The organism is Pelotomaculum propionicicum, from assembly GCF_048984525.1.
GTDB lineage: Bacteria > Bacillota > Desulfotomaculia > Desulfotomaculales > Pelotomaculaceae > Syntrophopropionicum > Syntrophopropionicum propionicicum_A.
Genome location: NZ_JBMGJC010000001.1, coordinates 343,927 through 459,269 on the forward strand (window position 1 = coordinate 343,927; position 115,343 = coordinate 459,269).

Consider the following 115,343-nt stretch of genomic DNA (forward strand, 5'->3'; position numbering starts at 1 on the left):
TAGCAGGCTGTTAATACTCTGCCTTTTCTTAATGACTCCTTCGAAGACATCGCCCAGCTTGCCGGTCCTGGTGAAGACAGTATTAATATTGTAGTCTCCCGGCAGGAAGCCGCCTTTCTCCACCTCAGGCCAGAGCAGCGGGGTCGATACCGGCGCGCCAGGACGGGGGCGCAGGCTGTATTGAAAAGCCATGGTTTTCCCCCTGCCGTTCTGCAGGTAGTCAAGGTACACTTTCCCCTCTCTTTTTTCCACTTTTCTCTCCAAAGTGACCTTGTCCGGGTAAACTTTTTGTGCCAGCTCCGCGACATACTTCATGGCCCCGGTGACCTTCTGCCATGAATAAACCGGCTCCAGCGGTATGAAAAGGTGCAGGCCGCGGGAACCGGAAGTCTTGGGATAGCTCTCGATCTCAAACTCATCCAGGATACGCTTCACCAGGAGCGCGATCTCCAGTATATCAGCGAATGTCGCCCCCTCCGCCGGGTCCATGTCCATAACAGCGATATCCGGGCATTCCAGGTTCTCCAGCCTGGCCAGCCACGCGTGCATCTCGATGCAGGCCTGGTTGGCCAGCCATATCAGTGTAGCCCTGTCGTTGCAAATAATATAGTTTATTACCTTCCCGGTATGCTCCACCGGCTGCCTGATGATCCAGTCAGGCGCGTATTCGGGAACTTCCTTCTGGTAGAAAGTTTCACCCGCCAGGCCGTCCGGATAGCGCTTCATTACAATGGGCCTGTTGTGGAGATGCGGCAGTATGTAAGGCGCAATATCCGAATAATACTTGACCAGGTGGGCCTTGGTCAGGCCTTCCGGCCAGATTAGCTTGTCCAGGTTAGTCAGCTTGACCTCGCGGCCGTCCACACTTACAAACGATTCCTTCATCTAAAAACACCCCGTTTTTAGCTTTTACAGTTTTCAGCCCGGCCAAACCCTTTGAGACAAGAGGTTACAGGGGAAGTCCTTTTTGATTCCCTGTTAGAAGTCATTTTGCCATAACTAAAAAATATAAACAATGAGATTTTAGGGAAACAAGTATTTCTATTGTATTATTAAAGCTTTTTTTTATTTTAAGTGCTATTTCAGCACCCGCTCAGTTGGCATTAAGCTTCACAAACTATAATTTAGACTTAGAACAACCCGTACTACAAATACTAATCCTGAAAGGGGTTAAACAGTATGAGCAGAAAGACCATAACAAAGTTAGCGCTGGATACAGCCATGGCTGTTTTATTTATAATCCTTATATTCGCTTACGACACAGGGCTTGCCTTCCATGAAATCGCGGGGCTGGCCATCTTCACCCTCTTTACAGTGCATATCTTTTTAAACTGGACATGGGTTAAAAGCGTCACAAAAAACCTGTTTACATCAAAAATCAAGAAGAAGCCCAAGTTGATGTATGTCCTGAATACAGTGCTGTTATTCAGTGTTGGCGCCATAATCGTTACAGGGATTATGATTTCAAGAGTCGTTTTTGACTTTGGATTAAACGGCGATACCCGTACACTTGCCGCCGTGCATAAATGGCTGGCATATGCCTGCCTGGGGCTGTTTGTAGTCCATATCGCGCTGAACTGGCGGTTTGTCACGGCATCTGTCCAAAAAATATTCCATAATTATAATGGAAGCCGCTTGAGGAAATCACTTCAGGCCCTGGGAGCGGCGGCAATGGTTATGCTGGTGGTGTATTTTGCCGCCACGCCAGGCCCCAATAAGGCTGCCCAGCAAGCCACGGTGCCGAAAAGTCCGCCCCGGGAAGCTGCCGCCATAAATAATAGTGAAAATAAAACAACAGATGATCAAAATTACACTATTACGAACATACAAGATGATGGGGAATCAGCTGTCAGTCTGTCGGAATATCTAAGCAATATGTTTTGTACCGGCTGTGACAAACACTGTCCCCTGTTGAGCCCGCAGTGCAAAACAGGACAGTCACAGCTGCAGGCTGCTAAAATTCAATACGAAAAGCTGTACGGGTAAACAGGGGTGTAATTATGAACAAGATAACGCTTAAAATATTAGAAGGGTTTCTCCTGTTACATATAGCTGGAAAAACCCTTTAATAATACTATTAAATAAGGGAATTCTTTTTTCCTATTCTGGGGTTTAGATCTTTGACATGCTTATAAAAGGTTGTTTCATGGTATATTTTAATTGGGTAAATAAACCTATAGCAGGAGGCCGGGCTAATGAAAGTAAAGTATGTCCACACCAACATCATCGCCAGGGATTGGAAGAAACTTGCCCAGTTCTATATTGAAGTCTTCGGCTGCAAACCGGAGCCCCCGGAACGGGACCACAAGGGCGATTGGATCGACCAGGTTACCGGTATAAAAGACGTCCGCATCAGGGGTATGCACCTGCGCCTGCCGGGGTATGAGGACGGACCGACTTTGGAGATATTCAGTTACAACAAACAATCTGATAGTAATGAGCCGCCCGCTGTCAACAGGCCTGGTCTGGCCCACATAGCTTTCCTGGTTGATGACGTCCCATATTTCTATAATAAGCTGTTGGAAAACGGCGGAAGCAAATTGGGTGAGATAGTTGAAAAGAAGATAGAGGGCGCCGGGCTTTTGACAGTTGTTTACGCCAGGGACCCGGAAGGAAACATTATAGAGATACTAAACTGGAGATAAGAAAAAATAGATTGGGACAAGGGAGCTGTCCCTTGTCCCGAATTCCCCTACTCATCGAACATCTTTACAATTTCCAGCACCAGGCCCGCTGTCTGCCCTATCTTGCTGATGTCCAGCAAATCCATGGTGTCATTTACAGTGTGCGTGACCTTGCCCAGAAGTTCCATACACATTGACGTGAAGGCCAGGGTCGGGATCCCCAGCGGCCAGAAGAAGCCGTGGTCGCTCTCATAAAACGGTCCTTCGATGAAATCCCCGAACCTTTTGGCGGTCTCTGTGATCCGGGATACCAGCTCATCCGGACATCCAAAAAACGCCGCCATCCTGTTTACATCCTTAAATCCTATGCCGTCAATGTTGATCGCCGCAATGAGATCATCCGGCGGATACTCCTGTATGTAAAGGGCGTCCCCGGGAAACCAGCTGTCCTCGCCGCCGTAAGCTACCAGCTCGATTGCCGCTTTGGTATCCACTTCCCTGAGGTTACGGGCAAGCAGCAGCAAAGCCGCAATCCCGGCAGCATTATCCATGGCTCCCGGTGTTCCGGGAAATGAGTCGTAGTGAGCGCATAACAGGATCTTTTTTTCACCGTTCCCACGCCTCCCAATCAAATTTGAACCGGTGCTCTCTCTGCTTTCAGCGACTATTTTCAGCCTGGCCCCAGAGCCGGAATTCCCCAGCAGGAGCGGTACCTCATCCCTGTGTACCGAAACCGAAGGGATGTCCAACTCGCTGTCCTGCAGCACCGGCAGCGGTATATCGTAATGGCTCACCGTAATAATAGCAACCGGTCTGCGCCTGACCAGGAGTTCGATGAAGCGGTCCTTTATCTCATCAAAATAATAACGGCGGTCGAAGTTTTTGGGCATAAAACCGCCGCGGGTGATATCACCATGCACCAGCGCGATTTTGCCGGTCAAATCAATGTCCCGCAGGTCTTCGGCTGACGAAACAGGAACCAGCACGCCTTCGGTATCACAGGACGGTGAATGGGTGTTCACGATAGCAGGTACCTTTTTCCCTGCCACCGTCAGCCCAACTGATAATGCCCGCCAATCAGGACAGGGGTATTCCTGCGTTGTCACTTCATACCCGAAAATCTTCATTTCTCCGGCGATGAAATCCGCCGCCACCCGGTTAGCCCGGGACCCCGCCGGCCGCTGCCCGATTTCCACCGAAAGTTTCTTCAGACAGCGCTCAATATAATCATCCTGGTTAAAGATGGCCATAACAAAACCCTCCTTCAAGCTGATGTATAATCAATATTACATCAAACACCAAACCCTGGTGCGCTATAGGAGGGTTTACTTTTTTACATATTTTATGATTGTAGTCAGGCGGTCGATCAACTCACAGGCATATTCTTCGATCGTTTTAATCTTGCTAAGCCACTGGTTGGTGTTGAAAATGATGTCTTCTTCGTCCGGGGGCAGCTCGTCAAGGATACCGGCCAGCCCTTCTCTCACACCCCTGTCATAATGCCTGAACATATTGTAGATAGACATGAGGCTGAAACGCGCCTTACGCAAAGCCCGGATTACATAAAGCCTGCGGATCTCGTCTTTGCCAAATACCCGGTATCCGTTGTCAGGATCCCGCGGCACTGTAATCAGGCCGTTGCGTTCCCAACTCCGCAGCATGTCATATGTAATATCAAGTCTTTCTGCTGCTTCACTGCTTTTCCAGTAAGGCCCTGCTGATCCGTCTGGAATATTCCTGTCAGCCGCCCATGTCTCAAGTAGCCCGGCGGCAATTTCAGCCTTCCCCCGCTCCTCTCGTACCATGGTCAAATGCTCCCGTGCCAACTGCATCGCTTCTTCAAAACTACCGGCAGCGGAAAGCAGCACAACCGAGAGCGCTTTCTTTCGAATAATTCCGCCCAGCCAGGTGCTCTTCAGCGCCGTCCTTACAAGGCGCACATACTCAAGATGGAGTTCGCTGTATAACCGGTAGCCATTCTTCGCCCTTGGGACAGGCGGGATGTAACCAAGTTCTTCATACAGCCTCACCGTATTAGGATGTACTCCGCATAAAGCCGCGATTTGAGATGTTTTGTAAGTTTTCATTAGACTACTTCACTCTATTTTAATTTGACCAGGCAGATCAGCCATAGCATGTGCGGACATTGCCCTGCTTTTTCCCATATTTTAATGCAATATACCCGCCGAACACAATAGAACTATGAACTGTCCGTTAATTAGAATGTTTGACTGAACTGTCTGGTTATATTATAATTCCAACATGTGTTGCAATGCTGAATCTTCTTATTACACCTCTATGACCAGCAAAATTCATTTGCCACTTAATGCAATTCTTCTTATGAGATAACAATAATGAAAGTGAGTTGTCCAACTTAACAATGTTTCACTCGCTAGTTGAACAGTTAACCCATATAGCCCTTACCTTAACGGAAACATTCGGTTACTGGGGTATCTATATCGGCATGATTATTGAAAGCTCCTGTATCCCGCTGCCGAGCGAGGCAATTATGCTGTTCAGCGGCTTCATGGTAGCGGTTGGATTGTTTAACTTCTGGATTGTTGTAGCCGCGGGGGTACTGGGCAACCTTACCGGCTCTGTCCTCACATACTGGTTCGGCGCCAGCGGCGGCCGCGCTCTTCTTCTGAAATACGGCAGGTACATCCTGATCAATGCGGATCACGTGGAAAAGGCAGAGCGGTGGTTTTACCGCTATGGGGACTGGACCGTTTTCTTCACCCGTAACCTGCCGGTTATCCGGACTTTTATCTCCCTGCCGGCGGGTATAGCCAGGATGAATTTCGCTAAGTTTTTTATCTATACCCTGGTAGGCTGTATACCCTGGAATATTGCTTTAACATACCTGGGTTTTAAGCTGGGGAAAAACTGGCATTTGATCGAACCTTATTTCCGCCCGGTAAGCTATACTATACTGGCAGCTATTATTGCCGGCGCAGCGTGGTTCTTTTATAAGAATTACCGAAACCGAAAAGAGACGCGCAACCAGGCTAATCGCGATTAAAAACAAGCACACGGGGACGGTCCTCGTGTGCTTTTATAATCCGTATGCAATATAAAGCAAGGGTCTTCTTTTACTGGAAGACCTGTTTTTATAGCTTGTATGAACTAACATACTTTTTATAAAATCGTGTGCTTAACAGTATCACAAAAAAACAACCTCCCGACTGATTAATCAGGAGGTTTCTTTCTGTATAGGACCGGGCACAATACGCTATTTTTTTCTGGTGATAAAAGAGAAGGTATATGTTGAGTCTAAAGGATTTCCCGACAGATCCAGCACAGCGCCGGAAGGTATAATCACGGTATAGGCAGTGTTTTTTGAAAATACTGATTTGGGATCAACAATCAGCGTACTTTCATTAATATCCAAGGTATAAGAAATTATTGTGCGGCCCTTTTTAATTAGGATACCGCTTGCATTGGGGCCAAGTTGTACAGCCTCGCTGAAATTCACAGAAATTGTTTTGTCCAGCGCAACATTTACTGCCCCGTTAGCAGGGTCCGTTGCACTCACTGCCGGAGGTGTTATATCAGACGCCGCTTCCACCGTGGTAAAGCTGAAGCTGCAGCCGTCCGCCAGTGTGCTGCCGGCTGAATCCTGCACGGCGCCTGCCGGCACGGTAACGGTATAATTTGTGCTGTAACCAAGGTTTGCAGCAGGAACAACAGTGAGGGTGCTGCCGTTAATATTTTTAGAAATGGTCACAGGATTATTATCACTATCCGTCATGGTAATTAAATCATATCCTGACCCCGCCGCTATATCCTCACTAAAAGTAATGCTGATAACTTTATCTGTTGCGACACCGGTGGCGCCGGGTGACGGATTTGTCGCAACAACATCCGGCGGGCTGTCAGGATTAATATCAACAACTTGAATCGCTGATTGATTAGATAATGCCGGATTCCTGGTTATTGCGACCAACTGATCGCCTTTCTTAAATAAATACCGGCCTGAGCTTACCAGGGGAATCGTATTCAGGCGGCTAAAATCACTTCCATTGTAAACATTTATGGCGGCTCCGCTCAGGGCATAGAATTGCGAAAGATCAGGCTCAAATGCAATGTCACTGAAAGGAGAGTCTAGTTTTGACACGTAGTTCATGTCCTGGGCTTTATCCGCGGCGGTTGTAAATATACACCCGCTGCCGTTAAAAAGGTATCTGCCGGTAGGTTCAAGCGCTATGTTCTTTTCTAACGGATAATCGCCGTGATAGGGCGAATCATAACCGCCCGGGTATTTAGCGTCAGTGAAAGCCCCGCCTGCTATATTATAGGCGCGCAGATCCCTGGGTGATAAATCCGTGTCAACGGTGTATATCCTTTCCATTGTCGGGTGCAGTTTCGCGTAAGACATCTGCCTGATTGCTGTCCGGTCGTTAAGCTGTTGGGAAGACAAGCTGTATGAATCAAAATTAGTCCACTGGCCGGAACCGGACGGGATATAGAGATAGCCATCCCTCCCGGCTACGATGTCAAACGGGTCTACTGGAATATCAAAAGTATCTTTAACTGTAAATGTGCTGCGGTCAATTACTGCTATTGTCCCGGTCTGATCCTCATCCCACCAGTAAGAACTGTGACTCTGGTGCAGCAGAGCGACATAAAGATCACCCGCATACTGCCCTGTGCCTGGCTCTATGCTTTCAGGCACCCAGTCAAAGCTGAGCAATGCAAGTGTTCCGGTATTATAGTTGACGGCGTATATTTTCTTTTCTGCCGAACTAACAAGATACACCACGGGTTCATCCGGATCAATCGCCGCGTCGTTCACATAAAAAGGCAGCTCGATCAAGTCTCCGCTTTGGGTATCTTCCGCCATACTTACCCGGGCTGCGTATGGGCTCATCGAGAAAGACAGGACTAAAAAAAGAAACAGTACTTTTTTAATTAACATATTAATCATTATTACACCTCCACTTCATATTTTATAGGATGGTAAGGTCATTGTATTTTACATATTGGTATAATTTCTACTATACATTAGAGTAATAATGCGACAGGGGATTGCACCCGGCTGTCGCATTATTAAGAAAGGACCAAAGAACCTCATCATGCTGTTTTCATGCTGTACTTTAAAGATGGTGGCGTTTCTCCTGATCCTTTTACTTGATTCCATGATGTAGGGCCTATTAATTTGCAATCATAAAATTTTTGGCAATAATCCTATTAAACCTAGACCGGGAGGGTATTCTTCTGATTCAAATAAGGTATCGGTACTCCATTCTCTAGCTATACTGAGCACATCAAATTCGCGCGGATATCTTAAGTCTTCTCTGTCCCAATAGCCATTCTTCCTGGCTTCCAGGCTTTTCTCATTAAAAAAGTTAAAGCCCAACTTCTTTTCTTCTATTGTTTTCTCACCCACATTACATGCGGTTTGGCCACAGTCGCCTACGTATGCATAAGCTCTGATCAAAACTCCGTTTCTCGCTTTCGCCCAGGCATGGTATTCCGAAGTGCGCTGCGTACCAAAATACTGCACCTCATCAAATACGTTGCTCAATTTAAGTATGAGAGGTGTTAACTTATCGGGATGCCGCGAATCACCCATGTCAGGCAATGATATTCCAATTACAATGGTCCAGTCACCCAGAGGAGGAGAAACAAAAACTTCCCCGTTAAATTCGTCCCATGCTTCCACTCCGTCAGTCCAATTTGCCACCCTGATGTTCTTTAACTCTAACGCCTTTGCAACTTTATCTATATCTTGGGTTTTTATTGCCAACCAAGCGCAATTGTAACCAAACGGCTCAGGCTTCTCTGGTTTGGGATTTCCATTATCATGATATTCAGGACTATATTGCTTTTTTCCGTTTTCAGCTTCTTTTATAACTACTTCCGCAATTTCCTCTTTACAGGAGGTAATCACTTTGTTGTCCAGAAAACTAAATGCTTTTAGAACTAATTCTCCGATTTCTTCATCTGGAGCATCTAAACCCGCGGTTAGGTGAATTATTTCTATTCCTTCTGGGGTATAGGAACCATCGGATTGTCTTTTTAATGGTAAGAATGTATACCCTTCTTCAGGATTAAATTTCCCGGAAACACATAGCCTTTCCTTAGAAAACTTATACCAGCTTTTTATACCGGTTGCGATTTGCCAAACATTAACGGCTTGTTCTGATTGCTGACATTTCGTTTCTATCGAAACTTTAAAGCATTCCCTAACACTTTTACCTATAACAAAACTTTGATATGGTTTTTCTAATGTGACTGGCTTATTATACTTCCTGCGAATGCCATGTTCATCAAATACATATGGTATTAGTAATATATTATCTTTCTTATCTTTATAAATGCTCACATTATAAATCATATTAAGTGCCCCCTTTAACAACTGTTAGTATAAAAATAATATTTTTTTGATTGAGTCCATTGGACAAAAAGGAGCATCCCGTTGCTTCCACCAGAAAAATGTCTACCTATGGCCTATGTACTAAATCAATATTTGCCATTACTATTTTCTCAAAGTATGCTGACAAAAAAGAGCATCTCCTACCAAAATAGAGATGCTCTTTATATATGCTATAGCAAGCAGTCCTCGAACGCCTTCATAATCATACGACCTATTTCCTCATCTGTTGAATCAATGCTTAAAGTATATTCTTTCTCCCTAGCTTTATTTATCGGAGTATACCCCCCTCCTCTTTCCCGTTTTGATGGTCGAAATATATAGTAACCCTTATCAATATCCATATATCCCCAAACATTTTTTCTTTCTCTTGTAAACTTTGCATAATTTTTTGTTCCGGTTACTTGTTCATAATCAAATCCTTTTTCACCGTGAAAAGGAGTTTCCTTTGCGGCCATTTCGAAAGATTCCCTGGCTTTTTTTCCAACAAAACTGACATCAGACGGATTTTTAATAATGGCAGGCTTATCAATTTGCCAACCATACCCATTGATATGTCGAGGAACGGGAACAATTATAATAATTTCCTTCTTGTCCTTATAAATAGATATTCGGTGTCCCAAGGTTTAATCTCCTTTATTCTATTTTAAAACAAATATTTCAACTCTAATGGTTTTATTTGTTACAGGGTCCAGGTTATCCTCTGCAAACTGAATAGCATTTTGTATTCCCTGAAGCTGTTCTGACGTTAATTTGTAATCAGGGATCCCGATTCTTATCGCCTTTGAATTATAATCATCAGGATATAAAACCTCTAAATCTTTTAATCTATGTCCTTCAAACTCAAACAGTTTTCTAATATCCCTAATTATATTATTACCAAGTTTAATCCCCTGGTTAGATTTAGCTCTAGTATCATAAGTCTTGCAACTTATTACTTCTGTGCCAATCCAATCATCAACCCCCTTAAATGTAGGAGCTCTACTACTAATATAATTTCCAGTAAGGTATTCAAATTCAACTCTTGCTCTTAAATATCCAACTTTATTAGAATCGTTAAATACTACATCCTTTCCGTCAATGACTCTATCCGCTATAGTTCCAGGATCTATTCCTGAAGGTTCTGGGAGAAGTAAATTATCTTTCTCAAAGAGAAACTGAACTATTTCCTCGATATTGCCAACGACCCATTTCAAGAAAAATGGTGATCTAATACCTAAACCATCGTAAGCTGCCGGATATATGCCATTATTACTTAGAACAATTATATCTGATTTTAGGGATATTCCCTCATCGTAATTAGAAACCTTTTTGAACAATGAAACGATAACATTGATATCAGCTTCAGTAAACTTAACAGTTGACTCTTCAAGCGTGTTTTTTACCAGGTTTATTATCTGTCTGTCAAAGCTTTCAGAGATTACTGCCAACAAATCATTTGACATGCCGTAATTCTTAAAGAAAGTAATCACCGTCTCAGCTTCGTTTATACGCCGTATACCGTATGTCCTGACAAAATCCCATGTTACATTGCGCTCCACACCTATCAGCTTCATGCGATCCACGAGACCCTTTATGGGCGCAATGTCTGTAATTACTTTTGCCGCCACACCCAACGTGAGAGCAGCCACTAATTCAATCATCACTTCCTGTCTGGTATGCTCATCACCCGTTATATATCTAACAATTAAATCATAGGCGTAGTAAGCCACGAGCCCAATAGCCACCACATAGAAGTATCCTATCAACCCAGGTAACGCTGCAGCAAGAATTAGTTTACCTATCTCAAAAAGCGCAATCCCAATTATACCGTTTATTAGACTTTCAACATATTTTGCCAGGACCTCATCCAGGGTCATCGAACCGCCGGCGAGACCACCGGTGATCATATATGCCGCAGAGCCGGATGACTGATCCAGTATGATATAACCGGTACCGCTCCAGCCATAATACTGGATGCTCCTGCCCGGTATCGTTACGGTTTTGCCGGCGTTTACGGCATTTACAACATCGTTTTTAACTGACTGGCTTACATCCAGATTGGGCAGAACATCTTCTATGTTTTCTTTTGTTACCGCATATATCGGCACTCCTCTGGCGTTGGCTTCCTGCAAAACTTTGATCGTGGATACTGAAGGTGTTTCCATCATTTGCTCAAAGATGCCATGCTCCATGGCTGAGCCGATAATTCCGGCTGAAAGCATATATGCTTTTCCAGCTTGTCGATCTCCATTTTTGCTTACTATACCGACTGCATCACGGTCTACATCTATAAACAGCCCGCCTTCGCTGATTTCTACAGGAGCGTAAAACATATAGCCGATTTTTGGATTGTAGCCTGAGATTCCCTCACTGAGAAATCTTGTGGATTTAACCCCATACTGGTTTGCGATAAGGTTATTTATGGCATCTACCTGCCCAAAGTAACCTTTAACCACGGCATCCAGTATTTCTCCCATGCCTTCTTCACTGTAGATGTTGCTTTCATTGACAACAGCCTTTAAATTCTCAAGGTTACTTGCTATCTTGTTTATTTCGTCAACTGATATACTTCCGAGGTCTAAACCTATGCAATATAACGCTCCTGCAAATACTGGATTTACGACCTTTTCTTCGGGCATACCCGGGCTACCCAAGGTAAGGGTAAATTCCTGCCTGTACCCAAGGCTCACGGGGTTACCCGAAGCAGCAATCTGACCGTCAATCTTAAGCTGGGGTATCATCTGCAAAAGGTATGGGGGCGTATTAAATATGCCGCCGTAATGGTTTAGTACGTTTTCGTCCTCAACCGTGGCTGGAACCCATGACAGGGTTATTTTCTTTCCGTGAAGGTCGGCAGTGAACGCTCTGTAGCTGAAGTCTTCGGTATCATCAAAGAAAAGCCCGAACGGATTTGCCCCTTTTATACTGAATCCGACCCAGTCGCACAGACTGTCAGGGATGGCTGTCAGTTCCTGGGCTATGGAGACTGTATTGTAAGGCAGTGTCAGAGGGAGCACACCAAGGTTTTCGGGTATTAACTCCATTCCCCCGGTGATGTCAACGGTTTTTGCACTTTCCAGGTTATTTTCCTGCACATAGGTATTTATCCTGTCAATTGCCGTATTCATTAAGGTTTCAAGCTCAGTGGTATCAACACGGGTAACGCTTAAGCCATCCGGGGATATGACTCCGGCGTTACTGGAAACGGCAAGCAGGTCTTCTCTGCTTATACCGGTTATTTCTTCCAGGTTCAACCCTTGTATCTTATTGTTCAGCTTGAAGCTGGGGTCGAGAGGAACCCAAACTGCCTCACCTGTTCCAGAACCTATTCCCCGGTAGTTTTCATAGGGTACGTAGGCTTCTACCCAGGTATGTTCAAGTTGTACGGAAGCTATACTTCCCTCAGTAACGACAGAGGTTACCGGAATACCCATAGAACCAAGTGCCTGTACAGCGGCCGCATGTGTCTCGGTTCCTGTCCAGCTCATTACCCTGTCAACCGGTATCTCCACGGTGCCGGTCACATAACGTGCTGGTATATTCTTGTAGCGTAAAAGGGCAATTAAGAGCGACGCCTGGTCAAAGTCATTGCCGCTGGACTGCTGGAGTGTGCCGGTGGCGCCTTTGCGGGAGCCGTAATAGGGTTCAAATGTAATATTGTTTCTTACTGACTCGTATATTTCCACCGGATTGCTGCTTAATGAATCCGCCATTTCTATAATATCCGGCGTGAACCTGGTTTCCCTGGTTTCGGCCAGGTCTTCGGGAGTTGGTTGCCATGGCAGTACGGAACCGGCAGCCTGCATTTCCGAACTCATATAAGCGGGGGTTATGCCGCCACCGATAGCTGGCGGCGGCGGCTGCATTTGAATATTACGGTGGGGCAGGTCGCTGCCGAGAGGGTTGTGCTCCTCCTCGACGGTGATCAGTTCCTGCATGCGTGTAAGCTTCTCATCTAGTCCCGCCGCCTCAATTGCGTCAAATGTTTCGCCCTGGTTTGAAATGCTGTCAAGTTCTTCGATAATGGCTTCCAGTTCGGCGGTTTTTTTCCGGAACTGGTCCCTGAATTCCCGCTGGCGGGCAACGGCAGTGGAAGCCCCAATCTTTTTCAGGGTTGATTCATTATCGTCAAATTCCTGGTATACACCTCTTTTTGAATCCGCCAATGCCTTTTTTATGTTTTTTACCGAAGCGCGCAGGCTGCCTACCTCTTTCTTGCCTGCGTGTCCTTTTATCTCCTTAAAATGTCCTGACAGCCCCTGGCTTAACGAACCCAGTTTGGTTTTTGGTCCGTTTTTAGCTCCCTCGCCCTGGCCGTTTAAACCGTGCTGTTCATACTGACTGGCGGCATACACCAGGTTCGTGGGGAACACAAAGTTAAAGGAAAAGGTTACAGCCAATATCAGGGTTATTATTTTAATAAAAATCTTGTGTTTTTTCTTAAAGATCATTTGTTTTACCCTCCCGTACTTTATCTATGCATATGGCGGAGCGTGCCTATGCCCGCCCCCGCGATATTCTTTAAGGCACGCTGATGGTCAAAAGCGTCGATTTGAAAAGCCTGTACTCGCCGGCTGCCAGGTAGCAGGAACCGGTAAACAGGTCCACATCGCCCGTGCCGCCGGGCAGCCTGACAACATAGCGGAAGGTGTATTCCTGGTCCGGAACGGTGCTGAACTGCCATGAAGTCGGATCAGCGGAAGTAAACTCCGGTGAGACCCACAGTATTTCCGTACCGGCAGGAAATTCCTCTTTGAGCATGGCTTCCACCGCGGCCATGCCCTGGACTTTTATTTCTACCTCGGCCACATTTCCCATGGCCTCCTGCACCGGCGCCACTCTCTCCAATGAGCTGCGGAACAGCGTGTACGCTTCGGCGGCAGGGCCGGCCTCACCCAGGTCAAAGGTCATCAGCACGGTTTTGCCCTCTCCGTATTGGTGGGTGATCACTCCGGGCAGGGTAACTTTTTCAGTGATAATTGAGGCTACCTGCTGGCCGCCCGTCAAAAGGACTCTCTGGACAGTCCCGGTGCCGTTCAGGTTAAATTCGCCGAGTGGAGAACCGGATATAAAGCTGGTGATATAACCCTTGGAGTTTACTGACCCGATTTCCTTTATGCCAAACAGGTTGAACTGTTTAAGGTTGTCCCCGTTGGAGCCGCCCGTTGCCACCAGTCCTTTCCCTGCCGCGATCTCTTCTGTGAGGACCAGGTCGTCGTGGTCTGTAAGCGGAAGTGATTTGTTGAGCATTACGTAGGTGTTGTACTGGCCACTCTGAAGTTCTGTAAAAAATGCGTCACGGTTATTGACTATGCGGTAGTAAACCTGCATTTCGTTTAATACAGTGGCGGCCATGTCTGTATTAAGCTGGCTTTCCGCCCAGACCAGCACCCTGGGCCTGACTACCCGCTGCATGGTTACTTCGTAAGGATCCTTTACTGTGAAATAGCTGCTGTCCAGGGGCACGACCACTTCGTCATCGAGTGTCACATCACATACAACCAGGTAATTGCCCGGTTTTAGGATATCGTGGCTCCAGGTCAAGGTATCAGAAATGGTTTCATTGAAGGCCAGACTAATATTATCCATGATTGTATCAACAACTTCCCCGGTTACAGGGTCTGCTATGGTTATTCTTACTTGAATGCCTTGCAGGTCCGTGTTGCCCTGGTTGGTCAGAGTATACTCCATGGAGACATCGTCGCCGGGGTAGATATTCTTGGTCAGCACGTTCAGGCTGCCGGTGACCCCCTGTCCGGAATACACGGATGAGGACACGCTGAACTGCGCGCTGTCCAGGCAAAGTACCAGGTCACCCTGATATACTGTCGAAACCACGTTGTAGTCGCCGTATACAGCCTGGGCCACTCCCCAACTGCTCTTATACTGCCAGAAGGCGCCCGGCAGGATCTCCCGTATGGGAGTTGACTTATCCCAGACTACCTGTTCGTCCTTGTCATGTATTTCTGTTTTTACTGTGAGATCCGACAAGATGGCGTTGCTGCTGGTATTTTGCACAGTTTCCACGATCTGGGCGTTCTCGCCTGCCGTGTACATTATTTTGTCAGTGGTCACAGTATTGTCCGGGCTGCCGTCAGAGCTTATTTGAAATTCTGCCGTGTTTACGCCTATTACCTTATTCTCCTCGGTCCAGGTGGCCCTGGCTCTGTATGTTCCGGACAACCTGGTTCCGCAGTTCCAGGCGCTGCTGAATTCTTTGCTTTCACCAGGGTTCCATGAAACAGCTGTCTCAGATGTAATAATATCGAGAACAGCCCCGTTTTCGTCTATTATGTCTACCACCAGCCCCAGGTTTCTCGAAAGCGAGCTCAGGTTCTGGCCGTAGACGGCGGTTTGGACAGTTTCATCGGGCAGGTAGACGTTCTTGTCGGTTAAAATACTTGTATTCATACTGCTCGGGCCAACTACTGTAACCTCAACCTGGTCCGGAATGGAATTAGCTGTTCCGTTATTCACGGTCAGGCTGATCACAGTCTTCCCTTCGGGAAATGTGACTTCAGGCTGGGGAGTTGCCGCTTCGCCGCCGCTCCATGTCCACCTGTATGTCAGCTGGCCGCCGCCGGGATCATAAGAGCCAGTACCGTCCAGTATAACTTTGGCGCCGTCGCTTGCAGTCATGGGTACAACCTGGTCGGGACCGGCGTCAGCAAAGGGAATATCACCGGACCCGCCGATATTGATATCTTCAAGTACCGGAGATAGCTGGTTAGTTGAAGTAAATTTAACTTCAACCTGGATAAAACGCCCCGTTAGATTCTCAATAGTCTGTCCATTTTCAACTTGTAAGTAGGCCGCCTGATCCAGATCTTCAAGCTGGTTGGCAGCCCTTGCGCCCACCGTAAGCCCGGTCCCATCGGGAACCTGTGAGTGCCATGCGATTCTCTCCCATTGATAATCATCCACTCCCGCATCATAGACTGCGGACCAGACCCCCTCGGGATAAGTAATGTTTTTCAGGTTAAACCCGGTCATATCGCTGTAGGTATAGGGGCCTCTCCCCACGGGGTAATAACCGATAATAGTCCCGTCCGTGCTGAGCTTGGTGACGTTGCTCGTGGATTGGTTAACCGCCCAAATGTAACCGTCACCGTCCACACCCACGCCTATTGGTCCTTTACCCAGAGGAGACAGGGTTACTGATTTCAGAAAATCGCCGCTGGGACTGTATTTGTTCAATTTATGGTTGCCGGAATAAGCCGCCCATATATTTCCGTCGCGGTCTACTGCAACCCCCCGCCCCTGGCTTCCGTCCCCGTAATGGCGGGTGTAGCTTTCCGCCACAGGGTCAAACCTGGTCAGCGGGTAGCCCGATTTATAGCTTGGAGACCAGACAATTCCGTTCTTGTCAGCCACAATGCCGTAGGTGTTTCTGCCGACATTATAACTCTTGCCGAATACAGCATTATTTGTATCGATCTTGTCAATTGAATTGTTATCTGTCGAAGCCGACCACAGGTAGCCGCTGCTGTCAATGGAAGCGCCATAAGGTGGCTTGACGGTTCCCACTGTTATTCCCGTCTGAATGCCGTCAGAATCTAAAACCACATATCTGCTTCTGTTATACAAACCGACCCAGATCCTGCCCTGTTTGTCAATGGCGAGAGCTCGCGGAAGGGATTTTGTATCTCCCGCTATCACCGTTGTAACCACAAGCACAGCCTCATCCTGGCCCCAGGGAAGCATCTCACTGGAAGAAATTTTGCCATCTCCGTTTATGTCACTGGAGGTATCGATGATCCCGTTATTGTTTCTATCAATTCCTCCGGTCACAGCAATTTTTACTACTGTGCCGTTGCCGCGGTTAGCCACCCAGCAGTTGCCGTCCTTGTCCACAGCTGTCCTGGAAGGATCGGGGTTTGGCGAACCCGGACCGGTGCGGTAACGGGCAACTTCTTTTCCTGTTTGGGTATTTAGTTTGGATAGCGTCCCTTCCGCTGCATTCGCTATCCAGATATATGGATATACCTCCATGGTTTTGTTCAACTGCAGCTGGTCATGCACCTCATCATGATTCAGATTCTTCATGACGCCGCCGTCAAAATCTTCATCATCCGTGTAGTAAGAATCTATATTCTCCATAACTCTGAAAACGGCTTTTCTGCTGCTGAGGATTTCACCCTGATAACCGATTTCCGCCTCAATCGTGTAGTTCGTCGGCACTGAGCAGTCAACCGTGAAATTGTCCAGATCAATAAAATTTTCACCGCTATGCAAGACTATTGGTATATCCTTTTGCAGCAGCACATTAGAACCGGATTCGTACACGCTGCCGCTGACACTGCTGTAAACGCTATATACAACGCTTACCGGATCTGCATAGTTAATTTCACAATCTATATAAAGTTTTGCCAGAGGTGACACAGGGTTGTCCAACCTTGTCACGCCCGGAATGACTTCAAGATAGGACTGTGGAATTTCCAGAAAAGGAAAAATGGTGAACGGTTTGGTCAGGGTCCCCTGGACCTGGCCGCCTGAATCTTTCAAGACCACCTCGGCCTGGTAATCCCCCGCCTGGTTCAGCCCGGTATACCAGTAAAACCTGCCGAGGCTGTCCTTTTCGACAATATACCTATCCCCAGTCTGGCTTATCACCGCAGCTTCCAGAACAACGTTACGCCCGGTATAAAACGGCTTTATTTCAACGCTGCTTTTGGCCTCAAATGAGCTGGTTTCATTGCCATAGGCATACAATTTCAAATCAGTTAATTCAACTACGGTTTCAACATATTCAAATGACAGCGATCCAAGGACAAGGGCGGTCAGGTAAGGGCTGTCACTCACACTGCCGTTCGGCAGCAGCTGTGATTCCAGATAGGCGGGCACTTCCTGCAAACTCTGCCACATATCCGCTGCCAGGCCGCCATAAGCCATGCAAGTGAGATAAACGGTCTCCTCCGCCTCCCCCCAGCCGCCTTGACCGTTTTTATTGGCCAGCAGCCAGTCTGCAGCCCTGCCCAGATTTTCTGTGAGGTCAAGGCTGTATTTATCCTGGTACTCAAGCAGCGCTTTCCTCGCCAGCCCGGTAAGGTAAACGCTGTTTTTGCCGCCTTCGATCAAACCCCAGCTGCCATCGGGATTTTGTTTGCTCAGCAAATATTCAGCGGCGCGGGATATTTCCTGATCGTAGCCTTCTTTATTCAACAAAGCGCCCATGGCCAGGGCTGTGTCCAGGCTGTCGCTGGCATACCCGGCTGAGACGCCCCAGCCGCCGTCGTTGTTTTGAGCGCCAGTCAGTTCGTTGATTTTTTCCGGTGTGGCCAAATCGGGTATGCTTAAATATCTTGCCAGATAATCATTGTTCTGCGGTGGATTGGCCTGCAGCCAAATTACTCCTTTGTTATAGCTTTCAGTCAGATACCCGTACAAGCCCAGTGTCCGGACTACCGTAAGAGTATTCAACTGCTTCATTTCGTCATCCGGTCCCCATGAACCGTCTTCATTCTGGTTAGCCCGCAGCCATTCCAGAGACGTCGCGAATTGATCACCACTGTAAACGTTATTTAAGACTGTTTCCGCTTTGGCCTGATATGCGGCACATAAAAAAAAGCAGGATAAAATTATTATTGCTAAAAATGAAATCCTTTTCATTTCATCACCTCAATGTACTTTATAGCCATTATGAAGCCACCCATTCTGTATTTAAACATCACCCCCATAAATACTTAATATTGCATTAATGATGTATTTAAGTTATGATATAACATATTTGTCATATAAATAAAGATATTGCATTATATCACATGAAATGTAATTTTTATGTCGAATGATGTAAGGAATGGAAAATATTTTTTAAAAATTGTTGATTATCATAGGAGGAGTATGCGACAGGGGTGGACATGGAACAGATTCTATCTGTCTGATGAATTGCAGTTGACTAGTGAGGGTAATGTTAATAATAGCTGCTCTATTGCCTTTCGACAGCGGGACATTCTTCCGGCGTCTTGTCCCGGCGTATGCCCCGGTATACGGGGTGGCGGAGAAAGCCTTCATTGGTGGTGGTGAGATATTCGACTGAGCAGACCAGCAGAGGCCGCACAAAGATGGTGCGCCGTTTTTCCTCCCTGGGGACTTTGAGTGTCTCCTCCGCCACCTCCAGCTTACGCAACCCTTCAAGCAGCGCCCCTGCTTCCTGTTCACTGAAACCGGTCCCGACCTTGCCCTGGTAAACAAGCATACCATCACGGTAACCCCCCAACACCAGGGAGCCAAGTCCCCTGCCGGAAGATCCTTGCTGGTAGCCGCAGATAACCAGGTCGGCTTCCCTGGTATGCCTGAATTTTTGCCAGTAAGGTGAACGCCTGCCCGGCAGGTAGGAGCTGTCGAGCTTCTTCGCCATGACGCCTTCCAGGCCTTGAGCAACACATGCGCTGTAAAAATCCAGACCGTCCTTCTTTACGAATTGAGATATGACGATCTCTTCATTGCCGGTAACGATCTCCTCCAGCAGTTCCTTGCGGTTGACAAGCGGCAGGTCCATAACATTTTCACCGCCTGAATAAAGCACGTCAAAAACCACAAAAACAGCCGGGCGCTCCAGTGAGGTCCGGCCGATTGTTTTGAGATCTTTCATCCGGCCCCGGGACTGGAGGGCGGCAAAGGACGGCTTCCCTTCCTCAAAGACAACAATTTCCCCGTCGAGTATCGCCGGCGCGCTGTTGACCTTCTCGTGCAGCCTGGCCAATTCCGGGAATTTAGCGGTCAGGTCAATGCCGTTCCTCGAATACAGGACCGTGGTGTTTCCTTCCAGGTAGGACAGACAGCGGTAGCCGTCCCACTTAACTTCGAAGAGATGTCCATCACTGTTATAAGGCTTGGAGCTTGTGGCCAGCATGGGGCGAAGAAGAGGCAAAACTTCCATAGCAATTTAACCTCCGATGCTAAAACCGATTCGGACGTCTAATAAGCGGGATATCTCCCGCACGGGTTTGCAGGCAAAGTCTCTATGGTGTTGAAATCCGCTGGCATTAGAGCCGTGTGACGTGAGTAGTGAGTCGTGAATATATCCTGCAATCCTTTTTAGTCTTTCAACCCTTGATAATGGCTTACAGTCTATTTTGACCGTGTCATGAGGACGGTTATTTCTAAGAGGCTTATTCTCTCGAGCGTGTCATGAGGACAGTTCTGTTGACACGCTTTTGTCTCAAGACTTAATATTAGAAATCGTGTCAACAAAACCGTCCCCAAGACACGCTCGGCAAACCGTCCCCTTGACACGCTCTCATGACACTGTTATCTAACCGGCTTTGCTCTCTTGATAAGAATCTATGAGCGTGTCACAGGAACCGTCCCCTTGACACACTTGGCGGGCTGAAGCCCGCCCTGCATGACAGGGGATTGTCCCAAGGAGTATGGATTAGTATTGCACTTGGAAATACATGTCACAAGACACTTCACACGCCTCACGTCCCACGTCTCACGTCTCACGACCCAATTAGGATGTCTTTCTGCGGGCACGGGTTTTTGCGGCCGTTAATTTTTCAGCGCCGGTATCTGCCGTGGATTTGTTCTCCCTCGTCGCTTTTTTCTGGTCTCTTTCTTCCTTAGCTAAATTAATACTCGCCTTTAACGCCTCCATAAGGTCGACAACTTTGCCGGTTTCCTGCCTGGCCGGCATTTCAACAGCTTCCCCGGCGATTTTGGCCTGAATTCTTTCCATTAGCCCCTGCCTGTACTTGTCTGTGTATTTCTCAGGCTGGAACTCCGCCGACAGGCTGTTAATCAGGCTGACCGCCATTTTAACTTCATTATCGTGCAGGCTGACCTGGTAATTCAGTTCAGTCAGCGCGCCGGGCTGCCTGATCTCGTCCGGGTAATGCATGGTGCTCATCACTATGGTCCCGCCGCTGACCCTGATCGCCGCCAGGCTCTCGCGGCTGCGGATCATCACCCTGGCGACGGCCACCTTGCCGGTCTCATCCATGGCCCTTTTTAAAAGCTCGTATACCTTGGCTCCCCCGTCTCCCGGCGCCAGGTAATATGATTTTTCGTAGTAGACCGGGTCGATCTCGGACAGGTCGACGAAGTCAAGGATCTCAATGTTCTTTCCAGGTCCGTTGGCCGTGTCCTGCGCAAAGTCTTCGTCCTCGAGGATAACGTACTTGCCCTTTTCATATTCATACCCGCGCACGATGTCGTCCATGGAGACCTCTGTCTGGCAGTAAGGGCAGTATTTCCTGTACTGTACGGGGTTCTTACATTTCTTATGGAGGTAATTGAACTTTATATCTTTATGCTCGGTTGCGGCGTAGAGCTTCACCGGCACGTAAACCAGGCCGAAGCTTATGGCGCCTTTCCACATGGAGCGCATTTTATCACCTCAAATCATTCTGTTTTTATTTCCTCTATTATTTCCTCCGCTGTTAAACTAATGCGGCTGAGAATAAAAAGTAAAAACCCGGGCTTTTTGCTTACCCGGGTACAAAATCATGATAATACCGGAGGCACGGTCCCCGGCGCCTGCGGCGCTGTCTTGGCCTGGGACTGCCCGTTGCCTCGCCCGAACATGGACTGGATCTGCGCCAAAACCTGCGGCGCGACGTCTATCAACCGGTCATAAATGGCGTTCCCGTCCACCGGCAGCAGGCGGATCTGGCCGTTGCCAACCACCAGGAAACCGATCGGCTTTACTGATACACCGGCCCCGCTGCCGCCGCCAAAAGCAGGCATCTGGTTCTCTCCTTCCCCCCGGTCGGCGCTGATTTCAAACTCACCGCCGCCGGCTGCAAAACCGCAAGCCACACGGGAGATTGGAATAATCACGGTACCGTCCGGAGCTTCCACCGGGTCCCCGACTACTGTGTTCACGTCCACCATTTCTTTTATGCTTTCCATCGCCGTCTTCATTAAACCTTCTATCGGATGCTGTTCAGGCAAGCCATATCACCCACCCTTTTATTTTAGTCTGATAACCAGGGCCTTAAAACTTGTGAAGATAATATAGCCAATTCTTATCTCAAATATGCAATCAAGGTTAGTGTTGAAGCAGGCCTTTTTAAAATTTGGCGTGACATTTATGACCGGATTACTCACACCTGCCGCTAACATATGGTATACCCAGCTCAAAACAAAACCCTTTAATCCCCAGGCTGTGCCGGCTAATATTCCGGTCTGGGACGGTTCACCGACGCCTATTTCAGTACGCCAGTGAAAACGTCTTACTTTAATATGTCTGATAAGATATAAAATCACGGGGTAATATTTTTTAACCTTTAAGATTGCATTATACAAAATGTTTAGCAATTTGGCCGGTCCCGGAATACGGACTTTCTTTTTTTCTTCTGATAAGAGCCTGCCGCTTTTGCCTTCAATTTCCGCCTTGATTTTAAACGCGGGCCTGGGCCAAAGCAGCGGTTTCAGCCACTGCCGCTCTTTTTTCGGTTCTTTATCATAATCCTGCATTTTAATAACCGGTATTTCCAGCTTGTAATGGATTAAGCCGCGCCAAAGCGAAAAACCGAACGCGAAATGATCGTCCTTTCCCTGCTTGCGATAACTCAGACGCAGGGTTATTTTCGTGAGGAAAATGACAAGCAGAAAGATCGACGCGAGAATAACCGGTAGGAATGCCCTGCCCACCTGCTTCCCTCCCCCGGGCATATTTTTCCACCTTTGGGCGGGAATATACGGCAGCACCGCAGTTATATCCGACTTCACTTTGTTCTGAAAAATACGGGCGATGTTAAATCGGGTTTTTTGATATTTATGAAGGGGAAAATCAGGCAACAAGAGAAATATTTATGAAGGCACTCTAGGAGGTTAATTATGAAACGAATTTTATTACTATCTATTGTTTTAACAATAGGTTTCAGCCAAATTGCGTCAGCCACCCCAACTGTCCTTTTGGACGGCAAACCGGTTCAATTCAGTTCACCCCCTGTTATTGAGAACGGCAGCGTCCTTGTTCCCTTAAGGGCAATTTTTGAGGCTGTCGGCGCTGTTGTCTGGTGGAACGACGCAACTCAATCAGTAACGGCTGAGAAAGGCTCAACCAGGATAAAGCTTATTGTCGGCGGGCCGTCTTATATAAACGGACAGGAGGTTAAACTTAATACACCGGCCAAGGTTATCGGAGGGCATACCATGGTACCGCTGCGATTTATATCCGAGTCGCTGGAATGCAGAGTGGACTGGGATGGGGCAAGGGAAACCGTAACTATCTACTCAGACATGCCAGGCACTGCCGTTCAACCTTCGCCGGGTATATATAACGACTACCAAAAAGCTCAGGGCTACCTAACTATACTTGGGTTTAACACAGGAAGCCGTGATTCCGAGAGTATAGACGGCCAGGTCGTTCTAACATCTTCGAGTTTAATCTTATTCCAGTTCAAAATGGGTTTAAAAATTACAGGCCTGTTTGACGCGGATACCAGGTCCGCCCTTGAACAATGTTGTATTAACGGTCGCACCTACAGCGAAATCATGAAGCTCGAAGGTAAGCAGCTTGATCCTTTATCCAACAATCCCGCGCTTAACGGGCGGCTTGATAGAAGCAAAATGGCTGTAATCCCTTCTGACAAGGGGCCGCATGCCCTTCTCCCCGAAATAACGGCTGTTGGCTGGGCCACTCTGGTACAGGCGGCGGCAAAAGATCCCAATAATGATATGAACTGTTTCAAAGCGAATAAATCAACCAGCGGCTACCGTTCATATGAAGAGCAGGTGAACTTGTTTGATGAGGACGGCTCTGCGACCGCTGCCGTACCGGGCAACAGTCCGCATGGGTGGGGCAGGGCTATTGACTTTAACACCTCGGACCCGCAAACCGGAAGAGCCCAGTCGTACGAGTTAAAATGGCTGGAAAAAAACGCTGCCGCATACTCATTCACCCCCCTCAACCATGCGGTGGACGATAGGTCATGGGAGCCTTATTTCACGGACGGAAAAATTAACTTTTATGAAACCTGGCATTGGAACTACCGGCCTTAAACAAACCCATTTGGAGACAAAAGAACGTCCCATTATTAGAAAAAGCCGCCGGCTTTGAACCGACGGCTTGTTGTTCTATTCGTTCCAGTAGTCCAGCCCCACGTTGTGCCTGGCTTTTTCCAGGTATACCGAGGCGACTTGCCTGGCCTTGCTGGCGCCTTTTTTCATGGTGTCCACCACGAAACCCCTATCCTCAGAAAGTTTTTTCCGCTCGTTCCTGAAGGGCTCGAAGTAGTCCCAGATCACGCCGAAAATTTCTTTTTTCAGGTCACCGTATTTCAGGCCCGGAGTGAGCAGCCTCTCCTTGAGCTCTGCTTTGCCCCGCGCGTCTAAAAACAGGGCATAAATATCGTAAAGGGGGTTCCCCTCAACCGGTTTTGGCTGGTCCACCGGCGTGGAGTCTGTCTTGATGCTCATTACTTTTTTCTTTAAAGTTTTCTCGTCGCTGAAAATCTCGATGGCGTTACCGTATGACTTGGACATTTTCTGGCCGTCAATGCCCGGCACTACCGCCAGGTCGTCCTCTATGTCCGGCTCCGGCACCACAAAGGTCTCGCCGTAAGTGGAGTTGAAGCGGAAGGCAATGTCCCTGGCGATCTCAAGGTGCTGCTTTTGGTCTTTGCCCACGGGGACCTTGTCCGCACCGTACATCAGGATGTCCGCCGCCATCAGCACCGGGTAGGAAAACAGGCCGTGGCTGGCGGGGATGCCCTTGGCTACCTTGTCCTTGTAAGAATGGTTGCGCTCCAGCAGGCCCATGCCGGTGACGTTGGAAAGAAGCCAGGTCAGCTCGGTTACCTCCGGTACATCGGACTGTATATAGAATACTGACTTATTGGGATCAAGGCCCAGGGCTAAAAAATCACAGGCTGCTTCATAAGTCTGGCGCCTTAAGAAAGCGGCGTCGAAAACCGAAGTCAGGGCGTGGTAGTTTACCAGGAAACAAAACAGCTCGTTGTTTTTTTGGTAGTCTACCATCCTTTTCATCATCCCGAAATAATTGCCCAGGTGCAGGGACCCCGATGGTTGAATTCCTGAAAGAATACGCATTTATATGCCTCCTTGTGATCGGTACAAAGCCGTTGTTTATATTATCAGATGATCCCGGCCAATGACAATAAAGCAATAATCACTGGGGTGATAATAATTTTAAAAATAAATCCTATCGCCCCTGAAACCACCAGCAGGATCAATACGATCATTCCATATGATTCAAGGTGGTACAACCACTCCTGCCGGCCGGGCAGGAGGCCCGCCAGGATTTTCGACCCGTCCAGGGGGGGTATCGGGATCAGGTTAAAAATCGCCAGCACCACGTTAATCTGGATGATGTATGCCATGATCAAGGTGAAATAAGGAAGCTGCAGTCCTGCCAGCGCCCGGTAGACCACAACCGCCGCTACAGCCATCAATAAATTCATCGCCGGCCCGGCCAGGGATACCAGGAGCATGCCCCTGCGCATATCCCCTTTGAACCTCAGGGGGTTTACCGGGACCGGCTTGGCCCAGCCGAACCCGGCCAGGAAAAGCAGGATCAGCCCGACGGGATCGACGTGCGCCGCCGGGTTAATAGTCAGGCGGCCGTGCAGGCGGGCTGTATCGTCTCCCAGCCAGTGGGCCACCAGGCCGTGGGCGTACTCGTGAAAAGTCAGCCCGAGGACGATTGCCGGCAGCATTAAAGCTATGTCGTGCAGGCTTGGCAGATCAAACACTCTTTATCGCTCCTTCATAGCCGGAAAGATATTCTTTCACGTAGCTGAGTTCCTCCTCCCTGGTCCGCACCACACCGTCCAGGCGGGCCTGCCATACCGCGTCCAGGGCTTTTTTGAAAGCGGGTCCCGGCTGAAAACCGAGGCTGCGCAGGTCTTTTCCGTTAATGGAGGGCTTGTCGTAGCAGATGGCGGAAAGCACCTGGCGGAACCTCCGCCGCGCCGCGTTGTCTGAGAAATAAGCCAGGATCAGCGGGTAGCATTCCCTGGGCACGGCCATCACGCGCCTGGCCAGTTCGCTGGTAGAAAGTCCACCCGGATCTCCCAGGCCTGCCACGGCTTTTTCCCATTCATTCAGCGCCGCGGCCACCTTTTCAACCTGACGCTTGTTAAGATTATACCGCGTGCAGATCACACCGGCCGTTTCCCAGTCCGTCCGGTGCAGCACCGCAATGAAATAAACCATCCATGGCTCGTCCGGTTCAGCCAGGTCCCAGGACCTGAGCACTTTGACCGAGCGATGCAGGTCATCCAGCACATCTTTAATTTCTTTATATTTCACACCCTTGAAAATGCTGTCCCAAAGCTGCAGTTCCACCAGGCGCGCAAGCACTGAACTCGGGCGCGGTTCCAGGAGGATATATTTTAATTCTTCCCATACCCTCTCCTTGGAAACCCTGGCGAGCATATTGTTATGCACAGCTTCCTTGACCAACTTCAGGGTCTGCGGCTCAAGAGTAATATTATATCTCTTTTCAAACCTTATTCCTCTCAATATCCGGGTCGGGTCTTCCACGAAGCTCAGGTTGTGCAGGACCCGCAGCAGGCCCTGTTCCAGGTCCTCCCGGCCGCCGAAAAAGTCAACGATATATCCGAAATCATCCTTGTTCAGCGACACTGCCATGGCGTTGATAGTAAAATCCCGCCTGTACAGGTCCTGGTGCAGCGATGAAGCTTCTATTTGGGGCATGGCCGCGGGGTACTGGTAAAACTCCACCCTCGCCGTGGCCACATCCACCTGCCGGCCGTTCTGAAAATATACAGTGGCGGTGAAAAACTTCGGGTGGACCCTGACCCTTCCGCCAAAATCCCTGCCCAGGTGCCTGGCCAGTTCAATACCGTCGCCTTCCACCACCAGGTCTATGTCGATGCAGTCCATACCCAGCAAGAGATCGCGCACTATGCCGCCGGCCGCATATATTTTATAACCCATGGAGGCAGAGATGTCGCCGGCGCGCTCCATTATCTCCATGTATTCAGATGAAAGCCCCCGGTACATAAGCTCCCTGATATTTGTGTGAGGTTGTTCAGAGGCGGCGCCGCTGTAAACTTTCTTATGCCTCACCTGGACCTCGCCGTGCAGCGTGCGCAGTACGTCCGTGCGGGAAACTATCCCCACCAGTTTACCCTCTTTAAGCACGGGGAGGCGTCCTATGTCATGCTGGATCATCAGTTCCCGCACTATTGAAACAGGGGTCGCGGGGCTGACAGTAATCATGTTGCTGGTCATGAACCCTTTTACCGGGGCATGCCCCAGGCCGTGGTGGGAAGCTTTTTCGACATCGCGGCGGGAGATCACGCCCACAACCTGGTCGCCCCTTACCACCGGCAGCCCGGTGTGGCCATACCGCAGCATCAGCCGCCCGGCCTCCTCGATCACTGTTTCCGGTGTTATAGTCTTCACCGGGCTGGACATGATTTCAGCGGCCGTAGCCGGCGGCCTGACCTTTAAACGGATCGCCTCCAGGAGAAGGTCCGCCACCTGGTCCACTTTTGCCTTTTTTATTATGGCCGAGGCAGCTGCGGGATGGCCGCCGCCGCCCAGGTCCTCAAGCACTTCTTTGACGCTGACCTCGGGAATGCTGCTGCGGGCAACGATATAAACGCGGTCGTCCATTTCCACCACTGTAAAGACAGCGTCCAGGTGGGCAAAATCCACCAGCTTGTGGGTGAGCAGGTCAAGGCCGCCGACAAATTCGTCCACGTTCCCCTTTGCGATCAGGATTTTAATCCCGTTTATATCATAATGTTCGGCTGATACCAGCAGGGCTTTCAAGAGGGTCCGCTGTCCTTCTGTAAGTGGCCTTTCAAGAAATTCGGCCACCACGGCCAGGTTGGCTCCCTGGCCCAGGAGGTAAGCTACCGCGCCGGCGTCTCTTGGCGTGGTGCTCGGGAAAACAAGGGAGCCGGTATCTTCATAAATACCAAGCGAAAATACTGTCGCTTCCATCGGGGTTATAACAATACCCATTTCGATCATCTTCTCAACAAGCAAGGTGGTGGTAGCCCCGACCATTTCAACGACTTCTACTTTTCCCGTGGCGTCCCCCTCACCCCGCGGGTGGTGGTCGTAAATATGTACTTCGACGCCGGGCTTTTCGAGCAAACCAGCCAGCTTGTCAAGGCGGCCTGCAGATTTAGTGTCGACCAGGATAATTCTTGTAACCAAGTCCGGGGCAATATCTCTTACTGTCCGTACATTCAGGGTGTCTTTATGCAGGGCCATGAACTCTTCCACGTTTTTCAAAAGAGGCCCGGGGAAAACCATCACAGCGCCCGGGTAGATCTTTTGGGCGGCCACCATGGAAGCAAGGGCGTCCATATCGGTATTGGTGTGAGTTGTTATAATTTCCACGGCCTGCACCAACCTTACAAAATATGCATTTTATTATATCACACTAGCACATACTAAAAAAGCATCGACCCGGCGTCTGATAATCTCAATATATTATCCTTGCAATATATTCGAGACATTAGACATGGCGTTTTGTCTTAGAGTATGCATATCTCCCCGGATATTTGAAAAAAATAGATCAAATCCAACATGAACTTAGGAGGGTATAAATGGAAAACATCCAGAATGTATCTCAAACGCCTCAAGACATTAACAGCGTCATGTACAACATGGGTAATTTCAAGGGTGAATTTAACCTAAACAAGTCAGGGTTCGACCCCAAGATGCCGGGTCATTCCAGCGTTCACTCAATGATCCTCAGGCAGCAGCCAAGGACTACCAAAGACGTTGGGGCTGGTATCGGGCTGCCAAAAGAAGTGCGCCATGAAATGGCATTGATGCTGGACGATCACCTGCGCGCCTTAAGTGTAGCCCTGCACCAATATAACAAGCACCACTGGCTGACAGAGGGCGCGGAATCTTTTATCAGCCTCCACCACCTGCTCGACGAGCACATTGACAAAACCGAGAAGAATATTGATATGGTTGGGGAAAGGGTTGCCCGCCTTGGAATGGTACCCACTGCTCATCCCGTGACTCAACACGAGCTCTCGTATATCAAGCACGAAGTCGAAGGGCGCTACACCATGCGGGACTTTATCCGGAATGACCTTGAACATGAGTTAAAAATTCAGGAAATGATACGGAGACAAATTATTCGCGCCCATGAACTCCATGATTTTGGCACTGTCCAGGTCCTGGAAGAGGTGCTTGTTGACCGGGAAGACCTGGGCTACCATCTCTATAGTGTACTGGAGGACGATACCCTGGTACGGGGGATGAACCATCTGCTGGACAGGCAGGATGACAGGGCCGGTGACCGGCCAATGCCTCCAGGCAGCAAACTTCAGTAATCGAAGTAAACACATACAACATTAAAGACAGCCATAAATGCGGGCTGTCTTTGCTTCTGCAGGCTTATAAAAATATCTTTTATCTTCAGATTTCAACCGCCCGTTGTGGTATAAACCCTGGCCAGCCTCTGCGGTATAAGGTCGTTTTTAATCAAGTCCTCGTAACTTTCGCGGCGGGTGATCAGTTCCGCCCGCCCGCCGCCAACCAGCACCATCGCCGGGCGGGGCAGGCGGTTGTAATTCATAGACATGGAATAATTGTAAGCGCCGGTGCAGGAAACTGCCAATATGTCGCCGGCAGCCGCCGCGGGCAGGATGATATCCCGGATCAGTATATCACCCGACTCACAATATTTACCCGCGACTGACACCACTTCCGCGGGCGCCATACCTGCTTTGTTGGCCAGACAGGCCTCATAGCTTGACTGGTACAGGGCGGGCCGCGGGTTATCGCCCATTCCTCCGTCGACTGATATATACTTGCGGACTCCCGGTATTTCCTTTACCGCTCCCACTGTATAAAGGGTGCTGCCGGCCGGCCCGCTTATGGAACGTCCTGGTTCCACAATGATTTTTGGCGCGGGCATTTCGTATTCTGATGCTTTCTTCAACACAAATCTGCTTACCGTATCCGCGAATTCCGACACCAGGGGCGCCTGGTCCCCCTCCGTGTAATAAACTCCCAGCCCGCCGCCGAGGTCCAGTTCTTTGATGGCATAACCTGTAACATCGTATATTTGTTTGGCAAATGACATCATCAACCGCGCGGTATGGGAGTAAGCGCCCAAATCAAAAATCTGCGAGCCTATATGGCAGTGGATTCCCTTTAAAACCACATTTCCCATCTCAAGAGCCCGCTTGACAACAGCCAGGGCCTGGCCGTTATCAATCACAAGCCCGAATTTGCAATCTATCTGCCCGGTCTTAACATACTCGTGGGTATGCGCCTCCACTCCCGGGGTCAGCCTGAGGATAATCCCGGCCTTGCTGCCTGCGGTCCCGGCGATCTCATTCAACAGCTCCAACTCAAACAAGCTGTCCACTATAATACGCTTTACTCCCGCGCCCAAAGCCATCTCCAGCTCCGCGGGCGACTTGTTGTTCCCGTGGAAATAGACCCTCCCGGCTGGAAAACCGGCCTTTAAAGCGGTATATAGTTCACCGCCTGAAACAACGTCGAGCCCAAGGCCCTCTTCATCCACCATGCGGCAGACAGCGAGATTTAAAAGGGTTTTGCCAGCGTAAATCACTTCCGCGCCGTATTTATCTTTAAAGGCACGGCAGTAGTCGCGGCAATTCTGCCTGAAATGAGCTTCGTCCACCACATATAAGGGTGTCCCGAACTCACCGGCCAAATCGACCGTGTCGCAGCCGCCTATCTCCAGATGCCCTTTTTGGTTTACAGCCATGGTACCGTTCAACTTCATGGTGCTCCTCCCGCTGCTAAAATTTTCCGCTGTTGTTTAACTCATATAAAGTATGCGTGGAAACAACAAAGCGCCCATCAATATTGTCAGGAAATAAAAAGAGGCGCCTGTTTAAAGGCGCCCCGTCTTGTCATTTTGCAGCCATTTATATCTGCGGCAGATTTGCCAGGGCTTTTTTCAGGCTTTCCTCAGGCAGGGGGTAATCCACCAGCTTTTTATCAAGGTAGGTCTCGTATGAAGGCAGGTCCAACAGGCCGTGCCCGCTCAGGTTAAACAGGATGGTCCTCGCCTCGCCGGCTTCCCTGGCCGCTAAAGCCTCTTCCACCGCGCCATGGATGGCGTGGGACGATTCCGGGGCCGGTATGGTCCCTTCCGTCTTGGCAAAAAGGATGGCAGACTGGAATACCGCGGTTTGGCCGTATGCCCGCGCTTCGGCAATTCCGTCATGGACGATCTGGCTTACCAGCGGAGAATCGCCATGATAGCGCAGCCCGCCGGCGTGAATACCCGGGGGCATGAAATCCTTGCCCAGCGTATACATCCACAGGAGCGGCGTAAATCCGGCCACGTCGCCGAAGTCATAGCCAAAGTGGCCCCTGGTAAGTGTGGGGCAGGCGCTTGGCTCTACAGCCAGCAGCCTTACTTTGGAGCCTTTTTTAATTTTATCGTAGGCGAAGGGGAAGGCGGCCCCGCCAAAATTGCTGCCGCCGCCGCAGCAGGCTATAACCACGTCCGGGTACAAATCAACCATCTCAAGCTGCTTTTTAGCTTCCAGGCCGATAACCGTCTGGTGCAGGATAACATGGTTCAGCACGCTTCCCAGCGCATAGTTGGTGTCGTCGCGGCCCGCGGCGTCCTCCACCGCCTCGCTGATGGCCATACCAAGGCTGCCCAGGGATTCCGGATCTTCTTTAAGGATCTGCCGGCCGGTACTGGTTTGTTCACTTGGGCTGGCAAACACTTCCGCGCCAAAAGTCTCCATCATAGTGCGGCGGTAGGGTTTCTGGTGGTAACTCACTTTAACCATGTAAACGGTGCATTCCAAACCGAAGAAGTTGCAGGCCTGGGACAGGGCTACGCCCCACTGTCCGGCCCCCGTCTCGGTGGCGATTCTTTTTATCCCTTCAACTTTATTATAATAAACCTGCGGAACAGATGTGTTCAGTTTGTGGCTGCCGGCTGGGCTGACACCCTCATACTTGTAGTATATTTTCGCCGGGGTGTCAAGCGCTTTCTCCAGGCGGCGGGCCCTGTAAAGGGGCGATGGCCGCCAGATCTTGTAGATCTCCATAACTTCATCGGGTATCTCTATCCACCGTTCCGTAGTGACTTCCTGCTGGATCAGGCCCATCGGGAAAATCGGGGACAGGTCATCGGGTCCCACCGGCTTCTTTGTGCCGGGGTGCAGCGGCGGCTGGGGCAGGTTCGGCATGTCGGCCTGGATGTTGTACCAAGCCCTCGGCATGTCTCTTTCTTCCAGAAAAATTTTCACTTTACTCATCTCTTCTTTCTCCTCTCCACTCTGGTTTTTGGAAACAGCTAAAAACATTTTAACTTAAAGGCCATTATTTAGGCAATATGTAAAATACATATAATTTGTCAGCTAATTTTTTCTTCTCTGACCGCGTTTGACCACTTGCCGCAGCGGTCTCCCCAGCGGGCGATTATTTTCCCCTCTTCTTTAATCTGCACCACTTCACAAAGGTTGGAACACCCGGGGCATTCAAAGCTGCCGGTCTTATACTCCATATTTGACACCCTGAAACCTTTAAAGAGGCTGTACCCTTTTTTTTCCGCCGCCTCCCGCGCCAGGAGGGCCGCCCCCACCGCTCCCATGACATTATAGTATGGCGGCACTTTTACAGGCATTTCAAGGGCCTTTTCAAACGCCCTGATCATGCCCACATTGGCTGCCACCCCGCCCTGAAAGACCACCGGAGGCAAAATTTCTTTGCCCTTACCGACGTTGTTGAGGTAGTTGCGCACCAGGGCCTCGCACAGGCCTGCCAGTATATCCGGCAGCCCGCACCCCATCTGCTGCTTGTGGATCATGTCTGATTCCGCAAAAACGGCGCACCGGCCGGCGATCCTGACTGATGATCCGGACTGCAGGGCGATCTCTCCGAACTTGTCTATGGGAATATTCAGGCGGGCGGCCTGCTGGTCCAGAAAAGACCCGGTACCTGCCGCGCACACTGTATTCATGGCAAAATCCGCGACCACACCGTTGCGCAGGATAATAATCTTGGAGTCCTGCCCCCCTATCTCCAAAATTGTCTGCACTCCCGGGACTACCTGGGAAGTGGCGACAGCGTGAGCAGTTATCTCATTTTTAACCGCGTCCGCTCCCACGATAATACCGGTCAGGTTTCTGCCGCTGCCGGTGGCGCCGACTCCTCTTACCCTGGCAGCGGCGGGCAGCCTGTCGCGCAGTTCCTTCAGGCCTTTCTGCACCATGGCGATGGGCTGGCCTTGCGTCCTCAGGTAAATTGATTCGGAGACAGCCCCGCCGTCATCTATGAAAACAATGTTGGTGCTGACTGAACCGACATCTATACCGATATAACCTTTCAATTGCAGGTTACCTCCTTCGCTTCTTTTTTCCTGGCCAGCAGGTCGACAAAAGCTTCGAGACGGGTCAGGGTCCCGGCCTCGCCGGTATGCTCGTCCATGATCATTGTCATAACCGGCATCCCATAGTCAGCTCTCATTTCAGGCAATATACTTTCCGCCACTATTTCAGGCATGCAGGTGAAAGGGAAAACCTGAATGATGCCGTCATAACCCGCCCGGGCAAAGTTCACAGCGTTTCCCACGCTTTCCTGACCGTGGCCGCCGACAAAATGCCGCAGGTAGGGGTGAGCCGCCTCACATGCTTCTTTTCTGGACCTGTGCCCCTTGAGCAGGCCCATGAATATATGATTATTTACCCATTCGCTCAGGTATATTGAACGGTCGACCTCAGCCCCCAAACGCCCCAGGGTCCTCTCCAGGTACTGGTTGGAAAAAGGGTCCAGCAGGGTGTAGATTTCCCCGACCAGCCCCACTTTCACAACCTGCCTTTTACTGTCCACGTCAACGCCGGACATTATTTCGCCCGCGTTTCTTACGGCCTCTACAAAAGCTGCCTGAGAATCAGCTCTGTCCAATTTCTCCAATGACTTCATATAGGCCCTGTCCGTTGAACCCGGCGTTGCTTCCCTCGGCCTGGAGCGAAAGGACGCCATTTCCACCTCATCCACAGCCCTTGCCTTACGGTACCCGAAGCGTATGGCCTGAAATATCTGCCACCAGGAGCTGTTACCCGACAATTCCTTTATTTTGGCCAGCAGCTCGGACAAATGCTTTTGAGGCGGCTCTAACACAATAAGCTTCATGTCATGGCCCAGATCTTTAAGTATGGCATGCTCTATTTGGGCATAGTACCCGAAACGGCAGGGCCCGCACCCGCCGGCCATAATAATTGTGTCCGCCCCTTTTTCGTGAGCCTCGATAAAGTTGCCCAAATTTAATTTCAGCGGCAGGCAGGCGAATTCAGGCCCGTATTTGGCCCCGATGGTAAGTGTCCTCTTACTGGAAGGCGGCGGCACTACCACATCGACGCCCAGGTATTGAAGCATCGCCTTGATCGGAATATATAAGTTCCCCATATGGGGAAATGTAACGCGCATAGCTCCCTCCTTATCCCGGGTTAATTTTCCCTCAATAAGTAATGGACCAACAGAAGTATGTCCTCGTCACTTTTACAGAGTGAGATTTACCCTCCTCAGTCTGTGGATAAATTAAACAAGTGAAAGTCCATGGTGTTTGAAACCGGCTGCTCCCTTGCAGAGTATGAGCTTGTCCGGGATGGTTTTGTTGACCGCGGGCGATCCTCCAGGGAACAGTCCGCCGAGCGTGTCTTGGGAACGGCCCGCCGAGCGTGTCTTGGGAACGGTCCGCCGAGCGTGTCTTGGGGACGGTTTTGTTGACACGATTTCTAATATTAAGTCTTGAGATAAAAGCGTGTCAACAGAACTGTCCTCATGACACGTTCGAGAGAATAAGCCTCTTAGAAATACCATCGGGGACATTCCTCAGCATGCAGGAATGCTTATGAGGGAGGTATGTCCCCATTCCGCCGTCTGGTAACATGTAAAGATATAAAGTTGCAGAAGCGGGGTTGTGTCCCCATTCTTATGTCTTAGTATCCACAGGCTGCTTTTCTCCAGCGCACCATATCCAAAAAGGCCTCCAACCTGGTCAAAATCCCGGCCTCCCCGGTGTGTTCGTCCAGGGTCAGGCTTAAAAACGGCATGCCGGCGCGGCGGGCATACCTCTCTATTATCTCGCCGGTCATGGAATCAGGTCCGCAGCCGAAAGCGGCGACGTGGACCATACCTGAAACATCCGGCTGTTCGAGATAATGAAAAGCCGCCCCGATCATCCGGCTGCCCAGGGTCCAGAAAAGTTTTTTGGGCAGGCGCGCCGCGTTGCTTTTGATAATCTTTTCGGAAACGTGTTCCGCTGTCGCCACCACAGCGCCCATGGAGCGGAGGCGGCTGATTATGTCCATGCTTATATAAGGGTCGTAAATATTATAAGGGTGCCCGATCAGGACGATCAGCAGTTCATCCCCTTCAGGCAGCGCTTTGTCTTCCACCCTGCCTTCAATAATGGCCAGCGCTTCAGATGGCATCAACCCCATCTGCATCAACTTGAAATATTTCTTTTGGACCTTAAGTGCTTTCAGGCAGGCCTGCCATATTTCAAGCCGGTTTTTGGTGAAAATGTTTCCTATGTTTGTCACAGCGCTGAAAAAGTCCTTATTGTTTTTATAAAGGTTTATATCGACTTCTATTAAAGGGGGAAGGTTTTTCAGGCAGCGGATCATGTCAGGCAGGCCCAAAAACTTCGGGCATATATATTCCCGCTTATGGACGCTGACGATCCTCGGAAGAAAAATCATATCCGCCTTTCCAGACAGGTCCAGCACATGGCCGTAGAACATTTTAACCGGCAGGCATACTTCGTCCACCGCGTTTTTCAAACCTTCCGCCAGGATCCCTTTGGCCGAGTGGGATGAAAGCACAACTTCAGCGCCCAGTTCCTCAAAAAAAACCCGCCATAACGGATAATAGTAATAATAAAGAAGCGACCTGGGGATGCCAATTTTCAGCGACATGAAAACTCCTCCGGGTAAATTTCTTTTAATTATGGGCAAAAAAAATAAAAGATATACTATTAATTAACCGGGACAAAACGCAAAATCATCCTGCCTGATCGTTTAATGGCTCCTTTCCAGTATGGTTTTAAGCGCCCTGGTGGTAAGCGGCGCTCCTTTTTCCACATCGTCCGCGCCGTCCATTTTGCCGATATCGCCTATGCCGACGATCAGGGGTATGTCCAGGCTGTCTATTATCTCCACCGTATCGCCTTTCAGCAGGTTGTCTGCCGGCCGGCCCAGCTTATCGACCGGATCCTCAATAATTTCACCGTCCCTGGAGACTGATAGGTCAACCTCACAGCCGCATACTTTCGCGGTGTTTGAAGCCACCGCCAGGACCCCGAGGACCTGGATCTCCGGATGCCTGGCGATGTAGGCCATGGCTTCCTCGCCCCGGCCCTGGCCGTTGTAACCCCGGTCATCAAGCATTACTACAACCGGATCACTCGGCGCGGTTTTAATCAGGGCCACAAGTTCCTGGCCTGATTGGGTGGTCGGATTGCCGGCGGAGCGTGAAATACAGCGGGCCCCGATATTCCGGGCTGCCGTTTCGACCGCTCCCTTCGCGATCATGTCACCGTCGGTGACGAGGATTACTTTTCTTTTATTTACGGACAAGGTCAAACCTACCCCCTCGCTTTGAAGGTCAGCGCCGCGAGGTAACCGAAAACAACTGCCGCTGTTATGCCTGCCGCGGCCGCAGTTACTCCCCCGGAAAAAGCGCCTAAAATTCCTTTTTGGGCCACTCCGTTTATCGCCCCCTGGGCGAGCAGGTGGCCGAAACCGGTCAGGGGTACCGTAGCTCCCGCTCCGGCCAGGTCAACCAGCGGCTGGTATAATCCCAGGGCGCTGATAACGGCGCCGGCGCTCACAAATGTAACCAGTACATGTGCCGGTGTGAATTTATAGCTTGTCAGGTCCATCAGCAGCTGGCCGACCACGCAAATGGCGCCGCCGACAACAAACGCCAGAAAAAAATCCAACTATTTTTCCCCCTTATAGCTTTTCTATTACAACAGCGTGGCCAATACCGGGAACAGTTTCTCCCTGCTGCACGCTGCAGCTGCTGAGCAGGGCCCCTGTGCCGACGCCAAGGATGCGCTTGTAACGCCCGCTGTCAAGCAGTCCCATCAGGTAACCGCAGGTCACCACCGCTGAGCAGCCGCACCCGCTTCCACCGGCGTGGACATCCTGGGAACCGCTGTATATTAAAATGCCACAGTCAGTATAGCGATTGGAAATATCATACCCTTTCTGCCTTACCAACTCCTCCGTGAGCTTTTTGCCGAAGGCGGCGAGATCACCGGTGATAATCAGGTCATAATCTTCAGGTTTTCGCCCGGTATCCATAAAGTGCCGGGCGATAGTGTCCGCTGCGGCCGGGGCCATCGCCGCGCCCATATCCTGTGAATCACCCTGCCCCATGTCAATCACCTTTCCTATAGTGGCATGGGTAATCACAGGCCCGGACCCTTCCCTGGCCAGTATTACCGAGCCCGCTCCGGTCACTGTCCACTGGGCGGTCATCGAGCGCTGCACCCCCAGTTCGGTCGGGAAACGGTATTGCCTTTCAGCGGTGCAGTAATGGCTGGAAGTACCCGCCAGTACCCTGTCTGCATAGCCGCCGTCGACCAGCATCGCCCCGACCGCTAAACCCTCGTACATCGTCGAGCAGGCTCCATAAAGGCCCAGGAAAGGTATGCCCATAGTCCTGGCGGTAAAACTCGAGCTAATAATCTGGTTCAACAGGTCCCCGGCCAGCATGAAGTCTATATCGTTTTCCTTGAGGCTGGCTTTTTGCAGCGCTTTTTTCATCGAGTCAAACATCATCCGCTGCTCGGCTTTTTCCCAGGAGTCTTCGCCGTAATAGGTATCGGTGACAACTTTGTCAAAAGTCCCGGCCAGAGGGCCGTCGCCTTCCCTGGACCCCACAACTGAAGCTGTGGAAATAATCACAGGCGGGTTTTGGAACACGACAGTCTGCATCCCGTTTTTTTTAGGAGCCGCCAATTTTTGGCCTCCCTTGCGGAAAATTATAAAACCTTTAGGGCAAACCCGATGGACTTGTCCGAAGACATTATCTAAAGAAATAGTACAGGAGAGCCGCGGCCCAGGCGGTAAATATTCCCCAGACCAGCACTGGTCCCGCGATGGTAAAGAGCCTGGCGCCGACCCCGAACACCAGCCCCTCGGCACGGTATTCAAGGGCCGGGGAAACCATGGAGTTGGCAAAGCCGGTGATGGGCACAATACCGCCGGCGCCCCCAAAACGGCTTATTTCATCGTAAACCCCAAGTCCGGTTAACAGCGCCGCTATAAACACCAGTGTGGCCGATGCTGCTGAACCGGCCTCATTTATATTCAGGCCAAGACCAAGGAAAAACCTGAGTAAAAACTGGCCGACCAGGCAGATAAAGCCCCCGACAATAAAAGCCCAGAAGACGTTGCGCCAGATCCTCGGCCTGGGCCTTAACTGCTTGACCATTTCCGTGTATTCCTGTTTTTGTATTTCTTGAATTAAAGTATTGGCCATACTTTCACCTCTTTTTCATTGTTTCCACGATTATATGGCGTTATACAAAAAAGGACACCTGCCGGTGTCCCTCAGATTTGTTAATCGGTGTGGGCAATTTTAACATTTGCCTTGTACTCGACCAAGCGGCCGTCTTCAACATTAGCTGTAAAATTTACAATTTCCACGGCAACAATATTTTTCATAGATCTTGAAGCCTCTGTAATGGCTGACTGGACGGCTCCCTTCCAGCTGTCACCAGACTCTCCCACCAGTTCTGATACTTTTACGTGCACAGTTTTATCCCCCTTTTTGTTTTTTTGGCAATTTGTAGTATGTGTTATGAATGTTTTTTTATGCGTCAACTTTTACTAGGGATGGAAAAAGTAAAAACCCGCCTTAAAGAAGGTCGGGCGGGAATTCGTGTCAAGGGGACGGTTCTTCTGACACGATCGTGTCAAGAGAACCGTCCCCTTGACACGGTCTTGGCAGGAATCAATTTGCTTGTTTTATGTTCAGCCGCTGCCAATTAAGTCTTTCAGCTTTTTCAAGGCCTGCCTTTCCAGGCGGGAGACCTGGACCTGGGACAACCCTAGTCTCCCGGCGATCTCTGACTGCGTTTTGTCCTCAAAGAACCGCCAGGTTATTATGTTTCTGTCTCTTTCCGGGAGGCTGTTTAAAAGCTCTTTGACAGAAAGGCTTTCCAGCCACGGTATATCTCCTTCCTCTTCGCCCTTCAACTGGTCCAGCAGGTAGATCGGATCTCCGTCCTCCTGGTGCAGCGTCTCATAGATGGAGGTCGGAGACTGGGTAGCCTCCATGGCGGTTGTAACTTCTTCCCTGGACAGGCCCAGTTCAGACGCCACTTCCCCGATTGAAGGCTCCCGGCCCAGGCGCGCGGTCAAAAGGTCCCTTACCTGCTGTATCTTATACGCGGTCTCCTTGACGGAGCGGCTGACTTTAACCGGGTTGTCGTCTCTAAGAAACCTCCTGATTTCCCCCACGATCATCGGGACGGCATAGGTAGAAAACTTGACGTCGTAACCGAGATCAAATTTATCTATAGCTTTCATCAAGCCGATACAGCCGATTTGAAATAAATCTTCCAGCTCATGGCCCCTGTTTTGAAAGCGCCGTACAATATTAAATACGAGCTTCAAGTTGCAGTTGACCAACTTGTCCCGAGCCAGGTTGTCACCAGCTTTAGACCTGATCAGCAAATCGCGTATCTCTTTGTCCTTTAACAGCGGAAAGCGGGGCAGGTTCATATCGACCAACCTGCTGCTCATAAATCCATCTCCTGACTGTAACCCAATAAATACTTTAAAGTCTCCGGCAAATCTCTGCGCCTGGCCGCCTGTGATCTATGTCGCTTCACTGGCCCGGACCATACTGCCCCCGGCGCTCTTGCTCATCATAACCGTGGTGCCGCGGCCCGGTGTCGATTCCACCCGGAAATTTTCCATGAAAGACTGCATAAAGACGAAACCCAGGCCCAGGCGTTCCGCGTCAGTTGAAAATGCAGGCTGGAGCGCCCTGTCTATATCAACAATGCCTATACCGTCGTCTTCCACCCTTATTTCCAGGGTATCCAGGGTCAGCGCTGCATACACCCTGACGAAACGGTCCGGCGCATGCTCATAACCGTGTATAATTGAATTGCCCACGGCCTCAGACACGGCAACCTTTATTTCCTCCAGGTCGGCTAGCGTAAAATCAAGCTGGGAGGCAAAGGCAGCCACCGTCACCCTGGCAAAGGCCACATTGGCCGGTATGCTTAAAAACTCAAGCCTCATCTGGTTTATAAAATGCATTTATGTCAACCTCCCTACCCAATCTTCTCCAGTGCCTCGTTTTCATTTGGAAACTCATTCATAATCCGCAGCAGCCCTGACAGATCGAGGACCTTTCGCACCTGGGGCTGCGGTGAGACAATAAATACCTTGCCGCCCTGTTTGGACACCCGCTTGTAGCGCCCTAAAAGGACGCCCAAACCCGAGCTGTCCACAAAAGACACCCTGGTCAGGTTAAAAACCAGGTTTTTTGCCTTTCCCTTTTCTATGGTTTCATCCAGAGTTCTCCTGAAGCGGTCGGCGACTCCCAGATCAAGTTCCCCGTTAGGCCTTACAAACAGGGTGTCCTTTTTCATTTCAACATCCAGAAGCACAGGCGGGCGTCCCCCTTTTTTCTTTATAATCAACTGCATTATCCCCTTTTGCTAAATCTTACCAAATATATTTTAAAAAGGCAAGCAACATAAAACGGGTCTTTTCACAAGACCCGTTTTTTCAATCGGGGACATTCCTCGGCCCGGAGTAAAACTCCAAACAGAGGTGTGTCCCCGTTCCGATGACATTGTTTGTTTATTAAGATACAAGTTTGTTGACACACATTACATCGGTGACATATCTCTGACCTCAAAGGAATGCCTGTGAGAGAGATGTGTCCTCATTTCTCTGTCATTGTATGTTTTGTTACGATACGAGTCTGCCGACAGATGAGAGATGTGTCCCCGTTCCGCTGTCATAATTATAATAATGAAATCTATGGTGTTGAGACCCGCTGCTCCATTGAGCAGCGAGATCGCATCCAGGAAACGGTATTATTGACCGCGGGAGCATGTCCAGGAACGGTCCGCCGAGCGTGTCTTGGGGACGGTTTTGTTGACACGGTTTCTAAAATTGAGTCTTGAGACAAAAGCGTGTCAACAGAACTGTCCTCATGACACGCTCGAGAGAATAAACCGCTTAGAAACAACTGCCCTCTTGACGCATTCCATTAAGAAATGAGATGTGAGACATGGGACGCGAGTCTGCATGACATTCTTAGAGGATTCCCACGTCTCACTTCTCACGTCCCACGTCTCAGTATACGCTGTCTAAAACCCTTCTCATCTGCTGGCCCAGCGACGCCTTTGGCACGTCAGCCCCGGCCACCAGTTTTACCCTCAATACCTCCTGCCCGTTTTTGCTGACAACGTACGACCCCACTTCCTGTCCTTTTTGCACGGGCGCGTTGATGCTCTCAGGCAGTTCCAATTTTGGTTCAAACCCTTTTTCCTCACCCTTGGATACAATTACGCTGACCTTGTCCAGGGCCTGCACCTCGACCATATCTGACTGGCCTTTGCTGACTTTCAGTTGTCCGACCCCCGCTCCCTGTTCAGCGAAATTGACGGATTTATACCTGGCATACCCATAGTCAAAAATTTTCATAGATTCACTGAAGTGGCTCCTGACTTGTTCAGTTCCAAGGACCACGCAGATAAATCTGAGGCCATTCCTTTCCGCGGACGAGGCCAGGCAGTATTTGGCCGCTTCCGTCCAGCCGGTCTTGCCGGCGTCCGCCCCGTCATACCACCAGAGAAGTTTATTTGTATTCCACAGCTTGAAGGCGCCGCCCCGCAGATCGTATTCCTTCATAGCGGTTATTTTTCTGAAAAGCGGGTTTTTCAGGCCTTCTTTTAATATTTGCGCCAAATCATAGGCGCTGGTGTAATGGTTATCCGCGGTAAGACCGTGACAGTTCACAAAGTTTGTGTTTTCCAGCGCCAAAGATTTTGCCTTGTCATTCATGGCCTCTACGAAGGCCTCTTCACTGCCCATAATATGCTCGGCAACAGCCACGCAGGCGTCATTGGCGGACTGCAGCCCTATGGCCGCAAGCATGTCCCAAAGGCTCATCTCCTCCCCGATTTCAAGATAGATCTGTGAGCCTCCCATTTCCCAGGCGTTTTCACTGGTCACCACGTTATCAGTAAGCTTGAAATCTCCCTTTTCAACCGCGTCCGTCGCCACTAAAAGAGTCATCAGCTTGGTTACGCTGGCCATGGGCAGCCTCTTGTCCATTTCTTTTTCGTAAGCAATTTTGCCTGTCACCGGTTCTAAAAGCACCGCCGCTTCAGCTGTAGTTTCCAGCCCCGCCGGGACAGCTCCTTTTGCCGGAGTTTTTTCCTTTGCCGCCTCCTGAGCGGCCCATGCCGCCTGCCCCACGGTCATGCTGAATACGAGCGCCGCAACCAATAAAATTACCCACCGTCTTTTACTCAAGAAATATACCTCCTCATGTCGTCTGGGTCATTTTCTATTATGTTTACAATAAATAAAGTTATACACGTAACCGGTTTAAACAAAAAAAGGAACCTTGCGGTTCCTCTCTGTTTTTATATATTCCCGGGTACTGTGCCCAGTATAAGGCGCTGCGGCTCCGGCTTGACGTCACCAATCTGATAAGCGCTCTGCACAAGCTCTTTGGCCTGCTCCAGCCGCTCCGTGCCGTTCGCGTGCGCCACTGCCAGGGTTTCTCCTGAATTTATCGTATCCCCGACTTTTTTGTTCAAAACGATACCGACAGACAGATCTATCTTTGATTCTTTATTCTCCCTGCCCGCCCCCAGCAGCATGGCTGAGCGGCCGATCACTTCCGCGTTAATGCCCCTGATATAACCGGATGCGGGCGCGGGAACTGCCGCCGTTAACTTAGCCGCCGGCAGAACACCGTCTTCCCGGGCAACCCGCGGGTCACCGCCCTGGGTTGAAACAAACTCGATAAATTTATTAAGAGCCTGGCCGCTTTTGATTAGTTCATGCAGTTTTGTCCTTCCATCTTTTAAGTTTTCAGCCTTTCCCGCCAGCAACAGCATGGTAGCGCCCAGTTCCAGGCATAAATCCAGCAGGTCCCCGGGCCCCTGGCCTTTCAACGTATCTATGGCCTCTTTTACTTCCAGGGCATTGCCTATGGAGAAACCCAAGGGCTGGTCCATGTCTGTAATCACGGCAACGGTCCGCCTGCCTACCCGGCTGCCGATGTCCACCATGGCCCGCGCCAGTTTTAAAGCGCTCTGCTGATCCCGCATAAACGCTCCGCTTCCCACTTTGACATCAAGTACAATGGCATCGGCGCCCGATGCAATTTTTTTACTCATTACACTGCTGGCTATGAGCGGTATGCTGTCGACAGTGGCAGTGACGTCCCTGAGAGCGTACAGCTTTTTGTCCGCCGGCGCCAGGTGGCCCGTCTGCGCCACGACAGCTGCGCCTATGTTACGTACCTGATCAATAAATTGAGCCGGCTCAAGCGAAACTTTAAAGCCCGGTATGGACTCAAGCTTGTCAACCGTACCGCCTGTGTGACCCAGTCCGCGCCCTGACATCTTAGCCACCGGCACTCCCGCCGACGCCACCAGGGGGACTAATACAAGGGTGGTTTTATCACCCACTCCCCCGGTGCTGTGCTTGTCCACCTTGATGCCCGGGATGGCGGACAGGTCCGCCCGCTCTCCCGAGTCGCAGATCGCCATGGTCAAATCGGCGGTTTCTCTATCGCTCAAGCCTTGAAAATATATCGCCATCAGGAGGGCAGACGCCTGGTAATCCTCTATACTTTCGTTGCTGTAACCATTTACAAAATATTTGATTTCCCCGGTGGTTAACTCCTTGCCCTCTCTCTTTTTCAGGATAATATCATACATGCGCATAACGTAATCTTCCTTATACTTTTTAAATTAACCGTCAATCTTAAAGGCAGAATGCCAAGACCAACCGCTGTTATCCCTTATATACCTGTTTCCAGAAGCTCCTCCCCACGCCAAACTCAAGGCCGAAAATTTCCGCGACTGTAGCGGCTATATCAGCAAAGCTCTCTCTCACGCCAAGGTCTGCCCCGCCCAAAATTTGCTTGCCGCATACCAGCAGCGGGACATATTCCCTGGAATGATCGGTCGAGGGAGTGGTCGGATCACAGCCGTGGTCGGCGGTGATGATTAAGACATCGTCTTCCTTTAGAGCGTTAAAAAGCCGGGGGAGCCAGCGGTCAAGCTCCTCCAGAGCGTCACCGTAGCCGCGGGGGTTGTTGCGGTGGCCGTAAAGCATATCAAAGTCGACCAGGTTAGTAAAGACAAGCCCGTTAATGTCGGATTTCATCAGCTCCAAAGACTTATCCATGCCCTCGTTGTTACCCTTGGTTGAAACGGCGTTTGTTACGCCCTCCCCGGCGAAAATATCTTTTATCTTACCTACCGCGGTAACCTGCACTCCGTTATCAGCCAGGATATTCAAAAGCGTGGCGCCCGGTGGTTTAAGGGAAAAGTCATGTCTGTTAACTGTGCGGCGAAAACTTCCCGGCTTTCCTTCAAACGGCCTCGCTATCACCCGTCCCACGGCATGTTCTCCGGTCAGCATTTCCCTGGCTATCCGGCAAATCCGGTACAGTTCTTCCAGCGGGATAACTTCCTCGTGCGCGGCCACCTGGAAAACGCTGTCCGCGGATGTATATACGATGGGGAAACCGGTTTTCATGTGCTCGGCCCCAAGTTCTTCAATAATGGCGGTCCCGGAGGCAGCCTTGTTGCCCAATACCCCGCGGCCTATTTTTTCCTCGTAAGATTTTATCAAACCGGCGGGGAAACCATTGGGGTAAACCGGGAAAGGCTGTTTCATGATTACGCCGGCCATTTCCCAGTGGCCGGTGGTGGTGTCCTTCCCGGCGGACTTTTCAGCCATGCGCCCGTATGAAGCCGCGGGACTCTCCGCCGGCGGCACCCCTTCTATCGGGATTATGTTGCCGAGGCCGAGCCGGCCCAGGTTGGGCATTTTCAGCCCGCCCACAGCGCGGGATATATTGCCCAGGGTGTTGCTGCCGCTGTCGCCGTAATCTCCGGCGTCCGGCAGTTCACCCACGCCTGCGCTGTCCAACACGAACAAAGCTACCCGCTTGATCATAACTTGCGCTGCCTCCTAAAATCGTGTCAAGGGGACGGTTCCGTGTCTAGGGGACGGTTTTCTTGACACGTTTTTTTTTGCGTGTCAGAGAACCGTCCTCTTGACATGAAGAGAACTGTCCCCTTGACACGGTCTGATGTGCGGCTAAAGCCGCACCTACTACTTCACGTCCCAAAGGAATACCCTGTTTCTCGCGTCACATGTCTCACGTCTTTTTTTTATGTGACTCATAAGGAATGCCTGGGTTCCCACGTCCCACGTCTCACATCTCATTTCACGCCCGGGGGTGGGTACGGTCGTATATTTCCTTCAGTTTATTCCTGGTGAGGTGTGTATAAATCTGGGTTGTGCTGATATCGGCATGGCCCAGCATTTCCTGCACCGACCGTATGTCGGCGCCGTTTTCCAGCAGGTGTGTGGCAAAAGAATGCCTGATTGTGTGAGGTGTGACTTCTTTTGTTATACCCGCCTGCCTGGCGTACTTTTTAATGATTTTCCAAAAACCCTGCCTGGTCAGCCTTCTGCCGTGCTGGTTCACAAAAAATGACTGGTTGTTGTCCCTGATTAGTTTGTGCCTGCCCCTGGCCAGGTATTCCTGCAGGCAGCGGGCGGCCACATCACCAATTGGAACAATCCGCTCCTTGTCGCCTTTACCGAAACAGCGGATAAAGCCGTTGTCGATATGGACCTGTTCCAGGTTTAAGGAGACCAGTTCGGAAACCCTGATCCCGGTCGCATACAGCAACTCCAGCATGGCCTTGTCCCGCAGCCCCGCGGGTTCTCTAGTCTCGGGCTGTCCAAGCAGCAGGTCCACTTCTTCGGCTGTGAGCACCCTGGGCAGTTTTTGGGGCAGTTTGGGTGATTCGAGGTCTGCCGACGGGTCCAGGTCCAGCATCCCCTCTCTTACCAGGAACCTGTAAAATGACCGCAGTGCCGCCAGGTGGCGGGAAACCGTGGCGGAAGAGCGACCGTTCAGCTGAAGCGTGAAAAGGTAGGCCATAACCTCGTCTTTATCGGCTTGTTCAAGACTCACCACTTTCCGCTTACGTAAAAATGCAAGGTAAGCGGAAAGGTCCGCCCGGTAGGATACCAGCGTGTTTTCAGCGAGACCCCGCTCAACAGCCAGGTGATATAAAAATTCATCCAAAAATTTTTCCATAGCTTGCCTCTCAAGCAAAAAAGTAGAGCACTAATTAGTCTCTACTTCCACATGAACCAAAAGATTCCTTTATGTAATATTCAATTAGCATCAAGCATTGACAAAAGGTCTTATAATTTTCCTTCACTATCGACAAGGAGGTAATAATAACTGTTCATCGAATAAAGCAATAAAACATTTATTAACGACCGCCCGCCCCGGGTGGTCATTGTAATTTCAGCCAATTTCGACACAAGATGACACTATTTTTTTGTATTAAGACATGTTTGGCCAGGAGGTGTATACCCTGTGAAACTGGCAAAGTATCAATTTGTTTATATGATATCGTCATTACTTATAACTTTGTTTTGTTTGAGTAATGACCCAAGTAGTATAGTACCTTTCATATTTATCGCAATTTTAGTGTTTATCCTTACACTTATGGCTTTCCAGTTCTTTAATTCCGCGGAAAAGAATATTAGCCGTGAGGAAAACCAAGACGCTAAAAATCATTTACAGGGCTATTATGACTATCCCAGGCGATTAAGAATGGCAATGTGGGGCTCTGCTCTTTTCATACTAGGTATTACTGAAATACTATACAGTTTTATACTTTACGGCTCGATTTTTCATGAGTATGCAGTTGCAATGCTTTTTGCATTTGGCGGTCAATTCTGGATCTACGCGCTTTACGATTACACTAAGGAAAAGCTGGATTGGAAAATGTTAAGAAAAAATGAAGGGGAGGCGCTGAGTTTAAAGCCAGACTTACCGAAACTGATAAGGGCTACCCACTGGCTCCTGATTATTTTTCTTGTTTTTTCCACACTGGGAGCTTTACCGTTTTTATGCCGGCTACTCATCTTCTATAACCATGGCGGTGAGAGATTACTGGCACATCTGGCGGCACACGACATCCGGCTGTGGGAACAGGGTGGCTCTATGGACAACAGGGTCTCCGACCTGGGATATAACTACTTCAATACAGGATACTGCCGGAGCCCGGAGGGCAACTGGGGATGTTTCCAATTAAACTGGAACACGTTAGATGTTAAAAAGTACAGGTTGTCTCTTCAAACCACAAAAGATAATCATGAAGTCCGGTTCCTACAGCCTGACTTTATCGCCGTAAGCAGCAGAAATAAAATTACTGACAGTAACACTTTGATATATTATTTATTTGTTGAAAACGGGGTACTAACCTGGAAAAGTGACAAAGGCGGTGACGTGGCGCCTCTTCATGTGCAGGGGTTTTTGGCAAGCCTGCCCAGTGAAGAAGGTGAAACACCTTACAGCCAGCGCAGGGATTATTACAAGAGCATGGCCGCCAACGACATCGTTTATTTTTTTAATTTCGGCAATAATGCAAAAGGTCATGGCGGACCTTACTATGCCTTTTTTCTAATTGGAATAATGCCTAAAACAGTTGTCCAGTGGCTCTGGCTGCATTTATTCGCCCTGCTGCCGGGAAAGGCGCTGAAGTATGCCCTGCCAATCTGGTTGGCAGCAAATATCCTGTTACTTGTTGTAATCGCTAAAAGCCTTGCCCACAGAATAAAAATCATGAAAAAAGACGCTGACGGACCTGTAAAAGCTTAAAACATATAATTCGCGGCAAGCTTCACCAGTAAGGGCGTAAAGTACACTTCTACCAGTCCGGCCGCTGCGGCAAAGGCCAGGACCACGACGGTCAGGCCGCTGTATCCGACAAAGCTGGGCCAGACAATAACTTTTGAGTTGTTAAACCGCCTGGCCAGGAGCACGGCAAAAGACAAGGACGCCACCCCCGCCATTAGGAGAGCCGGGATAAGCAGTATGCTTTGGGGGAGCACCGCGGCGCAGGCCAGGATAATTCCCTGCGTGCTTTTTTCGCTGGTCAGGAAACTCACTGCATACCCCAGCACAAAGCCCCGGGTAAATATTATCCCCAGTATCACAGGAATGCCTATTACCGTCAGCCCGAGCAGGTAAACAGCCAGGATGACGACAATGTCGCTTAAGAGGACCTCCCGCAAAGCCTTTACAGTATCGACCTCGATCACCCCCGCCTGCATCACAAACTGGTCCAGGTACATCCTCAATTCCTGTGCCTGGTCAGCCTGAAGCCTCTGGACACTAAGCGTTCCCGCTGTGATGCCAAGGGCAAACAAAACCAGGACCGCCAGGTAAGCGGGCCAGCTCTGCCGGAAAGAATCAGCCCACAGAGACAGAAACTTTCTGCCCATCCCTATCCCCCCTTTTAACAGTGCTAATAAGGATTAGACTTTTCGTGATCATATATCTTCGCTCTTTATTTCTATGGCCAGTCCCAAAATTTTATGACGGCCCGGCGGCATTCATATCAGCCGGAATAAAATGGAAAAACCAGCCCGCATAATCCCCCCTTTTAGCTCATATATTAGTCATGCTTACAAAAGAGGGAGGAATTTTCATGAAAGTGTACACCCAGCAAGAGGGGTTCTTTATCTGCGGAAAAATAAAAGAAGTCCGCCTCCTGCTCAGTGAATACAGCAAAAGGTACCGGACTGTCAAAGAAATGATTATAGAATTGTTTAACTAAATATTTTTAATTAAATCGTAATCTTCGCCCGTTCCCGCATAAAAGCGATCTGGCGGTCGATGTCGCCTTGAATCTCAGCGATGCGCTGGGCGGCGTCAGGGCCTTTTAGCAGACGGTTGAAGCGGCCCTGCTTCATTACGTATTCATCCACCGGGTCAGCGTCTTTTATGCCGCTGACGATAAACGAGCTGGGGTTATTAAAACTAATCTTGCCGTTTTCCGCTTCCCATAACAGCCAGGCGCCGCTGCGCACAGCCATACGGCTCATCTGGACGGTATCAGCCATATCGAACTGCCAGCCTAAATAGCAGGGGGCCAGAATTTCGATGTATTTCATGCCGGGGATGTTTTTGGCTTTTACCACCTTGTCGTACAAATCGCCGGGGTAAGCCACGGTGGCGGTAGCCACGTAGGGAATATTGTGCTCCAGCATCAGCAGGGCCATGTTTTTCTTGGGCTGGCGCTTGCCGGCGGGAGTAGTGGTGGTAAAGCTGCCGCGCGGGGTGGCGCCGCTGCGCTGCACGCCGGTGTTGCTGTAAGCCTCGTTGTTATAGCAAAAGTGAATGATATTATCGTTGCGCTCGGCTGCGGCTGAAAGAGCCTGGAAACCGATATCATAGGTGCCGCCATCACCTACCCAATTGAATACAGTGGGCAGTTCGCCTTGCAGGCGGCCCTTTTCCTTCAATATTTCAACCGCCTGGGTAATACCGGAGGCCGAAGAACCGGCAGTCGCAAAGCAAATATTAATGCAGGGCCAGTTGTAGGCCAGCCTGGGGGTCATGCCCATGCTGGCTACCGCGCAGGAGGGGGTCAGCAGCATGATGGCGTTGGGTCCCAAAGCTTTGCCCACGATGCGCAGCGCCATTGGGGAGGGGCAGCCACCGCAGGACCCATTGCCGCTTAAAACCTGCTCAATATCCGGTAATTGTTTAATACTGGTAGTCATATCTCGTCCATTCCTTTCATGGTCTATGCTTTTTATTCATCCATCATGGCGCGAATTTCAGCGGCCATGTAGCGGCGGGTCAGGTCGACGCCGCCAATGCCCATTACCCGGTTTTTAACCGTGATATCGCTGCGCCGGCCAAAGAGAACGCTTTTCAGCTCTGCGGCCAAAATACCGCCGGGGTGGCCGAAGTTATAGTTGCGGTCCAGTACCATTACCTGCGCATTTTGCGGCAGCGCGCTGACGATATCATCGGCAGGAAATGGAAGGTATAGGCGCGGCCGCAGCAGGCCGGCTTTGATGCCCTGCTCGCGCAGGATATCGATGGAAAGTTTTAATTCCGCTGCCATGCTGTTGACAGCAAAAGCTACCACTTCGGCGTCTTCCAGCCGGTAGGTGTCGATGGTATCGCCATCCCACATGCCGGTGATATCCTTATACTCCTGCGCCGCCTGCTTTACCAGCGGGATGGACGCCAGGATATCGTTGGACAGCATCTGGCGGAAGGGCGCGTATTCGGCCGCATTGGTCACATTGCTGAAGGAAGAGGGATGAGCCGGGTCGAGCCGCCATTCCGGTTCATGCGGAGGCAGGAAACGGTCGATATCCTCTTGTGGCGGCAGGGTGAGGGGCATCAGACAATGGGAGATAGTAAAACCGTCAAAGTTGACCATCACAGGTATATTGATCTGTTCGGCCACGCGGTAAGCCTGCAAAACGGTGTTGAACACCTCCTGGTTGGAGGAGCAGTGATACTGGATCCAGCCGGTATCGCGCTGGGAAAATGAGTCCTGTTGATCAGCCCACAGGGTCCAGGGGGCAAAAATACCGCGGTTAACGTTACACATAACGACCGGCAAACGTCCGCCGGCAGCCATATGTAAAACTTCGTGCATATAAAGCAGGCCGTTGGACGAGGTGGCAGTGAAAACGCGGGCGCCGGCGGCGGCGGCGGCCACGGCGGCGGCCAGGGTGCTGTGTTCGCCTTCCACCGGAATAAAGCGGGCGTTCAGCTCGCCATTTTCAACCATTGCGGACACTGCTTCCATAATGCTGCTCTGGGGGGTGATGGGGTAGCCGGGCACCACGTCCACCCGGGCGTATTTAACAGCCAGAGCGGCGGCATGGGCGCCGGTATCCATTATTACTTGCGCTGCTTTCATACTGCTACTCCTCCTTTTCCATGCTGATCGCGCCGGTGGGGCATTCTTTGGCGCACACGCCGCAGCCCTTGCAGTAGCGGTAATCAATAGTAATTTCATGGCGGTCAATGACCGCTTCCGGACAATATACCCAGCATAATTGGCATTTGGTGCATTTCTTTGTGTCAACAACCGGACGGTGCGATCGCCAGGAACCGGTATCACCGCCGGACCCCTTCATCGGCCAGGAAATGGGCCGGTAGGCTTTTGTAATTGATTTCATCTATTTCAATTCCTTTCGCTTATCCGAATATAAAGTGCGCTCTATACGCTAACCTGCTTTACGGTGTCATAAGCCTTGGCAGCGGCGCCCAGGTTGCGCTCGCCGTTTTTGCCCGGCCATTTATGCAATATAGTTTGTTCCATAATATTTTGCGGGATGTCCAGTACCCGGCACACCGCGCCAAACAGCGGAATATTGATAAAGAGCCCGTCGGCGGAAAATAATCCGGCTTCGCGGGCGATGGCGTCCGCGTCCACCTGCCAGGTAGTGTGCTTGTCCACAGCTGCGGCGTGAGGAGCATTAATTATTACGGCGCCGTTCTCAGCAATGCCTTCACTGACCGCGGCTCCGGTGAGCTTTTCGCTCATCACTACCACATAATCCGGCAGCTCGCATTGACTGTGCGCGTGAATAGCAGTGGGAGACATGCGCACTGCCGCCCGCACCGGCGCTCCGCGGCGCTCCACCCCGAAGAAAGGCAAGGCCTGTCCCTGCTCACCGTTTTCCAGCGCAGCCTGCGCCAGCAAGTGAGCCAGGGTAACGGAGCCCTGCCCGCCAAACCCGTTGATCCGTAGTTCTAACATAGCGTTCCTCCTCCTTCCATGGTGCTGCCATAGCCACATGTTATCTGTAGCTTTCATCTCTTTTATAAAAATATAAACCCCTCGCTCAGAACTCTGAGACGAAGGGGTAAACTCCGCGGTACCACTCAGGTTAACGGCTAATGCCGTTCACTCCATCAGGAGTCGAGATCTTAAGAGCCGATTTCCCCTTCCTTTTAACGGTAGAAGTTCCGTCCGAGCCTACTTTCTGAAATGATTTCGGTCGGCAGCTCCAGGATGAGTTCGGCTTGCCTCTTCGACCGCCTCACACCAGACAGCGGTTCTCTGCAGCCCAAGGATAAGCTTACTATTTCCTGTCATCGTCGTTTTGCATATTGGATTTATTATAACTGACCAGTTATTTTTCTGTCAACATACCCGGCTAAGCCTTATAACCTGTTACTGATTTCACAATTTCCAACAGGTAAACAGCGTTACCGGTGAGGTCGTCCAGGGCTATATACTCCTCGGTGGTATGCACTTTTTTCATGCCGATACCCAACACTGCCGTGGCGATACCCCTGCTGTTAAAAATATTGGCGTCGCTGCCGCCCCCGGTTTTTTCAAGCTTCGGCGTCAGGCCCAGTTTTACCGCGGCCTCAACGGCCAGCCGCACCGGCGGCGATTCTTCGCTTAAATTAAAATCATGGTAAAGTGTTTCAGTAACTATATCGAGTCCTGCGCCGAATTTGGCGGCGGCCTCCCTGATCGCCCCGCACATAAGGGCGGTCTGGGCCTCTCTCTTACCGGCGTCAAGGCTCCTGGTCTCCCCGTCCAGGGTAGCGCTGTCAGGTATGATATTGGTGGCTTTACCGCCTGTAATTATTCCTATATTGCAGGTTGTCTCGTGGTCGATGCGGCCCAGTTTCATCTGGGCGACAGCATGCGAAGCCACCTGGATGGCGTTAATTCCGTCCTCCGGGTTTATCCCGGCGTGCGCCGCCCGGCCTTTTATGGTAGCGCCAATCCTGTCCTGCGAAGGAGCCTGGGTTATAATTGTTCCCGGCGGACCGTCACTGTCGAGCACAAAACCGATCCTGGCGCTTAAGCGGCCATACTCCAGGTTTTTGGCCCCAAAGAGCCCTCCTTCTTCCCAGATGGTGAAAACAACTTCCAGCCCCGCATGGCTGATGTTCTGCTCCCGGATAACCCTTAAAACTTCCAGGATAGTCACAATCCCCGCCTTGTCGTCAGCTCCCAGCACCGTGTCGCCGGCGGAACGGATGACGCCGCTTTCTATCCGGGGTTTTACGCCATGGCCCGGCTCAACTGTATCCATATGGGAACACAGCATCAGGACCGGCCCGCTGCCGCTCCCGGGCAGCCTGCCGATAATGTTGCCGGTGTCGGAGCCCACCTTGCCGCCCGCCCCGTCTTCCAGTACTTCAAGGCCGAGCCCTGCTAGTTTTTCTTTAAGCAGATCGGCTATCTGCCGTTCTTTTCCGGATACGCTGTCAATTTGGACCAGCTCCAGGAACTCTTCGACCATTCTTTTGGGATTGACCAAAACAGCACCACCTTATCTGCAGGGTGGAATACACATGCCACGCAAAAAAATATTACAACTGCTATTATATACCCTGAAGCAATTTTTTTGAATATTGAAATATAGATAGAATAAAAGTCCATGGTTTATGAACAGGTTGCAGTTAAAACTAAACGAAAAGGGTCTGCCGTTTGAGACGATGCCAATGTGGCTGTGAGCTATAAAAAAACACCTCCGTATCAATTGGCCGATACCAATTAATACGTGGTGTCATTAGATTTTATTTATATAATTATCTAATATTAAAGGAATAATTCCGGTAAATTTTAAACCCTTGCCCTAGCTTACCTTTTGTTCAATCCTCAGCTTATCGGCCACCATGGCTATGAATTCGCTGTTGGTGGGCTTGCCGCGCTCCAGGTTGATAGTGTAGCCGAAAAATTTGGCCATCATCTCAACATTACCGCGGTCCCAGGCGAGCTCAATGGCGTGCCTTATCGCCCGTTCCACCCTGCTGGGTGTGGTCTGGAATTTCTGGGCGATCATCGGGTAAAGTTCCTTGGTTACCGCGCCCAGCAGGCCTACCTCGCCGATAACCATCAAAATTGCTTCACGCAGGTAAAGATAGCCCTTGATATGCGCCGGCACACCCATCTCGTGGATGATATTTGTTACGGAAACATCGAGGTTTTTGGGCTTGGATGGAGTAATATACTGTGATACGTTGACTCCGTCAGCAAGCTGGCGGATACGTGTGGCCAGGACATTAAAGTCGAATGGTTTCAAAATATAATAATCCGCGCCCAGCTCTACCGCTTTTTGAGTAACGCTTTCCTGCCCAAAAGCTGTCAGCATGATAATCCTTGGCTTGCCGCCGGAGCTGCCGCTAACAAGTTTTTCGAGAACTCCTATCCCATCGAGGTGAGGCATGATGATATCCAAAACAACCACATCGGGGTTGGTTTCTTTTATCATTTGCAATGCTTCCAGGCCGTTATAGGCTATGCCGACGAGGTTTAAGTCCTCCTGTTGGGTAAAAAATTCCTTGAGCAGCTCGCAGAAGTCTCTGTTATCATCTGCAATCAATAGACGAATAGACTTCCTAATCATAAGTTCCCCGCCTCCTAAATCTCTTTTTCTATATTTTGTTAATTTATACTATAACCTAGATTCGACGGCCAAAATAAAACTCCTTCAGATAAATTTGGAAATTTAATAAATTTGGTATAATCTGGTTAATTATATTTATAGTAAAACTATAAGCATGTTTTATAGCAAAAAAAATACCCTGGTTACACAGGGTTTTTCTTAAAATTTTAAGCGGCCGGCTGTTCGGCCGTTCGGCCGTTTTTATTTTGCAGGCCTGATTCTTCAACCATCCATTCAGCCGGGATCCCGTAGCCTTTTGTCGGATCATTAACAAATACATGGGTTACCGCACCGATCAACCTGTTGTCCTGGATAATCGGGCTGCCGCTCATACCCTGGACAATGCCGCCAGTCTTGTCTAATAGGCGCTGGTCGGTAATTTTTATTACCATGGCCTTGCCGTCATGTCTTGCCAGCGGGTTTATTTTGATAATTTCTATTTCAAATTTTTCAACCTTGTCGTCTTCAATAACTGTTAAAATTTCAGCCTGCCCTTCATGGATCTGGTCTGTCATGGCCACCGGTATAGGCTCGTTATAAGCTTCTTTGGCCATAATTTTTTTCAAAGCGCCGAAAATCCCCAGCCTGGAGTTTTTTGTAATAGTGCCGTTAACTTTCTTGTCGCCAATTAATATTCCTACTTTTTCGCCGGGCTGTCCTCTCCTGCCCCGGTGGATGGACTGGACATCAGCGTCAATAATTTCACCGTCTGATATTTCAATAGGGCTCGTTGAACCTAAATCTGTAACCATGTGGCCCAGGGCGCCGTAGACCATACTCTCAGGCTCGTAAAAAGTCAGTGTCCCGATACCTGCCGTGCTGTCCCGGATCAGCAGTCCGACCCGGAAACGCAGCGTGTCTTTGCAATATACCGGATTAATACTGGTAACAAAGGTCTGGCCGTTACGTTCCACCTCCATGGTCAGTGGTTTTCCGGAGGCGCCGGCCTTCGCCACGGCGTCACGGAACTGGCCGTCGCTGCGCAGGGACACGCCGTCAACCTTTAGAATGACGTCCCCTTCTTTTAGATCTCCTGACGGGTTAACATGGTTGCCGTACTCATCCAGCACGGCGGAATGGCCTACCACTGTTACTCCCTGGGAACGGATCAGGACGCCTATGGACTGGCCGCCCGGCACTACTTTTACCTGCGGGACAACGCTTACCAGCACATCCCGCACCGGGATCAGGCCAAAAAGGCTGAGCCTTACCTGGTATTGTCCCGGCTCTGTCGCTGCCGGAAAGGAAGTCGGATCAGAATCAAAATCTTTATATTCACTTGATAAATTATCATTGCCATATACCTGAGATTTCAATGACTTTTGCAACGGGGCGGGGAACTCTATTTTTAGCGGTTCACCAACAACAACGGACTGTTTATCAGGCAGCTGCATTATACCCTGTGCCTGGTAGGACAAAAAACCGGATACCAAAACCAGAATACAGCATAAGAGTCCGCGTAATCTTCCCCTCAAGCATCACTCCTCCAATTTTATTGCCAGCCACCTCCAAAAAAAATTAAGCAAAATGAAGATATTTCAAATAAAACGACAATAATAAGTGTAAATTTAATATAACCTTAGAAATCCGCTTTTATTACGCCTAAATGTTCCTCAACTTTCCAAAATGGCGTTTTTTCTGATCTAATAAGCCGGATTGTAAGTTTTAGATCATTTTCCTGGTATAAAAATAAAAAACCATGTTTTTTACAAACATGATTTTGAACAATTAATTTTACATATTCACAAGATTTACAGGATTAATTAAGATTTACAAGATTTTAAATAAATATAAATAGTAAATTTTTTAAGTATCTCAGTGAAAAATATATTTTACTCCAAAATACTGTTGCCTCGGGAGTTAGCAAATAACTTAATTATTAAATTTATAAAATCCAGTTAATCAGTTTAAATCATGTTAATCCTGTGAATTTGTTTTTTTCGCCAAAAGGCAGCTGGCGGGTTCAATATAAACTTACTAAAATCATTTTTCCGTTGGCAGCCGCATCATTTGACGAACGTGCCGCAGCGTAATTTCGGTAACCTCGCTGCCGTCCAGCATCCTTGCCAGTTCCTGCAGGCGTTCCTCGGGATCAAGCAGTATAGCCCTGGTGGCCGTACGGTCACCTTCATATTCCTTGGCTATTCTGTAGTGCGCCTTGCCGAGGCTGGCCACCTGGGCGGAGTGGGTGACACATATGACCTGGTGACTCATGCCAAGCTGCAGCATTTTTTCCGCAACCGCCTGCAGAGCGCGGCCGCCGACGCCGGTGTCCGCTTCGTCAAAAACCAGCACCGGCACTTCATCGGTGTCTGCCAGCAAAGCTTTCAGCGCCAGCATGATCCGGGTCATCTCACCGCCGGAGGCAATTTTAGCCAGAGGTTTGAGCGGTTCGCCCGGATTTGTTGAGATCATAAATTCGAGCCGCTCCTGCCCGCCCTGAGCAGGCCCCTCAATATCAGAAAAGGAGACTTTGAAATCCACCCGGCCCATTTCCAGGTAGAGCAGCTCCTGTTTCACCGCGTCTTCCAGCGCCCTGGCTGCTTTTCTCCGGGCGGCTCCCAATATGCCCGCGGCCCGGTTGTACTCGGCAAGGGCGGTTTCAACATCCTGAGACGCTTTTCCCAACGATTGGTCTATATTTTCAAGGACGGCCAGTTCGCTCTGCGCCGCTTCCAGGCAGCTGATTATTTCAGGAATAGTCCCTCCGTATTTCTTCTTAAGTTTTTTTATCCGCTCGAGCCTTTCCTCAACAGCTTCCAAACGCGAGGGGCTGAAATCCACCCCGTCCAGGTAGCCGGCCAGTTCCCTGGCGGCGTCTTCAGCCTGGTAGAGGATGTTTTCAAGAGATGCCAGCAGTGGCTCATTACGCCTGTCCAGGGCTGCCAGGCTTCTCAGGTTATCAGCCGCCCGGGCCAGCAGGTCCAGGGCGGAAAGCTGGCTGCCTTTTGCCTCGTAGAGTGAAGCATACGCCTCTGCTGCCAGCATGCTTATTTTTTCAGCATTTGCCAGGAACTTTTTTTCATCTTCCAGTTCGGTATCTTCACCCGGGGTAAGATTTGCCTGGCGGATATCTTCGATCTGGTAACAGAGAGTGTCAATTCGCCTGGCCCTGTCTCCCGCCTCGGCGTCCAATTTTTCAAAATTATTGCGGGCCTCTCTCCAGCGTGTGTAAAGAAGATTTACCTCGCTCAGAGCTGCCAGCGTTCTGTCCCCGGCAAAACGGTCCAAAAGCTGGCGCTGCTTATCCTGGCTGAGCAGGGAATTTAATTCGGGCTGCATATGCATGTCCGCCAGACTGCCGCCTATTTTCCTGTAGAATGACAGGCTGACTGCCTGCTCATTGATGCGGCAGATGTTTTTGCCCGCTCGGGTAATTTCCCTGGTCATTACCATTACCGGTTCTTCAGGGTCGTCAAGGCCCGTTTCTTTTAATACTGAAGCAAGCCCTTTAATGCCGCTGATATCAAAAGTTACCTGGATTAAAGCTTTTTCAGAGCCGGTACGGATCTGATCGGCCGACGGCCTGCCGCCAAGGGCAATCTGCAGGGCGTCTATAATAATAGACTTGCCGGCGCCGGTTTCACCGGTCAGCACATTCAAACCATCCTGGAAGTCTATTCTTAACTGGTCAATGATACCAAAATTCTTAATAAAAATACTGTGCAGCATATATCCTACCCCCCGAGCAGGTCACCGAACCTTTTCAAAACAGCGCCGGCTGCCTCTTTAGGCTTTACCACCACCAGGATCGTGTCGTCCCCGCCGACCGTGCCGATTATCTCGTCCCATCCGGACGTGTCTATAGCGGAAGCCACAACCTGAGCGCCGCCTGGATTTGTTTTTACAATAATCAGGTTTTCGCTGGCATCCAACCCTACCACCGAGTTGAGTAATAACCTCTTCAGCCGTTCTTCGCTGCGGTGCAGGCGGCTTTCTCCCGGGCTGGCATAGTAAAATTCATTGTTTGCAAAGGGTATCTTGACCAGGCCCAATTCCTTGATGTCCCTTGAAACTGTGGCCTGGGTGACCTTAATGCCGCTTTTTCTCAATTCACTTGACAGTTCTTCCTGGGTCCCGATATGCTGGCGCCTGATAATCTCCAGGATTTTGTGCTGCCGCCCGGCTTTCATCTAAACACCCGCCTTTTCTATGACTATGACAACCGGCGCAGTCGCGGCACGGTTTAATACAACTATCTTAATTACATTATAAAGGGAGCCGTCCAGGCCGGCTGCAGTCTTTTCCACAGCCTCGCACTCTTCCGTGCCCCCCGGGTGCCCGGTGTATATTACCAGTCCGACCCGGCCGCCCGGCCGCAGTAAACGCAGCGCTGACTCAAGAGCCCGCACGGTCGGCTCCGGCCTGGTTACAAAAGAGTGGTCGCCCCCGGGCAGGTAGCCCAGGTTGAATATCACCGCGTCGACCGGGCCGGAAACGTATTCTTCCATGTCCTCATGGCCGGATTTTATTAATGTGACCCGGTCAGCCAGCCCTTCTCTTTCCAGCAGCAGGCGCGTGGATTGGATGGCGGTCTCCTGGGTGTCGAAGGAGTAAACCCTGCCCTCCGGCCCCGCCAGCCTGGCCAGGAACAGGCTGTCGTGCCCCCTGCCGGCTGTCGCGTCGACAGATGTTCCACCGGCCTTAGCAGAGCCGGACAAAAATTGCTGGACCAGGTGGACGGCGCTGTCCAGACCCCTAGACACTGTTACGGTCTCCTTCTTCTTTCATTTTCTTTCGCAGCACCTCAAAAAAGTTCCTGCCGGTAATCCGCAGGAATTTCGCCTTTTGGTGGGCCCGCCTGACCACAATTTCATCGTACTGGCGCAGGCTGAAAACATACTGGCCGTCCATGGTGAGCGTCACCGCGCCGCCGTCTGACAGCAGCGCCACCTTGATCTCGCTCTCCGGCGTGATCACCACGGGCCTCGCCCACAGCGAGTGCGGGCAAATCGGGGTGAGCAGCAGCAAATCGTGGTCCGGCGACACCAGGGGGCCGCCTGCGGAAAGCGAATAGGCGGTTGAACCGGTGGGGCTCGCTATGATTAAGCCGTCCCCGTGGTATTTGTTAACAAAATTATCGTCCACATGTGTCTCAAGGCGGATTAGCCTGGCGATAGCGCCCTTGCTGATTACAACGTCATTCAGTCCGACCGAGTTCTCAACCAGGCTGCCGTCCCTGTATACGGAAGCCTCAAGCATCATTCTCTCTTCCACATGATACTGGCCGTCCAAAATTTTACCCAGGTCGGCCAGCGCTTCCGGAACGTCTATTTCGGTAAGAAAACCGAGGTGTCCCATGTTTATGCCGATCAGGGGCGTGCCTGCTTTGGCTACCTTCCGCGCCGTCCAGAGCATGGTCCCGTCACCGCCGAACACAATCACGCACTCCGCCTGGCCGAACAGCTGCTCCTGGGGAACGCCCAGCCTGGAAAGGCCTATGGCGCTGGCGGTGTCTTCTTTGATCATAACCTCGCAGCCTCTTTCTTCCAGCCAGCGGGCTATCTGTTCAACGAGACGCTGGACTTCATTTTTATTCAGGTTTACTACCAGCCCAAATTTTTTCAAAACAGGCGCCCTCCCCTGCAGTATAAATAAGTCTGGTTGTCAAGCCCGCAGATAGCCAAAATTGACATGCGCGTTATTAACCACTTCATCAATATTGCAATCTGCCGGCGTTCCCTTTTTCATAAAATAAAATAGAAATTCGATATTCCCCTCCGGCCCGGTGACAGGAGAATAATCCAGGCCGCCGACCGCCCACCCCAGCTCATGGACCAGGGCCGCGACAGCACGCAGCACCTCCGAGTGGACGACCGGGTCCCTCACTACCCCTTTTTTGCCAACCTTGTCCCGGCCCGCCTCAAACTGGGGCTTGACCAGCGCCACTCCCCCCGCGTCCGGCGCGGTAAGTTCGCCGACCCTGGGCAGGACCTTTGACAGTGAAATAAAGGATACGTCAATAGTGGTAAAATCCGGGGTTTCCGGCAGTGACTCCGCTGTCAGGTAGCGAATATTGTTCCTTTCCAATACCACCACCCGTTCATCGTTCCGCAGCCGCCAGGCCAGCTGGCCATAGCCTACGTCAACCGCGTAAACCAGCCGGGCCCCGTTCCTGAGGGCACAGTCAGTAAAACCCCCGGTTGACGCGCCCACGTCCAAAACCACCCGGTCCTTCAGGTCCAGGCCGAAAGATTTTATTGCTTTCTCAAGTTTAAGCCCGCCCCGGCTTACATAAATCAGGGAACTGCCGCGGATTTCTATATTTGACTCCGGTTTCACCAGCATACCCGGTTTGTCTGCTTTTTCCCCGTTAACAAAAATCAGACCGGCCATAATGGCCACCCTTGCTTTTTCCCTGCTCGGGTAGTGGCCCTCTTCGGCCAGCCTCAAATCCAATCGTTGTTTTTTTTGGGACAAAGCCAGATACCCCCGAACTTTGACATCCATGCCGCAACTACTTTTAAACCAATTTCACAGGATTAACATGATTATAAACAGATTAACAAGATTTAAATTAATTTATACGTAACTTTTTTATTGACTCCCAAAGCAATAATCTTTGGAGTAAAACTATTAATAAAATAAAACTTCTACAATTATTTATTAGAATCTTGTAAATCCTGATAATCCTGTAAATCTTGTGATATATATTTTTATAAATCTTCTAATCCTGTAATTCTATCAATATGTTTAATTTTCAGGATGAGTTTTATTTGTTATCCGATACTATTTTTAGCCTTCTGGAGCGGTTTATGTGTACCATTTTACTCAACACCGCCCTGACTACATGCTCTACCGAGAGGCCGTACCTGGCTCTCAGCAGAGAAGGGCTGCCGTGCTCCACAAAGACGTCAGGTATGCCGAAACACTGCACCCTGACGTCCTTCAGGCCCCTGGCGGACAGCAGTTCAAGCACCGCGCTGCCGAAGCCGCCCTGCAGGACATGCTCCTCCAGGACAAACAGCATATTGGTCTGCCTGGCGTAATGAAGGATGCATTCTTCGTCAAGGGGTTTGACAAACCTCGCGTTGATTACAGCTGCTTTAATACCCCTGCCCTCCAGGACGCCCGCCGCGTCCTCCGCCAGGCGGACAGTGCTGCCTACCGCCAGCAGCGCGGCATGAGGGCCTTTTTTCAGTATTTCAGCCCTGCCGATGGGGATAATTTTTAAATCTTCATCCAGCACGCAGCCTGTCCCCGCCCCACGCGGGTAGCGCACAGACGCGGGGCCGGGGTGTTTCACCGCGGTTGCCAGCATGTGCTGCAGTTCGTTTTCATCTTTAGGGGCCATTACCACCATGTTTGGAATTGGCCTTAAGTAGGCAAAATCAAAGAGGCCGTTATGTGTGGCGCCGTCTTCTCCCACAATGCCCGCCCGGTCTATGGCAAAGGTCACCGGGAGTTTCTGAAGGCATACGTCATGCAGTATCTGGTCGTACGCGCGCTGTAAAAATGTAGAGTAAATAGCCACGACAGGGCGATACCCCCCGGCAGCCATACCGGCAGCCATAGTGACGGCGTGCTGCTCGGCAATGCCCACGTCGAAAAAACGATTGGGATACAGCCTGGCAAAATTGGTGAGACCTGTGCCGCTGGCCATGGCCGCGGTTATCGCTATCACGCGGTCGTCCTTACGTGCCAGCTTGATCATTGACCGGCCAAAGATATCCGTGTAGGAGGGGATACTGCTTCTCTTAATAACTTCCCCGCTGGCCAGGTCAAACGGACCCACACCGTGAAAACGCCCGGGGTTGTTTTCAGCCGGTTTATAACCCTTGCCTTTTTTAGTTAAAACATGGACCAGCACCGGCCCCTTCATAACCTTGGCGCGCTGCAGGACACCGGCTACCTGCTTGATGTCGTGTCCGTCAACCGGGCCGAGGTAAATAAATCCCATCTCCTCAAAAATCATACCGGGTACCACCAGGTATTTCAAACTGTCCCTGAGCCTTAAACCAAGGCGGAGCAAAGCCGAACCTACAGGGATCTTGCGCATCAGCTGTTCCAGCTCTTCTTTACCCCTGGTATACATGGGATCAGTCCTCAGCCTGGCCAGGTACCCGGACATGGCGCCGACATTTTGGGCTATAGACATCTCGTTATCATTTAGTACCACGATCAGGTCTTTTTTCAGGTGCCCGGCGTTGTTTAGCGCCTCAAAAGCCATACCGCCGGTCATTGCCCCGTCGCCAATAACCGCCGCAATTTTATATTTTTCACCCTTCAGGTCCCGCGCCACAGCCAGACCAAGCGCGGCCGATATAGAAGTACTGCTGTGTCCCGTGCCAAAAACGTCGTGACTGCTTTCCGCGGGGCGCAAAAAACCGCTGATACCCCTGTGCTGGCGCAGTGTGGTGAATTCTTCCCGCCGCCCGGTGATTATTTTATGGGCGTAGCTCTGGTGGCCCACGTCCCAGATAATCTTGTCCGGGGGTGCATTAAGGGCTTTATAAAGGCCCAGGGTAAGTTCAACCACGCCTAAACTGGGCGCCAGGTGTCCTCCGTTCCTGGACACTGTTTCGATAATCAACCGGCGGATTTCACCGGCCAGCTCGCTAAGCTGCGGATAACTGAGACCGTGTATGTCATCCGGAGAGTTTATTTGCTTTAAAAGGCCCTTCATTTGTTATTCACCCCTCTTGTTCCTGGGCGCGCGGGTTTTTCTGAAAGGACTGTAACCGGTTGTTTCTTCCACCTTGGCCAGGATCCTGCCCACCAAAAAGATCACGTCGTCGGGGTGGGTCAGGGCGATTTTTTTGGAAAATGCTTTGCCGGAAACAATCATTGCGGCAATTAAAGCAGTGACCAGGATATTCAGCCAGAACTGGCTTATAGCGGGCCCAAACTTAACTATCTGCACGACGATGGATATCCCCAGCGCGCCTCCTACAGTCGTGGTTATATCGCTCAACATGTCGTTGGTTAAGTTTGCGACTTTATCAGCGTTCTTGATTAGCTGGAGGCCATGGGGCGCCCCCCTGATCCGTTTGGCGGATTTCGCGTTGAAAGGGACGTGGGAAGCCGCGGTAACTGCCGTACCCACAATATCCGCCGCGATATTTATTAAGATAATAATAAACAAAAAGACAAGAGATAAGATAATGCTGTTTAATCTTGAGGTAAAAAACTCAGAAAGATAGGTAAAGGCAATTGCTAAAAAAAATGAGCTGAGCCCAACCAAAACGATATATCTACCTGATACGGTAGATTTATTATTGCCCAAAAATTTCACCCCATACTGCGGCAATATACACAGTTATAATAAACGGTATATGTAATGATAAATGACAGCAGACCGGGTAAATATTGTGGCTTAGGTCTAGCAGGTTTTCCCAAACAGCTGCCGGCTGTCGCCAGACCGGCGGTTTCCCTTTAAAGCTGTTCCCGGCCGTCACCGGTTGCGGGGCTAGATTACCACTTAGTCCACACTGCAATCCCCGGCCTGCCCTGGAATCCCGGACAGCCTAGGAGTTTTCCCCGGCAGACTCCCCTCTTCTAGCCTCTTTTGCAGGAAAGGTTTCAATCAACAAATGCCAATCATGGGCCCATGGCCGGCTTTTGCACATAAGAAATCCACCCAACCCACTCAAGGCAGGCTACACTGCACGCAGCGGTAACCACATGCAGGTTTAACCCCAAGCCATAGTTGACCACCCCAAAGAATGGCTGCCCACGAACTTGGGTCTCCACGGAAGCGGGGTCAACGCCCGCATGCCATTGCGGGTCGCCCCACGACCTTAACTCCCAGTACCAGCCCCCAACTGGGCGTCGTAAGCCAGCACCAGGAACTTCATCGATATGCCCTTGACGGATTTTTAGGCCCGCCTTCAAAAAGGATTGTCTGACTAGGATACTGCGTCATTTATCGAAAAAAACTTTTTACGATCTTAAATTATAGCAAAACAAAGATCCGCTTTCAAACACCGCCTGGACTAATATACAATCACCACGATTGATATTAAGGTTATTAATAATAATTTATCAGGCATGGTTTGTAAAGCTGGCTCATTGTCTAGAAATCTCGCTTAATCACGTACTCAACAAGCAGCCTTAAAAAATCAGCCTCTTTGCCGAATGGCGAAAGCGCTTCTTTTGCGCTTTCCACCGCGGAGCGGGCTTTTTCTTTCGACTTCTCCAGGCCGAACAGGGCCGGGTAAGTGGCTTTCTTGTTTCTTATGTCGCTGCCGACAGGTTTTCCCAGCTTTTTCTCATCGCCTTCAACATCAAGGATGTCGTCCTTGATTTGAAAGGCCAGGCCCATATATTCCGCGTATTCAGTAAGTTGCGCGAGCGCTTCCGCACCGGCGCCGGCCAGGATGGCCCCCGTCCGCACCGAAACCCTGTACAGGGCGCCTGTCTTATTGCGGTGGATATATTCCAGCGTAGCCGCGTCAATATCCTCCCCCGTCGAAAAAGTATCCACCACCTGGCCGCCGATTAATCCAACTGTGCCGGCGCCCGCCGCCACTTCATGGATTACTCTCACGACATCTGCCGGGTTGGCAGCATTGCATTCCGCCAGCAGCTTAAAAGCCAGGGTAAGCAGCGCGTCGCCCGCCAAAAGGGCCATGGCTTCCCCGTACACCTTGTGGTTGGTCGGCTTGCCCCGGCGGAAATCATCGTTGTCCATGGCCGGCAGGTCGTCATGTATAAGGGAATAAGCATGTATCAGCTCAACTGCGCAGGCGGCGGGCATAACGTCCCCGGGAGCCCCCCCGGCTACCTCTGCGGAGGCAATAACCAGGGCCGGCCTGAGCCTTTTCCCCCCTCCCAGCACACTGTAGCGCATGGCCTGGTGGATCAGGGGTGGATAGGTGTCGGGTGAAGGCAGAAAACGCTCCAGGGCTTCGTCCACCAAAACGGCCTTTTTCTTTAGTTCCTCTTTAAACTCCACAGCTGTTTCCTTCCCCGGCGGCAGGCATCGTATCAATATCTTTTAAGGATAACGAGCCGGCGTCATCCCTGGTAAGGATTGCGATACGCTGCTCGGCAGCTTCGAGATTCCGGCTGCATACGCGGGATAGCTCAATACCCTCGGCAAACAGTTCCAATGCTTTCTCCAGGGAAAGACCGCCGCCTTCCAGCTCCCGCACAACTGCCTCCAACCGTGAAATAGCTTCTTCGAAGCTGGGGACTTTACCCTCTTCAGCCATAACAGGCGCCCTCCGCAATAAAATTATTGACTTCATTATATCTAAAAGCAATGATGTTTTAAATACAAAATGTGGCATTTTAGTTATGGGACGTGGGTCGTGAGTCATTTGAGTCGTGAGTCGTGAGTATATCCTGCATTCTCACGTCTTACGTCTCATTTCACACGTCGCACGTCGCACGTCTCTTTACGTCTCACGTCTCACTCATGATTTAAACAGATTAACAGGGTTTCATTAGTAAAAAATATTATATTACTTTAAAAAAGATTATTTAAATTTTGTAGATCCTTATAATCTTGTAAATCTTGTGATATATATTTTAACTTTAGCCTTTTATCCTTTGACGCACGGCGGCAAGGGCCTGGCCTCTGAGTTCCCCGGCTTCTGCCAGCATTTTTTCTTTTTCCGCCAGGATCCTGTCAATGTACTCCCGGTCCTTGATCGTCGGTGTATTTATGTCAACATTCAAAAGAGCCCCGTTTAAGGCCGCCTCAGCCATCACAGCGGCAACCCCGGCGTCACTGACGGCAGCCTTGTTGCCTATCTCGGACAGCCGGCAGGACGCCTGCAGCGCCTGCAGACAGACCCGGGCTATTTCCATGGGGACTTCAGTAGCGTCTTTAAGGGCTTTCTGGACTGCGGCTTCCCGCGCCTCCTTCTCTTCTTCCGATGCCCTGGGCATGCGGTAGGCCGACATCAATCTATTGAAAACTTTTATATCGTCCTCAGTCAGTTCCACCAACCTGTCGATTAACTTTTCGGCTGCATCAAGAAAGTTTTTAACCTCGGGCTCGACATCTTTATATTTTTCTTTGCCAATGGTCAGGTTGCAGACCATCGCGGCCATGGACAGGCCGAGGACCGCCGCGATCGCGGAAATACTGCCGCCGCCGGGGGTCGGAGATTTTGAAGATGAGAGCTCGATTACTTCACGCAGACTTTTATCATAAAGCGTACTCACTTTATTTCCCGCCTTTAATTTCATTTTGCTGTAACTTGATCGCTTTAAGCACATTTTTCAGGATCAGAGAGGTGGTAATGCTGCCTACACCGCCTGGAACCGGCGAGATTGCCCCGGCCACCTTCTCCACGTTGGCAAAGTCAACATCGCCGCAGATGCCCCCTCCTTCAATGCTGTTTATACCCGCGTCGACCACAACGGCGCCGGGTTTAACCATGTCGGCGGTAATCATCCCGGCTTTCCCCACGGCTGAAATCAGGATGTCGGCCTGGCGGGTATGGTGGGAAATGTCCCTGGTCCGGGTGTGGCAGACAGTTAACGTGGCGTTCTGGTTGAGCATCATGAAGATGAGAGGTTTGCCGACAGTTTCGCCGCGGCCTACCAGGACGGCATGTTTCCCGCTGATTTCAATGCCGTTGCGCACCATTATTTCAATACAGCTCTGCGGGGTGGTGGGAAAGAGCCCGGCGCCGTTGCTCAGGATGTACCCCCGGTTGACGGGATGGACGCCGTCAACGTCTTTTAGAGGCGAAACCGCGTTCAGCACTTTTTGTTTATCCATTCCCGGAGGCAGGGGGAGCTCGATCATGATCCCGTGTATGCTGTCTTCTTCATTAAGCCTGCTGAGAAGGCCAATGACTTCTTCCCCGGATGATTTCTCAGACAGTGCGAATAATTCAAATTCAACCCCGGCAACGCCGCAGGATTTTTCAATAGAGCGGGAATATAAAACAGAGGCCGGGTCTTCTCCCACCAGGACGACGGCCAGCTTGGGCCTGACACCTCTTTCCCGCAGCGCGGCTACTTCGGCTTTCACCTCTTCCCTGATCGATGCCGCGACTTTTTTCCCTTCAATAATGGTTGCCATTCTTTATTCCCCTTTTTCTAGCTTTTTAACTGCTCCTGCCTTCCACGATACAGTCCAAAATTCCCTTTTGCAGCCGCACGGCCAGCTTCTCACCAATTTCGACACTGCCGGCCTCGCTGATCACGTGTTTCCCGTCAGGGGTGGTGCAGATGCTGTAACCCCTGGCCAGGGTAGCCAGCGGGCTTAACGCCTGCAGCTGCCCTGCCAGTATGGCCAGCCTTTTTTCTTCCCTTCCGGCCAGGCTGGTTATGCCCTGCTTAAGGCGGTGGCACAAAAAATCAAGTGTCTGCTGCCTGGTCCCGCAGATTACATCCACCGGCCTGGTAAAAACGCGGCCCGCCAGGCAGGCATTGAGCCGCTGCCTGTACCCCGCCGCTTTTTCATTCAATGCGCTGCAAAGGCGGCTGTTTAGCGCCTTTATATAGCGATCCATTTCCCTTTTATCAGGCACGGCCATTTCAGCGGCCGCTGATGGTGTAGCGGCCCGCGCGTCAGCAACAAAGTCAGCAATGGTATAATCGGTTTCATGACCCACCGCGGAGATAACCGGTATATCGGAGTTATATATACTGCGCGCTACAATCTCGGTATTGAAAGCCCACAGCTCTTCCAGGGAGCCGCCTCCCCGGCCGGTAATAATCACGTCGACACCGCCCCACCTGTTTAATAGCTGGATGCCCCGGGCGATGTCCGGAGGAGCGCTTTCACCCTGGACCAGAACGGGTACCAGGATAATCTGCAGCCCGGACCAGCGCCGCCTGATTATTTCCACCATGTCCCTTACCGCCGCCCCCGTTGGCGAAGTAACTATCCCAATGCGGCGCGGCAGCAGGGGCAGCTTCTTTTTATATTTTTGGTCGAAAAGCCCTTCTGACTGAAGCCTTTCCTTCAGCTGCTCAAAGGCCAGGTGAAGCGCGCCCGTCCCGTCCGGCTGGATTTCGCCGGCATAAAACTGGTAAGTTCCGTCCCGCTCGTAAACTGAAACGTAACCCCGCACTATCACAGCCATGCCGTTGTCAGGGCGAAAGGCCAGAGACCGGCTTTTGGAACGGAACATAACCACCTTCAGGGTGCTGGCGCTGTCTTTCAAGGTAAAATAAAAATGCCCTGAGGAAGCAGCCTTAAAATTGGATATCTCTCCCTTTACCCAAACATTTGCCAGAAGATAGTCCTTGTCAATTATGTTCTTGATATGCTGGGTTAATTCCCTTACTGTCAGTATGCGCATGAAATATCTCCTTCTGGCAGCATAATCCCCGCTTTTCATAAAAATAAACCGGATTTAAGACATAATCATTCTATATAAGGATCATAAATCCTCCTGTATTTCCTCACGATATTCCAACCGCTAAATATTTGAGAGTGATAATTTGTGATTAAACTTAAAAACCACCGTCAGGTGGTTTTTAAGTTTTAACCTTCTCAGGGCTGTATTCATCAATATTTTCAATTACTTTACCTAGAATACCGTTAATAAATTTGCCCGAGTCGTCTCCGCCGAATATTTTTCCCACTTCGACAGCTTCGTTTACTGAGACATTGTTCGGGATATTATCGCAAAAAAACACCTCGTAAAGCGCCAGCCGCATTATATTCCGGTCCACGTTGGCCATCCGGTTAAGGCTCCAGTCTTTACTGACAGCCGCGATAACACGGTCGATAAATGCCAGATTCTCCAGCACGCCATAAACGAGTTTCCCGGCAAAATCTTCGCTGCCGGCCATTTTGCCGAATTCTTCATCCATTTGCGCAAACGCTTCCCGGGGGTCGGCGCCGCCCATATCAACTTGAAAAAGCACCTGGAGCGCCCTTTCCCTGGCCTGTCTCCTGCTCATTGTACCTCCTGTCGGTCAGCGGCTAGTAATAATACCATCTATGTATTATTACCCAATAATGCTCGGTTTTACTGGCGTTCACCGAAAAATTTCGAGAACATCGTCTTGAAATCAACTTTTTCGTCCAGCCGCTTGCCGATAAAATAGCCGGCCACAATGCAGGCCGCGACGAAAAGCGCTTTTAACAGTCCGTATGTAATGGCGAACCAGCCAAAGATAAGTCCCAGCAGGATGCCGATTATTTTTCCAGGGTGCTTTTCGATAAACTCCTGAAACATTCCCATTTACCCAACCCCTTTTATAAGGTTATTCAACTCTTGGCTTCGTAACAGAAATGCTCTGTATATGCACTTCCACGCTGCTTACCTGCAGCCCTGTGATTTCAAACACTTTTTCCTTAATCGTGTTTTGGACTTCAGCCGAAGCGGAGGGCACATTGATATCCGGCGTTACCGAAGCCTGTATTTTAAGGCCCACACCCTGGGGGACCTCGATTATCTGCGAGCTGACTTCCCTGACCCCGTGTATCTTACCCGCCACTTTGTTCGACAGGTCTTCCACAGCGCTGAGAGACAGGTTCACCTGGCCCAGGGCGTTTTCCGCCAGCACCACGTGTTGAGATTTTTTTTGAGGCTTATAAAGGCTGACCCAGAACAGCCTGGCCCCGATTAATATCACCACAACCATCACGGGCCAGAATACTTCCGGCCGGCCGGGGTAAAACAAATCCCTCAGCAGGATCAAAGGCGCCGGCCATCCAAGCATTACAGCGGAAAAAAGGATAAACAACACGGTTATAAATAAGGAATAAACGGCCAGTAAAAAGCGATCAAAAGGATTCACCAGGCAGACCTCCTTAAAAATTAACCCCCTGTCAAGGGGGTCGATTCCGGCATTATCTTACCCTGTGCTCTTCCTCCTTTAATTCAGAAGCAAAAGCGACACCCTGGACATTAACGTTAGCCTCAACCACTACCAGACCGGTCATCCGTTCAACCGCGCTTTTTACGCTTTCCTGGATCTGGGCGGCGACGTCAGGGATGCGGACCCCATAATCTAATATCACAGAAAGGTCAATAGCCGCCTCTTTTTCTCCCACTTCGACCTTAATGCCCTTGGACAGGTTTTTCCTGCCGAGCAATTCAGCGATACCCCCCGCGAATCCGCCGCTCATACCGGCTACCCCTTTGATTTCCATGGCGGCCAGCCCCGCTATCACTTTAACCACATCGTCGGCGATCCTGATTGAACCAAGGCCTGTACGCTCTTCACTTGCAATTTCGTTAGGATCCACGTCAACACCTCCATCTGGCGTATAGTTTAAATGAAATCCGGCACTAAAGTCCGATCTCTTGCTTCTTATACAGAATTTAATGTTAAAATGTAAAGATCAGTTAAAAACCTTTTGTTTTCAGGCATGTTTATTATAACAAATGTGGTAAATTAACGCAAACACAAAACTTTCTATTCACCGAGTATACGCCTCTGGATAAAGTTTGTGTAGATCTCGCCGCGCTGGAAAAAGGCGTTCTTTAAGACCTGCTGGTGAAAAGGGATGGTGGTCGGGATGCCTTTGACCACAAACTCCTGCAGCGACCGCTGCATCCGGGATATGGCTTCCTCCCTGTCCTTGCCCCAGACCAGCAGCTTACCGATCAGTGAATCATAGTAAGGAGGTATGGTATAGCCGGCGTAGACTACGCTGTCGACCCTTACCCCGGGCCCGCCGGGGGGGATATACGTGTCGACTTTGCCTGCGCAGGGCCTGAAATTATTATGTGGGTCCTCGGCGTTGATCCTGCACTCGATGGCATGGCCTCTAATTGCCACGTCATCCTGTTTGAATCCCAGCTTTTCTCCCGCGGACGCACGTATCTGCTCTTTGATCAGGTCAATGCCGGTGACCAGTTCGGTGACCGGGTGCTCCACCTGGATCCTGGTGTTCATCTCCATGAAGTAAAAGTTATGGTTTTTATCAAATAAAAACTCTACGGTCCCGGTACTGTAATAGCCGACCGCCCTGGCCGCACGCAGGGCAGTTTCACCCATCTCCGCCCTCAGTTCAGGCGTGAGGGCGATAGACGGCGCTTCCTCGAGCACCTTCTGGTTGCGCCGCTGGATCGAGCAGTCCCTTTCACCCAGGTGGACTATATTGCCGTGCATGTCCCCCAGGATTTGAAACTCTATATGCCTGGGCTCCTCTAAATATTTTTCCATGTACATTTCATCGTTGCCAAACGCGGCCTGCGCTTCTGATTTGGCCGTGACCACGGCATTTTTCAGGTCACCGGGGTTCTGGACGACCCTCATGCCCCGGCCGCCTCCCCCTGCGCTGGCCTTGACCATGACCGGGTAACCGATCCTTTCTGCTGTCTCAAGGGCCGTGTCGATGTCCCGGATCACACCTTCCGATCCCGGCACCACCGGGACACCCGCGCGGATCATCGTTTCCCTGGCTAATGCCTTATCACCCATCTGCTGAATAGCCCTGGCGGGTGGGCCGATAAAAGTAATGCCGCATTTCGAGCACACCTCGGAAAAATCAGCATTTTCCGCCAAAAACCCATAACCGGGGTGAATGGCGTCCGCCCCGGTAACAATGGCGGCGCTGATAATGTTGGTAAAGTTCAAATAGCTTTTGGCGGAGGGCGCCGGCCCGATACAGAAGGCCTCGTCCGCCCACCACACGTGGAGGCTGTCGCTGTCCGCCTCGGAATACACGGCCACCGTACCGATGCCCATTTCCCGGCAGGCCCTGATAATCCGGACGGCAATTTCACCCCGGTTGGCAATCAGAATTTTTTTAAACATATTTATCCTCCATGAAGTTGATTAAACCCGGGTGCAGGCCGGCTTATTCCTTGATCAGGAAAATAACCTGGCCATATTCCACCGGCTGCCCTTTTTCAACCTTCACTTCAACGATCTCGCCGTCCAATTCAGATTTAATCTCGTTCATTAATTTCATTGCTTCAATTATACACAGGGTCTGCCCTTTCTTTACCCTGTCCCCCGCCTTGACGTACGGGGCCGATTCAGGTGACGGGGCGTCGTAAAAAGTACCGACCATGGGCGCTGTGACAGCTGTCAGGCCGGACGCGGGCGCGTCTGTGGCCTGGGCCGGCGCGGCGGCATGTTCCGTTTTTCCCGGCTGGGGCATATTGGCCGCCTGGCCGTTTCCCCGGGCCGAAGCCTCAACAGCGTGATAACCGCCTTTTCTAATCGCCAGCTTGACACCGGCGCTCTCCAGGGATACTTCGGTGATATCCGTATCGTCTATAAACTTGATTAAGTCTTTTACGTCCGAAAGGTTCAAATCATCTACCTCCTTAACAGTACCAGGGCTTGGCGCCGCATTGGCAGCTTTCACCGGCGTTACTGTTTCCTTTGCAGGGCCGCCTGATCTGTCCTGCGCCGGGGCTTTTTCCGGCGCCGCGGGCATAACTTTTGCCGCCGCAGGCCGGCTTTCCTTCCTGTTATCAGGTTGTTCCTCCAGGTATTTTCCGCTCCGCCTGAATTCAAAAAACCGCCTGGCTACCTGGGGAAAGAGGGCGTATGATATGATGTCCTCTTCACTGGTAACCTGGTCGAACATTTCACTCCTTAACCTTTCCATCTTCGGCTCGAGCAGGTCAGCCGGCCTGCAGTTAATAGGAGCGCGGTCTCCCAGTACCTTGCGCGCTATATCCTGGTTGATCGGGGCGGGAGGCCGGCCGTAATAGCCCTGAATATAATCGCGGACTTCACCCGGGACCAGCTTGTAGCGCTCCCCGGTTAAAACATTCAGTACCGCTTGTGTTCCCACGATCTGGCTGGTCGGCGTAACCAGGGGCGGGTAACCGAGCTCCTCTCTTACCCTGGGGATTTCGTCCAGCACCTCGCCCAGGCGGTAAAGGGCCTTCTGCTCTTCCAGCTGGGTTACCAGGTTGGAAATGGTGCCGCCCGGCACCTGATGGTCAAAAACGCGCATATCGTTTATTCGTGTCACGCCGCGCTTAAAACCGTTGGCCTTTCTTATTTTTTCAAAATACTCGGCTATCTCAAACAGCCTGTGGATATCAAGTTCCGTATCCCGGGGAGAGCCATGCAGTGCGCGCACCACGGTCTCAACCGGCGGCTGGGAGGCGCCGAAAGCAAGAGGCACCGTGGCCGTGTCAATTACATCCACGCCCGCTTCAGCCGCTTTCAAGTAGGTGCCTACCGCCAGGCCTCCGATATAGTGACAGTGCAGCTGAACGGGCAGGTCGTGGTTCTGCTTGAGTGATTTGACCAGTTCAAAGGCACGGTACGGGGCCAAAAGGCCCGCCGTGTCTTTTATGCAGATCGAATCCGCGCCCATTTCAGCGAGCTGCCGGGCAAGGTCGGTATAATGTTCGTTGGTGTGGATGGGGCTTACCGTGTATACCATCGCGGCCTGGACGTGCGCGCCGGCTTTTTTCGCCGCGTATATCGCCGTCTCCAGGTTGCGTATATCGTTCAGGGCGTCGTATATCCTGATAATACTGATGCCGTTCTCCACCGACTTGGCTATATAAGCTTCTACCACGTCGTCGGGATACTGCTGGTAACCAACCAGCGACTGGCCCCTGATCATCATCTGCAGGGGTGTGCTGCGGATCAGCCTCTTCAGTTGGCGGAGCCTTTCCCAGGGGTCCTCGTTAAGGTATCTTAAACCCACGTCAAAAGTATTTCCGCCCCATACCTCCAGGGAATGGTACCCGATGTTATCCAGTTTTTCAGCGATTGGCAGCATATCGGCAGTGCGCATCCTGGTTGCCCAGAGGCTTTGATGAGCGTCACGCAGCGTAGTGTCGGTGATTTTTACTCTGTTTTTCAAGGTCATCCCTCCCCGCCGGTCGAAATATAAAAATCAGGTTGCTGCTTAACTAGAAGACAACCTGATCCACTACTATGACCATAAGGACATTATATTGAAATAATCAACGTTTGGAAACTACTTTGCCGCAAGTATACAATATATACCTCTCCAATCGGGGACATTAACTGAGTCGTGGGTCGTGAGACGTTGGACGTGGGGTAATTGAGTAGTAGGTAGGAGTATATCCTGCATTTCTTCAGGGTCTTAATTTATACCCTTAATAATATCTTGCATTCTCACGTCTCATTTCCCACGACTCACGTCTCTTTGCATTCTCACGTCTCACATCTCATTTCTCACGTCTCATTTGGTGTGTCCCCATTCCGCTGTCAGAGTATCAACCTTAACTATCAGCCTCGCAACACGGAGGCCCACGTTCCTTATATTTTCGGTATTATAACTATGTTTTGCGCGTCCACACCGGTCCGCCGGGAAACCAGGCTGTTTATCTCGGCAGATTCGCCGGCTGACAGTTTGTCGGAAGTGACGATGACGGTCACCGCCCGATCATCGGCCATAACTGCGGCGTCTTTATACCCTTTTGCCCTGAGCAGGTTCTCCAGCTCAATTTCTTTCTCCATTTTGCTGCTGATATCCAGCAGGTGCTCCTGGGCTTTTTGCCTGGTCTCACCGGCCGAGTTGCCGTTGTTGATTACCTCTCTCAGCCACTCAATGCGCTGACCCCTGGTCCGGTCCCTCTCCAGCCGGTATTCCACAAAGAAGTCGTAGCTTTCGGTTGCCTCGCCGGCGCCGCCTTCTTCCGCCTTGCTTTCAAAAATTGGCTGCGGGGCCGCTTCTTCAATGCTGACACCGCCAACGGCGGGCTGGCTTACAGGCATACCCTCCGGGCTCTTTTTTTCAAACAGGCCGCCCCGCAGGCCGGCAACCAGGAGCAGGATCCCGCATATACTCATAATGATTAAGGTCAGGGTGCGTCTCTTTATTATAATTGAAAACATCACTGTCTCCTTTCCATCGGCAGGACAAGTATCTTCTGGGGTTCCACCCCTACAGCCACCCTTGTCGCTTCGTAGAGTTTGGCTTTGACCCTGGCGTCGCCGGCCCCGTCGGCAACCACCAGCACCCCGGCAATCTGTGGGGCTGTTTCCCTTTCGACCACAGGCTGCTCACCCCCGCTGCCGTTTCTGTTCATAACCAGCACACCGCTGCCCGTGTCCTCCGTGGTAGTGCGTGTCCCGCCCGCCTGGTCCTTTTCCTGGGTCGTCTTTTTGCCCGTGGTATTGTTTACGGCATACTCCGACCTGGTCGAGCCGGACAGCCGCACTGAAACCTCAACCCTGCCCGCGCCTTCCACCTGCCTCAGCATTTCACAGAGCTTTCTGCCGAGCTGTTCTTCTTCCGCGGTCATGCCGCTCCGGGCCTGGTCAGGCGCCGCTGCAACGCTGTTTTCCTGCCGAGGGGCCTGCTGGGTTGACTGGCCTGTGCCCAGCCCGCCGCCGGTGACTCCGGAAAAAATCAGGATCGCGACTCCCAGGACCGCCAGCGCCGCAAGCCATATACCGCGCCTGCCCTGGTCCTTGGCAGGAAACTTGCTTTCATTCCCTCCGCCAAAACCCAGGTACTCAAGTAGTTTACTCAAATCTCCACCTCCGTTTATCGGTAAATAACTTTAACCTGCTCCTGCCCCAGGCTGTAGAAATTAGCTACCGTGCCGATCAGTCCGCTCACTGTATCACGCGGCGGCCCGGTGCCCGCCGGCATACTCGCTCCGGCTTCGTCCCCGCCGCCGGCAATTACGGTTACCGGCTCTACTTCTTCGATGGTGATACCGCCCTGAGCCTGCGGCTCGCCGGCATTTTGAGCCACATACAATACTATTTCTTTAATTTGCCCGTAGTCGGGCTGGCCGCTGTTGGACTGGACCTTTACGTCCACGTCCACCACCCGTGTTTCTTTATAGATGCTGGTAAGAGCTGTTACCTGCCTGGCTATACCGGTCCTGTACTGTTCTATCGCTATCTGCTCCTGGTCGCCTGAAATTTTTTTTCCCGCCTCGATAACACCGGATACCCGTGTTTTATCTCCTTCACCGGTAATCGATGAAAGGGTGCCGCTGTAATCCCACCGTGCCATGGCGCCCACTGCCTGTACCACGGCTATGATAATGAGCAGGCCCATTACCATTTTTACATATTTTTTTAGTTCACCCCCCGGCAAGAACATCTCCAGGAACACTGCCAGGATTACTATGATAATAATGTTTTGCACCAGGCTGCGGATCGCTTCCACTCCGCCCCCCCTTTCCGGGCAGCGTTTATTGCCGGTCGCTTAAGCCACTCTCTCCCGCTGCCTCATTCACCTTAACATTACTGTTATATTGCCTATACCCACCACTATAGTGATGGTAAAAAAGAAAAGCAGTCCCACCGTGGCCACCGCGGCAAAAACATGAAAAAGGCTGCTGCTAAGGCTGTTCAAACAGTCCACCATCTGGCCGTCGGCAACCGGCTGAATTAAAGCGCCAGCCAGTTTATAGGTAAAAGCCAGGGTTACAATCTTGAGCAGAGGCACGATCAATATCGCCCCTATTACGCCTATCCCCGCTATTCCCAACGCGTTTTTTATTAAAAGAGAAGAACTTATGACAGCGTCCAGGGCGTCCGAAAGCATACCTCCCACCATGGGAACAAAAGTTTTAACAGTGAACTTGGCTGTCCTGAACGTTACCGAGTCGCCAACCGCGCCTGCCACTCCCTGTATCGCCAGCACCCCAAGAAAAATAGTCGTAAAAAACCCCATCAGGCTCACAGCCACGGTTTTTAAGAGGTCAGCCAGGTTTGTCACCTTGAAGCGGTCGGTCAGGTTGCTGACTACCCCGAGGATGGCGACGAAAAAGAACAGGGGCAGTATTATATTCTTGATCATTGTGCCAAATATGCCCAGTGTGGTTAATATGACCGGGCTGAAAATGGCCGCTGAAGCTACACCGCCGACAGCCACCAGCAGGGTCAGCAGGACCGGCAGCAGTGCCTGCATAAACGTAACCAGGGCGTCAACCACTTCCCTGCCCGCGTTGACCGCCAGGGAAAACGAGCCTATGGCTATTGTTATCAGCACCAGGTAGGTAACGGAATAAGCCAGTTGTCCGGTTGTTCCCTTTTCAAAAGAACAGACCAGGTTTTGCAGCACGGCGCAAATTACCGCCAGGACCACCAGCTTGCCCAGCAGGGCAAAATTAGCCACGACCTCCTTGAAAAGCTGCCTTAAAACATTGTTGAGGATATCAGCCGGCTTCCAGTCCATTTCACCTTTAACCAGCTTAATTACCATATCCTTAAAATCAAACTGCGGCACAGATCCTTTGACGGCGCTGTCCAGCTGGTCAATATAGGACTGCACTTCCTTAAAGTCGAGCGGTGAGGCCGGGTTCTCCTGGCCGGTGTCGCCGGCAGGCGCCGCGATACAGCTGACAGGCGAGAAAACTAGCAGGACAGTAAATATTAGAATAAAAACCCTGGTCATTAGACCCCAACACCTCACATTTTGGTCGTGGGACGTGGGTCGTGAGTTGTGAGTATATACTGTATTTCTTTTGGGTCTCTAAACCCTTGAGAATGTTATGCAGCCTTACGTCACATGTCTCACATCTCACGTCTCTTTTGCACGTCTCATGTCTCAATTCTCACGTCTCAAAGGGTGTGTCCCCTTTCCGCTGTCAGGTTTCTCAAAAAGATAAATGCGAGCACATTTGGTCGGCTGAAGCCGACCCTACCTGAAAAGGGCCAAAAAAAGATTTTTCGGCAGCCTCAGGGTACCAGTTTCAGGAGCGTCGTCAATACCGCCACCACGATCGGCACAGCCAGCACCATGATCAGGATTTTAGCCGCGAACTCAATCTTGGAGGCCACCGCCCCTTCGCCCGCGTCGCGGCAGATCTGCGCGCCGAATTCCGCAATATAGGCAATCCCGATTATTTTAAGTATGGTCCCCATGTATACCATGTTGATCCCTGCTTTGGCCGTCAGCTCCTTGATAATATCCATGATTGAACTGATTTTGCCCAGCACCAGCAGGAAAATGATTACCCCCGCGGCAACGCTGAGGAGGACCGCCAACTCCGGCCTCTCGCTTTTAACTACAACCACCAGCACCGTCGCAATAAGCCCGATAGCAACTATCTGCAGCACATCCATAGAACTAACCCCTGCTTTTTAATATTCAAAACAGCTTGAATACCGACTTAACCTGGTCAAAAAGTATCGCCAGCAGCTGGATCACCCAAATAAAAACGATGGCCAGTCCGGCCAGGGTGACGATATGCCCCTGCTCTTCTTTGCCGGCATGCTTTAAGATCGCGTTCAGGACTGCCACCAGGATCCCGACACCGGCTATTTTAAAAATTATGTCAATGCTGTTAACCACGGGTACACCTCTTTCCCTAATAAAGAATCAGAACAACAAGCAGTCCGCCCAGGAACCCGAGATAGTTCCAAAGCTTAACATTGCGGGCGGCTTCACCTTCCGCTTTAACGTTTTCCGACTTAATTTGTTCCATGGCCAGGCTTAAATGTTTGATTTGGTCGGCACGGTCTGATATTCCCAGGGAGGAACCCAGACTGCGCAATATGATAAGGTCCTGTGGATTTAAAGCACTTGCACGGTAATAAGCGCCCAAAGAATTTTCCCAGGCAGCCGCGGCGGAAATGCCGGAAGCAGAAGAAAGCTCAGCCGCAGCCCGGCTGAACAGGGGCGATACCGCTTTATCGCAGCGGGCGGCCACCTGTTCCAGGGCTTCCTTCATGTGGTTCGCACCATAAGCGATTTCAGTCTCCAGCATTTGCAGCGCGGACCCCAGTGACTTCAGCTCTCTTGGCCTGCGGCTGTACCTGCCGGCCACAGCCATGCCGCCAAGGGTGCCGGACGCGACTACCATGGCGGCCCCGACCAGTTTAATCACCTTCTCACCCCCACAGGACGGAAAGTTTTACCGTCAATGATATCCTCAACCGTTCCGACGCCGCGGGAGCGGCCCAAAATTACATACCGATCGATCATCTTGGAACGGATTAACCTGCTCAACACGGGCCTTTCAGCCAGCTCGGCCAGCGATGAACCGTGGGCAGTGATAAGGACCTTGATCCCCGCGTTTAATACTTCCTCCATGGCGTCAACATCTTCCCGGCGGCCTATTTCGTCAGCCGCGATCACCTGGGGGCCCATTGAACGCAAAAGCATCATCATGCCTTCCGCTTTGGGGCAGCCGTCCAAGACATCTGTCCTTATCCCCACGTCACGCTGGGGCACTCCCCTGTAGCATCCGGCTATTTCTGAACGTTCATCCACCAGCCCGACAGTAAGCCCCGGAAAAACGAGGCCCGGGACACCGCCGCTGATTTGCCTGATAATGTCCCTCAGCATGGTGGTTTTGCCGCACCGGGGAGGTGATACCAGGATAGTATGATAAATGCCGCCGCTCCTTTTATTAACGATGTGGGGCAGGAGCCCGGAAGCCGCCCCCGGCACCTCGCGGGAGACACGCAAGTTGCAGCAGGATAAATTTTTCAACGTCCTGACTTTACCCCCGTCCAGCACCGCCCTGCCGGTTATCCCCGCCCGGTGCCCGCCCGGCAGGGTAATAAACCCGGTCCGCAGCTCTTCCTCCAGGGCATAGAGGGAAGAACCGCTGATCAGGCTGATCAGGTTTTCCATATCCGCCGCTGTAACGTGGTAAGCTTCAGCAGCATGCCGCGCCGGTTTCCCTTCCTGGTTTATAAGCATATCTCCGGACGCCAGACCGATCACCAGCGGTTTACCCTGCCTGACCCTGATTTCTTCAACGCCGGCGAGGACCGGGCCGGGCAGGCCCGCCACCAGGCGCCGGATGTTAGCGGGAAGGACCGGCAGGATCTCATTGACCGCCCAGGCGCTGTTCTGACAGGCGTTACCGTTGATAAACTCTGCTCTATTCATGGACAGCCCCCCTGATAATAAATATTTACTTTAGCGGTAAGTTATACCATAAATAAATTCCGGGAAAAACAAAAGCCGCGGCGCGGCTTCAGGTTGGTAAAGGTGTAGGTGCGGCTTCAGCCGCACATTATTGGCGAATAAATTTTATTTTTTGTGACTGAGGAATGGATCTGGTTGATGTGGCTGGATAACAAGAATAAGCTGTTTTTTAAAAGTCACCAAAGCGGCAGGTCCGGTATATTGTGTAGGTAACAAGTGTTTTTAATAAAAACGGGATGTGATTAATCCATGAGAAACAATAACGAGCCGGCCGCTTTCCTTTTCCCCCTGCCGCCGGAGCTCAGGGAACAATATTATAATTGGTCCAAAACACATCAGAAAGGCGCCGGGGTTGACGGCAACCAACCGCTATTAATCCCGGTTTACCCGGCCTTTCCGGGGACGGTGCCCTACCCTCCCAACTCACAGTACGGAAGCGGATTTGGTATGCCTGGTGTAAATCCCTTCATTTTATTTCTCATACTTATCCTCCTCGTGTTTGCCTTCAAGAAAGAGCAGATCGTAGAGGCTATCAAAAAGATGCTCAAATAAAGCACTACCCAGCTTAAGGGCATAAAAAAAGAGCGGTAAGGAAAATACACCGCTCGTTTTTCTTTGTATAATGTTATCAGATATCCTCATCCGCGTCCTTCGCGTCCGAGGAAACTTTCCCCAGGAGCATTTCCGGTTCATCGGCGGCCTGGTGGGTATCGTCATTGATGAAGACGACCTCATCACAATTGGGGCAGGTAACCTCCACGACATCGTCGTCATCGACAATGTCGGCGTCAAAACAAACCGTCTCGCCGCAACCCGGACAGTCTACCTCGATATATTCTTCCCCGCAGGCGTCCATATCGTCACTTTCATATATTTCATCTTCCAGGTGATACAGATCCTCGTCAATGCTGTCCAGGTAGTCTTCCAGCTGTTCCTGCGCTTCCTCAAGATCGCCGACTGACTCGGCGAATTCGTCCAGGACTTCGATAATTCCCTGGAGCAGTTTGCCCTCTTTGCTTTCTGCGCTTACGTCAAGACCGGCGGACAACCCTTGCAAATAGGCCACTTTTGACTTCAGATCGTTCATAAATGTACAACCCCCCCATTATAATGCCGTGGCTAATTTTGGTTTCCATAGTATGTCTCAAAACGGGGGGTTTTAAACATTTAATGCTCTCGTGGAAATATGCTGTGCTTAAGTTAAAATGCCTTAAGCCCGCTTGATGTAGTTGCCGGTCCTGGTATCGATCTGCAGCTTGTCCCCGATGTTGATGAAAAACGGCACCTGGACTACCGCCCCTGTCTCCAGTGTCGCGGGCTTGGAACCGCCGGACGCCGTGTCGCCCTTGATGCCGGGGCTGGTTTCAACCACTTCCAGCTCTACGAAATTAGGCAGTTCGACCCCGATAGACTTTTCCTGAAAGGTCAGCACATGAATCATCATATTTTCTTTCAAATATTTAACGGCGTCTCCTAACTGATCGGCGCTCATGGCTATCTGGTCGTATGACTCCATATCCATGAAATTAAAGTCTTTTCCGTCGTTGTAAAGGTACTGCACCTGGCGTCGCTCGATCCTGGCCTTCGGTATTTTTTCTCCAGCGTTAAAGGTCTTTTCAACCACCGCCCCCGTCCTTACGTTGCGGAGCTTTGAACGCACAAAAGCGGCGCCTTTTCCCGGCTTTACATGCTGGAATTCGATTACCTGGAAAACATCACCCTCCAGTTCGATGGTAAGTCCGGTCCTGAATTCGTTTGTTGAAATCAATGTCTCCACCTCCTGTATGAAAATTTTATTTGTGACTATATTTTTAAATGATTTTACAATTTTATATTTTATAAAATCATGTAAATCCTTATAATTCTGTAAATCCGTCAATTTGTTTACCGGTAATTGTCCGCCGGCTCTAAAGCACCAGCAGCTTTTCTTTAGGGGTCTTAGTCAAAATTCTGCAGCCGTTGTTTTCAACCAGGACAGTATCCTCGATCCTGACTCCGCCCCAGTTCCTGATATAGATCCCCGGCTCGACAGTAACGACCATGCCGGGCTCCAGGACAGTATCGTCCCTGCAGGCCAACCTGGGGTTTTCATGTATATTCAGGCCGAGGCCGTGCCCGGTGCTGTGGCCGAAGCACTCGCCGTATCCCTTGTTTTCGATGATGCTCCTGGCGGCATGATCGACATCCGAGGCGCGCACGCCGGCTTTTATAGCGGCTATGGCGCTCACCTGCGCTTCCAGGACTATCTTATAAATTTCCTTCTGCCTCAGGTTTGTACTGCTTACTGCCACCGTCCTGGTTATGTCGGAGTGGTAGCCTTGATACACCGCTCCGAAATCAAAGGTGACCAGGTCTCCCGCCGCGATTGTTTTGGAAGAGGCGACCCCGTGCGGCAGGGCGGAACGCACACCGGACGCGGCAATTATTTTGAAAGCCGCCCCTTCGGCGCCCATCCGGCGCATCGCGTATTCCAGCTCCAGCGCAATATCACGCTCGCTTATACCCGGTTTAACCAGGGGCAGTATCTGTTCAAAAGCATGATCGGCAATACTGACCGCTTTTTCAATCAGTCCTATTTCAGACTCGTCTTTAATGACCCTGAGCTGTTCAACTTTATCTCTCAGGGGTTTGATTTGGACCCCTTCACATACCTTGCCGAGGTTAAAATACTGGTTGCAGGTCTGGTGATCTCCTTCCAGACCCAGCCTCACAAGGCGGTTTTTCTCTAAAATTCTGAAAATCGCCTCGGCATATGTGCCTGCAACTTCAATAACCCGGTACTCCGGGCTTTCCAGGGCAGCCTGCGCCGTATAGCGAAAATCAGTAAGCAGGTACGAATGCTCATGAGTCAGCAGCAGAGCGCCTGTTGAGCCCGAAAAACCGCTCAGGTAGTAACGGTTTTCCGGGTTAGTGACATAAAAGGCATCTATTCCGGCCGGTTCAAAAAGCCCGCGCAGCCTGCTTATCCTGTCAGGCAAAACAATGCCCCCTTATGCCCGGGCAAGCGCAACCGCCGCCCGCAGTGCAAGGAGGTAGCCGTTAACGCCCAGTCCGCTGATCTGTCCTGAAGCAACCGGGGCAATTACCGATTTGCTCCGGAAATTTTCACGCGCGTATATATTGGAAAGGTGGACTTCAATGGTGGGTATGCCGATCGCGGCTATCGCGTCGCGCAGGGCCAGGCTGGTGTGAGTGTACGCGCCCGGGTTGAAAACAACCGCGTCCATGTCAGCCGCGCCGTGCAGCAGGTCAATAAGTTCACCCTCGTGGTTTGACTGCCGGCAGGTTACCTCGGCGCCAAGCTCAGCGGCGAGCCCGGACAGCATCCCGTTGATCTGGTCCAGGGTAGCGCTGCCGTAAACAGAAGGCTCGCGCCCGCCCAACAGGTTTAGATTAGGGCCGTGGAGAACAAGAATTTTCAAAATATCACCCCGTGCAAAAGCGTTACACACCTGACAGCCGCCGGTCCCTTTAAATTGACTGCAGACATTTTACCATAATTTTCTCGGTTATGACAATGACTATGGCAGTGTTAATTGCATTACTGGCCGCTTATGGTCATCTCGGCGATCCTGATCGTCGGGGAACCCTTGCTGCCGAAAAACTGCAGGTCATTTCCCACCATGTCGACACTGTTAAACAGCTCTATTATGTTGCCTCCCATGGCCATCCCGCGCACCGGCGCCGTTATTTCACCGTTTTCTATTAAAAGGCCCGAGACGCCCACGGAAAAATCGCCGGATATGGGGTTTGCCGTGTGCATTCCCATCACTTCAGTGACATACAGGCCGTTTGCCACTCCCTTGATCAGGTCCCCGGCGGGTGTTTGGCCGGCCTCGATAAAAAAGTTTGTAACCCCGACCTCGGGAGTCCCCTTAAAAGAACCGCGGACCCCGTTGCCGGTTGAACTGACGCCGTCTTTAGCGGCGGTATATGTATTATAAAGGTACTGTTTGAGCACTCCTTTATCGATCAATACCGTCCTCGCTGTGGGGACGCCCTCGCCGTCAAAGGGCGCGGATCCGATGCCGCCGGCCAGCGTACCGTCATCAATGATCGTCACCTTGCCGGAAGCCACGTTGGAACCGACTTTTCCGGCAAACAGCGACCGGCCCTTCTGGACCGCGTCCGCGGTCAGGACGGAGCTGATAATACCCAAAAATCCGGTGGCGATGTATGGTTCCAGCACCACGGCGGCCTTGCGCGTGGTGACCGGCGTCGCCCCCAGCATCCGCACAGCCCGGCGGGCTGCCTTCCTGCCGGTATCCTCCGGCTTGAGGCTGCTGTATTTCAGGCTGAAGTCCATGGCAAAACCGGTCTGGCTGTTGTCACCTTCACCTGCCGCCAGGGCCAGGTAGATCCCGCAGTAGGAGCCCTTAAAAACCGCGCTCAAGCCGAGGCTGTTAGCGACAGTTACCAGCGACTCTCCGTCCTGGTAGGTAGAGGTCTCAATTACTTTCACCCTGGGGTCGTAAGCTCGCGCAAACTCCTCCATTTGCCTGGCCATTTCGATTTTCTGCTCGACCGTGGCCTCCCTGATGGCGGGGTCATAAATATCCAGATCGGGATAAGCCCGTCCGGGGGGCGGCAGGGTGTTAAAGGGATCTTCAGCTGTTTTTTCGCAGTTGGCCAGCGCCTGCCTGGAGGCCTCCTCGATGCCCTGCGGGCTCAAGTCAGTGCTGAAAGAAAAACCTGTTCTGCCGTCACGCACGACACGCAGGCCGAGCCCGCGTTCCTCGGCCAGCTTCATTGTCTCCACCCGTGCTTCCCTGACATCGATATTTAACTCCTTGGTACTGCTAATGTATGCTTCTGCTAATTGGGCGCCCATTTTTCTGGCTTTATCGACTGCGTTTTCAGCGACACCCAAAAATAGTCCTTCGTTTTCCACTAAAACACTCCTTTCGTATTCCAAGTAGTATAATTCAATGGCAGTCAAAATATTCCTTTACGAGGAATATAAAAAACTGCCTCGCGGCAGTTCAGTGAACAAAAAGCGTTGTTGTCAACGCAAACAGGTGCCTCGCGGAAATGGGAGCCAACTCCTGGACCGAGGCCTCCACAATCAGGCTCGGATCGAGGAGCGCCATTATCGCCACCCTTTCCCCTGAAGCCTGGTTTGTATAAAAACCGATAATGCAAAACTGCATGTCCTCACCGTATATTTTTCTGGTTACGATATCTCCAATCTTCATTTTTTTACCCCCCGTGAAGCGAAAAACAATTAATCGACGTCCTTTATCTCCTTTATAACATATGCCCCCGAAAAAAAGTTGTGTATAAAAAACACAGGTTTTGCCACGACCAAAAACTGTGAATAGTGAATAGGGGTCAGGCTTGAATTATTGAATTACTCCGCAGTATTTTCCTTCGATCAGCGACTTTCTTCTTAATTTATTGTCTCTTACCACATTATTTATATAAGGCTTCCGACTCTCCATCGTTCACTTGGAATTAATAAGTAAATATTTCAAGCCTGACCCCTTTACTTTACAATAGAAAAAGTTGCCTTGAAAGGCAACTTTTTTAGTGTCCAGTATCCTTATCAACCATCTTGGCTATCATTTTGGCCAGGGACTGCTGCTCTTCCTCGGAGCCCACATCCCACAGCTCTTTGAGCAGGCGCTGCTCCCTGTTGCCGGGGTCAAAATTTGCCGCTAAAAAGTCTCCCACGCGGTAGGCCGCCTTGTTAATATTCTCGTCGGACATACCCAGGAACTCAGCCGTGTTCACCGCCCTGCCAAGAGTTTTTTTCCAGTCATGCCAGGTTGTATCAATTTCCATGATGACACCTCCGCCTATAATTTAACCGGCGGCGAAGGCCCATATTCGCGTGCGCTTCTAATTAAATTCGCCTTATTTTACCGTTGGGCTCGCCGCTGCCGGTGCCCCCGATAATCAGCTCCTTGATGGCCATGGTGGGCTGGGCGTCGCTCACCGGCACACCCTGGCCGTCCTTGCCGCACGTGCCGATAGTGAAACCAAGGTCGCTCCCCACCATCTCGACGATCCGCAAAACCTCAGGCCCGTTTCCCGTGAGGGTGGCGCCACGCACCATGGGGCCGATTTCTCCGTCCTTAATTAAATAGCCTTCCGCCACGTCGAAAACAAAATCACCGGTGGTGGTGTTGACCTGGCCGCCTCCCATTTTTTTAACCAGCAAGCCGTTTTTAGTCTCCCTGATTATTTTTTCCGGATCGGTTTTGCCGGGCGCTATACACGTGTTGGCCATCCTGGGGATGGGCTTGTGCTGGTAAGACTCCCTGCGCCCGTGCCCGTTGGACTGCCTGCCGTCCTTGACCGAGGTGAGCCGGTCGTACATAAAATCAACCAACACCCCGTTTTCGATTAAATTTACTTTACGGGCGGGCACCCCTTCGTCATCAAAGCGGTACGATCCGTACCTGCTGTCTATGGTGGCGTCGTCATAGACGCTGACTACCTCGGACGCTACAGCCTGGCCCTTTTTACCCGCATACACCGAGATGTTTTTTTGCACCAGGTCGGCTTCCAGCCCGTGCCCGCAGGCCTCGTGGACCATTGTGCCGCCTGCCTCCGAAGCCATCACCACCGGCATCCTGCCGGCCGGGGCAGGTTTGGCCTTAAGCATTTCCAGCGCCCGCTTTGCGGCCGCGCCGGCCACTTCTTCCGGCGAAAAGCTCTTAAAAAGCTCAAAACCGCACAGGCTCCCGACAGCCTCATAACCGGTCTGAATTACCTGTCCCTGCGCGGCCACAGCCTGGACAATGAACCTGGTGCGGACACGCTCGTCTTCCACATAATTGCCGTCGCTGTTGGCGATGGTAACTTTTTGCACCACGTCGCCGTAGCCGACTATTACCTGTTTAATCTGCTCTTTATCGACTGCGCGGGCGGCCTTATCGGCTGATTCCACCACCGCCGCCTTTCGCTCGGTGGACACTTCCTCAGGCCTTTCTTTAAATTTAAAGTCCACCTGCGGCATCACTTTTACGAAATCCAGGTTAACCCCTTTTTTGCCGCCCACAGCGGCGTGGCTGACGATCTTGGCCGCTTCCAGCAGCCCTTCACGGGAAAGGTCGTTGGTATAAGCGTAAGCTGTGGATTCACCGGAGAGCACCCTGATGCCCGCCCCCGCGTCCACACCTGACAGGACCCTTTCTATCTTGCCGGCCTCACAGCTGATACCGACACTTCTTTTCTCTTCCACGAATATATCAGCGAAGTCGCCGCCGCTGCCCGTGGCACAGTCAATAACCTCTTTTAGAATTTGCTTGTCGATCAGGTTCGTTCACCCCATAGAAAAAATTTCACTGTTTTAATGTTTACCATTAAGGTATTTTTAATACAGAAATTGGCTCTTATTAATTATAAGTGTCAACCCACGAAACGTAAAGTTGAAAATTCCATAATTATCTTGAACCGGCAGGGATTAAGGTTTTGCAGTATGAACAGTTTTTCCCGGCTCTGCCGGTTTGACTTCCTTAAAGGGATTTTGAGTGAACGGGGAATGGATATCCAGGTAACTGGAAGGATCCGGCGCCGGCGCCGCAGACACCGCGGGCCTGAAAACGTCGCCGCGGCCAGTCAGCCATTTAGACATTTCTTCCAGGTATAGTTTTCCTTCCGGGTTTTTGACAGAGAACATCACGATGCCCAACGTCGCTTTGACTGTTCCCGCGTTTGCCGCGGAACCTGTACCTTTGGCGTTTGCCGTTTGGTTTATTGCTTCGATCTTCAGGCTTCTGATTTCCAATAAGTTGGCTGAATTATTGCTTTCCAGCTCCCTGCAGCAATCCAAAAGGCTGCGGTAGTCCCCCCGCAGCACCACCTTTACCGGCAGCTCTAACGTATGTTGTTTCTCAATTATATCGCCCGGGATAATTTCAGCCGCCGCTATATTCCCGTTTGCCGCCGCCAGCCCCAGGAAAATAATATCTGAACCGTCCCTGGTTACCTTTCTAAAAGGCTCGCATTTTATTTCATAATCCTCCCGGGCCTTGTTTAGCCTGTCGCTTTCGCTGTTAATAGAAGCCGCCGCTGCCCTGGCGTTTAACAGCCTATCACTGTCGCCGGCCAGATCTTTTTTAGCCAGCCCGTACGACTTCACCTGGGGTACTAATATAAAATAAACAGAGCAGAATAAGGTAACGGCAATGATAATAGCAGCCAGCAGCAGGCTTTGCCTGTCGAATTTTTTATCCCTCATCAGCCTCTATCCTTTACCCTGGCGGTAATTTCAAATTCTATACCCCCGCTGACAGCGTTTGCTCTTACCAGCTTTATTTCTTCAAAATAGGGCAAACCGGACAAATTCCTGATAAATATGCCGATTGAAGGCAGTGTCCCGGCAATACCCCTGCAGAGCACCAGGTTGGGGCGGGCGTATGGGTCCGGTTCCTTCGCATCATTGCCAGGCGGCTTGTTGGAAATCTCCAGCCCGGTCAGCCATAGATCAACAGGCGCGATATTACCCAGGTCATTCAACAGGCCGGACCAGGTTATGTGATTAACCAAGATCCCGTCAAACTCCCCCACAGCCGCCTCCAGTTCGGCCCTTTCCTTGATCATCCCTTCCACCCGCGACACTGCCGGCGCCAGGTAAGACAGCTGCGCCCTGGTCTCAGCCAGGTCATTTTTTACCGCCGCGAAATTAATCAAAAAGATTATATAGCATACCAAGGCCGCTGCCGCGGGAAGGGCAAACCCCGTGATAACGGCCAGCCGCCGGACATCGATTGTGCCTTCGCGCTGCAGCTGTTGGGGCAGCATGTTAACCTTATACGCGTCCAGAGCCCGCCACCTCTCTTAAAGCCAGGCCGACCGAGACCGCGTAAGCAGGGTCATACAGCTCATCCCCTGTAAAATCCACATCCGGCACGCCGACCTCGGTGTCAATCCTCAAATTTCCGTTTAAGTTTTCAATTAAATCGCCAGGGTTGCTTATACCACCGCTAAGGATAATCTTTTCCACCGATATTTTCTCATGGGTGGAGTAATAGTCCAGGGAGCGCCGGAGCTCCTTTGTGATTTCCGCCAAATTCTCGCTGCCCGCCGGCAGCAGGCGCAGGAACCTGATCTGCCCGTCCCTGAGCAGGACAAAGTGCGAGGTTTTTGCGCCGATATCCACCATGGCCGTGTTCCCCGGCGTATTCCTGCCAAAAATCCGCCATAAAGCGAACGCCTGCAGGTCAAGCGCCGCCACCGTAAAACCTGTCCGGGAGAATATGCCGTGGTACTGATATACTGTCGCCAGGGGAACAGCAAGGAGAAGCACGTCCTGCAGCCTCTGCCCGACGCCTGCCTCCGCTGGTTTTCCCGTCCGCTTGCCGCCGTCGCCTTCACCCGCCCTATCCAGCCTGACATACCTTATTACCAGCTGCCCGGCCGGGGTCGGCACATACTTCTGTACTTCCAGCTTCACCGCTGACCAGAGTTCTTTTTCACTCATCCGTGGAAACCGGACTATCCGGCACACTGTTTTTTCACTGCCGATACAGGTAATAACCTCTCTGCAATCGGGGTTCAAGACTTCCTTTAAAACCTGGACCAGCCCTTCCTCATCAAAACTGTCACTCCACACCCCCGGCGGGCTGGGCCGCATCCTCAGCGCGGTGACTTCCGGGGTCCCGTCGACCACCTCGAGCTCCGCCACTTTAATCTGGTCGATCCCGATGTCCACGCCGGTGAAGTGTTTCTTTTCCGGCAGAAACCGCCTGAAGAAATTTTTCATGCTTACTCGTTCCATTTGGTAACCCTCACAAAGCAGGTGGTCCAGCCGCAGGTATCCCTGAATGCATTAAGCATGTCATAGTCAAAGGTGATGTTGACCGGGCTTCCCGGCCCGGCCAGGTCCGGCGCCAGCACGCTGCCTTTAAATATTACCCCTTCGTTGATTTGCAATTGATTACTGGAATAAATCAGGGCGTCTATCTGCCCGCAGCCCGGGCCGGAGCTGACAGTTCCGGCCGCGATTACCGCGAGGCAGTCGCTGTCCCCGGATTTGACTAAGCTGCCCAGAGCAACGTCGCCGTCAACGACAATTAACGCGCTGCCGCGGTATGTGCCCGACAGTTCATAATCGCCGCTTAAAAAATATATGCCGTTTTGAAAAACCATCACGGAGTTGTCAACGGGAGGCAGCCCGTTATAGCCGGCGTTTTTCTGATACCAGGAAAGCCTGCCGGCGCTGAGGAGAGCGGGGAATCCGGAGCTGCCCGGGATCCTGGCGGCCAGTTCCCCGGCTGGCAGCACCATGGTGATATCTCTGACCTCTTCAGGCGCCTTGTTGATATCGTCAACGTAAATAAAGCCATTGATGGCGAGCGGCCCCGTGCCGGTAAAACTTACACCACCCAGGGTGTATATATCTCCGTTGATCTCAGTGGCGCTTGCCCCTTCACGCTGGAGGACGACCATGCCGGGGCTGTATATGTCTCCTGTAATCTGCGAACCGCCGGCGATAACAGCGTCGCCGCCGGCCACCCATAACCCGCGGAACAGGTTTTCAATGTAAACAGTCTCCAGGTCCGCGTTCACCCTCACCCTTTTCATGCTGCTTTTGCATTTGGCTTTGCACTCTATTTCCAGGGAGGTCCGCCAGTCGTCCTCCGCCAGTTTTTTTACTTTGATGTATTCAAAAATCCCCTCTCCGTAACTCTTTTCCCCGCCTAAAACATTGGCCAGAAAATCGTATTCCATGCCAACGCTTAAATCCCTCAGCCAAACCGGGCCGTATCTCGCATCCGCCAGGACCTTTTCAATACCGGCTTCGGCTGTATAATATGCTTTGTCCTGGTTCACCTCAAAGACGGCGATTTTCCGGGTGCTGGTCCCCAGTGCCAGGACAGCGCTGCACATCAAAAACATGGCCAGGGTCAACACCATTACCACCAGCATGGCCTGGCCCTTCATATCGCGTATCAGCATAACGACACCCGCCGTCAGCCAGTCCTGATGTGCACTTTTGTGCTCATCACAACAACACCGCTGTCTCCCTTTTCTCCTTTTATGGTTATCGTAGTAACCCTGTTTTCCGAATCATAGTCAAAATTCAAAAACTGTATATCGCTTGCCAGCGGCAGGTAAACGCCCCCCACGTTTACCTCCGCCTCTTTCTGCGCGGGATCGTGCCTGTAGCCGTATATGCTGCTTCCCTGGGCCGGTTCCAGCACTATCTCCGGACCGTTAATTGACGCAACGGCCGCCGCCTGCCTGATACCAGCGCTCATCTTTTTTATCGCGATGCGCATGTTTTCCTGCACTTCGATTTTATTCTTGTCTTTAATGTAAGAAGCGTACATTTTTGAATAGACGTAGAGGGCGGATGTTAGCACGATGATAAATATGGCGGCCGCCGCCATGGTCTCGACAATGGTGAATCCCTTATTTCCGCGCATTTATGGTTACCTCGGTATTTTTTCTGTGGTTAAAGTCACTTCCCGCTCCCGGTTTTTAACAGTGTAGTAAACTGTCACCCTGATCAGTTTCAGGCCGCTCCGGCCGTTTTCAGCACTTATGGCGTACCGGTAATTACCCGGGCAATAACCGTACAGCATGTAAAACGAGGAGGCGTCAGGCACGACGAGCCAGTCCCAGTCCACCACGGCCCTGCGCGAGGCTCCGTCATACCCGGTAATCTTTTTGACCTGCCCGGAGCCGGTCCCGCCGCAGATAGCGATATTATAGTTATTGTAAAAACCGTCTATGCTGCACGCCCTGTTTTCAAGGGTTACCGTATTCGATGCCGCGCCCCCGGCAAAGCCCGTCTGGTTGTCCGGTATGCTCTTTATTTCTTCAATTACCTGCCGCGCTAAATTCAAGGCGGAGAGCTCGTCCCCGGCTTCGGCGGCATGGATGCCGCCCGCCCGGTACATATACACCAGGGGGAAAGTAACGATCCCCATGATCAGGATGGATACGGTAACCTCGATCAGGCTCATGCCTCTCTGGTTGAATAACAATCTGGACACCGCCCGCTTATTATGGAGGTGGGTTCCTGTCGACCCTAACCCTGCCTGTGATAGAAGCGACAATAATATATACGAACTCGCCGTTTTTATCCTTTAAACTGATTTGCCCTCCGTACAAAAGGCCGTTAATCCGGAATGGTTCGCCCCTCGTATTAAACCTTAATTTGTTGTCGCAGCCGTTCCACGCAGTGTTGTCAAAATCAAAATTGGTTGCCACCAGGTCGACGCCGCCCGGCAAGTCGGTCTTTTTGTAGGTATTGATGTCTCTTTGAATAAAGTACCTTTCGTTCACGGAGTCAAAAAGGAGGGTGTAAACAGCGTCCTGGTTAATATTCAGCTGTTGGGCCAGGCGGATATCTTCCGCCATGACCGAAGCGGCGGAATATAATTTGTGCCGTTCAAACGCCCTGTAAAAAGCCGGGGTGAAACTAAGAAAAACAGCAGCGATGGAAAATACAATTATAAATTCCAGCAGGGTAAATCCTTTTGTATCCAACTTTTTCAGATAGTGCATGGCCATAAAGCATCACTGGTTTCACAATGGTCTTTGAGAACGCGATGTTAAAGTAAATTTTTTACTAATAATATAAGTTTTTCATTGTCTGGTTACTGCAAGCTCAAAATAAATATATTTACAATTAATTCCTCAATATGACATACGCGCGCAAATTACCTTTAGAGATAAGATCGAAATTTGTCTAATGCAAAAATTTTTTCAAATAACTTAAGTTTTTGGTACCGGGTACACAAAAATTAAGTTATTGGCCCTGCGCATACATGAAAAGCCCCCCGGAAGATCAGGCTAACTCCGAAGGTTAACAAAAAGGAGCTGATTTATCGTGCCCTCCGAAAAAGATAAAAATGACGAGGGATTGATAGCATCCCTCGCCTTAACTGATCTCTTTCAAAGCGGTAAAAAAACAAAAGATATTAATGAAGAAATATATCACGACGCTAATTTCCCTGATCCGGGACAATTAATGGAACCTGATGACGGGGCTGCCCTGACGCCAAAAACGCAATAACGACGGGAGCTGATGCCGGAGTTGCACTTCATCTGCCAGTTATTAGGAGCTCATTTTTGAGCTCCTGATTATTGAAAAAATCACTGATTTCGCATAAAATAGTTTTGTTTTGTTAAAGTCATTAAATAATTATACCCGACCCGGAAGCTGAGCATTTTTAAATTGTAGGTGATAAATTATGGATCGCAGTATCGCCATGCGCGACCAGAGAATAGGCAGCCTGCTGTGGAAGTTTTCCCTGCCGGCGATAGTGGGCATGCTTATCAACGCGCTTTACAACATAATCGACAGGATATTCGTGGGGCAGGGGGTCGGTTCTATAGCTATAGCGGCAACTACCGTGGCCTTTCCGATCATGCTCATTTTTTTTGCTGTTGCCATGCTGATCGGAATTGGCGCTACCGCGTTAATCTCAATTCGCCTGGGCCAGCAAAAAAAAGAGGAAGCGGAAAGAATAGCCGGCAACGCCGCGGTGATGCTGATTGTACTTCCTGCAATAGTAGCGGTCATCTACCTGCTCTTTCCCGATCCTATTCTAAGGCTCTTTGGAGCAAGTGAAGATGTTTTGCCTTACGCCCGGGATTTTGTCCATATAATAATGTTGGGAGCTCCTTTGGGGGCCATCAGCTTCGGGATGAACAACATTATCAGGGCCGAAGGCAACCCCCGTCTGGCTATGATGACACAAATTATCGGCGGCGTGGCAAACGTCGTTTTAAACTACTACTTTATTTTCAAATTAGGGATGGGGATCAAAGGCTCTGCCCTGGGAACTGTGCTCGCCCAGTTATTATCAGCGCTCTGGGTAATGAGCTATTTTCTGACAGGCCGGAGCCTGGTGAAAATCAGGTTGAAAAACCTAATGCCTCATATACCCACGCTGGCCAGCATTATGTCTATCGGCTTTGCCCCTTTTGCCATGCAGATAGCCTCCAGCATCCAGCAGTCGATACTGAATAAAACCCTGCTGGTCTACGGCGGTGATTTGGCTCTCTCGGCAGTAGGGATCATTATGAGTATACTCACGCTGATGTTTATGCCCATAGTGGGTCTCAGCCAGGGCGCCCAGCCGCTGATAGGTTTTAATTACGGCGCCCGGCAGTTCGACCGGGTTAAAGAAACGGTAAAAATAGCGGTTATCGCCGGTACCGGCATTGCTTTAGCCGGCTACCTGGCCATTCATATTTGGCCCACGGAGATAGTCGGTCTGTTCAGCAAAGGTGATACCGCCCTGACAGATATGACCTCCCAGGCCATGAAGGTGTTTTTGGCGTTATTTCCGGTTATCGGCGTTCAAATAATATGCGCAAACTACTTTCAGGCTGTGGGCAAACCGGTACAGTCCACTATCCTCAGCCTTTCCAGGCAGGTATTGCTGTTCATCCCCATGCTGCTGATCCTGCCGCGTTTTTTGGGAATTAACGGAGTATGGTTAACGGCGCCTATTGCTGACGGCCTGTCTGTGCTGCTCACGATTGCTCTTTTTTACCTGGAAATGAAATACCTCCCTTCCAGTAAAGCACCGGTTAAGGAGGCCAGGGATCCTGCCTGAGGTTGTATATGCGCGTACCGTTAGTTCTTAATCTTTTTGGCGCACTGATAAGCCGCATAAACGGCGCCGGGCACACCGCCGATTTGGACCGCCCAGCAGGAGCCGATGTAAAGGTTTTTTACAGGTGTTTCGATATTCACGCTCATACCGCTTTTATAGAACTTCTTCTTTGGGTTCCAGCTCCATGCGGAGCTCGCTCCATCGCTATTATGGGTAAACCTTTCATAAGTCAGCGGCGTGGCGGCGTCTTTATATTCGATGCAGTCCTTCAATCCGGGTATCAGCCTGGATGCGCTGTCTATCATCGCCTCCATCGCTTTTTCCTTCAGCTGCCCATATACTTCCCTGTCTCCGCCGCCCCAGTTGTTCATCCAGCGGTAAGGCACCTTGGTATGAAGCATCAATGAGGATTTCCCCGCGGGAGCAAGTTTGGGGTTTATCATCGACGGCGAATAAAGGTCGGCAGATTTCTTGCTGAAAAACTCACTGTCTTCGGAATTGAAAATATCGCAGCCGGGTTTATTGTTGAATACCATGACATTAGGAACTTTCATATGTTTACCAAGTTCATCGTTGGACATATTCAACCCCAGATATACAGTAAAGTAGCCCTCCGAAACAGCAGCCCTGTCGATACTGTTCCTGAGTTTGTGCGGGATAAGGCTCTTATCGTCTAATAACTTCTGGAACGTTTTCTTATAATCCCCGGCAGAAATAACATAATCCGCGTTATAAACGGTATTATTGCATGATACTCCAGCCGCGGCCCCGTCTTTAGTGATTATCCTGTCGACATAGGATTTCAGCTTCATATCCCCGCCCAGTTTCCTGAAGTTTTCTGCGAGGATGTCGGCCCACGACTGCATACCGTCCTTCACCGTCCACAACTCTGAGAATATCCCCCACAAACCGCTCCCAACCATCATAGCCGGCTCATCCGGATAGCCGAATCCCTTGAATATATTAAACAATTTGGAGTCTTTTTCAAAATATCTTGCGGCAAACTCTGATGACGTCATGTCGCCATACTGCTTTGCCAGCCTAATCCATTTCGGGGTGCTCAGGATATTGGGGAGCATTGAGGTAAACATTTCAAGCCCACTGTAGAGAAAGGGCATCGGTCCATCCATGACCCCCATCAGGCCGGCTACTTTGTCCAGCTCTGAAAAAGCCATGTCCAGCTTTTCTTTGTCTGACGGAAAACCGGAGTAAATCATTTTTTTAAAATCATCGTAATTATTAGGAATTCCGTCGATATCCCCCGAAACGAACCGTATTCTATGTTTCACGAAATCTATCTTTTCAAACACTCCGATGTCTTTCATGGCCTTGAATACAGACGCTGAATCTTCGAAGGATAGAGTGCCGCTTTCAAAATAATAACCCTTCCGGTAAAACCCGGCCGTATAGCCGCCAGGCATGCTGTGGGATTCAAATATGGTTACTTTATGCCCCTTTTGGGCCAAAAGGTTGCCGGCAACAAGCCCGCCTATTCCCGCACCGATTATAATTATATTTTTCATTTTACAACCCCTCTGATTTGAAATTGTTTTCATTACTTTCATTTTATTACACCGGATTTTTGTTAAGTAGTGTAATTGGTCATATCCCTGATCATGTTTTCTAAATTAGCAGTGCCATATAAACATGCTTCTCATCTCCCGGTCATGTGACTGTCACAAGCCAAAACATGACTTATTATGGAAAAGCACACGGCTATCATTGCCCCACCGCTTTTCCCATCAGCTTTTGGACTCCTGGGGTTAGTAACTACAGGTTACATAAAGAAGGATCCAATCATATCCTATTTATAAAAGCCCCCAAAAGGAGTGCGAAGCATTTTGAATAAAGTTAAAGCAGGGCTGCGTCCCATTATCAGCAACATAAATTTACCCACTGTTTTAAGGACCACCATACTTCCAGGTGACTTAACCGAAAGTTTGTTTATTGCAACACAAGTGGGAGAGATTTTTTTTATAAGGAATGGAGTTATAAGAAATTTTTTGGATATTCGCCACAAGATTATAAAACTGGGCGTTTCCGGCGGCGGATACGATGAACGGGGATTATTAGGGCTGGCGTTTCATCCCGAATTTTATTATAACGGCCTGTTTTATCTTCATTATTCGGTTGCGGGAACACAAGGCCCAGGCGCGCTTCCCGGCCCTTTTACGCCTGACCCGTGTGATCCGGGCACTTTAAACCTGAAGTGGACAAATAGAGAAACCAATTATGATCATATTGACACAGTTGAAGAATGGGCTTTGCAGCCGGATGGCCAACCTCGAAAACAGCGGACATTACTCAATTTAAGAAGACCGTTTTTTAACCATAATGGCGTTAACAGCTTAAACTTTTCACCTGAAACAAGAAACCTTGTCCTAACTACGGGGGACGGAGGATCAGGCTATGATCCGTTTAACCTAAGCCAGGATGATAACGAAATCGCAGGCAAAATAATTGAAATTGACGTATTAAAGGATACGTTTATCTATAATCCACCCGTTACCACCCGTTTTGATGAACTTCCCGCACCTATTCAAGAAACTCTTACGGTAATTGCTAAAGGAGTCCGCAACATACCAGGTGTATCTTTTCAAAGGGTCCACAATTATTACATTAAATATGTGGGAAATGTAGGACAGGATCTAGTAGAGTCTATTTTCTCATTCATTCATTATCAGCCAATACCAGTCACTGAGCTTGTTCAATCTTCTTTAAATAAATCCGGACTTGACCGGCAGAAATTTATAAACTTTGGGTGGAGAGCGTGGGAAGGCGTCCTTCCTACTCCGGTATTTAGAAAATGCCCTGCTAATCCGGATTTGGAAGAGAAAGTAATAGCCTATTATAACGAAGCGGTAAATACTTCAACCAGGCGCCTTTACCCCCTGATCAGTTATTTTCACGAAGACCCCCGCCCCGATAAGTTTTCAGGATCTGCACTTACGGGGGTCCAACCATATATGGGGGATAGCATCCCCGCTTTATCGGGAAGTATTGTTTTTACTGATTTTGCCCGTGAAGATGAACTTCCGGGCAGAGGAGTTTTAGCCTATACCAGGGCAGGAAATGTTTGTAAACTAAATGATTTTGGCGTTATTGAAACCGATTATAATTTTGGACCTCAATCAGCTTATTATGTTAGTTTGGGGACGAACCTGGACCAGTCCAGACTATTTTTAGGTGTTTATGGCTCTATGCAAGTGCTTGATTTTAATCAAGGCACTGTTTTTGAGATTGTTCCGTAGTATCACATTATTCGTCTTCCCCAAGCAGATTTTTAGCATTTACCTCATTTACTTCACCGTTTAATTCTCTAAGCCCGGTACCTGGATGAGTATCTTCCCTGGGAACAGATATTCTGCCCCTGTCTCTTGGGTCATACGGATTTTTTGTTAAAGGGTTATCCGGAATAAATTTAGGTTCAAATTCCTTTTTCATCTTACTCGACCTTCCTTTCTTTAACAACCAGAATTCTGCAGACGCCGCGCAAGCCGCGTCACAGAGTGTTGACAAAATAATACTAGGATAATCCATGGTGTTGAAACCGATTGCTCCATTGCGGCAGCGTCGTAAGTAAACTAAGCGAAGCTGAGGTTGCGAAATTGGGTGAGCTGACATGGACGTCAGCGAAAGGCCTTCATCGCCCGGATGGCGAGTTGAAGGCCGGCCCATTTGAGCCCGAAGCAAGCGCTAAGTTTACTCGGCGCGAAGCACGGAGGCAAGCGGGTTCAACACCATGGAGACTTTTTCTACAACCTGAGACGCCGCGCAAGCGGCGTTAATGTCTGAGTTTCAACTGGTTTCATTTTTACCGGTCACTTTTTATAATTTACCCCTCCTGTAGTTTATCATTCACCCTAAGTGTTTTTGAGGTGTTCCGGCGGGAAACAAAAAGAACAGCCCCCCCTGCCTGTTTTTCGTGGATTATTTCTGCTATCCTGGAAGGAAATGCAGGAACGATTGTGGAAAATAAATTATCTAAGAAATATATGGGGACTACCCTATCTTTTTACACAGTACTACAAAAAAGACGGTGTATAACCAGTACTTTTGTATATATATATATGGTGTTTAATTAAATACTCAATTGGCATACAAATACTAAATTCATTTAACGGGGGATCGTTATGGGGATTAATGGTAAGGTTTTGATTGCCCAAAGCGGGGGGCCGACTGCAGTTATAAATCAGACCCTGGCCGGAATAGTTCTGGAAGCCAAAAAGTATACCCAGGTATCCAGAGTATACGGAGCATTAAGAGGTGTTGAGGGCATAGTCAACGAGGATTTTCTCGACCTGACCCAGGAAACCTCACACAACCTGGAACAGGTCGCCTTGACCCCGTCCTCGGCTTTATTGTCAACCAGGATAAAACCGGACAGCAAATATTGCCACGAGATATTTAAAGTCCTGGAAGCACATGACATCCGGTATTTCTTTTACATAGGCGGCAATGATTCCGCGGATACGGCCCGTATAGTGAATGAAGAAGCCATGCTGGCCAATTATGACTTGCGGGTAATCCATGTGCCTAAAACTATCGACAATGACTTAATGCTGAATGACCATACACCCGGCTTTGGTTCGGCAGCCAGGTTTGTGACCCAGGCTTTTATGGGTATTAACCTTGATGTCAGGGCTTTAAACGGGGTATATATCGGCGTGGTAATGGGCCGGCACGCCGGATTTTTAACCGCGTCTTCTGCCATTGCCAGAAAATATGAAGCCGACGGGCCACATCTTATCTATCTGCCGGAAAGAGTCTTCAGCATGGAGCAGTTCCTCCAGGATGTCAAAGAGGTTTATGACAGGTACGGGATCTGTATCATTGCCGTTTCCGAAGGGATCAAGGACGCTTCCGGGGTACCCATGGTCACAAAGTTGAAAGAAATCGAGAAGGACGCTCACGGCAATGTGCAGCTTTCCGGCAACAGTTCCCTGGGAGACTTACTGGCGGACCAGCTCAAAGGAAAGCTGAACATTCCCCGGGTACGCAGCGACACCTTTGGCTACCTGCAGCGTTCTTTCTTCGGCTGCGTGTCCGATATTGACCAGCATGAAGCCCGTGAAGTCGGAGAACGGGCTGTCCAGCTGGCTATGTGGAACGATGTGGACGGCTCAGTCACCATCAGGCGGACCGGCAACTATTCCGTTGATTATATACTGGATAAGTTTGAGGACATAGCAGCCCAGACCAGGGTTATGCCCGGTGAATTCATTAACCAGGCAGGAAATAACGTCACGGACGCCTTTAAGTTTTACGTCAGGCCGCTGTTAGGCTCCGGCTTGCCCCAGCCTTCCTGGGTACGGGCTCCCCAGGTGCCTAAACTCTTAAATAATGGTTCTAAATAAATTTAACTCCAATCTGCAAAAATCAACATAAAGAGTTTTATAGAAACAATAGCGCCGTTGGTTATCTCCGGCGCTATTACTCTTTTTTAGTGCAATAAGTAATATTTTAGCATGTGAACCGTCATATGACCGAAGAAGCAAGAAGTTTCCATTCGCTTAAAATCTATACTATTTAGATACCGCTACCCTTTTCATGTGATCCGTAACTATAAAAACATGACCTGGAACATGACCTATTGCACTACATCACAAAAAACCGTTGTAATAAAATCAAGGTGACAAATATTAAAAGGTTAGTTTGAATTTTGCCCTGGCATGGTTACAAAAAAAATTATGGTTTTAGTCACAAAGTAAGGAAGTGTTATTAATGAAAACCTTTGACCAGTGCGTTAAGTGCCCGATTAGGACCATATGCGGGGACAAGGATGTGCCTGTTGCTGCAACCATTCTCGCCGACCAATACTCAGACGACCAGAAGGCCTTCGCCAAAGGAGACACCGTGATAGGCATAGGCAAGGTAGTGGATAACACCGTTTACTGCATTAAAGCCGATAATATTTTTCTTCAGCTGGAACGCGTCGGTATTATAACACCGGTTGAAGCATTACATTAATAACCCGAAACTTTTTATAGGGGGGCTGATTTTGGGTAAAAAAGTTTTGATAATTAATGATAAAACTTTGAAACGGAGATTAATGAGATATACTCTGTCCAAACACGGATACGAAGTTATTGAAGAAACCCGCAAAGGCCATGAAGCGGTAGTGCTCTACAATAAATACAAACCTGATCTGGTTGCGCTGGACATAAACAGGCACCAATATTATAAAGGAGTAATAGTAATTTCACTGATTGATTCAAAATCCAGAAATATGACACTTGAAGACGCTAAACACCAAGATTTAAAGTTCGACTATTTGGAACCTGAAGATATTATCCATGATTTAAAACAAAAGAATAAAGCCCATTTTTATGAGGCTATATGAAAAAAGTGTTCTTTGACATGGATAAATAACTTTTTTGGCTGGACCAGAACGGCCCCTTTGAAGAGTTATCCATGTCAAAGTAAATAAATGGAAAGGAGAGTATGTGGGTAAGCTTTTATTCTATAACGTCAATACCGTGATTAAGCTCAAGGCTTCCATAATTTTCGTAGTTATTACTTCCTTTTTTCTCCTTGCGGAAAAAACAACGGCATACTGCTTCCAACACACCGCCGCCCACAGCAAGGGCCTTATCCGATATGCTAAAGCAATAATCAATAATACCGCGTGGGTCAATGTCACCAATTTTCGTACCGCGGGCCACCCAAACACCAGGCTTGATCATTCCCCTGATAATACCGGAAATCTCCGCCTTAAGCGGAATACTTCCGACAAAAGCAGTTGTGTCTCCCTTTTTCACAAGCTCACCGATATTGCGCCACGGCCTAACTACCCCGTCAGCCGGCGCTCTTAAAAGTCTTTCCGCCGCATAGCCCATTACAGATCCCGGAACTCCGGTGTCGGCAGCCGCCTTTCCCTGATCCAAAACTCTGCCCAGGTTATGCCCCCTCTCTGTTTCAACCACCGCGTGGACATCCAAACCGGCTGTGAACCCTGGCCCTAAACCAACAACAAGGGGAGCGTCGTTAATTTTAGTGCCGGTGTTTCTTTTAGCCATTACCGCGTCAATAAAAGCCAATGGCTGTATTTGACTCACCACTAAGGCCTCAGGATCAACAAGTACCGGAATCCTGCCGCTTTTCAACAACTCCAGGGCCTTGTCTATATTTTCAGCCAGAACCGCCTCCACTCCCTCCACCTGCGCCGAGCCAGCATAGACGGCCTCCGCAAAAGCTACCGTCCGCCTTACCACCAAAGGCTGCGGCAATTCCGTCATGACAACCTCAAACCCGCTTCTAAAAAGACGCCAGGCGCAGCCTGTAGCCAGGTCCCCGGCTCCTTTAATTACTACCAACCGCCCTGCGCAGTTCAAAAGGTTCACCCCCGTAAAACAACCCGGCGTAAGCGCTTACCGGCTCAATAAAAACCTCCATTGACCCGCCGCAGATCATTCCTTCTCCGGCCGCTTTCTCAGCGTCCATAGATACCTTGTGAAAAGCCGGGATGTAATCATACATTACATTTAAAGCCTGCATTCTGATTTCATGCTCCCCGTAACCGCCGCCGATAGTGCCGCAAATGCGGCCGTCACCGTACACGAGCATCCGTGCCCCGGCCTTGCGCGGCGTTGAACCTTTCGACCTAACTATGGTGGCCATAGCAGCCGGGACATTGCCGCAGGCTGCTTTCACCGCTTTTTGCAAAATGTCCAGGTCAACAGCCCTTGGCATTTCACCGGTGTTTACTTTCTTTTCCTTTTGTTGACTGCCAAATTTTAGATAAAGATCGTTTCCCCCGCGCCGGACTTTTATTAATTCAGCTGCAATGCTGACAGCAATCTCTTCCGGTGTTTGCGCTCCTATGTCCAGGCCGATGGGCATATGCACAGAGTCAACCAACTGCCGGTCAAAACCCCGGGCCAAAAGCTCCTCTTTAACCATATTGACTTTTCGCCTGCTTCCAATCATGCCGATATAGGCCACAGGGTGCTTGATTACCTTTTGCAGGCATTCCAGGTCATGCAAATGCCCGCGGGTAACTATAACGACACTGCTCCCCGGACCGAAAACAAGCTGTTCCTCAATAAACTCAAAACTGCAGGAGACGCCCCTGTCGGCATCGGGAATATGCTCAAAGGAAACAAATTCAGGACGGTCATCAAACACTGTAACATGGTAACCAAGCATCCGGCCCACAGCTGCCAGAGGCTGGGCAATATGCCCGCCGCCCAGAATGATTAAATCGCGGGGAGGAAAATATGGCTCAACCATAACATCTGCTTTTTCTTCCGGCCGGCCTGGATTGCATAGGCTGACGACTCTAAATAACCCGCTTGCCAGCACCTTCCTGGCCTGTTCAGCCGCCTGGTTTTCCAACCACGACAAGGCCAGGCTGCCGGCCTCCTGGTTTAAAGTAAACGCTTTTTTTCTTCCGATAAGGCTGCATGAAAGGCCTTTTTGGCTTATTACCGTTGCGATAACGATTTCCTGGTTAAGTTTAAATGTACCCATAAAGACCTGCTTCCTCCCTTCTCCGCCCCGGAGGCTCGCGGCATACTTTATTTTGTGCCCTTTCCAAAAGTGCAGTTGGGAAACCTGCACGGGTCGCACAACCTGCAGAGCCCGCCGTGCGCCAGGGCCACTATATCGCTTCCGCGTATTTTTTCGTCTGCCAAAAGCCTGGGCAGCAGCAGGTCCACTATAGTAGTCTTAAAAAACATGCCGCAGGCCGGAATGCCCAAAACCGGTACATCACCCAGGTAGGCCAGCATAAACATGGCTCCCGGCAGCGCCGGAGCCCCGTATTTTTCAACTACGGCGCCTGTCAGGCGGATGGCTTTGGGGGTAACATCATCAGGGTCGACCGACATGCCCCCGGTAACAAATATAATCTCAGCCCCGCCGTCAGCCATTTGAATTATTTTTTCCCTGATCTCATCACGATCGTCGGGGACGTATTCAACACTCATAACCGAGGAACCAAACGCTTCCACCTTTTCCGTTATGACCGGCCCGAAAGCGTCCCTGATCCGTTTTTTGCAGACTTCGTTTCCGGTGATCACAACGCCTGCTTTATGTGCCTTAAATGGTATTACCTTAATCAGCCATCCAGCTTTCCGGCAAATTTTTTCAGCCTCTGCCAGCGTCTGTTCCTGTACCATCAGAGGGATAACTTTTGTTCCGGCCAGCAGGTCGCCCTTTTTTACGACAGTGTTGTTAAGCAGGGTTGATAAAATCACATCAGGCAGCTCATTGAGGGCTTCCAGGTAAGGCACATTTATCTTTAGCAGCCCGTCACAGCAGGCATATATATTCACCCTGCTTTCCTTCGGCCCCCGCCATTCCGTATTCTCACCAGCCACGGCAGCGCCCAGCCTTGCTCCTGCTTCGTCTTCATGGACCTCCCCTTGCTCCAGTTCCAGGACATAGATATTTTCCTTGCCTAACTTGAGCAGTTCAGGAATATCTTTTTTATTTATAACTCTGCCCTTTTTGAAAGAGGCGCCTTTAAATTCTCCCTTTACAATCTTTGTAATGTCATGGCTCAAGACTTTGCCGACAGCGTCCTCTACTCTAATTGTCTGTAATTTCAAAGCTCTCCACCTCCGGGGTTTAACAAAAGTGAGCCCTTATAATTACTAAATTTATCCGGGCACAGGCCTGCCGCGTGCCGCGGCAGGCCCCAAACCCGTTTTTTGGGCCATGCTACTTTCTGTTTTCCTGCAGTGCCCTGTATACTCTTTCCTCTGTCAACGGTATTTCAGTAAAACGGATGCCGGTGGCGTTATACACTGCGTTGGCAATTGCCGCCGCTGTAGGCACAAGGCCTGTTTCCCCGACACCCTTGGCTCCGAAAGGACCGGTGGGATCGTTTGACTCAACTATCTGCACATCGATCTCCGGTATGTCGTCAGATGTTGCCAGCATATACTTATGGAAGCCGGTTTCTAATTGCTTGCCTTTTTCGTCGTACTTTATTTCTTCGCTTAGCGCATAACCAATGCCCATCACGACACCGCCCTCGATCTGTCCTTCAACAATCATAGGGTGGATGGCCTTGCCAACATCGTGCACGGCGGCAACTTTAATCACTCTTACCTGGCACAATTCAGTGTCGACCTCCACCTCGGCAAAGTGAGCATGCCAGGGGGGAGCGTTCTCAGGCACTATCCGTCCGATCCCGATAAACTGCTTGTTGCGCAGGTGCGCGGTATAAGCCAGTTCTTTTAGTGATATGCTCTTCCTTTCTGATTCGCCAGGCTGACACACCGGGGTTCCTGAGCAGTCGGCGCCGACAGCCTGCCCGGCTATATATACCACTGAATCCTGTAGTTCCAGCCTTTCCGGCGGCACCTTCAATAAATCAGCCGCGTACTCAAGCACCTGTTTTCTGGCATCTTTGGTGGCCGCAACAACCGCGGTGCCGGCGGCATACAGGGTACGGCTGGCGTGGCTGCCGATAGTGAACGGGGTCGACGCTGTATCAGCAAAAGTGATGCTGACCTTGTCCAGACCAACACCCATCACTTCGGCAACCAACTGCGGCAGCGAGGTGCTGGTGCCGGTCCCCATATCGGGCACGCCTGTCGCCAGGTGGAGTGAACCGTCCTGCTGGACAGTGACATAGGCATTGTCGTAATCGCCGCACCAGGGCCAGGCGTTGCTGCAGTGCGTTCCGACTCCCACACCGATGCCTCTCAGCTTTTTGGCGCCCGGCTGGTTTAAGCTGCCGCGCTTTTCCCAGCCGATACTCCTGGCGCCTTTTTCAATGCACTCGGCCAAACCGGTCGAGCTGCATTTATAGGGAAGAGCCCAGGGATCGCCCACCTTCATGATATTCTTGAGCCGCAGTTCAAGAGGATCCATACCAAGTTTTTCGGCCATCATGTCAACAACCGACTCAATGGGGTACATCGCCTGAGGGTTGCCGAAACCGCGCATCGCTCCGCTTGGAGTGGTGTTGGTATAGACACTGTGGCCGTAATAAAGCTGGTTGGGGATGCGGTAAACCGCCAGGGCCATGCAGCCAAGCACGCCGGGGGTCTCGCAGCTGAAGCTGCAGTAAGCGCCCGCGTTGAGGATTGCCTTTACGTAAAACCCGTGGAAGGTGCCGTCTTTTTTCGCGCCCAGCTTTACGGTCACATAACCCGCGTGCCGGGTATCCGAGGCAATAAAATCTTCCTTCCTGGTGTAAACTATTTTGACCGGCTTTTTGGCCAGCATGGACAGCGCTGCCGCGATCGGCTCCGCTTTGGCGCTGAGGCCGATCCGCACACCGAAACCGCCGCCGATGTAGGGCGGGTTGAGCACCCTGATCTTGCTCTCGGGAATACTGAAGATCTTGGCCAGAATCATTTTTGTCGGGTGCGGCGTCTGGGTCGTGCTCCAGACTGTCATTTTACCGTCCAAACCAACCTGGGCCACAGCAGCCTGTGTTTCCATCTGCGCTTGTTTCTGCACCGGAACTTTGAACGTTTTTTCAATTACCAGGTCTGATTCGGCAAAACCCTTCTCCGCGTCTCCGTAAGGTATTTGTATAACTTCGCCGCCGGGAATATTCTTTTTATGAGACTCGTGGATAACAGGCGCTTCAGGAGCCATAGCCTCAAGCGGGTCAAAAACCGTGGGAAGAAGTTCGTATTCAACCTTGATCAGTTTTAAGGCCGCTTCGGCAATTTTCTCACTGGCAGCGGCGACAGCCGCCACTTCGTCACCAACGTAGCGCACCACGTTGTCAAAAATATACTGGTCCAGCACCGGTACCATTGGAGGCACTGTAAAGGTCATGGTAGCGGACGTGTTAAATAATTCTCTTGGTGTATTTTTATGGGTTGCCACAGCCTTTACCCCGGGCAGCTTTTCCGCTTCAGAGGTGTCAATGCTCAAAATCCTGGCATGCGCGTGCGGGCTCCGCAGCACTTTCGCGTATAACATGCCCGGCAATTTCATATCGCTGGTGAATCCGGCCGTGCCGGTAGCTTTTTCTACCGCGTCCAGCCTCCTTACACTGTGGCCTACAACTTTATATTCTTTCATGCTGCTCCCTCCTTTACTGTTTTTCTCTCATCATTTCAGCAGCTGCCAGCACCGCTTCCTCTATCTTAACGTAGCCTGTGCAGCGGCAGATATTGCCGGCAAGAGCCTTCTTAATCTCTTTGCTGGTAGGGCTGGTTGTTTTGTCCAGCAGCGCCTTTGAGGACATAATCATGCCGGGTGTGCAAAAGCCGCACTGGATCGCCCCCAGGTCCATAAAGGTCTCCTGTACGGGGTGAAACTTTTCGGGACTGCCGATACCCTCGATGGTTTCAACATTGGCGCCCATGGCTTTCATAGCCGGCACCAGGCAGGAATTCACAGCCTCACCGTCCATGATAATAGTGCAGGCGCCGCACTCTCCCTTGCCGCATCCTTTCTTTGTTCCAGTCAGCTCAAGCTTGTCCCTTAATACATCAACAAGCATATCTTCAGGAGAAACGGCTATTTCCACCACTTCACCGTTTAGTGTGAATCTAAGGATTTTCGAGCTCATAATAGACCTCCTATTAAAATTTATTTACATGAGCTCCCGGCATTTACGACAGCCTGTTCCAGAGCTCTTCTGACCAGCACGGGCAGCACGGATGTGCGGTATTCCTTGGAACCCCTCAGCGCGCTGCTTCTGGGGTTTGCATGCTCCAGCGCCGCCTGCGCGGCTTTTTCAATTACTTCCGTGGTAACCCCGGCGCCCTTCAAAATCTCTTCCGCGCTTAACGCCCGTACAGGTCCCGGGCCGACCGGCGCCATAGCGATGCGTGCCCACTGGAATTTGCCGCCCTCCAGCGCTACCATGGCCGCCACGTTCAGCATGGGCAGGGCCAGCGCGTTGCGCTGGTGCAGGCGTACAAAAGCACTTCCCTGATTTTTCAGGGCTGCCGGAAAGCTTACCCTGGTAACCAGTTGGCTGGCACTGTCAACAGTAGACTTGCCGACTCCGGCGTACGTTTTTTCCACCGGTACATACTCTGTGCCGCCGGCAGCGGCTATCTCCGCCGTCGCGCCAAGCGCCACCAGCGCCACAGCCGTGTCGGCGGCAGGCTGGGCGTTACAGACATTGCCGATTACAGTCGCTGAATTTCTAATTTGATATGAGCCTACACAACTTGCGGCATAGGCCAGGGCGGCCGCTTTTTCCTGGATGAGTTCCGAATTCGCGGCCTGGTTGTGGGTTACCGCCGCCCCGATCCGGATCATACCGTCCTCCAGGGTAATTTTACTCAGTTCAGGAATACGGGTGATATCGATCAGGCAGCTTGTTTTAATCTTACCTTCTGGAATATCCAACAGCAGGTCGGTGCCGCCGGCAATTACTCTCGCCTGCCCTTCATTGCTTTTCAAGAAGGAAACAGCCTCACTTATAGTTTCCGGAAATAGGTAATCCTGCAGCATAAATTAACCTCCTCGTAAAAAATTTCTAACTATCGCCGTTCAGATAAGCGTGAATCGCTTTGGCCGCCGTGCGCCCCGCGCCCATGGCCAGGATCACGGTGGCGGCTCCGGTTACCACGTCGCCTCCGGCAAAAACACCCGGCTTGGATGTAGCCCCGGTCCCGGGATCGGCGACGATGTTACCTTTCTTATTGCATTCCAAACCTTTAGTTGTCCTGGGAACCAACGGGTTCGGCCCCTGGCCTATGGCCACCACGACAGTATCCACATCCATAACGAATTCAGAGCCCGGTATGGGGACGGGACTGCGCCGGCCGGAAGCGTCCGGCTCGCCCAGTTCGTAGCGCAGGCACTCCATGGCTGTCACCCAGTAGTCATTGTTGTAAATAATCCTGGTGGGGCTGGTTAAAAAGGAAAACTTGACACCTTCCTCTTCGGCGTGCTCAACTTCCTCGTGGCGGGCGGGAAGCTCGTTTTTAGAACGGCGGTACACAATCCAGGACTCTTTGGCGCCCAGGCGCAAGGCTGTACGGGCGGCATCCATGGCCACGTTGCCGCCGCCCAGGACCGCTACCTTGCTGCCTACCCTGATCGGAGTGTCGGCGTCGGGAAAGCGGTAGGCTTTCATTAAGTTAGTCCGGGTGAGAAATTCGTTGGCTGAATATACGCCGCAGGCATTTTCTCCCGGTATTTTCATAAAGTAAGGCAGGCCCGCCCCGGTGCCGATGAAGGCGGCATCATAACCACCGCCGTTCAGCAGTTCGTCAACCACGGCAAATTTGCCGACTACCGCGTTCACTTCGATGTTCACACCCAGGCTTTTCAGGTTGCTGATTTCAGTTTGCACTACCTTTTTGGGCAGCCTGAATTCAGGGATACCGTACATTAAAACTCCCCCGGGAACGTGCAGGGCTTCAAAAACTGTAACCCGATAGCCGAGTTTAGCCAAATCAGCGGCGCAGGTCAAACCGGACGGCCCCGACCCTACAACCGCCACACTTTTCCCTGTCGGCGGTTTCACCTGCTGGGTCATTACACCGTTAGCCAGTTCCCAGTCCGCGCAGTAGCGTTCAATGCGGCCGATCGCTACCGGCTCGTGCTTCTTGCCAAGGGTACAGAACTTTTCGCACTGGCTTTCTTGCGGGCAGACCCGGCCGCATACCGCCGGCAGGGCGTTCTTTTCCTTCAGCTTTTTAATAGCCCCGGCGAAATCCCGTACAGCAGCCAGACCTATAAAAGCCGGGATATCTACCTCCACCGGACACCCCTGGCGGCAGGGAGCGTTCTTGCACTGCAGGCAGCGGCTGGCCTCTGCCACAACCGCTTGTTCAGTATAGCCAAGGGCCACCTCGTTAAAATTTTTAGCGCGCAATATCGGATCCTGAGATGGCATCGGGTTTTTCTTTGGTTCAATAGTTTTTTTAGGTTTGCTTACTTCGGACACTATTTGCCACCCCCACAACCGCAGCCGCAATTATGCGAACCTTTTTCCATATAGCGGGCATGGGCAAGCTGCTCCTGCGGCTTGTAAATAACCGCCCGCCTGGCCATTTCTTCAAAATCCACCAGGTGCCCGTCAAACTCCGGGCCGTCTACACAGGCAAATTTGGTCTCGCCGCCGACAGTTACCCGGCAGCAGCCGCACATGCCGGTGCCGTCGACCATAATTGAGTTAAGGCTGACAATAGTCTTCAAGCCGTATTCCCTGGTCAGGCCGCATACCGCCCGCATCATCGGCAGGGGTCCTATGGCCACGCATAAGCTGGTATCCTTTTTCTCCTCGATGACCTCTCGCAGTAAATCAGTGACAAAACCTTTCCGCACATAAGAACCGTCATCTGTGGTCACCCGCAGTTCGCTGCAGGCCGACCTCATTTTTTCTTCCCAGAAGAGCAGTTCCTTCGTGCGCGCCCCCATTATCCCGATTACCTCGTTGCCCGCCTCTTTTAAGGCCCGGGCTATCGGGAAAACCGGGGCCACGCCCACGCCGCCGCCAACGCAGACCACGCGTCCATAGTTCTCAACATGCGACGGCAGGCCCAGCGGCCCCACAAAATCCTGTAAAAAATCCCCCTCGGCTAAAGCACCCAGCTCTTTTGTTGTTTTGCCGACTTCCTGAAAGACACAGGTGATAGTACCCATCGCACGGTCAAAGTCAGCGATGGTAAGCGGAATTCTCTCACCATCCTCATCCATGCGCAGGATAACAAACTGTCCTGCCAAAGCCTTTTTCGCGACCAGCGGAGCTTCGATCTCAAAAAGGTTCAGCGTCGGCGCCAACACTTCTTTTCTGACAATCCTGTACATATAAGTCCCTTACTCCCTCCTTTTGAAGTCTTTTAAAATAAACTTGAGCAAATAATATTCCAGGAAAAATGTTACTTTTTTTAGATCCGATACTAATTGACAGCTGCCGATTTATCAGGCTTTCCTGACTTTTCAAAAATTTGATATTAAGATTTGCCGGAGCAGAAGGCCGCCAAAAAAACGTCAGGCTGCCGATAAATCGGCAGCCTGACGTGTCTGTATTTCCCTTACAAATTCTATGGTGTTAATTTACAGGATTAAGGTAAAACATATATCACATGATTAACAAGATTATTAGGATTAACAAGATTTATACAATATTGTTTTATTAATTTACTATAATGATAGCTTGTTTTATTCTTTTTCGTTAAGCAGGTATCTCAAACCCCTTTGGCTTACGTTCAGAAGCCTGGCCGCTTCCAACCTGTTGTTGCCCGTTTTTTTAAGCGTTTTTTCTATTATATCTTTAATAATACTGTCTGCTTCACTTTTTAACAGGACTGAAACCTCTTTGATATCGATGCTTTCATTGTCCGGTATTACCTTGCGGACCCTTTGTGTCAGCTCGTGTATCGTTTCTTTCAGGTCCCGCCGGGTTAGGTTTTCAGACTGCTCTAAGCCACAGTGGAAAGAAATTCTTTTGGGCAAACAGTCAACACCCATGATATGCCCCTCCCTAATTGCCATAGCCCTGGCAACCGCGTTGGAAAGCTCTCTGACATTACCCGGCCAGTTATAATTTTGAATCAGTTCTCTGGCCTCGGAGCTGAATTCAGCTTTTCCCCGTACATCTTCCACCCTGCGGTTCTTCTCAATAAAATAGTTAACTAAAGGTTGTATGTCCATCCTTCGCTCTCGCAGGGGAGGTATGTTAATACAAACAACATCAAGCCGGTAAAGCAGGTCTTCCCGGAATGTTTTGTTCCTTGCGGCCTCGTGCAGGTTCTTGTTGGTGGCCGCGATTATACGCACGTCAGATTTTATCGGTTTTTCAGACCCTACCCTGAAGAATTCGCCGCTTTCCAGAACCCTGAGCAGTTTCACTTGTATAGCCGGTGATGCTTCCCCCACTTCATCCAAAAAAAGCGTCCCGTTGTGGGCAAGCTCAAATATGCCGTGTCTTAATCCCTGGGCCCCCGTAAACGCTCCCTTTTCATGCCCGAAAAGTTCGCTTTCCAGCAAGGTCTCGGTTAAAGCGCCGCAGTTAATGCCGATAAACGGGAAGTCTGCACGGGTGCTGTTGGCATGAATAAACCTGGCCAGGACTTCTTTTCCCGTGCCTGTTTCACCCTCTATAAGAATTGATATTTTCCTGGTGGCCACTTTTTTGCACAAAAGAAGTATGTTTTTTAACGGGCTGTCCTTGGAAGTGACTATACCGTAATCTGAAGCAAGTTTTTCAATTTCCTCATCGGCGAATCGCTTCTTATTCAATACCAGGTGCACTGCGTGGTCGATTATATCGTCGAGTTCATCCAACTCTTCAAACGGTTTTTCGATATAATCAAGGGCGCCCAGCCTCATAGCTTCCACCGCTGTCTTTACCGTGCTGTAACCGGTCATAATGATGACCTCGCACGCGGGGTTCGCTTCTTTTACCTCCTTGAGCAAAGTAATCCCGTCCGTATCGGGCAGCTTCAAGTCAACCAGGGCCAGGTCATATTTTTTATCCCTTAACAGCGCCCTGGCCTCCCTGCCGGAATTGGCCACATTTACCGGGTAACCTCTTTCCTCTCTCAAATAGTACTCAAAAAATGTACCTACCTCAACCTCATCGTCAATAACCAGGATCGCTGGTTTTCTCATGTTTCTCTCTCTCCTGTAGTGGTTAGTGTTTTTACCACTTGCCGTGATTTTTCTATACCGGCAGGATCAAGGAAAATGTGCTTCCGCAGCCGGGTTCGCTGGCTACATCTATTCTGCCGCCATGAGTCTGAGCTATCCCCAGGCTGACCGATAGCCCCAGCCCTGTTCCCCGGGTTTTTTCCTTGGTAGTGAAAAAGGGGTTGAAAATCTGGTTCAGAATGCCCGGTTTCATACCCTGTCCATTATCTGTCACTTTTATTATAACAGCAGGGCTTTTTGTTTCCGGGTCCTCAATCACATCTGTACAGATCTCAATCCTGCCCTCGCTTACACCTTCCAGAGCGTCACGCGCATTAAGCAAAAAATTGATGATTATTTGCTCCAGCTGCAGCTTATTGCCCATGATCACAGGTATACTGTTACTTATTTTTTTATCTATAGTTATTTTATTTTTTTCAATCTGGTAGGAAATGAGGTAAAGGCTGTTTTCAACAACATCATTTAATGAAACCGGCTCAAAAGTATAACTGTCCTGACGGGCGAAAGTTAAGAGGTTCTGAATAATCCGCCTGCTCCTCTGGCCGCAGTTTTTAATATCCTCCAACAGTTTATAATGTTTATCATCACCAGCGGTTTTTCTTAAAATCAAACCTGCGTTTCCGATAATGGCGGTCAGCGGGCTGTTTAATTCATGCGCCACTCCCGCAGCCATCTCGCCTATGGCCGCCAGTTTGGCCGACTGGAACAACTGGGACTCCATCCTTCTTTTAATCGTTACTTCATGGACATAAACCACCATGGCGGAAAGCTCGCTGTTTTCGTTATACACGGGATAAGCTGAGATATTAAATATTGACCTGGTCAACGGGTGGGTAACCTCCCGTACGGTAGACACACCGGTAGTAAAAGCCTCGACAGCGGGGCAAAGCTGCCGGTCGTCACCGCAGCAGGCAAGGAGATGGTAGCATTTATTCTCCCTGCGGTCGTTGTCGAGATTTTCCTGTTTATTGCATCTCAACACGTTAAATGAACGGTCAATCAGGAACAGTTGGTCTGGAACCGCTTTAAACGTTTCCTCCCACTCTCTTTGGCTCCTGGAAACTTCACCGTACAAGCGGGCATTATTGATACAAACCGCAAGCTGGTCGGCAAGCTGCTGGACGAAAATAAAATCATTCTCTGAATAAGCGTATGTCTTTTTACTGCCGAAATTCAGCGCGCCGATGGCCTCGTTATTTACCAGAAGGGGCGCCATAATCGCTGATTTTATATCAACCATTTGTAAATGGTCATCTTCCTGATATTTATGGGAATCATGCCAAATATCCTGCCGTAAAAAGCACCGTTTATCGCGTATAGCCTTCCAGGGAGCCGAATTGTGGCTGTGCAGCACCCAACCCTCCCCGAGGATTTCCTGTTCCTTGGGAATGCTCGCTTTAATAATCAACTGATCTTTTTCCAGCAAACAAAAGCTCAGCAAGTCATAAGACAGCACACTGCGCAGAGGGGCTGCCACTTCGTCGATAATTTCTTCATAGGTCATTTCCACGTTAATGCTTTTGGCTATTTGCTGAATGATTGCCATGCGGTAATTCTGCTTGGTCAATTCTTCTATGATTTTTTGCACGTCGTTCTCTGCCAGATCTTTGTTTGTTTTCGCCGCAGCTTCCTTGTATAAAGCCATTAAAGTAACCTCCCGCAGAAGCGCCATGTATCTATGTGATAGCCAACCTGAATTTAACCTATTTTTTTAATTATATCACTGAGTTGTATTATAAGTTGAACTTTCTGAATTATTTTTATCATATAGGTCCCATCATCAATTCTTCCATAAGAGGTCACAAAAAAGCAACAGCGCAGGAGTTATCTCCGCGCTGTTGCACTTAATTATTCAAATCCACTTGCAATGATGTTTAACTAATTTCCCTACTTACACTATGGATAATTGGAAAGTTACCCTATAATATATATTCTTTTATGGGAACCGTTTTTAACTTGTAAATTAAAGATGTCATATCGGCTGGCAGAGACGCCTCTAGCCGCATGTGTTCCTTTGTGACAGGATGGTTAAACTCCAGGCACCAACTATGTAAAGCCTGACGATTTATCAGATCTAAACTACCCCCGTATAGCTCATCTCCCATTAAGGGATGGCCGAGATGTCTCATATGGACCCTTATTTGGTGGGTGCGTCCTGTTTCTAACCGCAATTTGACCAGACTGCCGCTTGAGAAACGCTCTATTACGGTAAAATGAGTGATCGCTTCTTTACCTTGGGATGTTACTCCAAAGATAAGGGAATGATCATAGAGCCGGCCGATAGGGAAATCAATTATTCCAGAATCCATAGTTATTCTGTTATGCACCACTGCCAGGTACTCCCTCCGGCACATGCTGTTTTTCATTTGCACGGAAAGCTGATGACAAATGTAACTGCTTTTGGCGATTAAGATAACTCCGGAAGTATCTTTATCCAACCGGCTGACCGATCTGAATTTACTGTTATGTCCCTGCAACTGCCAATGGTAAATGACGCCGTTAGCCAGGGTATTCAGAACATGATATGAAAGCGGGTGTACCAGCATATCAGGTGGTTTGTTCACTACCAGGATGTGGTCATCCTCAAAGAGAATATTCAATGGTATATCCTGGGGTATTACCGGTTGATCGCCATCATCCTGAAGATTTACCCGGATTAAATCGCCTTCTTTCACCAGCGCATTCAAACGAACTGTTTGCTCGTTTACCATAAGTCCGGCACTGCGTTTAATCCTTCGCATTTCACCACGGGATAATTTCAGACAGCTCCTGAGTATCTGTGAGACCTTTTGATTATCATAATCGTTTGTTACCCTGTACTCGATGTGCGTATTAGTAGATTCCATACAGTTATCATATCATTTAGATATATTTTTAGGAAATCTAATGCAAATTACTATTCTTGAGGTTCGCCGTAAGAAATTTTGCTGAACCCCCAGCCGTTCCACTGCCAGACGCCGGCTTCCCTCACCCCGGGATCGGCATAGTCGCCTTCCGTTACAATAAGCTCGTTTTTGCCGTCTCCGTTAAGATCTGCCAGAGCCGCTTGGTAATTCGGCCGGTCCAGGTTGGACGACTGCCACACGGGTTTAAAGGCGCCACCAGCCAGTTTAAAGATAAAAAGATGGTTCTTGATGCTCATGTCCTCCCGTGTAATCCAAAAAGGCTTATGCGGGCCAAAACTGCCTGATTTCCAGACCAGCAAAT

General features: G+C 50.4%; 109 protein-coding genes and 1 other annotated feature (2 of these 110 only partly in view). Of the genes, 14 read left to right on the forward strand and 95 right to left on the reverse strand.

The window, feature by feature from the left end; translation table 11 throughout:
* Nucleotides 1-885 carry the 5' portion of a non-homologous end-joining DNA ligase gene (gene ligD, locus ACOBQJ_RS01790; RefSeq protein ID WP_421069992.1) on the reverse strand. Its footprint begins 36 nt before the window's first position, so only the first 885 of its 921 coding nucleotides appear in the window; it begins with the start codon at nt 883-885; its stop codon lies beyond the left edge, outside the window.
* A 294-nt stretch (nt 886-1,179) separates the two neighbouring features.
* Between ligD (ACOBQJ_RS01790) and ACOBQJ_RS01795 the strand changes: the two genes are divergently transcribed.
* On the forward strand, nt 1,180-1,986 hold the full coding sequence (locus ACOBQJ_RS01795; RefSeq protein ID WP_421069993.1) for a cytochrome b/b6 domain-containing protein: 807 nt from the start codon (nt 1,180-1,182) through the stop codon (nt 1,984-1,986).
* A 209-nt stretch (nt 1,987-2,195) separates the two neighbouring features.
* The gene (locus ACOBQJ_RS01800; RefSeq protein ID WP_421069994.1) at nt 2,196-2,645 is read left to right on the forward strand and encodes a VOC family protein; all 450 of its coding nucleotides are present in this window, start codon (nt 2,196-2,198) and stop codon (nt 2,643-2,645) included.
* A 47-nt stretch (nt 2,646-2,692) separates the two neighbouring features.
* Here ACOBQJ_RS01800 and ACOBQJ_RS01805 read toward each other — a convergent pair whose 3' ends face one another.
* Together ACOBQJ_RS01805 and ACOBQJ_RS01810 are read right to left on the reverse strand one after the other, a co-directional pair.
* Nucleotides 2,693-3,874, reverse strand: a complete 1,182-nt coding sequence (locus ACOBQJ_RS01805) for a M28 family peptidase (RefSeq protein ID WP_421069995.1) — start codon at nt 3,872-3,874, stop codon at nt 2,693-2,695.
* 75 nt (nt 3,875-3,949) lie between these two features.
* Nucleotides 3,950-4,711, reverse strand: coding sequence for a MerR family DNA-binding transcriptional regulator (locus ACOBQJ_RS01810; RefSeq protein WP_421069996.1), 762 nt, complete (start codon nt 4,709-4,711; stop codon nt 3,950-3,952).
* Nucleotides 4,712-4,989: 278 nt separating this feature from the next.
* On the opposite strand from ACOBQJ_RS01810, the gene ACOBQJ_RS01815 reads away from it, so the two are divergent.
* A complete protein-coding gene (locus ACOBQJ_RS01815; RefSeq protein WP_421069997.1) occupies nt 4,990-5,646 on the forward strand; it encodes a DedA family protein in 657 nt (218 codons plus the stop codon).
* A 210-nt stretch (nt 5,647-5,856) separates the two neighbouring features.
* Here the strand turns inward: ACOBQJ_RS01815 and ACOBQJ_RS01820 are convergent, their stop codons facing one another.
* From ACOBQJ_RS01820 to ACOBQJ_RS01860, 9 genes are all read right to left on the reverse strand, one after another.
* Complete coding sequence (locus ACOBQJ_RS01820) at nt 5,857-7,551, reverse strand: Ig-like domain-containing protein (RefSeq protein WP_421069998.1); 1,695 nt, start codon at nt 7,549-7,551, stop codon at nt 5,857-5,859.
* A gap of 237 nt (nt 7,552-7,788) precedes the next feature.
* Complete coding sequence (locus ACOBQJ_RS01825) at nt 7,789-8,964, reverse strand: hypothetical protein (protein WP_421069999.1); 1,176 nt, start codon at nt 8,962-8,964, stop codon at nt 7,789-7,791.
* A 209-nt stretch (nt 8,965-9,173) separates the two neighbouring features.
* The gene (locus ACOBQJ_RS01830; protein ID WP_421070000.1) at nt 9,174-9,623 is read right to left on the reverse strand and encodes a contact-dependent growth inhibition system immunity protein; all 450 of its coding nucleotides are present in this window, start codon (nt 9,621-9,623) and stop codon (nt 9,174-9,176) included.
* Nucleotides 9,624-9,641: 18 nt separating this feature from the next.
* The gene (locus ACOBQJ_RS01835) at nt 9,642-13,433 is read right to left on the reverse strand and encodes a transglutaminase domain-containing protein (RefSeq protein WP_421070001.1); all 3,792 of its coding nucleotides are present in this window, start codon (nt 13,431-13,433) and stop codon (nt 9,642-9,644) included.
* A gap of 70 nt (nt 13,434-13,503) precedes the next feature.
* A complete protein-coding gene (locus tag ACOBQJ_RS01840; protein ID WP_421070002.1) occupies nt 13,504-18,591 on the reverse strand; it encodes a hypothetical protein in 5,088 nt (1,695 codons plus the stop codon).
* Between the two features lie 316 nt (nt 18,592-18,907).
* Nucleotides 18,908-19,861, reverse strand: a complete 954-nt coding sequence (ligD, locus tag ACOBQJ_RS01845) for a non-homologous end-joining DNA ligase (protein ID WP_421070003.1) — start codon at nt 19,859-19,861, stop codon at nt 18,908-18,910.
* A 573-nt stretch (nt 19,862-20,434) separates the two neighbouring features.
* Entirely contained in the window at nt 20,435-21,310 is an 876-nt protein-coding gene (locus tag ACOBQJ_RS01850; RefSeq protein WP_421070004.1) for a Ku protein, read from the reverse strand.
* A gap of 116 nt (nt 21,311-21,426) precedes the next feature.
* Nucleotides 21,427-21,876: a GerW family sporulation protein gene (ytfJ, locus tag ACOBQJ_RS01855; RefSeq protein WP_421070005.1), complete on the reverse strand. Its 450-nt coding sequence runs from the start codon at nt 21,874-21,876 to the stop codon at nt 21,427-21,429.
* A gap of 18 nt (nt 21,877-21,894) precedes the next feature.
* A complete protein-coding gene (locus ACOBQJ_RS01860; RefSeq protein WP_421070006.1) occupies nt 21,895-22,578 on the reverse strand; it encodes a DUF2953 domain-containing protein in 684 nt (227 codons plus the stop codon).
* A 186-nt stretch (nt 22,579-22,764) separates the two neighbouring features.
* Between ACOBQJ_RS01860 and ACOBQJ_RS01865 the strand changes: the two genes are divergently transcribed.
* Nucleotides 22,765-23,931: a stalk domain-containing protein gene (locus ACOBQJ_RS01865; protein WP_421070007.1), complete on the forward strand. Its 1,167-nt coding sequence runs from the start codon at nt 22,765-22,767 to the stop codon at nt 23,929-23,931.
* 75 nt (nt 23,932-24,006) lie between these two features.
* On the opposite strand, the gene trpS is transcribed toward ACOBQJ_RS01865, so the two are convergent.
* Genes trpS through ACOBQJ_RS01880 form a run of 3 tightly spaced genes read right to left on the reverse strand, consistent with a single transcriptional unit; the run spans nt 24,007 to nt 28,275 of the window.
* Entirely contained in the window at nt 24,007-24,981 is a 975-nt protein-coding gene (gene trpS / locus ACOBQJ_RS01870) for a tryptophan--tRNA ligase (protein ID WP_421070008.1), read from the reverse strand.
* A 44-nt stretch (nt 24,982-25,025) separates the two neighbouring features.
* On the reverse strand, nt 25,026-25,643 hold the full coding sequence (locus ACOBQJ_RS01875; protein ID WP_421070009.1) for a site-2 protease family protein: 618 nt from the start codon (nt 25,641-25,643) through the stop codon (nt 25,026-25,028).
* Nucleotides 25,636-28,275, reverse strand: coding sequence for a CBS domain-containing protein (locus ACOBQJ_RS01880; RefSeq protein ID WP_421070010.1), 2,640 nt, complete (start codon nt 28,273-28,275; stop codon nt 25,636-25,638). Before ACOBQJ_RS01880 ends, ACOBQJ_RS01875 begins: the two co-directional genes overlap by 8 nt.
* Before the next feature lie 209 nt (nt 28,276-28,484).
* Here ACOBQJ_RS01880 and ACOBQJ_RS01885 point away from each other — a divergent pair, with 209 nt between their 5' ends.
* Nucleotides 28,485-29,228: a Dps family protein gene (locus ACOBQJ_RS01885; RefSeq protein ID WP_421070011.1), complete on the forward strand. Its 744-nt coding sequence runs from the start codon at nt 28,485-28,487 to the stop codon at nt 29,226-29,228.
* 92 nt (nt 29,229-29,320) lie between these two features.
* Here the strand turns inward: ACOBQJ_RS01885 and lysA are convergent, their stop codons facing one another.
* The 17 genes from lysA to xerD all read right to left on the reverse strand — a co-directional run bounded on the left by lysA (nt 29,321) and on the right by xerD (nt 46,251).
* The gene (gene lysA, locus ACOBQJ_RS01890) at nt 29,321-30,655 is read right to left on the reverse strand and encodes a diaminopimelate decarboxylase (protein WP_421070012.1); all 1,335 of its coding nucleotides are present in this window, start codon (nt 30,653-30,655) and stop codon (nt 29,321-29,323) included.
* 145 nt (nt 30,656-30,800) lie between these two features.
* The gene (locus tag ACOBQJ_RS01895; protein WP_421070013.1) at nt 30,801-32,156 is read right to left on the reverse strand and encodes a TrpB-like pyridoxal phosphate-dependent enzyme; all 1,356 of its coding nucleotides are present in this window, start codon (nt 32,154-32,156) and stop codon (nt 30,801-30,803) included.
* Between the two features lie 98 nt (nt 32,157-32,254).
* Nucleotides 32,255-33,229, reverse strand: a complete 975-nt coding sequence (locus ACOBQJ_RS01900; RefSeq protein WP_421070014.1) for an acyl-CoA dehydratase activase — start codon at nt 33,227-33,229, stop codon at nt 32,255-32,257.
* Nucleotides 33,226-34,326, reverse strand: coding sequence for a CoA protein activase (locus ACOBQJ_RS01905; protein ID WP_421070015.1), 1,101 nt, complete (start codon nt 34,324-34,326; stop codon nt 33,226-33,228). Before ACOBQJ_RS01905 ends, ACOBQJ_RS01900 begins: the two co-directional genes overlap by 4 nt.
* 512 nt (nt 34,327-34,838) lie before the next feature.
* Complete coding sequence (locus tag ACOBQJ_RS01910) at nt 34,839-35,819, reverse strand: acyl-CoA dehydratase activase-related protein (RefSeq protein WP_421070016.1); 981 nt, start codon at nt 35,817-35,819, stop codon at nt 34,839-34,841.
* A 102-nt stretch (nt 35,820-35,921) separates the two neighbouring features.
* Nucleotides 35,922-36,479, reverse strand: coding sequence for a stage V sporulation protein AE (locus tag ACOBQJ_RS01915; protein ID WP_421070017.1), 558 nt, complete (start codon nt 36,477-36,479; stop codon nt 35,922-35,924).
* Nucleotides 36,480-36,487: 8 nt separating this feature from the next.
* Complete coding sequence (spoVAE, locus tag ACOBQJ_RS01920) at nt 36,488-36,844, reverse strand: stage V sporulation protein AE (protein ID WP_421070018.1); 357 nt, start codon at nt 36,842-36,844, stop codon at nt 36,488-36,490.
* 13 nt (nt 36,845-36,857) lie between these two features.
* A complete protein-coding gene (gene spoVAD / locus ACOBQJ_RS01925) occupies nt 36,858-37,871 on the reverse strand; it encodes a stage V sporulation protein AD (protein WP_421070019.1) in 1,014 nt (337 codons plus the stop codon).
* A gap of 67 nt (nt 37,872-37,938) precedes the next feature.
* A complete protein-coding gene (gene spoVAC, locus ACOBQJ_RS01930) occupies nt 37,939-38,394 on the reverse strand; it encodes a stage V sporulation protein AC (protein WP_421070020.1) in 456 nt (151 codons plus the stop codon).
* Between the two features lie 80 nt (nt 38,395-38,474).
* Nucleotides 38,475-38,669 carry a dodecin family protein gene (locus ACOBQJ_RS01935; protein ID WP_421070021.1) on the reverse strand — a complete coding sequence of 65 codons (195 nt, stop codon included), beginning with the start codon at nt 38,667-38,669 and terminating at the stop codon, nt 38,475-38,477.
* Between the two features lie 219 nt (nt 38,670-38,888).
* On the reverse strand, nt 38,889-39,662 hold the full coding sequence (gene sigF, locus ACOBQJ_RS01940; protein WP_421070022.1) for an RNA polymerase sporulation sigma factor SigF: 774 nt from the start codon (nt 39,660-39,662) through the stop codon (nt 38,889-38,891).
* 75 nt (nt 39,663-39,737) lie between these two features.
* Complete coding sequence (gene spoIIAB / locus ACOBQJ_RS01945) at nt 39,738-40,187, reverse strand: anti-sigma F factor (RefSeq protein ID WP_421070023.1); 450 nt, start codon at nt 40,185-40,187, stop codon at nt 39,738-39,740.
* Nucleotides 40,188-40,201: 14 nt separating this feature from the next.
* Entirely contained in the window at nt 40,202-40,573 is a 372-nt protein-coding gene (gene spoIIAA / locus ACOBQJ_RS01950; protein WP_421070024.1) for an anti-sigma F factor antagonist, read from the reverse strand.
* Nucleotides 40,574-41,237: 664 nt separating this feature from the next.
* Entirely contained in the window at nt 41,238-42,422 is a 1,185-nt protein-coding gene (locus tag ACOBQJ_RS01955; RefSeq protein WP_421070025.1) for a D-alanyl-D-alanine carboxypeptidase family protein, read from the reverse strand.
* Between the two features lie 113 nt (nt 42,423-42,535).
* Nucleotides 42,536-43,849 carry a pyrimidine-nucleoside phosphorylase gene (locus ACOBQJ_RS01960; RefSeq protein WP_421070026.1) on the reverse strand — a complete coding sequence of 438 codons (1,314 nt, stop codon included), beginning with the start codon at nt 43,847-43,849 and terminating at the stop codon, nt 42,536-42,538.
* A gap of 70 nt (nt 43,850-43,919) precedes the next feature.
* On the reverse strand, nt 43,920-45,092 hold the full coding sequence (locus ACOBQJ_RS01965) for a phosphopentomutase (RefSeq protein ID WP_421070027.1): 1,173 nt from the start codon (nt 45,090-45,092) through the stop codon (nt 43,920-43,922).
* Nucleotides 45,093-45,366: 274 nt separating this feature from the next.
* Complete coding sequence (gene xerD / locus ACOBQJ_RS01970; RefSeq protein WP_421070028.1) at nt 45,367-46,251, reverse strand: site-specific tyrosine recombinase XerD; 885 nt, start codon at nt 46,249-46,251, stop codon at nt 45,367-45,369.
* A gap of 402 nt (nt 46,252-46,653) precedes the next feature.
* On the opposite strand from xerD, the gene ACOBQJ_RS01975 reads away from it, so the two are divergent.
* Nucleotides 46,654-47,829, forward strand: a complete 1,176-nt coding sequence (locus tag ACOBQJ_RS01975) for a hypothetical protein (RefSeq protein WP_421070029.1) — start codon at nt 46,654-46,656, stop codon at nt 47,827-47,829.
* On the opposite strand, the gene spoIIM is transcribed toward ACOBQJ_RS01975, so the two are convergent.
* Nucleotides 47,826-48,455 carry a stage II sporulation protein M gene (gene spoIIM / locus ACOBQJ_RS01980; RefSeq protein WP_421070030.1) on the reverse strand — a complete coding sequence of 210 codons (630 nt, stop codon included), beginning with the start codon at nt 48,453-48,455 and terminating at the stop codon, nt 47,826-47,828. The two genes, ACOBQJ_RS01975 and spoIIM, sit on opposite strands and share 4 nt — an antisense overlap.
* 206 nt (nt 48,456-48,661) lie before the next feature.
* Between spoIIM and mciZ the strand changes: the two genes are divergently transcribed.
* Nucleotides 48,662-48,790 carry a Z-ring formation inhibitor MciZ gene (gene mciZ / locus ACOBQJ_RS01985; protein ID WP_421070031.1) on the forward strand — a complete coding sequence of 43 codons (129 nt, stop codon included), beginning with the start codon at nt 48,662-48,664 and terminating at the stop codon, nt 48,788-48,790.
* A gap of 10 nt (nt 48,791-48,800) precedes the next feature.
* On the opposite strand, the gene ACOBQJ_RS01990 is transcribed toward mciZ, so the two are convergent.
* From ACOBQJ_RS01990 to spoIIIAA, 33 genes are all read right to left on the reverse strand, one after another.
* On the reverse strand, nt 48,801-49,739 hold the full coding sequence (locus tag ACOBQJ_RS01990; protein ID WP_421070032.1) for a thiamine pyrophosphate-dependent enzyme: 939 nt from the start codon (nt 49,737-49,739) through the stop codon (nt 48,801-48,803).
* 32 nt (nt 49,740-49,771) lie between these two features.
* Nucleotides 49,772-50,902 (reverse strand): hypothetical protein, encoded by a 1,131-nt coding sequence (locus ACOBQJ_RS01995; protein ID WP_421070033.1) that lies wholly within the window; start codon nt 50,900-50,902, stop codon nt 49,772-49,774.
* Between the two features lie 4 nt (nt 50,903-50,906).
* Nucleotides 50,907-51,164 (reverse strand): 4Fe-4S binding protein, encoded by a 258-nt coding sequence (locus tag ACOBQJ_RS02000; RefSeq protein WP_421070034.1) that lies wholly within the window; start codon nt 51,162-51,164, stop codon nt 50,907-50,909.
* A 41-nt stretch (nt 51,165-51,205) separates the two neighbouring features.
* A complete protein-coding gene (locus tag ACOBQJ_RS02005) occupies nt 51,206-51,748 on the reverse strand; it encodes a 2-oxoacid:acceptor oxidoreductase family protein (RefSeq protein ID WP_421070035.1) in 543 nt (180 codons plus the stop codon).
* 91 nt (nt 51,749-51,839) lie between these two features.
* Nucleotides 51,840-52,096, reverse strand: a binding site (T-box leader).
* 52 nt (nt 52,097-52,148) lie between these two features.
* Entirely contained in the window at nt 52,149-53,273 is a 1,125-nt protein-coding gene (locus tag ACOBQJ_RS02010) for a M20/M25/M40 family metallo-hydrolase (protein ID WP_421070036.1), read from the reverse strand.
* Between the two features lie 318 nt (nt 53,274-53,591).
* Complete coding sequence (gene spo0A, locus ACOBQJ_RS02015) at nt 53,592-54,362, reverse strand: sporulation transcription factor Spo0A (RefSeq protein ID WP_421070037.1); 771 nt, start codon at nt 54,360-54,362, stop codon at nt 53,592-53,594.
* Nucleotides 54,363-54,568: 206 nt separating this feature from the next.
* Nucleotides 54,569-55,876, reverse strand: a complete 1,308-nt coding sequence (gene spoIVB, locus ACOBQJ_RS02020; RefSeq protein WP_421070038.1) for a SpoIVB peptidase — start codon at nt 55,874-55,876, stop codon at nt 54,569-54,571.
* 508 nt (nt 55,877-56,384) lie between these two features.
* Nucleotides 56,385-58,073 (reverse strand): DNA repair protein RecN, encoded by a 1,689-nt coding sequence (recN, locus tag ACOBQJ_RS02025; RefSeq protein ID WP_421070039.1) that lies wholly within the window; start codon nt 58,071-58,073, stop codon nt 56,385-56,387.
* A gap of 5 nt (nt 58,074-58,078) precedes the next feature.
* Nucleotides 58,079-58,534, reverse strand: a complete 456-nt coding sequence (gene argR / locus ACOBQJ_RS02030; RefSeq protein ID WP_421070040.1) for an arginine repressor — start codon at nt 58,532-58,534, stop codon at nt 58,079-58,081.
* A complete protein-coding gene (locus tag ACOBQJ_RS02035) occupies nt 58,535-59,107 on the reverse strand; it encodes a tRNA (mnm(5)s(2)U34)-methyltransferase (RefSeq protein WP_421070041.1) in 573 nt (190 codons plus the stop codon). It lies immediately after the preceding gene.
* Entirely contained in the window at nt 59,100-59,969 is an 870-nt protein-coding gene (locus ACOBQJ_RS02040; protein WP_421070042.1) for an NAD(+)/NADH kinase, read from the reverse strand. Before ACOBQJ_RS02040 ends, ACOBQJ_RS02035 begins: the two co-directional genes overlap by 8 nt.
* A gap of 39 nt (nt 59,970-60,008) precedes the next feature.
* Nucleotides 60,009-60,821: a TlyA family RNA methyltransferase gene (locus ACOBQJ_RS02045; RefSeq protein ID WP_421070043.1), complete on the reverse strand. Its 813-nt coding sequence runs from the start codon at nt 60,819-60,821 to the stop codon at nt 60,009-60,011.
* Nucleotides 60,822-61,113: 292 nt separating this feature from the next.
* On the reverse strand, nt 61,114-63,027 hold the full coding sequence (gene dxs, locus ACOBQJ_RS02050) for a 1-deoxy-D-xylulose-5-phosphate synthase (RefSeq protein WP_421070044.1): 1,914 nt from the start codon (nt 63,025-63,027) through the stop codon (nt 61,114-61,116).
* Between the two features lie 3 nt (nt 63,028-63,030).
* Nucleotides 63,031-63,486 carry a hypothetical protein gene (locus ACOBQJ_RS02055; protein ID WP_421070045.1) on the reverse strand — a complete coding sequence of 152 codons (456 nt, stop codon included), beginning with the start codon at nt 63,484-63,486 and terminating at the stop codon, nt 63,031-63,033.
* A 930-nt stretch (nt 63,487-64,416) separates the two neighbouring features.
* On the reverse strand, nt 64,417-65,298 hold the full coding sequence (locus ACOBQJ_RS02060; protein WP_421070046.1) for a polyprenyl synthetase family protein: 882 nt from the start codon (nt 65,296-65,298) through the stop codon (nt 64,417-64,419).
* A complete protein-coding gene (xseB, locus tag ACOBQJ_RS02065; RefSeq protein ID WP_421070047.1) occupies nt 65,288-65,557 on the reverse strand; it encodes an exodeoxyribonuclease VII small subunit in 270 nt (89 codons plus the stop codon). Before xseB ends, ACOBQJ_RS02060 begins: the two co-directional genes overlap by 11 nt.
* Before the next feature lie 325 nt (nt 65,558-65,882).
* Complete coding sequence (locus ACOBQJ_RS02070) at nt 65,883-66,518, reverse strand: cyclodeaminase/cyclohydrolase family protein (protein WP_421070048.1); 636 nt, start codon at nt 66,516-66,518, stop codon at nt 65,883-65,885.
* 1 nt (nt 66,519) lies between these two features.
* On the reverse strand, nt 66,520-67,386 hold the full coding sequence (locus tag ACOBQJ_RS02075) for a bifunctional 5,10-methylenetetrahydrofolate dehydrogenase/5,10-methenyltetrahydrofolate cyclohydrolase (RefSeq protein ID WP_421070049.1): 867 nt from the start codon (nt 67,384-67,386) through the stop codon (nt 66,520-66,522).
* 25 nt (nt 67,387-67,411) lie between these two features.
* Nucleotides 67,412-68,614 (reverse strand): exodeoxyribonuclease VII large subunit, encoded by a 1,203-nt coding sequence (xseA, locus tag ACOBQJ_RS02080; RefSeq protein ID WP_421070050.1) that lies wholly within the window; start codon nt 68,612-68,614, stop codon nt 67,412-67,414.
* Between the two features lie 178 nt (nt 68,615-68,792).
* On the reverse strand, nt 68,793-69,221 hold the full coding sequence (nusB, locus tag ACOBQJ_RS02085) for a transcription antitermination factor NusB (protein WP_421070051.1): 429 nt from the start codon (nt 69,219-69,221) through the stop codon (nt 68,793-68,795).
* A gap of 68 nt (nt 69,222-69,289) precedes the next feature.
* Nucleotides 69,290-69,505, reverse strand: a complete 216-nt coding sequence (locus tag ACOBQJ_RS02090) for a DUF2273 domain-containing protein (RefSeq protein WP_421070052.1) — start codon at nt 69,503-69,505, stop codon at nt 69,290-69,292.
* Between the two features lie 22 nt (nt 69,506-69,527).
* Nucleotides 69,528-70,064: an alkaline shock response membrane anchor protein AmaP gene (gene amaP, locus ACOBQJ_RS02095; RefSeq protein ID WP_421070053.1), complete on the reverse strand. Its 537-nt coding sequence runs from the start codon at nt 70,062-70,064 to the stop codon at nt 69,528-69,530.
* Nucleotides 70,065-70,116: 52 nt separating this feature from the next.
* The gene (locus ACOBQJ_RS02100) at nt 70,117-70,515 is read right to left on the reverse strand and encodes an Asp23/Gls24 family envelope stress response protein (protein WP_421070054.1); all 399 of its coding nucleotides are present in this window, start codon (nt 70,513-70,515) and stop codon (nt 70,117-70,119) included.
* A 170-nt stretch (nt 70,516-70,685) separates the two neighbouring features.
* Nucleotides 70,686-72,032, reverse strand: a complete 1,347-nt coding sequence (gene accC / locus ACOBQJ_RS02105) for an acetyl-CoA carboxylase biotin carboxylase subunit (protein WP_421070055.1) — start codon at nt 72,030-72,032, stop codon at nt 70,686-70,688.
* Between the two features lie 43 nt (nt 72,033-72,075).
* Nucleotides 72,076-74,058 carry an acetyl-CoA carboxylase biotin carboxyl carrier protein gene (gene accB, locus ACOBQJ_RS02110; protein ID WP_421070056.1) on the reverse strand — a complete coding sequence of 661 codons (1,983 nt, stop codon included), beginning with the start codon at nt 74,056-74,058 and terminating at the stop codon, nt 72,076-72,078.
* A 422-nt stretch (nt 74,059-74,480) separates the two neighbouring features.
* A complete protein-coding gene (locus tag ACOBQJ_RS02115) occupies nt 74,481-75,059 on the reverse strand; it encodes a SpoIIIAH-like family protein (protein ID WP_421070057.1) in 579 nt (192 codons plus the stop codon).
* Entirely contained in the window at nt 75,059-75,700 is a 642-nt protein-coding gene (locus ACOBQJ_RS02120; RefSeq protein WP_421070058.1) for a hypothetical protein, read from the reverse strand. Before ACOBQJ_RS02120 ends, ACOBQJ_RS02115 begins: the two co-directional genes overlap by 1 nt.
* Before the next feature lie 14 nt (nt 75,701-75,714).
* Complete coding sequence (gene spoIIIAF / locus ACOBQJ_RS02125) at nt 75,715-76,350, reverse strand: stage III sporulation protein AF (protein ID WP_421070059.1); 636 nt, start codon at nt 76,348-76,350, stop codon at nt 75,715-75,717.
* A 66-nt stretch (nt 76,351-76,416) separates the two neighbouring features.
* Nucleotides 76,417-77,583, reverse strand: coding sequence for a stage III sporulation protein AE (gene spoIIIAE, locus ACOBQJ_RS02130; protein WP_421070060.1), 1,167 nt, complete (start codon nt 77,581-77,583; stop codon nt 76,417-76,419).
* A 284-nt stretch (nt 77,584-77,867) separates the two neighbouring features.
* Entirely contained in the window at nt 77,868-78,254 is a 387-nt protein-coding gene (spoIIIAD, locus tag ACOBQJ_RS02135) for a stage III sporulation protein AD (protein WP_421070061.1), read from the reverse strand.
* A gap of 25 nt (nt 78,255-78,279) precedes the next feature.
* Nucleotides 78,280-78,483, reverse strand: coding sequence for a stage III sporulation protein AC (gene spoIIIAC / locus ACOBQJ_RS02140; protein WP_421070062.1), 204 nt, complete (start codon nt 78,481-78,483; stop codon nt 78,280-78,282).
* Nucleotides 78,484-78,499: 16 nt separating this feature from the next.
* On the reverse strand, nt 78,500-79,018 hold the full coding sequence (gene spoIIIAB, locus ACOBQJ_RS02145; RefSeq protein WP_421070063.1) for a stage III sporulation protein SpoIIIAB: 519 nt from the start codon (nt 79,016-79,018) through the stop codon (nt 78,500-78,502).
* The gene (gene spoIIIAA / locus ACOBQJ_RS02150; RefSeq protein ID WP_421070064.1) at nt 79,015-80,031 is read right to left on the reverse strand and encodes a stage III sporulation protein AA; all 1,017 of its coding nucleotides are present in this window, start codon (nt 80,029-80,031) and stop codon (nt 79,015-79,017) included. The genes spoIIIAB and spoIIIAA overlap by 4 nt, the downstream gene beginning before the upstream one ends.
* 288 nt (nt 80,032-80,319) lie before the next feature.
* Here spoIIIAA and ACOBQJ_RS02155 point away from each other — a divergent pair, with 288 nt between their 5' ends.
* Entirely contained in the window at nt 80,320-80,622 is a 303-nt protein-coding gene (locus tag ACOBQJ_RS02155) for a hypothetical protein (RefSeq protein WP_421070065.1), read from the forward strand.
* 76 nt (nt 80,623-80,698) lie between these two features.
* On the opposite strand, the gene ACOBQJ_RS02160 is transcribed toward ACOBQJ_RS02155, so the two are convergent.
* From ACOBQJ_RS02160 to ACOBQJ_RS02230, 15 genes are all read right to left on the reverse strand, one after another.
* On the reverse strand, nt 80,699-81,157 hold the full coding sequence (locus tag ACOBQJ_RS02160; RefSeq protein WP_421070066.1) for a CD1247 N-terminal domain-containing protein: 459 nt from the start codon (nt 81,155-81,157) through the stop codon (nt 80,699-80,701).
* 123 nt (nt 81,158-81,280) lie between these two features.
* Nucleotides 81,281-81,838 carry an elongation factor P gene (gene efp, locus ACOBQJ_RS02165; protein WP_421070067.1) on the reverse strand — a complete coding sequence of 186 codons (558 nt, stop codon included), beginning with the start codon at nt 81,836-81,838 and terminating at the stop codon, nt 81,281-81,283.
* A gap of 139 nt (nt 81,839-81,977) precedes the next feature.
* Complete coding sequence (locus ACOBQJ_RS02170; protein WP_421070068.1) at nt 81,978-83,048, reverse strand: M24 family metallopeptidase; 1,071 nt, start codon at nt 83,046-83,048, stop codon at nt 81,978-81,980.
* A gap of 12 nt (nt 83,049-83,060) precedes the next feature.
* Nucleotides 83,061-83,492 (reverse strand): type II 3-dehydroquinate dehydratase, encoded by a 432-nt coding sequence (gene aroQ / locus ACOBQJ_RS02175; protein WP_421070069.1) that lies wholly within the window; start codon nt 83,490-83,492, stop codon nt 83,061-83,063.
* A gap of 119 nt (nt 83,493-83,611) precedes the next feature.
* Nucleotides 83,612-84,961: a TldD/PmbA family protein gene (locus ACOBQJ_RS02180; RefSeq protein WP_421070070.1), complete on the reverse strand. Its 1,350-nt coding sequence runs from the start codon at nt 84,959-84,961 to the stop codon at nt 83,612-83,614.
* A gap of 91 nt (nt 84,962-85,052) precedes the next feature.
* The gene (locus ACOBQJ_RS02185) at nt 85,053-85,265 is read right to left on the reverse strand and encodes a hypothetical protein (protein WP_421070071.1); all 213 of its coding nucleotides are present in this window, start codon (nt 85,263-85,265) and stop codon (nt 85,053-85,055) included.
* Between the two features lie 331 nt (nt 85,266-85,596).
* Nucleotides 85,597-85,854, reverse strand: coding sequence for a DUF3243 domain-containing protein (locus ACOBQJ_RS02190; RefSeq protein ID WP_421070072.1), 258 nt, complete (start codon nt 85,852-85,854; stop codon nt 85,597-85,599).
* Between the two features lie 61 nt (nt 85,855-85,915).
* Complete coding sequence (locus ACOBQJ_RS02195) at nt 85,916-87,334, reverse strand: TldD/PmbA family protein (protein ID WP_421070115.1); 1,419 nt, start codon at nt 87,332-87,334, stop codon at nt 85,916-85,918.
* A 147-nt stretch (nt 87,335-87,481) separates the two neighbouring features.
* Nucleotides 87,482-88,258 carry a hypothetical protein gene (locus ACOBQJ_RS02200; protein ID WP_421070073.1) on the reverse strand — a complete coding sequence of 259 codons (777 nt, stop codon included), beginning with the start codon at nt 88,256-88,258 and terminating at the stop codon, nt 87,482-87,484.
* On the reverse strand, nt 88,258-88,821 hold the full coding sequence (locus ACOBQJ_RS02205) for a PilN domain-containing protein (RefSeq protein ID WP_421070074.1): 564 nt from the start codon (nt 88,819-88,821) through the stop codon (nt 88,258-88,260). The genes ACOBQJ_RS02200 and ACOBQJ_RS02205 overlap by 1 nt, the downstream gene beginning before the upstream one ends.
* A 7-nt stretch (nt 88,822-88,828) precedes the next feature.
* Complete coding sequence (pilM, locus tag ACOBQJ_RS02210) at nt 88,829-89,797, reverse strand: type IV pilus biogenesis protein PilM (RefSeq protein ID WP_421070075.1); 969 nt, start codon at nt 89,795-89,797, stop codon at nt 88,829-88,831.
* Nucleotides 89,785-90,978 carry a hypothetical protein gene (locus ACOBQJ_RS02215; protein ID WP_421070076.1) on the reverse strand — a complete coding sequence of 398 codons (1,194 nt, stop codon included), beginning with the start codon at nt 90,976-90,978 and terminating at the stop codon, nt 89,785-89,787. Before ACOBQJ_RS02215 ends, pilM begins: the two co-directional genes overlap by 13 nt.
* A 14-nt stretch (nt 90,979-90,992) precedes the next feature.
* On the reverse strand, nt 90,993-91,448 hold the full coding sequence (locus ACOBQJ_RS02220; protein ID WP_421070077.1) for a PilW family protein: 456 nt from the start codon (nt 91,446-91,448) through the stop codon (nt 90,993-90,995).
* A gap of 6 nt (nt 91,449-91,454) precedes the next feature.
* Complete coding sequence (locus ACOBQJ_RS02225; protein ID WP_421070078.1) at nt 91,455-92,012, reverse strand: type IV pilus modification PilV family protein; 558 nt, start codon at nt 92,010-92,012, stop codon at nt 91,455-91,457.
* Nucleotides 92,013-92,031: 19 nt separating this feature from the next.
* Nucleotides 92,032-92,541 (reverse strand): pilus assembly FimT family protein, encoded by a 510-nt coding sequence (locus ACOBQJ_RS02230; RefSeq protein ID WP_421070079.1) that lies wholly within the window; start codon nt 92,539-92,541, stop codon nt 92,032-92,034.
* Nucleotides 92,542-92,860: 319 nt separating this feature from the next.
* Here ACOBQJ_RS02230 and ACOBQJ_RS02235 point away from each other — a divergent pair, with 319 nt between their 5' ends.
* Both ACOBQJ_RS02235 and ACOBQJ_RS02240 read left to right on the forward strand, forming a co-directional pair.
* Nucleotides 92,861-93,046 (forward strand): hypothetical protein, encoded by a 186-nt coding sequence (locus tag ACOBQJ_RS02235; RefSeq protein WP_421070080.1) that lies wholly within the window; start codon nt 92,861-92,863, stop codon nt 93,044-93,046.
* 178 nt (nt 93,047-93,224) lie between these two features.
* Nucleotides 93,225-94,598, forward strand: a complete 1,374-nt coding sequence (locus ACOBQJ_RS02240; RefSeq protein WP_421070081.1) for an MATE family efflux transporter — start codon at nt 93,225-93,227, stop codon at nt 94,596-94,598.
* A 20-nt stretch (nt 94,599-94,618) separates the two neighbouring features.
* Here ACOBQJ_RS02240 and ACOBQJ_RS02245 read toward each other — a convergent pair whose 3' ends face one another.
* Complete coding sequence (locus ACOBQJ_RS02245) at nt 94,619-96,121, reverse strand: phytoene desaturase family protein (RefSeq protein WP_421070082.1); 1,503 nt, start codon at nt 96,119-96,121, stop codon at nt 94,619-94,621.
* Between the two features lie 318 nt (nt 96,122-96,439).
* Between ACOBQJ_RS02245 and ACOBQJ_RS02250 the strand changes: the two genes are divergently transcribed.
* Nucleotides 96,440-97,849: a PQQ-dependent sugar dehydrogenase gene (locus ACOBQJ_RS02250; RefSeq protein WP_421070083.1), complete on the forward strand. Its 1,410-nt coding sequence runs from the start codon at nt 96,440-96,442 to the stop codon at nt 97,847-97,849.
* Between the two features lie 7 nt (nt 97,850-97,856).
* Here ACOBQJ_RS02250 and ACOBQJ_RS02255 read toward each other — a convergent pair whose 3' ends face one another.
* Nucleotides 97,857-98,042, reverse strand: coding sequence for a hypothetical protein (locus ACOBQJ_RS02255; protein ID WP_421070084.1), 186 nt, complete (start codon nt 98,040-98,042; stop codon nt 97,857-97,859).
* Nucleotides 98,043-98,731: 689 nt separating this feature from the next.
* On the opposite strand from ACOBQJ_RS02255, the gene ACOBQJ_RS02260 reads away from it, so the two are divergent.
* The 3 genes from ACOBQJ_RS02260 (at nt 98,732) to ACOBQJ_RS02270 (ending at nt 100,941) form a co-directional block, all read left to right on the forward strand.
* Nucleotides 98,732-99,955: a 6-phosphofructokinase gene (locus tag ACOBQJ_RS02260; RefSeq protein ID WP_421070085.1), complete on the forward strand. Its 1,224-nt coding sequence runs from the start codon at nt 98,732-98,734 to the stop codon at nt 99,953-99,955.
* A gap of 367 nt (nt 99,956-100,322) precedes the next feature.
* Complete coding sequence (locus ACOBQJ_RS02265; protein ID WP_421070086.1) at nt 100,323-100,568, forward strand: hypothetical protein; 246 nt, start codon at nt 100,323-100,325, stop codon at nt 100,566-100,568.
* A gap of 31 nt (nt 100,569-100,599) precedes the next feature.
* Nucleotides 100,600-100,941, forward strand: a complete 342-nt coding sequence (locus tag ACOBQJ_RS02270) for a response regulator (RefSeq protein WP_421070087.1) — start codon at nt 100,600-100,602, stop codon at nt 100,939-100,941.
* Nucleotides 100,942-101,056: 115 nt separating this feature from the next.
* Here the strand turns inward: ACOBQJ_RS02270 and yqeB are convergent, their stop codons facing one another.
* The 12 genes from yqeB to ACOBQJ_RS02330 all read right to left on the reverse strand — a co-directional run.
* On the reverse strand, nt 101,057-101,932 hold the full coding sequence (yqeB, locus tag ACOBQJ_RS02275) for a selenium-dependent molybdenum cofactor biosynthesis protein YqeB (RefSeq protein WP_421070088.1): 876 nt from the start codon (nt 101,930-101,932) through the stop codon (nt 101,057-101,059).
* Nucleotides 101,901-103,070: an XdhC family protein gene (locus ACOBQJ_RS02280; RefSeq protein WP_421070089.1), complete on the reverse strand. Its 1,170-nt coding sequence runs from the start codon at nt 103,068-103,070 to the stop codon at nt 101,901-101,903. The genes yqeB and ACOBQJ_RS02280 overlap by 32 nt, the downstream gene beginning before the upstream one ends.
* A gap of 47 nt (nt 103,071-103,117) precedes the next feature.
* On the reverse strand, nt 103,118-104,152 hold the full coding sequence (locus tag ACOBQJ_RS02285; protein ID WP_421070090.1) for a molybdopterin-binding protein: 1,035 nt from the start codon (nt 104,150-104,152) through the stop codon (nt 103,118-103,120).
* A 112-nt stretch (nt 104,153-104,264) separates the two neighbouring features.
* Nucleotides 104,265-106,595, reverse strand: a complete 2,331-nt coding sequence (locus ACOBQJ_RS02290) for a xanthine dehydrogenase family protein molybdopterin-binding subunit (RefSeq protein ID WP_421070091.1) — start codon at nt 106,593-106,595, stop codon at nt 104,265-104,267.
* A 13-nt stretch (nt 106,596-106,608) separates the two neighbouring features.
* The gene (locus ACOBQJ_RS02295) at nt 106,609-107,088 is read right to left on the reverse strand and encodes a (2Fe-2S)-binding protein (protein WP_421070092.1); all 480 of its coding nucleotides are present in this window, start codon (nt 107,086-107,088) and stop codon (nt 106,609-106,611) included.
* A 20-nt stretch (nt 107,089-107,108) separates the two neighbouring features.
* A complete protein-coding gene (locus tag ACOBQJ_RS02300) occupies nt 107,109-107,984 on the reverse strand; it encodes an FAD binding domain-containing protein (protein ID WP_421070093.1) in 876 nt (291 codons plus the stop codon).
* Between the two features lie 25 nt (nt 107,985-108,009).
* Entirely contained in the window at nt 108,010-109,377 is a 1,368-nt protein-coding gene (gene gltA / locus ACOBQJ_RS02305; protein WP_421070116.1) for an NADPH-dependent glutamate synthase, read from the reverse strand.
* A gap of 50 nt (nt 109,378-109,427) precedes the next feature.
* On the reverse strand, nt 109,428-110,291 hold the full coding sequence (locus tag ACOBQJ_RS02310; RefSeq protein WP_421070094.1) for a sulfide/dihydroorotate dehydrogenase-like FAD/NAD-binding protein: 864 nt from the start codon (nt 110,289-110,291) through the stop codon (nt 109,428-109,430).
* 354 nt (nt 110,292-110,645) lie between these two features.
* Nucleotides 110,646-112,097, reverse strand: coding sequence for a sigma-54-dependent transcriptional regulator (locus ACOBQJ_RS02315; protein ID WP_421070095.1), 1,452 nt, complete (start codon nt 112,095-112,097; stop codon nt 110,646-110,648).
* Nucleotides 112,098-112,149: 52 nt separating this feature from the next.
* A complete protein-coding gene (locus ACOBQJ_RS02320) occupies nt 112,150-113,781 on the reverse strand; it encodes an ATP-binding protein (RefSeq protein ID WP_421070096.1) in 1,632 nt (543 codons plus the stop codon).
* A 274-nt stretch (nt 113,782-114,055) separates the two neighbouring features.
* A complete protein-coding gene (locus tag ACOBQJ_RS02325; protein WP_421070097.1) occupies nt 114,056-114,982 on the reverse strand; it encodes an RluA family pseudouridine synthase in 927 nt (308 codons plus the stop codon).
* Nucleotides 114,983-115,032: 50 nt separating this feature from the next.
* Nucleotides 115,033-115,343 carry the final stretch of a CapA family protein gene (locus ACOBQJ_RS02330; protein WP_421070098.1) on the reverse strand. Its footprint extends 1,327 nt past the window's final position, so only the last 311 of its 1,638 coding nucleotides appear in the window; the start codon falls outside the window, past its right edge — the gene reads right to left on this strand; the stop codon is at nt 115,033-115,035.

Excerpts from the sequence above, each read along its gene's own strand:
- ACOBQJ_RS02300 (WP_421070093.1), bottom strand. The coding sequence starts at position 107,984 with ATGCTGCAGGATTACCTATTTCCGGAAACTATAAGTGAGGCTGTTTCC.
- xseB (WP_421070047.1), bottom strand. The coding sequence starts at position 65,557 with ATGGCTGAAGAGGGTAAAGTCCCCAGCTTCGAAGAAGCTATTTCACGG.
- ACOBQJ_RS02215 (WP_421070076.1), bottom strand. The coding sequence starts at position 90,978 with ATGCTGATACGCGATATGAAGGGCCAGGCCATGCTGGTGGTAATGGTG.
- ACOBQJ_RS02190 (WP_421070072.1), bottom strand. The coding sequence starts at position 85,854 with ATGGAAATTGATACAACCTGGCATGACTGGAAAAAAACTCTTGGCAGG.
- ACOBQJ_RS02280 (WP_421070089.1), bottom strand. The coding sequence starts at position 103,070 with ATGGGTACATTTAAACTTAACCAGGAAATCGTTATCGCAACGGTAATA.
- spoIIIAA (WP_421070064.1), bottom strand. The coding sequence starts at position 80,031 with ATGAATAGAGCAGAGTTTATCAACGGTAACGCCTGTCAGAACAGCGCC.
- ACOBQJ_RS01910 (WP_421070016.1), bottom strand. The coding sequence starts at position 35,819 with ATGTCGCTGAAAATTGGCATCCCCAGGTCGCTTCTTTATTATTACTAT.
- ACOBQJ_RS01840 (WP_421070002.1), bottom strand. The coding sequence starts at position 18,591 with ATGAAAAGGATTTCATTTTTAGCAATAATAATTTTATCCTGCTTTTTT.
- recN (WP_421070039.1), bottom strand. The coding sequence starts at position 58,073 with ATGCTGCACAGTATTTTTATTAAGAATTTTGGTATCATTGACCAGTTA.
- ACOBQJ_RS02240 (WP_421070081.1), top strand. The coding sequence starts at position 93,225 with ATGGATCGCAGTATCGCCATGCGCGACCAGAGAATAGGCAGCCTGCTG.
- ACOBQJ_RS01810 (WP_421069996.1), bottom strand. The coding sequence starts at position 4,711 with ATGAAAACTTACAAAACATCTCAAATCGCGGCTTTATGCGGAGTACAT.
- spoIIIAE (WP_421070060.1), bottom strand. The coding sequence starts at position 77,583 with ATGACCAGGGTTTTTATTCTAATATTTACTGTCCTGCTAGTTTTCTCG.
- ACOBQJ_RS01800 (WP_421069994.1), top strand. The coding sequence starts at position 2,196 with ATGAAAGTAAAGTATGTCCACACCAACATCATCGCCAGGGATTGGAAG.
- ACOBQJ_RS02115 (WP_421070057.1), bottom strand. The coding sequence starts at position 75,059 with ATGTTTTCAATTATAATAAAGAGACGCACCCTGACCTTAATCATTATG.
- ACOBQJ_RS02155 (WP_421070065.1), top strand. The coding sequence starts at position 80,320 with ATGAGAAACAATAACGAGCCGGCCGCTTTCCTTTTCCCCCTGCCGCCG.
- gltA (WP_421070116.1), bottom strand. The coding sequence starts at position 109,377 with ATGCCATCTCAGGATCCGATATTGCGCGCTAAAAATTTTAACGAGGTG.
- ACOBQJ_RS02260 (WP_421070085.1), top strand. The coding sequence starts at position 98,732 with ATGGGGATTAATGGTAAGGTTTTGATTGCCCAAAGCGGGGGGCCGACT.
- accC (WP_421070055.1), bottom strand. The coding sequence starts at position 72,032 with ATGTTTAAAAAAATTCTGATTGCCAACCGGGGTGAAATTGCCGTCCGG.
- ACOBQJ_RS02200 (WP_421070073.1), bottom strand. The coding sequence starts at position 88,258 with ATGAGGGATAAAAAATTCGACAGGCAAAGCCTGCTGCTGGCTGCTATT.
- ACOBQJ_RS01865 (WP_421070007.1), top strand. The coding sequence starts at position 22,765 with ATGAAACGAATTTTATTACTATCTATTGTTTTAACAATAGGTTTCAGC.
- ACOBQJ_RS01990 (WP_421070032.1), bottom strand. The coding sequence starts at position 49,739 with ATGACTACCAGTATTAAACAATTACCGGATATTGAGCAGGTTTTAAGC.
- xerD (WP_421070028.1), bottom strand. The coding sequence starts at position 46,251 with ATGGAAAAATTTTTGGATGAATTTTTATATCACCTGGCTGTTGAGCGG.
- ACOBQJ_RS02185 (WP_421070071.1), bottom strand. The coding sequence starts at position 85,265 with ATGAAGATTGGAGATATCGTAACCAGAAAAATATACGGTGAGGACATG.
- lysA (WP_421070012.1), bottom strand. The coding sequence starts at position 30,655 with ATGAAGTTGAACGGTACCATGGCTGTAAACCAAAAAGGGCATCTGGAG.
- ACOBQJ_RS02315 (WP_421070095.1), bottom strand. The coding sequence starts at position 112,097 with ATGAGAAAACCAGCGATCCTGGTTATTGACGATGAGGTTGAGGTAGGT.
- mciZ (WP_421070031.1), top strand. The coding sequence starts at position 48,662 with ATGAAAGTGTACACCCAGCAAGAGGGGTTCTTTATCTGCGGAAAAATA.
- ACOBQJ_RS02075 (WP_421070049.1), bottom strand. The coding sequence starts at position 67,386 with ATGGCAACCATTATTGAAGGGAAAAAAGTCGCGGCATCGATCAGGGAA.
- ACOBQJ_RS02205 (WP_421070074.1), bottom strand. The coding sequence starts at position 88,821 with ATGCTGCCCCAACAGCTGCAGCGCGAAGGCACAATCGATGTCCGGCGG.
- ACOBQJ_RS01895 (WP_421070013.1), bottom strand. The coding sequence starts at position 32,156 with ATGAGTAAAGTGAAAATTTTTCTGGAAGAAAGAGACATGCCGAGGGCT.
- ACOBQJ_RS01835 (WP_421070001.1), bottom strand. The coding sequence starts at position 13,433 with ATGATCTTTAAGAAAAAACACAAGATTTTTATTAAAATAATAACCCTG.
- ACOBQJ_RS02005 (WP_421070035.1), bottom strand. The coding sequence starts at position 51,748 with ATGTTAGAACTACGGATCAACGGGTTTGGCGGGCAGGGCTCCGTTACC.
- ACOBQJ_RS01825 (WP_421069999.1), bottom strand. The coding sequence starts at position 8,964 with ATGATTTATAATGTGAGCATTTATAAAGATAAGAAAGATAATATATTA.
- ACOBQJ_RS02000 (WP_421070034.1), bottom strand. The coding sequence starts at position 51,164 with ATGAAATCAATTACAAAAGCCTACCGGCCCATTTCCTGGCCGATGAAG.
- ACOBQJ_RS01805 (WP_421069995.1), bottom strand. The coding sequence starts at position 3,874 with ATGGCCATCTTTAACCAGGATGATTATATTGAGCGCTGTCTGAAGAAA.
- ACOBQJ_RS01850 (WP_421070004.1), bottom strand. The coding sequence starts at position 21,310 with ATGCGCTCCATGTGGAAAGGCGCCATAAGCTTCGGCCTGGTTTACGTG.
- spoIIIAD (WP_421070061.1), bottom strand. The coding sequence starts at position 78,254 with ATGGATGTGCTGCAGATAGTTGCTATCGGGCTTATTGCGACGGTGCTG.
- ACOBQJ_RS01995 (WP_421070033.1), bottom strand. The coding sequence starts at position 50,902 with ATGAAAGCAGCGCAAGTAATAATGGATACCGGCGCCCATGCCGCCGCT.
- ACOBQJ_RS02320 (WP_421070096.1), bottom strand. The coding sequence starts at position 113,781 with ATGGCTTTATACAAGGAAGCTGCGGCGAAAACAAACAAAGATCTGGCA.
- ACOBQJ_RS02290 (WP_421070091.1), bottom strand. The coding sequence starts at position 106,595 with ATGAAAGAATATAAAGTTGTAGGCCACAGTGTAAGGAGGCTGGACGCG.
- ligD (WP_421070003.1), bottom strand. The coding sequence starts at position 19,861 with ATGGAAGTTTTGCCTCTTCTTCGCCCCATGCTGGCCACAAGCTCCAAG.
- ACOBQJ_RS02090 (WP_421070052.1), bottom strand. The coding sequence starts at position 69,505 with ATGGGAATGTTTCAGGAGTTTATCGAAAAGCACCCTGGAAAAATAATC.
- ACOBQJ_RS01795 (WP_421069993.1), top strand. The coding sequence starts at position 1,180 with ATGAGCAGAAAGACCATAACAAAGTTAGCGCTGGATACAGCCATGGCT.
- ACOBQJ_RS02295 (WP_421070092.1), bottom strand. The coding sequence starts at position 107,088 with ATGAGCTCGAAAATCCTTAGATTCACACTAAACGGTGAAGTGGTGGAA.
- dxs (WP_421070044.1), bottom strand. The coding sequence starts at position 63,027 with ATGAAGGGCCTTTTAAAGCAAATAAACTCTCCGGATGACATACACGGT.
- spoVAC (WP_421070020.1), bottom strand. The coding sequence starts at position 38,394 with ATGGCCAATACTTTAATTCAAGAAATACAAAAACAGGAATACACGGAA.
- ACOBQJ_RS02310 (WP_421070094.1), bottom strand. The coding sequence starts at position 110,291 with ATGTACAGGATTGTCAGAAAAGAAGTGTTGGCGCCGACGCTGAACCTT.
- ACOBQJ_RS02325 (WP_421070097.1), bottom strand. The coding sequence starts at position 114,982 with ATGGAATCTACTAATACGCACATCGAGTACAGGGTAACAAACGATTAT.
- ACOBQJ_RS01965 (WP_421070027.1), bottom strand. The coding sequence starts at position 45,092 with ATGATCAAGCGGGTAGCTTTGTTCGTGTTGGACAGCGCAGGCGTGGGT.
- ACOBQJ_RS01885 (WP_421070011.1), top strand. The coding sequence starts at position 28,485 with ATGGAAAACATCCAGAATGTATCTCAAACGCCTCAAGACATTAACAGC.
- ACOBQJ_RS02230 (WP_421070079.1), bottom strand. The coding sequence starts at position 92,541 with ATGGCCATGCACTATCTGAAAAAGTTGGATACAAAAGGATTTACCCTG.
- ACOBQJ_RS02265 (WP_421070086.1), top strand. The coding sequence starts at position 100,323 with ATGAAAACCTTTGACCAGTGCGTTAAGTGCCCGATTAGGACCATATGC.
- nusB (WP_421070051.1), bottom strand. The coding sequence starts at position 69,221 with ATGAGCAGGAGACAGGCCAGGGAAAGGGCGCTCCAGGTGCTTTTTCAA.
- ACOBQJ_RS02255 (WP_421070084.1), bottom strand. The coding sequence starts at position 98,042 with ATGAAAAAGGAATTTGAACCTAAATTTATTCCGGATAACCCTTTAACA.
- ACOBQJ_RS01960 (WP_421070026.1), bottom strand. The coding sequence starts at position 43,849 with ATGCGCATGTATGATATTATCCTGAAAAAGAGAGAGGGCAAGGAGTTA.
- sigF (WP_421070022.1), bottom strand. The coding sequence starts at position 39,662 with ATGAGCAGCAGGTTGGTCGATATGAACCTGCCCCGCTTTCCGCTGTTA.
- spoIIM (WP_421070030.1), bottom strand. The coding sequence starts at position 48,455 with ATGGGCAGAAAGTTTCTGTCTCTGTGGGCTGATTCTTTCCGGCAGAGC.
- ACOBQJ_RS01820 (WP_421069998.1), bottom strand. The coding sequence starts at position 7,551 with ATGATTAATATGTTAATTAAAAAAGTACTGTTTCTTTTTTTAGTCCTG.
- xseA (WP_421070050.1), bottom strand. The coding sequence starts at position 68,614 with ATGCGCATACTGACAGTAAGGGAATTAACCCAGCATATCAAGAACATA.
- spoIIAB (WP_421070023.1), bottom strand. The coding sequence starts at position 40,187 with ATGCATTTTATAAACCAGATGAGGCTTGAGTTTTTAAGCATACCGGCC.
- ACOBQJ_RS02245 (WP_421070082.1), bottom strand. The coding sequence starts at position 96,121 with ATGAAAAATATAATTATAATCGGTGCGGGAATAGGCGGGCTTGTTGCC.
- trpS (WP_421070008.1), bottom strand. The coding sequence starts at position 24,981 with ATGCGTATTCTTTCAGGAATTCAACCATCGGGGTCCCTGCACCTGGGC.
- ACOBQJ_RS02220 (WP_421070077.1), bottom strand. The coding sequence starts at position 91,448 with ATGCGCGGAAATAAGGGATTCACCATTGTCGAGACCATGGCGGCGGCC.
- argR (WP_421070040.1), bottom strand. The coding sequence starts at position 58,534 with ATGAAAGCCGGGCGGCAGCACAAAATCCTGGAGATTATCAGGCGCCAG.
- spo0A (WP_421070037.1), bottom strand. The coding sequence starts at position 54,362 with ATGATTAGGAAGTCTATTCGTCTATTGATTGCAGATGATAACAGAGAC.
- pilM (WP_421070075.1), bottom strand. The coding sequence starts at position 89,797 with ATGGAACGAGTAAGCATGAAAAATTTCTTCAGGCGGTTTCTGCCGGAA.
- ACOBQJ_RS02160 (WP_421070066.1), bottom strand. The coding sequence starts at position 81,157 with ATGAACGATCTGAAGTCAAAAGTGGCCTATTTGCAAGGGTTGTCCGCC.
- ACOBQJ_RS01905 (WP_421070015.1), bottom strand. The coding sequence starts at position 34,326 with ATGCGCGTTACATTTCCCCATATGGGGAACTTATATATTCCGATCAAG.